Origin of the sequence: Sinorhizobium fredii USDA 257 (genome assembly GCF_000265205.3) — a bacterium.
GTDB classification, from domain to species: Bacteria; Pseudomonadota; Alphaproteobacteria; order Rhizobiales; family Rhizobiaceae; genus Sinorhizobium; species Sinorhizobium fredii_B.
Genome location: NC_018000.1, coordinates 3,076,186 through 3,190,595 on the forward strand (window position 1 = coordinate 3,076,186; position 114,410 = coordinate 3,190,595).

Here is a 114,410-nt window from a genome sequence, read left to right on the forward strand (position 1 = left end):
CGTGATCACGCCCGGAAAGCGGCATGCGCTTGACGAAATACTGTCCATCCAGCCGCGCGATGTACATCGCAACCGCCGGTTCCTTGCACCGGCAATGCGGCCGGAGCTTGTGCTCGTAGGCGCGGGGGAGGAGGGCCTGGAATTCAACAGAATCCTCATCGAATGACCTGTCGCCGATCAGAAATCGTCGCACCTTGTTCCTCCTTTGCCCGTCGAAGCGTTCGTTCCCGCTGATTTCCAGGTTGGTGTAGCACAAAACTCTTCTGCCAGACTACCTCTTATGATGCAGTATAAGTGAATCACGGGGGGATTGGTGGTCGCGAGAGGAAAGCCGGTGATGCGCCGGCAACGCCTCCCTGACGACCCGATAGCGTCGGGTGGCCAGGCCTGTCCCTCGCCCCGCATTTCCGCGTTCGGGCGGGCGCGGCGCTGCGATGGAGCGAGAGAGGGGCCGGGAGGGTTCGGCCTGGTGGGGACTCGGAGGGCGCCCCCGGCGAGGCCGGTTCTTTTCTCGCCCTGGACGGAGTCCCCATGCACGTGATCACTTCCGCGGCCGCGACTAAGGCCGCGACGCCTCTTCTTTCGACCGGCCGCGCGAGCCGGCCGGCCGCTCGACGGGTCGCCGAGGGCATGCGCGACTGGTGGAAGTCGATCGGTCTCTTTTCCGAGATGATCAGCGGTAGGATGCGCTTCTTCGTGCCGATGACAGAGGAAGGGCCGGCGATCCTCGGCCGTCGGATTGAACGGCATCGCATCATCGACGTCGTGAGCCGGACGTGACGGAGGCATCGCCGATGTTGTCCGCCTCAAAACTGGCCGATCGTCTCGCGTGCGATGCCGAGGCGGTCTGCCGCCACTATCTCTCCGCCGGCCTCCGGGCTGGCAATTACTGGATCGTCGGTGACGTCGCCAACAACAAGGGCCGTTCGCTCTACGTGCATCTTACCGGCCCGCGCGCCGGCAGATGGACGGATGCTGCGACCGGCCAATACGGCGACCTGCTCGACCTCTTGCGGGAGACATGTGGTCTGGTCGACTTCCGCGACGTTGCAGACGAAGCGCGGCAGTTCCTGAGCCTTGTCCAACCTGAACCGGCGCCGTCCCGCGGAGGCGATCCCCACGACTATCCGCCGATCGACAGACCGGCGGTAGAACGCGCAAGGCGCCTACTCCGCATGACGCAGCCACTCGCCGGCACGCTTGCCGACAGCTATCTGCGCCAACGCGCCATCCTGCGGGCATCCGCGCATCCGGCACTGCGGTTCCATCCGTCCTGCTATTATCGAGACCTCTTGACCGGCAGGACGACCAGCTATCCGGCGCTGATCGCCGCGGTGACTGATCCCTCCGGCGCGATCACCGGCGTGCATCGCACTTTTCTTGAAGCGTCTGGGCTCGACCCGAACGGAGTCGGAAAAGCGCGGGTCGATACTCCCCGCCGCGCACTTGGCCGCCTGCTCGGCAATGCCGTGCGTTTCCGCTTTCCCGCCGGTGGCTTCGTACCGGTCCTGACCGCCGGCGAGGGACTCGAAAGCATGTTGTCGCTCTCGCACGTGATGCCCGGCATGCCGGTGGTCTCGGCGCTGACGGCAAGTCACCTTGCCAGCTTTCGGCTCCCGGCCGGATGCGCGCGCCTCTACATCGCCGCCGACGCCGATGCCGCCGGCCGGCATGGCATCGAGGGATTGAGCCGCCGCGCGCAGTCGCTCGGGATCCTGCCGCTCGTGCTTGCCCCGGAGCTCGGCGACTTCAACGAGGACCTGCGCCGGCTCGGACCCGACCGGCTCACGGTGCATCTGAGAGCCCAGCTCGCGCCGGAAGACATCCAGTCCTTCCTGCCCACCTGATCGGCTGGACGGGACTGCGGGAGAGGGCGCGGCGTGGCGGGGAAGGCTGGTCCCTGCTGGTCGCCGTCGGGTAGGCGCGCGCCCGCGGGCCTGCGGAGAGGCGACCCTTACCATACAGCTGTCGGGCCTTCAGCGGGTCAGTCGGGCTTCTTCCCCACGCCGGCACTTCCTTGGCGCATCGGCTGTTCCGAAAACCGGTTTCCACTTTTCGGGTCGATGCTGAAGCCGGCGCTCCTCGCGGGCCAAGAAACCCTTCTTCCGCCGCCCGGCGCTTCGCTGGGCCGCGGCGTGAGGCACGCCGCGGTTCCGGCCCGTCTGCCGCATGGAAAGGGATCGCCGTCAGGCCGCGAGAGGCGCGGCCCAAACCGACGGAGATCATCATGAATCTTACCTTGCCCCTCGACGACGCCTTCGAGCCCCATCACGCCTCTTCCCCGACCGACCGCTTCATCTATGAGATGCAAATCTACGGCCATCGCCCTTTCCAGGACGAACCAGACCCGCGCCCACTCCCCGAGGAGCCGGTCGTTCAGTCGGCGCTGACTGCGATTTTCGACGCCATGTTCGAGATGCTCGGCGACACGCGGCTGGAACCCGATCTCGAAGATCTGCTCTGGTCAACGGTCAATCTCTTCCACCGCGCCGGCGAGCGCATCCGGCGCGAGCTCCAGCGCAATGAGGACGCGCAGCGCGCCGGACAGAGCGAGCAGGACGGCTCGGAGGTGAAGAGCGTCGAGCTTGAGCGCCTGATCGCCGAGGGCATCACGCTCCTCGAGCGCCGCAACGCCTTCGAGTTCATGCGCGACTATGCAGCCGATCTCTTCGAAGCCCAGACGGGATCCGCCTGGCGGCCGCGGACCGGCTCCAAGGTGAGCCATGCCAACATGACGGCGGCGATGATCGACTCCAGAGATTTCCTTTCCGCTCGCCACCGCGCCGAGACCGAGGTGCTGATCCCGGCCGGCACCAAGATCGCTTTCGGCGGCGGCATCGACTACAACGATCACGAACGGGTCTGGGCGAAACTCGATCAGGCTCTCGCCAAATATCCCGATATGGTGCTCTTGCATGGCGGCTCGCCGAAGGGAGCCGAACGTATCGCCGCCTGCTGGGCCGAGGCCCGCAAGGTGACGCAGATCGCCTTCAAGCCGAACTGGACGAAACATGCCAAGGCGGCACCCTTCCGCCGCAACGACGACATGCTCTCGGTCATGCCATCAGGCGTCGTCATCTTTCCCGGCTCCGGCATCACCGGCAATCTCTCCGACAAGGCCCGCCGACTCGGCATCCCGGTATGGCAGGCTGCAGGAGATGGCGCGTGACAGACTATGTGACGACGCCATGCGGGTTTTACCGCATGGCGTTCTCCCGCCGGCTCCGACTTGACCCTCGCCGATCCATGCTGTTCACATGCGGCATGTTCAAAGCCATCAATGCAGTACAGATTCACGTTTCACTCGACGAGATCGAGCCGGGGGTCTGGCGTCGACTGATCTTGCCGTCGCACTGGAATCTTGAGCAACTGCATCTTGCCATTCAGGCCGCCTTCAACTGGTGGAACTATCACCTTCATGAATTCCTGATCGGCGGCTTGCGCTACGGCGACGTGGAGCTGTTGACCGAGGATGCCTTCGACGACGATCCTCGGGTCTTCGATTTTCGTGAGGTTCGCCTTCGCGACTTCGAGTACGGAGCCGTTTTTAGCTACGTTTATGACTTCGGCGATAGCTGGCGCCATTCTGTGGTAATCGAGGAATTCAAGGCCCTGGATATCACGCCCAAACACGGGACTTGCATCGATGGTGGGCGTGCCAGGCCACCCGAAGATGTCGGCGGCGTGCTCGGCTATGAGCGCTTTCTGGAAATCATGTCGGACAATGAGGACCCCGAATACGCCGAAACCAAACGGTGGTGTGGCGGGCATTTCGATCCAGAGTGGTTCGATCTCGCTATCGTGGACAAGGACGTGCGCAACGCATTGCGCCCGAACGTAAAGCGCCGGCTGTATCAGCCAAAGCCGAAGCCCAGCGAACCGAAGACAGCATAGAACATTGCAACGCCATGGTCGCCACATCGCTCCGCCATTAGCATTCAACCTTGGCGACGATGTCGCGGTTTCGCCTGCGCGGCCTCGAACCAGCCAGGGATCACAGCGACCAATCCTCCACCCGCAGGTTCTCGACCCTGTTGAACTCGCCGACATTGTTGGTGACGAGGGTCAGACCGCGCGCTTTTGCCTGTCCTGCGATCAGCACGTCATAGGGGCTGATGGGCGTCCCCTTCGCGGCAAGGGCGGCCCGGATTTCGCCCGCGACAAAGGCATCGTTCTGGTCAAAGTCAAGGATCGGAAAATCCGACATCAACAAACGCAAGGTTTCCAGGTTGTGCTGGACCTTCGCGCTTTTCTGCGCTCCGAAATAGAGTTCATACGCGACGACCGACGGTAGGCCGATACTGCCCTGAGGGCTGTGGAGTACACGGCTGACCAATGTATCCGATTTGCGGCCGATCAAGGCAATGACGGCGTTCGTGTCGAGAAGATGCGAGATCACTGAAACACCGCGTCAAGCTCCGGTCGATCCTGTTGTTCCGGCTGCTCGCGCCCGCTCTCCATGAAGTCTTCACTCATGCCACGGGCGAGCGCCGCCTTCAGCGACGACCATGGCTCGCCCGCCTCGACATGCGGGCGGAGGATGAGAGCATCGCCCTCTTGCGTGATCTCCACGCGCTCGACGTTGAAGCGGAATTCTTTCGGCAGGCGGACGGCCTGCGAGTTTCCGGACTGGAATACCCGTGCAAGATGGGGCATGGTCGCCTCCCTTATGTATCTACAGATGCGTATATACGGTTTTTTGGCCCTCAGTTCAAGAAGGACAGGTCACTTGATTGAATCCGGCGATCCGCCCGACCGGGCACTGTTTCGCCGGCAAGCCGGCTCCAAGAAGGCTGCACGCAGTCTTCGCGCCTGGCGACGTGACGATCCCTTGCGTTATCCGGGCTCGCCGACCTGTCTGATCGCCGAGGGCGTCACGCTTCTGGACCGCTGCAACGCCTTCGAGCTCAGCGCAATCAAAGTGCTGCAGCGAGCTTTACGCGTCCAAAAGACGCGCGGCGCCGAAGTCGCTCCACCCTTCGGGGTTCGTGCACATCGGGAAAATCTGCATAATGCGGAGGATCAACAGAGGAGTGGGCAATGCGGCACTTTACGATACGCGACCTGAGCAAGCACATTGGCGATGTCACCGCCGTCGCCAGCCGCGAACCCGTCGTGCTCACTCGGCATGGGAAATCCCGGTTCGTGCTGATGAGCTACGAGCATTACGAGCGAATGCGAGCCGGTGGAGATCCTCGACGCGGCCATCGTGTCTCCGAGATGCCGGAAGAGCACAAGGAACTCTTCGCCGCGGCGATCGACCGGCTGGCGAACGGCGAGGGGTATGATGCCGAGCCGTGAAGCTCCTCCCCGCGCGAACTCACCGACGTCAAGCGATGCCGCCCCGATTGCTCAGGACCGACTGATCGGAGCAGGCGGGTGTCTGTCGAGGCGACTGCGGTCGTGCCGCCTCACGACAACATGCCCTCGTCATGCCGGCCGGAGTCGCCGTCTCTCCACACGGCTCGAGACGCTTGCATTTCTTAAAAATTGTGTACACATTTCCCACTGAAACGGAGCCTCGCCATGCCTCAATCCCGGCAGCAGACATCAACTCCCCGCCGTGTCGGCGTGCGGGAATTTCGCGGCAACCTGACGTCCTTCCTCAAGCAGGTCGAAGACGGGCAGAGGTTCGTCCTGACGTCCCATCATAAGGTTGTTGCGGAAATTGGACCGCCGTCGTCAGACGTCGTCACACGGAAACCAGGTGCATTGCGCGGAAAGATCAAAGTTGCCGATGACTTCGACAGCCTGCCGGAGGATGTTCTGAAGTCCATGGAAGATGGGACGTGAGGATGCTGCTCGATACGCATGCCTTGTTGTGGTGGCTGAACGACGACGAGAAGCTGGGGAATCATGCGCGAGGCCTTATCGGCGATCCTGAGAACGACGTCCTCGTCAGTGCCGTCTCCCTTTAGGAAATCACGGTGAAGCTGCGGATCGGCAAACTTGATGCCGATATAGAAGAGATTCTTGCGATCTTGCCGGGTCAGGGATTCGACCGGCTGGATATCACAGATGCGCATCTTATCGCTCTTACGGCTCTTCCGCTTCATCACCGCGATCCCTTCGATCATCTTCTCATGGCGCAGGCCATGGCGGAGGGAGCGCATTTCGTTTCCCAGGATCAGAATGTCGCGCTCTATGGCATTCCGTTCGTGACTTGCTCGGATCCTGTTGTCTCGTGATCTCCGACGAGCTTGGTTCCGCTGACCAAGCCGGCTCCGATCGCTCGGATGGCGCGCTTGCCAGTGGCGATGTGCCTGGCGAACACCGACGGCTCAGATGGCCGGGCGCGGACGGACGAGTGGGGGAAAGATCACTCATCTGATGCCCACGCGATTAGCTTCACCCGGTATTGCCGCACGGTCTGCAGGCGGCATACCGTCGCCGCGTCGACCTCTCGGATCAACAAAGGGATGATATCGAAAGGGGACGTGCCCACCCGCTTGCTGTAGTTGGGAGCGGGCGAGGGTACGCAATTGACTGGCTTGGAGGCAAAACGTTCAAGGGATGCGCGGCCGATATCCCGCAGCGCTGGGCCGGGCGGCTATGATGGTTTGTCGCGTCCTTCAGTTGCCCCGAACCATTCCCGTTTTATGTCGCTCGTATAGACGACCGCCTGCTTTTGCGGCCAACCCCTAAAGGGGTAAGACTCGGGCCGAAATTTTTGCGAAATTCGATTTCGGTTCTTTTTCTCTCGGCGGAAAATAGAATTTTGCAAAAATTTCGGCCGAGCTGACCGCAGCAGGTCGGCCGTCTCTTCGTGCGCCATCGGGAATGGTCCCGAGCAACCGAAGGAGACAGAACCATGGCCACCACGATCGCAACCCTGACGCAGAAGACCGACGGCAGCCTCGAAGGCGTCTTCGCCACCATCCGGGTCAACGCCCCGATCGCCATCGTCCCGAACGCCAGCAAAGCAAGCGAAGAAGCCCCCGACTACCGGGTCATCCATCGCAAGACAGGCTTCGAGATAGGCGCCGCCTGGAACCGCATCGCCCGCCAGACCGGTGAAGAATACCTCTCGGTCAAGCTGGAGGCGCCGGAGATCGGGGTGATCTTCGGCAACCTTGCTCCGGCCCCTGGCGGCGATCCGAACCGCAAGGTCATCCTCTGGAACAACCCGGCCTGAGCGGGGCCGGCATACGTTGTGCTGGGCGCGGCAGCGGGCATTGAGCCCGCTGCCGCGCCTGTTGCCCGTGCCACACGAGACGAAAGCCTGTCTGCTCAGATACCCAAGTCTGCCATGAGGGCTCGCGCCGCCTCAAGGACGGGCGGTCCCCCAATTTTCAGTCGCCGCCCTGATAGGGCGTCGCCAGAAAATCGGCTCCACCACTCGCCGCCGCTGGCGGTCGCTCCGCGATCCTTGACCCGGCCCGATCCTCACGGACCCCCCTGCGTCATCTTTCACATTCATCAAGGAGGATGAAGACGATGACGATTGCACTCGAAATCCAGGTCGAGGAACTGCGCGCCGAGCTGCGCAACGCCGATCCAGCCGAGCGCCGCCAGATCGAGACGGAGCTGGAACTTGCTCGGGCCGAACTGATCGCCGCAATGGCCGAGCAGGATGGCACGGGGGATGCCGAGCCGCCCTTTTGAGGCAGCTTCATGACCCTCCGAATTGCCATGTTCGAGAAGGTTGAGATGACCGATCTTGCGGAACAAGCCTGCGTCACTTGACGAAGCGGTTGGCCTTGGCAGCCTGATCCATCTCCTTCCGCCGGAAGTAGATCGCCCGCCCGCAGCGTATCGGACTATTGCCCTGCACGATGACGATCTGTTCATCCTTGCGCATGGATTGGGTGATCTCGTGCGGCATGATCAGCGGCCGGCGCTGGAAGTTGACGCTTTCCGATTTGCGCGAGGCGCTGTTCTTTGTGTTCCAGCCGATGTTGCGGGAGCTTCCCTTCACCTCCACCGTCATTTCGCCGCACTGCGCCGAGACGTTGCGCGCCGTGTCGAGCGCCTTGATCGCGGCATAGGAGGCAAAAGCGCAGCCGTCGATCCACGACGTCGCGCCGTCTTTCCCGAAATGCCGCTCCATCTGCCCGACCGACTGGTACATCAGCATCATCGTGATGCCGTACTTGCGGCCGCGGTCGCGCGCCTCCTCGAGCCCGCGCATGTAGCCGAGAAGGTCGACCTCATCCAGCATGAAGAGAGCGCGGCGCTCGAATGCGCCGTCTGCCCGTATCATGGCATTGATCAGCGACCCGATGATGACGCGGCCGATGCCCGGATAAGAGCGCAGGATTGACGCCGGGATGTTCAGGAACACGTCCTTTTTGGCTGATACGATATCGCTCGACTCGAAGGCGCGGCCGCAAACAAGGGCGGCGTAACTGTCGAGTGACAGCCACTGCGTATCCTTCGAGGCGGTCGAATAGACGCCACTGAACGTCTGCTCGGTCATGTTGGTGAAAACGCCAAGCGTTTCGCGGATGAAGACGGACGCGGAATGCTCCTGAATGTCGCGCAGCATCGCGAGCACCGAGGGTTCCGGCTCGGAAACGATCTTCCGGAGACAGCGCAAGTTTCGCCGTCCGGCATATTCGGGCGACAGCATCACATGCGCGAGCAGGCCGGTCAGGAGATTGTGCGCCTGGTTCTGGAAATAGGATCCGGTCGAGCTTTCGAAGCGCACGCTTTCCGACAGCAGCATGTGCGCGATACCGACAATATCCTCCTCCTTTTGCCGCGAGTTCTCGATCCCGTCGAGCACATTGAAGCCCATGATCGGATTTGTCGGATCGAGCACCATCACCTCGCGGCCAAGGACGCGGGTTCGGTGCTCGACCACCATTGGCGCGACCTCGGTCGAGGGATCGAGGCAGATCAGCGGTCCGCTGTAGCGCAGCGCCGTCGGCACGACGTTGCTGGTCGTCTTGTATCCCCCCGACCCGGCAAAGAACAGCATATGCGTGGAATCGAAGTCCTGCTTGTAGGTGAGCAAAGGGGCTTTGCCGCCCTTTCCCCATGTGCTGCTATCGTTCGGATCGAACGGCAGTTCATGGACGATATCCTTGTCGACGCGGTATCGTTCGCCGACGACGATCTCGCCGTCATCCGGGAACAGCCTTGCCGCCGCCGACATCGGCAGCCAGGCGGCGTCTCCGAAGATACCGCGCTTGGCACGCTTCATCGGTTCGGGCACGACGATGGAGATGCGGGCGGAGACCGCTACTGCCATGAAACCAGTGACCGCGCCGATGACGGCGACCATGTCGAGATAGGAGAGCGCCCGGTCCCATGATAATGCGCCGCTTTCCACGGACGGGGACAGGCGGCCGAATTCACGCAGCGCGTAGAAGCCGGCGACCGTCAGAAAACAGGCGAGGCTCGCCATCGCCACCGGCCTTCGCCGGTGCAATGGCAAGGCCCAAACGGCCAAAAGGCCGGCGAGCGGCCCGAACAAAAGCGCCGGCACGGGCGATGCCCGAAGGAACCAATATGCCGTCTTGCCCGACATGCCGGCGGCGAGCCCCGGCCAGCGGCAGCCGACGACATAGACCGCAAAGGTGGTGACGGCGACGGGCAAGAGAATGAGCAACAGGCTCGGATGCGGTCTTGCCCTTATTGCCATTCCGCCGTCTCCGCAATGCCAGGTGATCCGCCGTCCAACGAGGGAGCCTTGAATGCTTCCTCGCCAATATCGCGCAACCGCCGATGCTCGGCAGTGCCCGGCGCGACGCTTGCCAGTTCGATGAGCCCGCCGAGCAGAAACGCCCGGTCCGCCTTTGACAGTCCCGCCCTGACGACAATGCCCCCGAGCAGGAATTTCTCGCGGGCCTCCCGCTTGCGGTCAGCCGTCATGAGAAACCTCCGCCGGCGTTCCAGACCCGCCACTTGGCTGTCGACGCGGCGAAGCAGTTGCGCCAGCAGTCCCCTTCTTCTCCTCTTTGCGAAATCGCGCGGCGATCTCTTCCAGGATCCGATCGACCTCGTCGTCGGGGATCTCCATTTCCGCAAGACCGGACTTCGTGGCGGCGCGGGCGAAGCGCTCCGCGGATTTTACTATCAAAAGTCGTCTGCGTTCTCGGAGCTTCGCGATCTGGGCATCCAGTTCCGAAAGTGATGATTTTGCACTCATGCCGTGTGTCCTTTCCAATTTGAACAATCTGAACGGCATCGACTATACTAACTGAAATGAATTAGTAAAATAGTCAAATTTGCATCAAACCGAAAATGTCTCAGCCGGAATTCTTGCCGACCGTCTACCGGATAAGCGGCATCGGCCTTGGCAGGCCGATCGGTTTGAGGGCGCAATATACGTCGCTGACGCGACGGGCTCGGAAGATCTGGAGACGGTCATGGCGATCATGTTCGTCAGAGCGCAGGTGATCAGCAGGGGAGCTGGACGTAGCATCGTCTCGGCCGCCGCCTATCGCCATCGCGCCAGGATGATGGACGAGCAGGCCGGAATGTCGTTCAGCTACCGCGGCGGCACCTCCGAACTGGTGCATGAGGAGCTGGCGCTGCCGGACGAAATTCCGGCCTGGCTGCGGGCGGCGATCGATGGGCAATCGGTCGCCAAGGCAAGCGAGGCCCTCTGGAATGCGATCGAGGCTCACGAGACGCGGGCGGACGCGCAGCTTGCGCGCGAACTGATCATCGCCTTGCCGGAGGAACTGACCCGGGCGGAGAACATCGCCCTGGTGCGCGAGTTCGTCCGGGACAATTTTACGTCGAAAGGAATGGTCGCCGACTGGGTGTTTCACGACAAGGACGGCAATCCGCACATCCATCTGATGACCACACTGAGGCCCCTGACGGAGGAGGGGTTCGGACCGAAGAAGGTTCCGGTGCTTGGCGAAGACGGCGAGCCGTTGCGTGTCGTCACGCCGGATCGGCCGAACGGCAAGATTGTCTACAAGCTCTGGGCCGGCGACAAGGAAACCATGAAGGCATGGAAGATCGCCTGGGCGGAAACCGCCAACCAGCATCTGGCGCTCGCCGGGCATGAGATCCGCCTCGACGGCCGCTCCTATGCCGAGCAGGGCCTCGACGGCATCGCACAGAAACATCTCGGGCCGGAAAAGGCGGCGCTCGCGCGTAAGGGTGTCGAGATGTATTTCGCGCCGGCGGACTTGGCTCGGCGACAGGAGATGGCCGACCGGCTGCTCGCCGATCCCGAGCTTCTCCTGAAACAGCTCGGCAACGAGCGCTCCACATTCGACGAGAAGGATCTCGCCAAGGCGCTGCATCGCTATGTCGACGAACCGACAGATTTCGCCAACATCCGCGCGCGCCTGATGGCGTCGGACGAGCTGGTCACACTCAGGCCACAGGAGATCGACGCGCAGACCGGCAAGGCGTCGGAGCCGGCAGTGTTCACCACGCGGGAGATCCTGCGTATCGAATACGATATGGCGCAGTCGGCGCAGGTCCTTTTAGGGCGAAAGGGCTTTGGCGTCTCAGCGAGACCAGTTGAGACTGCAATCCGAAACGTCGAAACGGCCGATCTGGCAAAGCCCTTCAAGTTCGATGCGGAACAGGTCGATGCCATTCGTCATGTCACCGGCGACAATGCGATTGCCGCCGTGGTCGGTCTTGCTGGCGCCGGCAAGTCGACGCTGCTCGCCGCCGCGCGCGTCGCCTGGGAAAGCGAGAACCGCCGGGTCTTCGGTGCGGCACTCGCAGGCAAGGCAGCCGAAGGTCTGGAGGACAGTTCTGGCATCAAGTCGCGCACGCTCGCATCTTGGGAACTCGCCTGGGCGTCGGGGCGTGGTTTGCTGGAGCGCGGCGACGTACTGGTGATCGACGAGGCAGGAATGGTGTCGTCGCGGCAGATGGCGCGTGTCATGAAGGCGATAGTAGACGCAGGCGCGAAAGCCGTGTTGGTGGGCGACGCGATGCAGCTGCAGCCGATCCAGGCGGGCGCGGCGTTCCGGGCGATCACCGAAAGGGTCGGCTTTGCGGAACTTGCCGGCGTGCGGCGGCAGCGCGATGTGTGGGCGCGCGACGCTTCGCGGCTCTTTGCCCGCGGCGAGGTCGAGAAGGCCCTCGACGCCTATGCCCGGCATGGCCGTATTGTCGAGACGGAGACGCGTCACGAAATCATCGGCCGGATTGTTTCCGACTGGGCGGATGCGCGCCGTGAACTTCTTCAGAAATCAGCTGACGACGAAAATGCGCCTCGCCTTCGCGGCGATGAATTGCTCGCGCTCGCCCACACCAATAACGACGTCAAACGGTTGAACGACGCGTTGCGCCAAGTGATGACGAACGAGGGCGCCCTGAGCGACGGCCGTACTTTCCAGACAGCTCGCGGCGCGCGCGAGTTCGCCGTCGGCGACCGCATCATCTTCCTCGAGAATGCCCGCTTCGTGGAGCCACGCGCCCGGCGTCTCGGACCGCAATACGTCAAAAACGGCATGCTCGGCACGGTCGTTTCCACTGACGACAAACGCGCCGATGCATTGCTGTCGATCCGTCTCGACAATGGCCGCGACGTCGTGATCAGCGAGGACAGCTATTGCAATGTCGATCATGGCTATGCCGCGACCATCCACAAGTCTCAAGGTGCGACTGTGGATCGGACCTTCGTGCTCGCCACCGGCATGATGGATCAGCATCTGACGTATGTGTCGATGACGCGGCATCGCGACCGCGCCGATCTCTATGCGGCGAAAGAAGACTTCAATGCGAAGCCGGAATGGGGAGGCAAGCCGCGCGTCGATCATGCCGCCGGCGTGACTGGCGAGCTCGTGGAGGCCGGGCAAGCGAGATTCCGGCCCGATGATGAGGATACGGAGGAAAGCCCCTATGCCGACATCCGAACCGACGACGGAGCCGTGCATCGTCTCTGGGGCGTGAGCCTGCCGAAGGCTCTCGAGGAGGCCGGCGTCTCGGAGCGCGATACAGTCACCTTGCGCAAGGATGGTGTCGAGAAGGTCAGGGTGACGGTGCCCGTCGTCGATGAGCGGACAGGCGAGAAGCGTTACGACGAACGGGAAGTCGACCGCAATGTCTGGACCGCAAGCCAAGTCGAAACTGCCGAAGCCCGCCAAGAGCGGATCGTACGCGAGAGTCACCGGCCGGAACTGTTCGAACAGCTTGTCCAGCGGCTGTCGCGCTCCGGCGCAAAGACGACGACGCTCGATTTCGAAAGCGAGGACGGCTACCAGGCGCATGCCAGCGACTTCGCACGGCGGCGCGGGATCGACAGTCTCTCATTGGCCGCGGCCCGAATGGAGGAGGGCGTTTCGCGGCGGCTGGCGTGGATTGCGGAAAAGCGCGAGCAGGTGGCGAAGCTCTGGGATCGGGCGAGCGTGGCGCTCGGCTTCGCGATCGAGCGGGAACGGCGCGTTTCGTACAGCGAGGAACGGACCGAAGGCCTCTCGGCCGGAATCCCGATTGGCGGCCACTATCTGATCCCGCCCACCGCCGAGTTCGCCCGAAGTGTCGACGAGGATGCACGCTTGGCGCAGCTTTCCTCGCCCCAGTGGAAGGAGCGGGAACAAATCCTTCGGCCGCTGCTCGAAAGGATCTACCGCAATCCAGACGCGGCGATTGTCCACCTAAATGCGCTTGCATCGAATAGCGCCATCGAACCCCGGAAGCTTGCTGACGATCTCGCCAAAGCGCCGGACCGGCTCGGCCGCCTGCGCGGGTCCGACCTCATGGTCGACGGCCGAGCGGCGCGGAACGAGCGCAGTGTCGGCATGGCGGGCCTGGAGGAGTTGTTGCCCTTGGCTCGCGCCCACGCGACCGAGTTCCGGAGAAATGTCGAGCGGTTCCGCGAGCGCGAGCACACGCGCCGCGCCTATATGTCCCTGTCCATCCCGGCGCTCTCGAAGCGCGCCATGGCGCGTCTTGTGGAGATCGAAGCGGTGCGCAAGCAGGGCGGAGACGATGCCTACAAGACCGCCTTTGCGCTCGCCGTGAAGGACCGCTCGATCGCGCAGGAGATCAAGGCCGTCAGCGACGCATTGACCGCCCGCTTCGGGTGGAGCGCCTTCGCCGCCAAGGCCGGCGCGATCACTGAGCGCAATGTGGCCGAACGCATGCCGGAAGATCTCAAGGATGAAAGACTTGGGAAACTTACGCGGCTCTTCGAGGCTGTCCGGCGCTTCACCGAACAGCAACATCTTGCCGAGAGGAAGGACCGGTCGAAGATCGTCGCCGGCGCGAGTGTCGAGTTCGGAAAGGGGGAAAACGCCGTGCTGCCGATGCTTGCAGCCGTGACGGAATTCAGGACGCCGGTGGACGACGAGGCGCGAGCGCGAGCGCTTACCATGGCGCACTATTGCCATCATCGCGCGGCGCTCGCCGAGACCGCCAAACGTATCTGGCGCGATCCGGCAGCCGCCGTCGACAAGATCGAGGATCTGGTCGTCGAGGGCTTCGCCGGCGAGCGGATCGCCGCAGCCGTAGCCGACGACCCTGCCGCTTATGGCGCGCTCCGCGGCTCGGATCGTCTCATGGAGCGGATGCTTGCCTCTGGCAGGGACAGGAAGGAGGCGCTGCAGGCAGTGTCGGAAGCGGCCGTCCATCTGCGCTCGCTCAACGCGGCTTACGTCAGCGCCTTCGATGCCGAGCGCCAGGCTGTTAAGGAAGAACGTCGGCGCATGGCTGTTGCTATTCCCGGTCTCTCGAAACCAGCCGAAGAAACCCTGCAGCGATTAGCGTCCGAGATGAAGAAGGAGAGCCGAAAGCTCGACTCGATGGCCGGTTCACTCGATTCGGATATCCGCCGGGAGTTTGCTGCCGTCAGCAGAGCGCTCGACGAGCGGTTCGGGCGCAATGCCATTCTCCGGGGGGACAAGGATCTCCTCAACAGAGTGCCGCCGGCCCAGCGGCCGGCTTTCGAGGCGCTGCAGGACAGGCTCAAGGTGTTGCAGCAGACTGCGCAGATCAACAGCAGCCACAAGGTCGTCTCCGATCGCCGCGAGCGCGTGATCAGTCGGGCACCTGGTTTCGAGCGTTAGACCCCAATAAACTGCTACTCCAGATAATGCCTAGGCGAGGCGCTGCGGTAGATGATCGCTGCGCCGGCGCCGGTGTTCATGGATGGGCCTCGCGCTGTCAGCGAATCCACTCATTCCAGCGTTGCAGCAGCATTGCAGTATTGGCGTTGATCCATTCCGCATCAGGCACGATCACGTAATCCCGAACGTCGTCGCCTTGCGGCATTGTAAGGCGCGCTTCCTCGGACATCAACGCAATGGCGTCACGGCTTGGGGGCGTGCAGGAAAGAACCTCGCATGCCTTGGCCTGGGCCGCCGGAGAATTCAGCCAGAATGCGATCAGCTTGAGCGCATTGTCGCGGTGCGGCGCCCCTTTGAGGAGTGCTATCCGGTCGCCGACGAGGAAGGAGGCCTTGTAGGACCAGGCGATCGGCAGTCCTTCGGTCTGCATCGCCTTTGCGCGCGTCAACCAGATTTGCCCGAGCGAATACTCGCCATTGCGAAACCCCTGCATGCTTTGATCGCCGGTTTTCCACCACAGTGAGATCGAAGGCCTGATCTTATCGAGCTTGGCCAACGCACGATCGATGTCGAGCGGGAACAGTTCATCTCGCTTGACGCCGTCGGCGAGAAGCGCCGCGGCCATGACGCGCCAAGGGTCGTCGAAATTCGGGAAGGCACGTTCTCCCGGGAAATTCTCTGTGTCCCACATGTCGGCCCAGGTCTCTGGAGCGGGATCGCCGGACTTTCCGGTCCTGTAGGCCAACAGCGTTGCCGTCGACTGCAAGAGCGCTCCGCCAGCCGAGCAGGCATTGGCACTAAGGTCCTTTCGACCGGCAAACTGGCGGCAGTACTCGGTCAGGTCCTCCGTGACTTCTCGATGCGCCTTTGACGCGGCTTGGATCTCGCCATCGAGATAAAGGTCCCAATTGACATTTCCGGTTTTCACCATTGCGGCAGCCTTTGCTCGCATCTCAGCGTTGGTCGCGACGACGGTTACGACTTCTATTCCCGTCGCCTTTGTGAACGGATCGAACCATGCCTCCTTCAAGGCCCGGTCATAGGCACCGCCGGTCGAAGCGATGATGACCTGCTCGGCGGCGACCGTCGGGAGCGTCAAGGCTATCCAGGAGAGTAGACTGGCAATGGTCGGCTTAAGGATTTTTGCGAAATGCGAAAGCAGAGAGGTCATGAGAGGTTCCCTTTATCACGTCAGTTGGTGGGAAACGGAGATCGCCGGTTTCACGCGTTGGGCTTACGGGCATTGAGGAGATGAACCGCGCCCATGAGCAGGAGGGAGGTGGCGACAAGCACGGTCGAGACCGCGGCGATGACAGGTGTCAGGTTGAAGTCGATATCCTCGAACATCTTGCGCCCGATCGATTTCCCTCCGATGTCCGATATGAAGAACGCAACGGTTGCTTCATCGAATGAGGCGAGAAAGGCAAACACCGCCGCGGCTGCGACACCGGGCACGATGTTCGGCAGCACGACCAGAAAGAACGCCTGCAGCCTGTTAGCTCCGCAGTTCAACGCTGCCAGTTCGAGCGTCGGATCGAAACGCTGCAGCGACGCCGTGACGGTGATGATCACGTAGGGGACTGCAAGTACGGTATGTGCGACAAGGAAGCCGAAAAAGCTGCCGGTGAGCTGCAACGGCGCAAAGGCGAGATAGAGAGCCACACCGAGGATGATGTGTGGCACGATCATCGGTCCGAGCGCGAGCGCCTGCAATGCGGATCTGAAGGGAAGACATCCTCGTACGATCGAAAGAGCCGCCATGGTGCCCACGACCGTTGCTGTCGCGGTTGTCGCCAGGGCGATTTTGAGGCTGAACCATGTTGCAGCCATCCAGTCCGGATCATTGAAGTAGGCGCTGTACCATTTGAGCGTCAGGCCCCGCGGCGGGAACTCGATATAGTCGGTTTCGCTGAGCGACATCGGTACGACGATCAGCGTCGGAAGCAGCAGAAAGAAGAGAACGCATCCGATCCCCGCACCGATGGCCAGAATGATCGCCCCTCTTGTGCAGGCGCGGATCGTCGGAGAGGTGAAAACATCAAGGGCTGCGGGAAGGCGGCCGTGCACCTGTGCTTGATCAATGGACACTGTTCAATCCCTTGCTGAGCGATAGCGTCCTGCGGAACAGCAGGACAAAAAGGAGAGTGACGGCGAGAAGCACGGTCGAAAGCGCTGCCGCAAACGGCCAATCGAGTAGAACTGTCGTCTGCTGGCCGATGAGCGTCGCCATGAGCATTGAGCCAGGACCGCCCACCAGCGCCGGTGTGATGTAGAAGCCGAGCGCGAGAACGAAGCACATCACGCTGCCGGCAAAGACGCCGGGGAGACTAAGCGGTAGGGTCACGGCAACGAAAGCCCGCACAGGTCCGGCTCCCAGATTGCGGGCGGCGCGGATGTAATCGGGGGGAAGGGCGCGCAGTGCCGAATAGATCGGAAGGATCATGAATGGCATCAGCACGTGCGTCATGGCGAGGATGACTGCACCCTGCGTGTAGATCAGCTTTAGCGGCCCGTCGGTAATGCCTATTTCGAGGAGTAGTTGGTTGACGATGCCGTTGCGTTGGAGAAGGACGACCCATGCGTAGGAGCGGATGAGGACAGAAGTCCATAGCGGAATGAAGACGCAGGCTGCGACAACCCCGGCCAAGCCCTTACGGAGCCGCGCCATGAGGTAGGCAACCGGAAAGCCGACAACGAGGCTCGCGATCGTCACCACGAGAGCGACCTCGATCGTGCTTAAGAGAACGCCGAGATGAAGCGGCTCGGAGAAAATGCGGCGGTAGTGGTCAAATGTTCCTCCGGAGAAGCTCAATGCGACGAGCCGCACAACCGGATAGAGAAAGCCTGCCACCAGGGCAGCGACGAGCGGTGCGGCCAATCCCAACGATGCGGACGGCGAATAAAAACGCGCCGACGACAACGTTGACCGAGCGGAAGAGTGTGGCGAGGAGTTCGTCATGCAGCGCGCCTCTCCGTCACAGGAAAGATGTGCAAGGCCTTCTCATCGAGGAGGATGTCCACCTGGTCGTTCTTCTGGAATGGCACGAACCCGTCGGCGGCGATCTGCACCTGCAGGCTCGCCTCCGGGCGATCGGCACGGCGGACGAGATAGATGTAGGTGGAGCCAATGAATACAGCGGCGTCCACGACACCTGGCAGCGCATCGGCGCCCCCATGGCCTCGCTTCACAAGCCGCATCCGTTCCGGACGGATTGCCATGCGCAAAGCTTCGCCGGCTGTGCACCTGCGCTCGAGGTCGTTCGCCGCTGAGCGAACGTTGAGCACGATCCCCTCGGATAAACGCACGACCGCATTTTCAGCCGAGCTTTCAAGGCAATCGCCATCGATAAAATTCATCCGGCCGATGAAGTCCGCGACGAACTCGGTTTTCGGCTGCCGGTAGAGCTCCGCCGGTGTGCCGAACTGCACCAGACGGCCATCGGACATGATGGCGACGCGATCCGACATCGTCAGTGCTTCGTCCTGATCATGCGTCACATAGATGACCGTAGCGCCAAGCCGCTCCTGCAGGCGCTTGATCTCAAACTGCATCGCCTCTCGCAATTTCTTGTCGAGTGCGCCGAGCGGTTCATCCATCAGGAGGACGGGTGGCTCGAACGCCAAAGCGCGCGCCACCGCGACGCGTTGCTGCTGGCCACCAGAAAGCTGGTTGGGGTAGCGTTCTGCGTAGCCGGAGAGTTGCACGAGTTCCAGCATCTCGTCGACGCGCCGGGCAATTGCCGCCTTGTGCATCCGACCTCGCATCCTCAGCGGGAACGCGATGTTCTGTCGGATGGTCAGATGCGGGAAAAGCGCATACTTCTGGAACACCATTCCGATGTCGCGGTGATTGGGCGCGAGGAAGGTGACGTCCCGCCCCCCGATGGTTATCCTGCCGGCGTTTGGCGCCTCGAAACCGGCGATCATTGTCAGGGCCGTCGTCTTGCCGGAGCCAGACGGCCCCAGCAAAGAGACGAACTCCCCTGCAGCGATGTCGAGCGACAGCTCGCGAACCGCAATGGCCTCGCCGTATCGTTTTTGAAGTCCCGCAAGGGACAGAGATTGACCGATCAAATCCGCCTTTCCTTTCAGCTGCTGGACGCTCTTCGGCGTCTCTCCCTGGGTACGGCCGATTCGACCGCAATGAAGATCCGTCTTCCGACTCTAAGGGGGAGTCAGGACGAGGTGCTATTGCTGAAGTTTGGTTCACACGGGACGCGAGTATGCGGTCCGCGTGACGGCGCAAGGGAAAGCTGCTAATACCGCTGATGCGACAAAAGCTTTGCAAAACCTTTACACTTCATTTTTGTTGCATCAAAAATTCATAGTGTCAACTGATCGTGAGAGTGAAATGCCGGATATTCCAAACAAGGCGCCGCAGGTCGAGCGGGCAATGGAAAGGTTGGGGGATGCGGCCTATCGGCAAATGAAGGAGCGCATCATCCGCGGCGTCTATAGGCCTGGCCACAAGTTGACGGTTCGCGCCGTCGCGCAGGATCTCGACGTCAGCACAACGCCAGCGCGTGATGCCATCAACAGGCTGACGAGCGAGGGAGCGCTTGTTTACACCGGGCCGAAGACGGTTGTCGTTCCGGTTCTCGACGCGACCGCGCTTCGAGAAATAACCCTCACGCGCCTGGCGCTCGAAGGGCTCGCCTCGGAGCAGGCTGCCCAACACGGCACGCCTGCTGACGTGGAGGAATTAAAGTCCTTACAAAGGCTTATCAATTCCGCTCTAGACGAAAAGCGCTATGCGGAAGCGCTTTGGCACAACAAGGAATTCCACTTCGCGATTTATCGCCTCTCGGGACTTCCTCATCTCGTCTCGATCATCGAAAGCCTCTGGCTGAGGATCGGCCCCTCATTGCACAATCTCTACCCAGAATTTGCCGAGGAGAAGTATGGAGTTCGCAATCACGAGATCGCCATGGAGGCTCTTGAAGAGCGCGACGCGGCGAGCCTCAGGGCAGCGATGGAGAATGACATTCGCGATGGTTATCGGCGGCTGAAGCGCGCCAATCAAGAGAAAGAAGGTGACTGTTCGGCCTAAGATTTTGTTGCATGGACTTGACGGGCTGCATTTTTGTTGCAACAAAATTGTGAAGCTCGTGCAAAGCGAGCGATCGTTTTCTTTGTCAGGAAGCCGGAAACTATGCTCGTTCAAGCAACAAACAGGCTGCGGCAGGCGTCTGCGCGCAGTAGGTCCAAGCACCTATTCAACCGCGCCAAGGCCGTGTTTCCAGATGGAACCACCCGCGCAACGGTTGAGAAGGATCCTTTTCCGATCTATGTCCAGCGCGGAGAGGGGGCCTATCTCGTCGACGTTGACGGGAACCGACTCCTCGATCTCAACAACAACTTTACCACGCTCATTCACGGACACGGGTTCGAACCAGTCTCGGAGGCTGTCGTCGACCTGCTACGTTCGGGTACCTGTTTCGCCAACCCGACGGAACATGAGATTGCCCTGGCGGCACTGCTGACCGGCCGCATTCCCTCAATGGAGCGGGTTCGCTTCGTTAACAGCGGCACCGAAGCAGTGATGTTTGCCATCAAGGCTGCGCGCGCCTTCACCGGCAGGCCCGCTATCGCGCGGATCGAAGGTGCCTATCACGGCGCCTATGACTGGGCCGAGGCAGGACAGGGGGTTTCGCCTGGCAAGGATGGCTGGGATCAAGCTCCGATCGCCACGCCGGCCTATCGTGGCACTCCGCCGAGCGTAGCCGATGAGGTGCTTCTTCTGCGGTTCAATGATGTCGAGGGTCTCAAAGCGCGCTTGAGTGCGGCGAGCGACTGCATCGCGGGCGTGCTGATTGATCCGATGCCCAGCCGGGCGGGCTTGATGCATCCGGAACCCGCCTTCATAGAGACGTTGTCGGAAACAGCGAGCAAATACGGAATCCTGATCATCGCCGACGAGGTGCTCAATCTTCGGCAAGGCTATGCCGGCGCTTCGGCACGGTACGGCCTGGAACCCGACCTGATTGCGGCCGGCAAGATCATCGGAGGTGGCTTTCCGATTGGCGCCATTGGCGGCCGGGAAGAAGTGATGCGCGTTTTCGGCACCGAAGATGCGAAGCCGTCGCTGCCGCAAGGCGGCACTTTTTCTGCAAATCCCGTTTCCATGGTCGCCGGCCGTGTGGCCATGGAAGCAATGACACCAGATGCCTTCAATCGCTTGGAGAAGATGGGCGAGCGACTGCGCGGCGGCCTCAGAACACGCATTGCCAGCCGCGATGCGCCCTATTCGGTGACCGGCGCCGCCTCGCTCTTCCGGATCCACCCGAAGCGCGTCGCGCCCGCTGAGTATCGCGATGCGTATCTGAGCGCCGAAGAGGCCTCGCTCATGCGGCGAATGAGCCGCCACTTCCTGGAAACGGGGATACTTCTACCCTCCGGGGCCGCGGCTTGCCTCTCGACGGTCATGGTCGAAAGCGACATCGAACTCATCCTCCAAGCATTTGACAATTTTCTTGATGCCGACAGCCAATCCGGAAAGGAGCGCGTTCAATGACGCAGCACAAACCCATCGAAACCGTTGCGCAGCGCATAGCGCAGACTCTTCGCCGCCACGAGGTGGAATTTATTTTCGGCCAAAGCCTTCCATCGGCCGTCATTCTCGCCGCCGAGGCGATCGACATTCGACAGATCGCTTATCGGCAGGAGAATATGGGCGGCGCGATGGCCGACGGGTACGCCCGTGTTTCCGGCAGGGTCGGTGTCGTCGCAGCCCAGAACGGTCCCGCGGCAACCTTGCTTGTGCCACCGCTTGCCGAGGCCCTGAAGGCCAGTGTGCCGATAGTCGCACTGGTGCAGGATGTCGAGCGAGACCACACGGACCGGAATGCCTTTCAGGAGCTTGACCAAATCGCTCTGTTCCAGTCCTGCACCAAATGGGTGCGGCGCGTCACTGTCCCGGAACGCATCGAAGACTATGTGGACGCCGCCTTCACGGCTGCCACGTCCGGCCGAGCCGGGCCGGCCGCGCTTTTGCTGCCAGCGGATCTCCTCCGTACAGAGGCGGGAGCGCCAGCAGTCGCACGTTCAAAGAACCTGGGGCATTGGCCCCTGGACCGCGTCCGACCCTCGGATGGCGCACTCGCAGAGGCCGCCTCCCTCATCGCTTCGGCTCAAGCGCCCATTGTTATCGCCGGCGGAGGCATTCACTGCGGCGGTGCTACGGTGGAACTCGTTGCGCTCCAGCAGGATGCATCCCTGCCGGTCTTCACCACGAATATGGGGAAGGGAGCGGTTGACGAATACCATCCGCTTTCCGCCGGTGTGCTAGGCTCGCTAGTCGGCCCGCGCTCGCTCGGACGGCACTCGTCCGCTTTGGCCGAGGCCGCTGACCTGGTCCTTCTCATCGGAACGCGGACCAACCAGAACGGCACCGACAATTGGCGCCAAATTCCCTCCGGCGCGACGGTCGTGCACATCGATGTCGATCCGGCTGAGATCGGGCGTAACTACGAATCGGTTCGGCTTCTCGGTGATGCGCGGGAGACGCTTGCGGCACTGCGCGTGGCGCTCTCGCGCATCGACCTCACAGGCCGGCATGCGGATCGAGCGCGGCTCGAAGAATGCATTGCTGCATATTGGAGACGCTTCGAACATGATCGCCGCGACGCGGCGACATCGCGCTCCCGCCCGATCCGCCCGGAGCGGCTCATGGCGGAGCTCCAGGATCTGCTAACCGAAGATGTGACGGTCGTCGCCGACGCGAGCTACTCATCCATGTGGGTCCTGGGGCAACTGAGAGCGCCGGCGAGCGGGATGCGCTTCATCACGCCACGCGGGCTGGCGGGGCTCGGTTGGGGAGTACCGCTCGCGATCGGCGCTAAGGCTGCCCGCCCGGACAAGCCAGTCGTCGCCATCGTCGGGGACGGCGGCTTTGCCCACAGTTGGGCGGAACTCGAGACCATGATGCGGATGAAGCTTCCTGTCACCATCGTCGTCCTCAACAATGGCATACTCGGTTTCCAGCGCGACGCTGAAATGGTGAAGTTCGGCAACTTCACATCGGCATGCCATTTCGCCGAGGTCGACCACGCGAAATTGGCTGAAGCGTGTGGTTGCCCGGCCGTACGTGTCGACGACCCAAGCGAGCTTGCCTATCATCTGCAGCGCGGCATGGAGCAGGGGCCGCTTCTGATCGAAGTGATGACCGACCCGGCGGCGCATCCTCCCCTTTCGCTCTTCGCCAAGATGGACGAAGCAGCATGAGCCGCAATGCCACAGCGAGGATTGCCGTCGTCACTGGCGGTACTTCTGGAATCGGGCTGGCAACGGCCCATCACCTTTTGCAACGGGGATGCAGGGTCGCAGTCTTCGGACAAAAACGCACCAACGTCGAAAGAGCCGCCGAGGCGCTTTCGCGGGATTTCGGCTCCGATCGCGTGTTCGCTCGCGCTGTCGAGCTAGCCGAACCGGCGCGGATCGAAGCCTTCTTTCAAGAATTGCAAAACTACTGGGGAAAGCCTGAAATTCTGGTTTGCAACGCCGGAATATCACCGAAGGGGCCAGATGGCCCGGCCCCATTCGAAGCAATCACGCTCGATGAATGGAACGCCGTTCTTTCCGTCAACCTGACCGGGACAATGCTGTGCTGCCAGGCGGCCATACCTGGTATGGTCGCGCAAGGCTTTGGCCGCATCGTTCTTGTCGGGTCCATTGCCGGCCGTGCGCTACCCAAAATCGCTGGCACCGCCTATGTCGCCTCGAAAGCGGCGCTTGCGGGGCTCGCACGCTCGCTGGTTGCGCGATACGCGGCGGAAGGAATTACGGTGAATGTCGTTGCACCAGGCAGGATTGCCACCGAGATGGCCGGACCGCGCGACAGCGTGGTCAATCGCGCGGCTGTTGCCCGCATTCCCGCCGGCCGCTTGGGCGAACCGGCAGAAGTTGCGGCGGTGATCTGCTTTTTGGCGTCAGATGAGGCGGCCTACGTAAACGGCGCGACTATAGACGTTAACGGCGGAGAATATGCGCCGCTTTAACCAGGGGAGTTTCGGGCCACACGGGGATGCGAAATGGATGCGGAGGTACTGATTCATACGGAGAACGCGGAGCTCTTCCTTCTCCTGAAGCACGTTCTTGAGACCGAGGGATTTCCCGCGCGGATCTGTGTCGATCCAAAGGAGCTGCTTGATGCGATACAGGCTGAAAACGCAGTCGCCGTCCTACTCGACTGCAGCAGTCGAGGGGAGGCGGCCCCCGGGCTTTGCCGTCAAATTAGAGCGGCAGGCGGCGACAACGTGACAGTTGCGGCCCTCGCAAATTCACTGGAGGCCGATCTCAGCCGTGACCTTCATGCTGCCGGAGTCGATACCGTTTTATTCCGTCCCCTCAAACCGATCGAAATGCTCTCCTTGCTGAAGCGGCTTCATACGAAACTGCCACACGATCCTCGCCCTCGAGCCGCTCCCGAGCTGATTTTCCGCCGCGCGGATATAGAGATAAACGTCACGAGGGTCAGGGTCACCCGCAACGGTCACGCCGTGCGCCTCTCCGCCCTTCAGTTCAGATTGCTTCTGCATCTCATGAGGACGCCCGACATCGTGCACAGTCGCGAAGATCTGATCGCGGCTGGTTGGCCGCGCGAAGCCGAAGTCGAGCCACGCACAGTCGACATTCACATCGGACACATTAGGCGTGCGTTGAACCGGTATGGGCCGAATATCATTCGCACAGTGCGATCCGTGGGCTACTCGCTCGACGAAGTCGCGCAACCAGTACAAAAGTAGCTTTTGTTCGGCCGCGACCCCCCGCGGGCCGATTTTAGCTATTGGAGCCGAAGCAAACGACCCGGGCCTCGTGCCAGTAAGTAAACTGTAAGCTTCCTGTCGTTGACGCCGATGAGTTTCACTGTCCGTTGACGACGCGAGCTGACGCGGCGCTGCGCCATGGCGGCATGGCAAATTTCTCGTGCAAGGCCTCAACTATGCGTGAGAGCTCGCGCTGCTTTCGTGTGGGACTTGAGCGCGGCTGGTCTTCATATGATCTGGCGTTTCCTTTGAAGTCATTGGGGCATGAATAGCGAGCCCGGCGGAACTGAATCCAAAAGAGTGCCTAACGCCCGCGGACAATCGGTATAATGTTGCAACAAATATGTGGGAAAAATAGGCATATTTTACACTTTTCACGGCACGATAAGCGAAAACACTAAAATTCTAAGGCTTACGGCGCAAGAAAGAGCGTATTACTTGTTTAATTTGTGACATCAAATGGCTGCGGCGAGCAGGGGATTGATCGCATGAAGGCTCAACACGCGAAACCCTTAATACTGATTTGCTCGGACGATGCAGACTTCTACGTGCTTCTAGCACATATCCTCGTACGTGAGGGCTTTGAGACAGCGCTGGTCGGTGAGGATGAAGTAATCAAACGTGCCGCCACCAGGCACGTCACGGCGATCATACTGGATTCGGCAAAAGACTCAGGACTGACGGTGAAAACGTGTGCTGCAATTAAGGCCTCCGACGCGACCGCGGGTGTTCCGACGATCGCGCTCGTTTCGTCGGGGGATGAGCGGTACTATCTGGCGCTGATCAAAGCGGGCATTGACGAGAATTTCTTCCGCCCAGTCTCACCCCCAAGGCTGTTGGCATATCTTTGTTCTCTCTCCCGGAGTGACGCTAACGGTACACGGCCGACCGAGGCAATCGGGGGGGGAGCCACCATCTTTGGCGGGCTCAGGATAGAAGCCGGACGCCGCATGGTCGTCTATGGTGATAAAGAGATCCAGCTCGGCCCCATCGAATTCAATCTATTGCGGTGCCTAGTTGAAAAGCCAGGCCGTGTCTTCAGTCGCTTGGAACTGATCGAAGCTGCTTGGCCTTCAGATCTCTTCGTGCAGCCCCGCACGGTCGATGTGCACGTCGGGCGATTGCGCCGCTCACTTGAGCGGCTAACTGGGCGTAGCATGATACGCACGGTGCGAGCTACGGGTTATGCCTTGGACATGGACGCAAGGTGGGACTGATGCGCCCACTTCAAAGGTTGAATTGCCAGTTTACAATTCCTCGAAATGTAAAGGTGCGGATTAATATTTAACAAATTAGTTGTATGTTGGAACTAATATTTTTGAATATTTCACATATACTTTGTTGAGTTTTCGAATCAAAGACTTAATGCTCCCGATACATTCGAATCTAAGCACCATCGGGAGGAAGAAATGAAAGCCGAATTACCAGGGCAGGAAAGCGTTGCAGGCAACAGCGCCTACAGAAACACCAGCAGCCTCATTCAGTATGCTCAAAGTCACTTCGATGCGGCGCATTTTCAGGGATTGATGGCGATCTATGGACGCCCACTGGCGGGACGCGTTGTGGCGCTGCGCCAGGAAAATGGCCGCCATGTCGTTGACTTCGTGCGGTGCTCTTATCTTGGTCTCGACAATCATCCGCACATCGTCGCAGGCGCGATCGAAGCGCTGAGCCAATACGGCGCGCTCCATTGGTCGTGTGCAAGAACGCGCCTCAATTTCTCGATCCTTGGCGATTTAGAAGCGGCCTTATCGGAGTTGTTTGGCGCAAGGGTGATTACCTACAGCACGGTGCTGGCGGCGAATATGAGCGCATTGCCGCTGATCGCGTCTGGGTATCTGACCGGTGGTATCAAACCCGTGATGGTATTTGACCGCCTCGCCCACGCGACACTCGCCTTTCACAAGGGAACTATTGCCACCGAAACGAGGGTTGAGACAGTCGCGCACAACGACCTTGAAGCCCTTGAAACTCTCTGCCAGACGAACGATTCCGTCGCCTTTGTTTGTGATGGCGTTTATTCGATGGGCGGAAGCGCCGATATCGAACGTCTGCTCCGCCTCCAGGACCGCTATGGTCTTTTCCTCTATATTGATGACGCACATGGGGTGTCGCTATTCGGCAAGCATGGTGAAGGCTTTGCCCGATCGCAAATCGCTGGCCGCTTGGGCGAGCGAACCATAATAGCGGCGTCGCTCGGAAAGGGCTTCGGCGCCTCGGGCGGTATGCTCCTGCTTGGCACGGCTCGACAAGAAGAGCTGTTTCGAAGGTTTGCGGTGGCACACGCATTTTCAGCTTCGCTGAACGTCGCAGCCATTGGTGCCGCGCTGGCATCGCAGAAATTGCATAGGACGAGAGAGCTTGAAAAGCTGCAACAGACGCTCCGGGAGCGCGTCAATCTGTTTGACAGCCTCGTCCCAACGGAGCAGCGAGGCTCCCCCTTTCCGATCCGCACCGTGGAGGTGGGTGACGAACTCAAGGCAATCGCAGCAGCAAGAGCATTGCTGGACCGAGGGTTCTACACGTCGGCCATTTTCTTTCCCACGGTTGCAAGGGGAAGGGCAGGGCTGCGACTGTGCCCGACCGCCGGGCACTCGGAGGACGAAATCCGGGTCTTGGGGAGCGTGCTCCATGATGTTCGTGGAGAGATTGGCGCTGCACCGGTTCGATAGCCACGCGAACAGACGTACTTCAAAGGTGAGACGATAAATCCAAAGGAGGGATGGTATGCATGAGCGCGTCTTCGCGTGCTACGTTTTCCTGTCGAATCCGGAGTGCTTCATCGAGCAAATGCGCCTGCGGCTTGCAAGCTTCTACGAGTACACAATTGAACAGGGGAGTGAAAGAACCTTCATATTCACCGATGGTTACGCGGCTGCGAGAGCCGTGGATGGTGGCCTGCTGATGCGGATCGGAGCGGCGAACCTCGTTTCCTCCCACGCCATCAGAATAGCGTTCGAGGTTTCCCTTCTCCAAATCCTCCATTCCGCGCCCAAGATTGCTTGGTATCCCGCCCGCCTTGGCGCCTCCTACCACGGATCGGAGAGGCGCCACGAAGCAAAGTCGTTTAATTGATGGCGAATCGACCCAGGCTCTGACGCTTCGGCAGCCTTAGCGCTTTCGCTGATGATACCCCGGAGGAGCGGCCTAGCAGCGAGCTTGTCGCTCACCATTCGCCTGCCGACATCAAAGTAGTTTCTAGCTTCCGGGAAAAGCAGTGGCGATGCCTCTTGCAATTATTCCTCAGCGGCGCCGCTACGGTCTTAAACCCGCGTCCCGAAGACACCGGCGATGGTCAATCGGCAACCTTTAGATTAAACTCCTGTTTCCCCGGGAACAACTGTTCCGTGCACGCTTTGAAAAAATTAGGCCGGTGTGATTTAAGCTGCCGAACAAGAGCTTGAATGAGCATCCTGCTTCTCCGGCGCGCCCGCGCCGGAACATCATCAAGAAGGCCGTTTGGCGGCCGGACATGCCGACCTGGAGACATTGGCCAGTGCCTGAACCTTTAGCAGTATCGAATGGCAGGAACATCGATCCCGCCTCTGCCCTGCGAGATTGCCGATCCGCCTTTGTCGGCATCGGCGTCGCCAGTGCGCTCGTCAATATCCTCTATCTCACCGGCTCGTTCTTCATGCTCGAGGTCTATGACCGGGTTCTGCCGAGCCGCAGCATTCCCTCGCTGATTGCGCTCTGCCTGCTGGCCCTGCTGCTCTATGCTTTCCAGGGCGCTTTCGAGCTGATCCGCGGGCGCATGCTGGTGCGCATCGCCGGAGCGCTCGACGAGAGCCTGAGCGGCCGCATCTATCGGGCGGTGGTGAAGGCGCCCTTGAAGCTCAGGATGCACGGCGACGGACTTCAGGCGCTGCGCGACTTCGATCAGGTTCGCTCGTTCCTTTCGAGTGCCGGGCCGGCGGCGCTGTTCGACCTGCCCTGGCTCCCCTTCTATGTCGCCATCTGCTTCCTGTTTCATCCGGTCATCGGCTTCGTGGCGATCGGCGGCGGCCTGGTTCTGACGCTTCTCACCTATCTCACCAACCGCGGCACGCAGGCTCCTGCCAGGAAGGCGTCCGAGGCGGGCGGTCTCCGCAACGCCTTCGCCCAAGCCTCGCAGCGCAATGCCGAGGTCGTCCAGGCAATGGGCATGACAGGCCGGCTCGGCGAGATTTGGGAGCGCCGCAACGCGGAATTCCGGGAGCAGAACAGGCGCACATCCGACATCGGCAACGGCTATGGCGCGCTTTCCAAGGTCTTCCGCATGGCGCTGCAGTCGGGCGTGCTGGCCGCAGGCGCGGTCCTGGTGATCGAGGGGCAGGCGTCGCCCGGCATAATCATCGCCGGCTCGATCCTGACCGCGCGGGCGCTTGCACCGGTGGAGCTCGCCATCGGCAACTGGCGCGGCCTCGTCCAGGCGCGACAGAGCTGGGAGCGCCTGAAGGACCTGCTGAAGGCATTGCCCGAGTCCGAAACGCCGCTGGCGCTACCGAACCCGCGCGAACGCTTGAGCGTTGAGGCTTTGGCGAGTGGACCTGCGGCAGCGCAACGGCTGATCTTCATGGATATCAATTTCACCCTCCGCGCCGGCAGCGCGCTCGGCGTCATCGGCCCGAGCGGTTCGGGCAAGTCGTCGCTGGCGCGCGCCCTCATCGGCGTGTGGCCGGCCTATCGCGGTTCGGTACGCCTCGACGGGGCAGCACTCGACCAATGGGACAGCGACGCGCTTGGGCAGCATATCGGCTACCTGCCGCAGGACGTGGAACTTTTCGCCGGGACCGTCGCGCAGAATATCTGCCGCTTCGCCGCGAATGCGACTTCAGAAGCCATCGTCGCGGCCGCCAAGGCGGCGCGCGTCCATGACCTGATCCTGCGCCTTCCAAATGGTTTCGATACCGAGATCGGGGAGAGTGGCGCCGCACTCTCGGCCGGTCAGCGTCAGCGTATCGCGCTCGCCCGGGCACTCTATGGCGACCCCTTCCTGGTGGTCCTCGACGAGCCGAACTCGAACCTCGATGCGGATGGCGAGCAGGCGCTTAGCGAGGCGATCATGAATGTGCGTCACCGCGGCGGCATCGTGGTGGTCATCGCCCATCGGCCAAGCGCGCTTGCAGGCACCGACCTCGTCCTGATGATGAACGAGGGGCGCATGCAGGCTTTCGGCCCGAAGGAGGACGTGCTCGGCAAGGTCTTAAGACCGCAACAGGCGGATCGTCCGTCGCCGTTGAAGATCGTCTCGGAAGGCCAGGAGGCAAAGCAATGAGCGGCAGCACGCAACAGGTCTCGGCTGCACGACGCTCCCTCACGCGCCACATGATGGGGGTCTCGGTCCTCGCGCTCGCCCTCGTCGCCGGCGTCGGCGGCTGGGCGGCGACGACGGAATTGTCGAGCGCGATCGTCGCGGGCGGGGTGGTCGTCGTCGACAACAATGTCAAGAAGGTCCAGCATCTGACCGGCGGCATCGTCGGCGAACTCAAGGTCAAGGAGGGCGACCGCGTCGAAGCCGGCCAGGTCCTGATCCGTCTCGACGGCACAACGGTGCGTGCGAACCTTGCGATCGTCGACAGCACGCTGGCGCAGCTTTATGCGCGCCGCGCGCGGCTGCAGGCGGAGCGGCTCGGCGCCGCGTCGTTCGAGATCGACAAGGACCTCGCGAACCTGATCTCCGGTGCGGCGGCGACCAAACTCGTCGACGGCGAACAGAAACTCTTCACTAGCCGCCGCACGGCGCTGCTCGGAATGAAGGGGCAGCTTCAATCGCGCAAGGCGCAATTGGCCGATGAGATCGAAGGCCTGACGGTGCAGCTGAAGGCGATCGAGGATGCTTTGACGCTGATCGCCGAGGAACTGACCGGCGTCGACTTGCTCTATGGCCAGGGCCTGGTGCCGATGCAGCGCGTGACCACTCTGAAGCGGCAGCGGGCGGAACTCGAAGGCGATCGCGGCCGGCATATCGCCTCGCGTGCCCAGGCGCGCGGCAAGTCGAGCGAAGTCGACCTGCAGGTCCTGCAATTGGACGAGGATCGGCGCACGGAGATCTCCAAGGAACTGACCGACGTCGAGGCGAAAATCGCTGAGTATGAGGAGCGGCGCACGGCCGCGACAGACCAATTGAGGCGGCTCGACATCACCGCGCCTCTGCCGGGCCGCGTCTATCAGCTGGCCGTGCACACCGTGAACGGCGTCGTCAATCCCGGCGAGACGCTGATGCTCGTGGTGCCGGAGGCCGACGAACTCACCGTCGAGGCGCGGGTGGCGACCCACGATATCGACCAGATCCGGATCGGCCAGCCGGTCGAGATTCGCTTCAGTGCCTTCAATCAGCGCACGACGCCGGAGGTCGAGGCGGAGGTAGTGACCGTCGCTCCGGACCTCGTCAACGACGAGCGGACCGGCGCCAGCTACTATCCGCTGCGCATTCGCCCGAAGCCGGAGAGCCTTGCCAAGCTCAAGGGACTGTCTCTCTATCCCGGCATGCCCGCCGAGGTGTTCATCAAGATCGCCGATCGCACTGTCATCTCCTATCTGGCGAAGCCGCTAACCGACCAGATGCGCCACGCATTCCGGGAGGATTGAGACGGGATCGCGACACGGCCGGCGCCCGCAGTTGGCGCGGGACGCCGGCCGTCTCGCTTGAGCAGGTGCGCCATGGGACCGCGGTTAGCGCCGATTCTGCCTGTTCTCGCCGGTTAAGTGTTCGCGGGCATTTTCGTGATTGGACTTCGCGCCCGGTTGGAGTCAGTTTTATTAGGCGTATGAGGTGGAATGGGGGACCAACTAAGGTGATTAGGAGGTCACAATGAAGCACCATGCAATCGAAGAACTGCAAAGCGTCGCCGAGGTCAAACAGGACCTTCCGCGCCGGGCCTTGTCGCGCAGCGAGCGTCTAGAGCGCTGGGCGGAACTCCTGGAACGCAACCCGCACAGGCGGCTTTCGACGTTGCACGAGACCGAGTATCAGCCGGCGCATGTACGCGCGACGATGCGCGGCGACGGCACGCCGATCTCCGTTGCATTCGAGGACCCGGTCCTTCGGACAGCTGGAATGGATAACGACAGCTACGGCGAAGCGAAGCGTTTCTTCGAACTGAGTGACGAGCAATTGCACAAGGTCATCTGCTATTGCCATTTCGGCGCGACGGTAAGTGCGTCGACGGCGGCACGTCACATTCGCGCGATGCTTGTCGAAAATCAGCCGGGCCTGTTTGCTCGCTTGCGCCAGGTGTTCTTCGGCTAAGGCGGGCGACGTTTGCATGACCACTGCTCCGGTGGCGGCCCGCGTTGCGGGCCGCGGAGAGGGTGTGTGCGGCGGGTCGTCCGCTGCGCCGGCAATGACGCGGGCTAGCAAACGTCCTTTAAGGAGCTGAGGACGCAAAGCGGGGGAGGCACTTCGCCGCTGCTGCGCCCCGCATCTTCGGACGCGAGGGACGCGGGAGCGGCGAAGTGTGCGCGCGGAAGTCGTACACCTCAACCTGCGCGCCTGCTCGCGGCCACTCGCATGTGATCTGATCACTGCCACATGCCATCTACAGCGCAGTGCGTCTTTTCAGACGCACCGAGGTCGCTGTTGCATGTTTTTATCCTTAAATCGGCTAGGATTTAAGGAAACATGCAGTAGGCGCCAACTCAGAAATCGGCGACCTTGCCCCAGGCCGAGCCATTCAGCCGGTCGGGGTGATAGGGTTTCGGATCGACGATCGGCGGCTCACCCGTCACGAGATCCGCGATGAGGTGCCCGGCGCCGGGACCGATGCCGAAGCCATGGCCGCTGAAGCCGGCGGCAAGCATCAGGCCGGGCAGGGAGCCGACCTCGCCGATCGCCGGGACCCCGTCCGGGGTGCTGTCGATATAGCCGGCCCAGGCGGCGCTGACCGGCTGCTTCTCGAGCGCCGGCAGGAGCGCTCGGGCCCGCTCCAAAGTCATCCGTATCTGCGCTTGGTCGGGGCGAGGATCGAGGATGCGGTTGAACTCCATTGGCGTCGGTCTGTCGAGCCGCCAGCGCTGAAGCGTTTCGTGGCCAGACTTCCAGCCTTCGATCCCGCCGGGAGCAAGGCTCCGCCAGCGTCGCGCGAACATCGGCACAAATTGCCGGGCAAAGCGCATCTGCTGCGGCGTCGGATCCACCCGGGCGCGGCCGCTGATCGCCAGTGTATAGCCGCCGTCGCCACGCCGCGTCGCTGAGACCGCGGCCGTGTGCAGTGCCGCCGGCAGGCCCTCTGCGCCGGGTGCGACGGAAAGGATCGACGCGCGGATCGAGGCCTGCGGAAAGCGGATGCCGAGCTGCCGACAGAACGAGGAGGCCCAGGCGCCGCCGGAAAGGACCACGATGGGGGTGCGGATCGTGCCGGCTTCGGTAACGACGCCGGTCACGCGCCCCGCCTCGAGCTCGATGCCGCGGGCCGCGCACATCTGGTGTACGGTTCCGCCGAGCGTCATGACGGCGCGGGCGACCGCCGGCGCGGCCCGCGATGGATCGGCGGTGCCGTCGGTCGGCGAAAAGACGCCGCCCTTCCAGCGGCGGCCGGTCGCCGCACCGCGTTCGCTCGCCTGCGCCCCGTCCAACATGTGAGTCGTTACCCCGACGCTGCGGGCGAATTCGCCCCAGCGCGCCCAGCCGGCCAGCTCGCTTTCGTCATTGCTGAGATAGAGCAGGCCGCAGCGCCGAAAGCCGGTGTCCTCGCCGGATTGCTCGGCGAAACTCTCCCAGAGCGACAGGCTCTTCGTCGCCATCGGCAGTTCGCGGGCGTCCCGGTTCTGCTGGCGGCACCAGCCCCAGTTGCGACTTGATTGCTCGGCGCCGATCCAACCCTTTTCCAAGAGTGCGACCGAAAGGCCGCGCCGTGCCAGATGATAGGCCGCGAAAACGCCGACAATGCCGCCGCCGATGACGACGGCGTCCGCGCTTGCCGGCAGGGCGGGCGTCGTTTCGATGTGAAGAAGCGGGGCGGGCATCGACGGTCTCCAATCTATCCGCCGGCATTCTAGCGCCTGGGCGATCCGGAGACTGCCGCACTTCGATCGTTCACGGCATATTCTTCGGTTCGACCGGCACCAGGCGGAGATTTATTCTGGGAAAATTTCCATAAGCTTATCAGAGCAGGGAGCGTCTGATTTCGGCTTGCCAGCAAGTCGAGGCCGCATAAAATGCTGACCGGCGGTGATGGCTGCCATCCCGTCTGCCCGCGAATTGGAGAGCGCCGATGAAACTCGACCGGATCGACATCAAGATCCTCTACGAACTGCAGAAGAACGGCCGCATCACCAATGTCGAGCTCGCCGAGCTCGTCAATCTCTCGCCGAGCCCCTGTTTGATGCGGGTGAAGAAATTGCAGGCGGAGGGGTTTATCGTCGGCTATTCGGCGCAGATCAATATCGCCAAGCTCGGGCAGACCCTGACGGTATTCACCGAGGTTACGCTCAAGAACCATCGCCAGATCGATTTCGCCCGTTTTCTCGCGGCCGTCGAAAAGGTCGATTCGGTCGTGGAGTGCCACCTGGTTTCCGGTGGCTATGACTATCTCTTGAAGTTCGTCACCGGCGGTATCGTCGAATATCAGACGATCATGGAACGGCTGATCGACATGGATGTCGGCATCGACAAGTATTTCAGCTATGTCGTACTGAAATCGCCGATCGTCAAATCGCACATGCCGCTGACCAGCCTCTTTCCGCACTAGGGCGTGTATTATGTCGACCAGGCCGTCCTGACAGGTGGTGCGCGCTACGGCGACTCACTTTGTGCAAGAAGCGCGGCCGTGCACCGTCCGTCAGTCTTGGCAGCCTCGAGGGATTCAGATCGTCGACCTCGCGCAGAACAGGAAATCGTCGCAATAGCCGACTGCATCCGTTTGTGGATCTAGAATCAGTGGGCGAGTTCGGATTGATGGCGATGGTCGATTGCCTATAACCCTTAAAGAGAGCATGCTGTCGACTTCAGCAGCCATTTTCAGGGCGCTGCTGCTTCGGGGCCTCGGTGTCCTGGCCCCAACGAAAGGAGGACTGCATGTCTTCCGACCTCCACTTTCACACAACCGCACGTAACCTCGTCAGCGTCAGCGGATTTGGATACGGCGAAAACGTTCGGCTTCAGCAAATTCGTAAAGCCGAGCCAGCGGTCGCACCGCGCATCAAGCGATTCAGTTTGGCAGCGCCGCGCGCCAGCCTTTCCTGCCTAGATCGGGGAACATTACGTCCTTGCTGAGTGGGGCAACATACGGCGATGCAGCACATGAAAGCTGCAGTCGACAACTAACCAAAAATCAGGAGAACCAGATGGCTAAAGGCCAGGCAAGAAGCAATCGCGAAGTTCGAAAGCCAAAGAAAGACAAGACGAAGGCACCGGTGGCCGCTGCACAGGGCACCCAGGTCAAGTTCGCGAACAGCGGGCTCAGCCTCGGCAAGAAGCAGAAATAGCTTCGATTGGGGGCAGAGGCGTCTGGCATGCCGCTTCTGCCGCAGCCCATAGCGTTGGACATCGCCGCCCTTTCCGGCACGCAGCGCCCGAAGGATAATGCTCCCAACTGCAGAAGACACGCGCCCGGATGCGCGAGCGCGGGCCTGCTGAACGGCAACAGCGCCTCGAGAGGCGTATGACGCTTCCCGCTACACTCTCTTTGCCCAAGGAGCACACCAATGGCGACGTTTGATTACAGTGCCGGTGCAGGACTGTATCCCTGCAAGACCGTGAGGAGGACGAGCCGGCTTCGATACAGGCGGTTTGATTCGGTCGCTGAAGCACTTCGCTTTGCGATCGAGGACATGCCGGCCTCGATGCTTCGCGGCTCCGTTCTGGAGGTCGAGGAGGCTCGCTTCAACGGTCAGCAGATGCGGGAGCTCTACGAAGCCGAAGCATATCCTTTGCCGCGGAGGGGACGACAGGACCTTTGAACTGGTTTCGGAACGCAGATCGGGGAGGGTGGGCGACTCATCAGCGGAGAAATACCAAAATTAGCAGTGAGGGAAATTTCAAAACAAAAAGTGGACGGCGCTATCAAAGTGCTGTAGTGAGACAACATCGATACTTTGTTTGCCGATATTTGTTTTTTGCTGCGCCTCGCGCCTCTTGACGAACTTCCCTCTCAAAAGTCGAAAACCCGCTGCGCGTCGCTCAGCGGTGATCAATGTTGCTAAGAAAGGGTTCGTCATGACCACTGGCACAGTTAAATGGTTCAATGCCACCAAAGGCTTCGGCTTTATCCAGCCTGACGACGGCAGCGCTGATGTGTTCGTTCACATCTCAGCTGTCGAGCGTGCAGGAATGAATTCGATCGTCGAAGGCCAGAAACTCGGCTTCGAGCTCGAGCGAGACAAAAAGTCGGGCAAAATGTCCGCAGGCCAGCTCCGCGCTGCCTAAAGCTTTTGGCCGCTGATGACCACGGATGTACTGGCATCGCGGCAACGGGTTCGAAAAGGCCAGGCGGATGTCTGGCCTTTTTTCTGTTCTGAGGCTCCATTTGCCGGCACAACGCCCGCGCCCCCTTTCCGAAGAGCGCGTGACCACGAGAATTAAGGAAATATCTATTGAGACACCTCAACGCCAATGGCTTTGCCGAACGCCGCACTGCTGCGGCCGAGGCCAAGCGTCAGCTTCTGGCAAAATTCGCCTCCGCCCCCAAGGCGACTGATCCCGAGATGCAGGAGCGGCTTGCCGCCCGCGAAGCGGTGGCGGCCGCACGTGAAGCCCGTCGGGCCGCACGCGAAGCATTGAAGACAGCCGAAAACGAGCGCCTCCTGGCGGAAGCCGCAGCAGCGGCTGCGGCCGCCGAAATCGAGGCGAGGAAAGAAGCCGAAGCCCGGCAGGCTGAAGTTGCCGATCGCGTTGCACGCGTCGTGGCCGACGAAGCTGCGCGCAAAGCCGAGCGCGATCGCCGTTATGCGGCACGCAAGGCTCGTCAGGCCTGACCCTTCTCAACCACTGTGCCTGAAACTCAACCCAAGCCACAGGGCCTTGGCGGATGATGTGTGAGGCGAGGAAATACGGACCAGTTTGATGAATGCACATGCCCGTCCACCGGCATCCCTTGCTGAAGACAATGCCGGAGCATGGTTGAAGACCCTTGCGAAATACCGTCAGCCCCGCATTGGACGCAGTGTCCTGGAGCTTCTCGTCACCGCCGTTCCGTTCGCCGGCTTCTGGGCCATCGCTTATTTTTCCCTCGCTCACAGCTTCTGGTACGGGTTGATCGCGATCATCCCGGCCGCAGCCTTCCTCCTGCGGCTTTTCATGATCCAACACGATTGCGGCCACGGCTCGTTCTTCGCTCGTCGCTGCCTCGACGATTGGACAGGACGTATCATCGGCGTTCTTACGCTGACACCCTACGATTATTGGCGCCGGGCGCATGCCGCTCATCACGCTTCGGCCGGCAATCTGGACGAGCGGGGCGTCGGCGACATCACCACGCTCACTATCTCGGAATACCGTGCACTTTCACCCATGAGGCGCCTCGGCTATCGCCTGTACCGGCACCCGCTGGTGATGTTCGGCTTCGGCCCCGCATGGCTCTTTCTTCTTAAGCAGCGTCTGCCGGTCGGGATGATGAACGGAGGGGCGCTCCCCTGGGTCTCGACAATGGCGACGAATGTCGCGATCGTGATGTGCGCCGCCTTGATGGCTTGGGCGATCGGACTCCTGCCTTTCCTCTTGATCCACCTGCCGATCGTACTGCTGTCGGGCGCCGCCGGCATCTGGCTCTTCTATGTGCAGCACCAGTTTGAAGATACGCACTGGTCGGCCGGCGAGGATTGGCACTTTCCCCAGGCAGCCCTACACGGTGCCTCACACTATGACCTGCCGTTGGTGCTGCGATGGCTGACCGGCAATATCGGCATTCATCACGTCCATCACCTGTCGAGCAGGATCCCTTACTACAGATTGCCGGAAGTTCTGCGCGACCACCCGCAGCTCGCGCATATCGGACGCATCACGCTTTGGGAAAGCTTGCAATGCGTGAGGCTCGTCCTTTGGGACGACAAACGCGAAAAACTCATTTCCTTCCACGATGCCGCCCATGCGGCCGTCCACTCATAACGGGCGTTTCACGGCGCATCGTGGATATTCGACTGAAGCCTGCAAGGATATGCACAGATCATTCCTCCATAATGCAGGCTCCGCTTAAGGAGCTGATACTGCCGGTTGCGCTCGCAGGCGTTACCGGAAGAATCAAGATGTGCCTTCTCGGGAAGTCATCGCAGTTCCAGGGTCCGTGGCACTGCCGCTTGGCCACGAGCGTTTCGCAGACCCCGAGTAAGCAGCTTTCCTTGGCGCCGACTAGCTTTAGCCATCTTGGAGAGAGGCGCGGGAAGCGCCAGTGAAGCTCAAAGTCGAAAGCTTGCTCGTCTCTTCAACTCGCTCCTGCCTCGGGTAATCGCTTCCGGCTTGGCCGACGGCAACGAACCGGCTTAGATGCAAGCTTCCCCTCAGGGGGCGCAATCGTGATTGGAGGTATGTGTCTCTATGGCGACTCTGGCGCGAATTCTTTATTTGTTAGAATCTATCGCATAGGATTTTACGTGAACGCGAGACAACGCGAGTCTAGGATCGCCCAGTGTTTAGGGGATGAATATTGATAGCTCAAATTCAGTCACGACTTGGTCGCCTTTCGCCGTTGCTGTTGGCCGCACTCGTCCTGAGCGGATGCCAATCGGCTGCTTTCGACGACGTTGCGGCGTTCGGAGATAGCGCCAAAACTCTCGAGGATGATTCGGCCGTCGCCTTCTACAAAAACGATGAACTGATCCCGACCGGCAAACTGCAGTTCAAGGAAAAAACTACGGCAAGTCCTACGCCATCTACAAACGTGCGGTCGCTGTATTTCCGCAGGACCCTGCTGCTTGGCTTGGCTTCGCTGCCTCTGCTGACATGATCGGGCGATTCGACACGTCGGATCGGGCCTATCAGCAACTCTCCAAAATGATTGGCAACAGCCCGGTCTATTACAACAATCGCGGCTATTCCCATCTTCTGCGCGGCGACCTTCCCAGGGCGCGCAGTTATTTCTTAAAGGCCTACGAGCTCGATCCCGGCAACGAGACGACCGCGCGGAACCTAGAGCTGATGAAGAACAGCGTGAAGTACGCGCAGCGGTGATAGCTGACCGATGGGTCGCTCCGGAGTTCCCAGCAGGAGGGCTTGTGAAAGTCAATCCTGCGAGGGTCACATCTCGCCATTCGGGTAGACGCGTCTCTCCAGCACGAACGTCGCCGTGTTGGCCCGGCTGAACGGTTATCGCTACTGCTACCGTACCTTTCGCAGGATCAACTTGCCTTCCGGCGAAACCGATCTTTCGTAGCGCGGCAAGTTAGACATGGAAACGCCCTCAGCCTCGCCGGAGGGCAGGCTGCCATCTTGGGCTTTCGGGTCCGCGTCGGCGGCACTCAACGAAGGCGCCAGGCGCTGCGTCACCTCTTTGCCGGGGGCGCTCAGGATAACAGAACCGCCGGAACTCGGCAGACCGGAGCGGATCCCGTCGTCCAGCTCGGCGACGGCCTTCTGCAGGTTCTCCAAGCGCTGGCGAACGATCGCCAACTCATCGGCCTTTGCGCCGCTGGCGATATTGCGGCCCTGCTTGTCGTGCTGCAGCTTCAGTCCGTCGAGGGAGCGCTTGACGCCTGCGAGAACTTCGCGGCTTTCTCGGAGGTCGGCTGCGTTCTTGGCTGTGTAGAGCAGGATACCGGCGTTAAGCGGCAGAAATACCAATGCCAGGGCGATGAATGGCGCGGCCCGATTTCTTTTCGGCTCGTCCTGCGTCCGTTCGCGCCGCGCGTCGGGTTCGACCTCGATATTCGCCATTTTGACCATCACCTCACTCCGCCGCAAGCCGGGCCGTGGCCCTCGAACTAATTCCCGACACACTCAGGGCGATGTTGCCAAGACAAGCGCCCCGCCTCATACTCCATGTGACAATTACCAGTCACACGCCGTCCAACGGCTAGTCCGCCGTGAAGACCCCTTCCCAAGCCCGTTCGAGCATCTCCAGTGACGCCACTCTCCGAAGCCCGTTGAACTCGCAATAGGATGCTACGAAGTCCAGAAGATACTTGGGATGGTAGCAGGAGCCTAGTGATTCGCCACCGTATTTGCGATCATAGAACAGTTCCAGGTCCGCCATAGACATTTCTACCGTCACGCCTAGCGCATAGGCCTCGAATATGCGGATATATTCTTCTCGCGAAGGATTGTTGATGAATATTTTGTATTTCAGCCGCCGCAATCCAGCCTCGTCGGAAAGTTCCTTCGGGGCAATATTTGTCGAAAAGACAACGAGTTCGTCGAAGGGGACTTTGAACTTCTTTCCCGTATGCAGGGTCAGAAAGTCGTAGCCGCGCTCGAGCGGCACGATCCAGCGGTTGATGAGCGCCTGCGGCATCACCTGCTGGCGCCCGAAGTCGTCGATGATGAAGACGCCGCCAGAGGCCTTAAGGTGCAGCGGCGCCTCGTAGACGGTCGAGCCTTCGCTATAGGCTAGGTCGAGGAGGTCGAGCGTGAGTTCGCCGCCGGTCTTGATCACAGGACGCCGGCATTCGACCCAACGCTGATCGGCCTTCGGATAGGGCGTCCCGGTCACCGACTGGTGAACCGCTTCGTCAAAGAAGCTGATGACGTAGCCGCCGACCTCGATGGCGTAGGGTACCCAGATCGTCTGTCGGAACAGGCGCGAGGTGCGCTCGGCGATGCTGGTCTTGCCGTTGCCGGGCGGCCCGTAAAGCAGAATGGATTGCCCCGAATTCATTGCCGGGCCGAGCTTCTCCACCAGAGACGGCGATAGCACGAGCCCCTCGAGGCTCGCGACGAGGCCATCCTGCGTCACCCGCTCGTGATTGATGGACTGCAGGCCGAGTTGGCGGCAGAAGGCGTCGAGCGAGACCGGCGCCGGCCCGACATAAGAGGATTGTCGCATGGCGGCATGGGCATATTCCATGCCCTTTGTGGAAAGCGCATAGCGGATGTCGGACCTGACGTCCTCTCCGGCGAGTCCACGCGCCTCGACATAAGCGAGCTTTGTGAGCTCCTTGATCAGAGCATTGATGACGGCTTTCGGAAGTTTCATCCGATCCGCCAGATGCGATGGCGTCACCGTGTCCTGTTCGGTCGCGCACTTTGCTGCCAGTCGCAGCAGGAAGGAGAATTCGAGCCCGGTTTCCTCGACGCTCATCGGCGCCAGTGGCATACGGGGATCTAGCGCCGGAGCGATGTCCCCGCGAATAGAATCGATCGAATGCATAGGAGCCTCGCTTTTCTTAACCGCCGGGCGCCAGGCCTACGATGAGGCTGACGACACGGATGACGATTGGTACGAGCACAATGACGAGGCTCACCGGGAACAGGAAGGCGCCGAGCGGCAGCAGCATCTTGATCGGCAGCGCGTTGGCCTTTTCCTCGGCCCGGACGATACGCAGGTCGCGCATTTCCTTGCTGTAGACCCTGAGCGTCTGGGTGACGCTCGTGCCGAGTTCCTCCGATTGGCGGAAGAGGACCGCAAGCGCGCGCGCCTCATCGATCCTGAGGCGCGCCGCTAGGTTGGCAAGCGCCTCGCGCAATCGCCGACCGCCGCGCACCTCGAGCATCATGATCGAAAGATGCAGGCCGAAGTCCTGCCTTTTGCTGACGAACTCCCGCGCGACGCGGTTTGCCGCCGCTTCGAGGCTCATGCCCGCATCGAGGCAGACGATCAGCATGTCCATGAAATCGGGAAAGAGACGGCGATACTCACGCTCCTTCGCGTCACCGCGCCGATCGATATAGATGTTTACCAGAATGAAGGTCATACCGGCGGCGAACATCGCGATAATCAGGGTCATAAGCCGCGACGTTTCAGGCAAGAAGCGGTTGAGCGCCCAGACGGTCAGGACCAGCACGCCAACGCAGACGATTGCGCGGATCGCCTGGAACGTGGTGACAGCGTTGGCGCTGAAATAGCCGGCGCGAATGAGCCGGTTCTGCGTGGAATTAGCGTTGCTATCCCGCCGGGTGATCTCGAAGTATCGACGGATCAGCCGGTTCTCGGCCTCGCCGAGGTCGGCAATGGCGCCGTCGCTCACATGAAACTCGTCACCCTGTGCCTTCGGACCTGCTTCCGAGAGGCGGACGCCCACCTCGCGCCGACGGAAAACGACTTCAGACGCGGCCGCAGAAAATATCAGGACCGAAAAGAAGACGATGAGGTAAATGCCGTACTCGTTCCACATGGCGGCGCCTCAATACTCGAAATTGACCATTTTGTAGATAATGACGTTGCCGATCGCCATCACGACGAAGAGCGCCGTCACGATGATGGTGCCGTAACCGCTGTCCCAGACCGGGTCGAAATAGGTCGGCGCCAAGGTCCTGATCATGCCGTACAGGAGGAAGGGATACATCGACATGAAGATGCCGGTGATGCGCCCTTCCGCGGAGATCGACTTGACCTTCGCCTTTAGCATGAAGCGATCGCGCAGGGTCTTCGAGAGGTTCTGCAGGATTTCGACAAGGTTGCCGCCGGTGCCTGCCTGGACGCTCAGCGAGATGGCCAGTAGGTTGAGATCTTCCACGCCAACGCGATGGTTGAGGTTCATCAGCGCATCGTCGAGTGTGACGCCATAGGTCAGTTCGTCCGACAGGAGACCAAACTCGGTGCCGATCGGATCGGGCATTTCTCGCGCAACGAGCGTGATCGCCGCCGGCAGCGGATGCCCCGCCGCAAGGCTCCGGTTGGCGACGTCGAGCGCCTCGGGGAGCTTTTCGGAGAATTTGCGCATGCGCTTGGCACGCGCCCGCCAGACGATGACCACGGGGATGAGCAGGCAGGCGAGAAGAAAGATCGGAATCCGAACGAGGTTGATCGGCACCAGATACTGGACGACCAGCCAAACGCATATGGCGCCGACAATTCCAAAGAGCGAAAATCGCTTTGCATCGAACTTGAGGCCGGATTGAACGTAGTACTGCCGCAGCCGCTGCATCAGCGGAAGTGACCGCCATTCCCCGTCGATGCCGCGCTGCTTGAGCATCTCGCGGTAGGTCTCGCGGTGGTTCTCGCTGCCCTCGAGCAGGGTGAGGCGATGGTTCACCGCCTTGTGACGTTCCGAGGTCCGGACATAAGTGCGCAGCAGCGCTTCTGCAGCAACTAGCGCTGCAACGAATACGGCGGCATAGAGGAGGATGAGGGTCATGACTTGCCAGGCCCCGTTTGGAGCGGTTTGCCGGGTTCGAAGATCGCCGCGGGCACGATGATGCCGAGTTCGGCGAATTCCTCGACGAAACGCGGACGCAGGCCGGTCGCGCGGAACTCACCGTGAATGCGGCCTTTCTCATCGCTGCCGGTCTTCTTGAACCGCATGATCTCCTGCATCTGGACGATTTCGCCTTCCATGCCGGTGATCTCTGAGACCGAAACGACTTTGCGGCCGCCGTCGCTCAGACGCTGCACCTGGACGATGAGCGTGATCGCCGAGGCGATCTGGGAACGGACGCTGAGCTGCGACATCGGCATGCCGGCCATGCCGACCATCTGCTCGAGGCGGCTCACCGCATCGCGCGGTGTATTGGCGTGAATGGTGGTCATCGATCCTTCGTGACCGGTGTTCATCGCCTGCAGCATGTCGAAGGCCTCTTCGCCGCGCACTTCGCCGACGATGATGCGGTCCGGTCGCATGCGCAGCGCGTTCTTCAGGAGTTCGCGCTGGCGGATCTCGTTGCGCCCGTCGAGTGTGGGCGGCCTGGTCTCCATCCGGCCCACATGCGGCTGCTGGAGCTGCAGTTCCGCCGCATCCTCGATGGTGATCAGCCGTTCCTTTTCCGAGATCTGCGAGGAAAGCGCATTGAGCAAAGTCGTCTTGCCCGAGCCCGTACCGCCCGAGATGATCATCGATACCCTGCCCTTGACCGCTGCGCTCAAGAGGATGCGCATTTCGTCCGCCATGGCCCCGTATTCGACGAGGCGCTCCAGCGTCAGCGGCTTGCGGGTAAATTTACGGATCGAGACGAGCGGTCCATCGACCGAGATCGGCCGGATCGCAACGTTGACGCGTGAGCCGTCCTTGAGGCGGGCGTCGACCATCGGGGTCGACTCGTCGACCCGGCGGCCGACAGCGGAGACGATCTTGTTGATCACCCGAAGCAGGTGATCCTCGTCCTTGAAGCGGACGGCCGTGCTCTCGAGCTGCCCGCGACGCTCCACATAGACGCTATTGTGGCCGTTGATGAGGATATCGGCGATGGTCTCGTCCGCCAGCAGCGGTTCGATTGGACCAAGGCCGAGCATCTCGTCGGTAATGTCGCGAACGAGGTCGTTGATTTCCTTGGCGTTGAGCGGCGAATTGTTGCGGCGGATATAGTCCTTGACGAGTGGCCTGATCTCGGCGGCAATCTCTTCATTGTCGAGCGTGTCAAGTATGCCGAGATTGATCTGGTCCAGGAGGTGGCGATGCAGGTTGACCCTCTCCGCCACCATGTCGAGGCCGGGCGGAGCCTGCTCTGCCGCAGATTCGGTAGCCGCTTCCTTCGGTATCGCGGCGACCGCCTCTGCATTGGCGGCAATCTGCCTAAGCTCCGCATTGTCCTGCGGCGGTTGCTTGTAAAAGCGTCCTATGAACCCGTTCGCCATCAGCCTTACTCCTTACAACTACTTAACGACCACCGTGGCCCCGACCTTCACGCGTTTGTAGAGGTCGATGACGTCGGCATTGCTCATCCTGAAGCAGCCGGAGGACGCAAATTCTCCCACTGTCGACTGCTCGTTCGTGCCATGGATGCGATAGAGCGTGTCGGCATTTCCGCGGAAGAGATAGAGTCCCCGCGCGCCCATGGGATTGAAGGGGCCTGCCGGGACGAGTTCGGGAAGCCCCGGCACCCGCGCCTTCATCTCGGCCGGTGGCCGCCAGTCGGGCCATTCCGTTTTGCGGCCTACCCTGACCACACCGCTCCAGCGGAAGCCGTTGCGGCCGACGCCGATCTTGTAGCGGAGAGCGCGATTGCTCGAGAGGACAAGATCGAGAGTCCGCTTGTCGCTGAGTACGACGATCGTGCCAGGCGGGTAGCTGTGCTCTGCGGTCACAATGGTTGCCGTGCTCGGTCCAAGATCCCGTGGCACTCGATTACTTGCCTCTGCACCGTCCGCGAGGCCGACAAAGCCGAGGATCAACATCGTGCAAATCGCCCATGCGGCGGGTCGCGATGCGCCCCGCTTGCCATTCCGTCCTGGCATACTGCTGTGCTCCGCGCATGCCTTCATCGGACGATCACTCCGAGTTTCCCGACGCCTCGGCAAAAGCGCGAACGATCATTGACTTCGAACGGCAGCACGCCGCGGTTGAGTGCCTCGCTCAGCGTGTCCCAGTCATCGTCAATGAGATGGGCCCGAGTATCCTTGAAAATCTTGTCGACCTGCTGCCGGCGTACCCCCAGGCTGAAGAGCTTGCTGCGATATTTGTTGATGACGACGAAGATCGAATCCGAGCTACCGCGCAGCCGCGCGAGATTGAGGAACAGATCCTTGGCCTGGTGGAGCGCCGGGATCGTCATTTCTGTGACGATCGTGACACTGTTGACCGATCCGAGCACGTCGTCCTTCCACGGCGTGTAGTAGTAAGGCACATCTATGACAGTCTGATCGCTCTCGAAGGCCGCGACATCCAGCATGCGGAGCACCAGTTCCGCTCCCTTCGGCGATCCGAGGACGGAGGGCTGCTTGAAGGACAGCAGTGAAAAGCCGCCGGCATGGCGCTTGCGGACCAGGTCTATGAATTCGAGATCGACGCGCGAAGGATTGGCGACGACCGGCATGAGGTCATAGTCATTGACAAGGTTGAGATAGCGGCCGAGCGACCCGGACGAAAAATCGAGGTCGAACAGATTGACCCGAGGCGCAGAATTCTTCGTTGGCTGTGCGAGGACATGCGCAAGCGACGAGGCGATCACGCTGGCGCCCGCCCCGCCGACCGCCGAAACCACGGCGTGCACGCGGCTTTCATTCGCTCCCGCCGTCGGCGCGTGCGTCGAGATCATGTCGATCAAGGCGCGGCGTTCCAGCGGCTTCTTCAGCCAGTCATTGCCGTTCAGGCGGAACAGAAGCCGCATGCGATCGTTGGCCAGTTCCTCGGAGACGACGACGAGCGGAATGTTGCGGTTGTTGGTACGGAAGGAGAACAGCTCCGGTTGTTGCAGGACCTCGCCATTGTCGACGTCGAGCACGATCATGTCGAACTGCGTCGGGTCGACCCGGCCCTTCTCCACAAGTGCTTTCAGCGCCATGTGGCGTACGTCATAACGCGAAAGCGACCCGAAGGTATCGAGCATGAAGCTTGCGGCCGCCGCGTCGTCTGAAAGGACTAGGATCTTTGTGGTCGCTACGAAGTTCATATGGGCGGTCATCTAGCTTTACCTCGCATTCTCAAGGGTTTAGCACGTCGAGCATGTTTGCAGATCTTCAGTGGTGATCGTCACCGGATGCGCTGGTATGGTGACGTCGTTTAACCCCAGCAGGGCACCGAGGACCGGGAGTTCAAAGGTCACGTCGCGAACCTCGAGCCGCATGGTGAGCACCGGCCCCTCCGGCCGACCCCAATAACCGAGCCCGGAACGCTGATAGGTGACCACCAGATTTTCCGGCTGAATGCGCCAGTTTATGTCGCAGATACCCGGGCGGGCATCACCTGCCACACCGCATGCACCGTCGCTGCCAAGCACGATCCGGCTGAGTTCCGCGGTGCAGTTGGCAAGGTCGGGACCGCAAGTCGACGACACGGTCGCGTCGTTCGGCGTCGCATCGCCATTGTTCAGCGGATTGGCGGCCTCAGTCGGAAACGCCGTGTCAAAGTCGCTGGTCAGCGGGTCGGAGACGGCCGCGAGTCTCGCGCCAAATTGCAGCGCCTTCACCGTCTGGTTCCATTGCGACATGGCAAAACCGAACTCGACGAAGGCTGCAAAGACCAGGAGCACGATCGGAAACGTGATCAGCGCCTCGGAAAGAGCGATGCCGCTTTCGTCCTGGCGTAAACGAGTAAGGAAACGACAGCCTACCATCCCATATACCTCTCTTCGTGCGAGGCGCTGATGGTGATGTTGTCGATGCCGAGCCAGCCGAAGATGGGCGAAGCCTCATAAAGATGTGCCGTCTCTACGGTAAACGTGCCATCGACGCCGACCGCATTGACGGTGATGTCGGCAAGCGTGGGTCCCCAGCCGGGCACCCGCAGCGCCGCATCCGCGGCTGGGCTCTGCGTGCCGTAGAATGCAATCAGTTTCGCGGTCGCCTCCGAGCAGGTCGAGGTGTATGTCGGTGACGTCGGCCGGCAGCGCGAGAGATAGCGACCGGCATCTCGCAGCCCGGCATCGATCTGCATCCGCTCCCAGAAGATATTGCCGAACTCGAGAATGCCCGCGGCAAAGATCGTGATGAAAGGCACCGCGATAAGAGCCTCGGCGAGCACCGCGCCTTCCGAATTCAACCAGAAAGAGAAACAGCGTCGACGGCCGAGGAAGTTCTTGAACCCGTTCATCGGACCAGCTCCGCTTCTTCGCGCAGGAATTCATCGAGTGTGCCGCGTCCGCCCTTGCCCGTGATGTCGATCATTTCCAGCGAAAGGTAGCGCTCGCCACCGTCCTTGATCGCTGGCTTCGTCAGGAACATGCGGGCAAAGGCGACGGACTGGGTTTCCTTGTGGCCGTTCAGGTGTCCGACGGCGTTTTCATAGCCGCAATTTACGATGGCGGCGAAAATCTCGCGGCGATCGCCATAGTCGCCATCCGTGTAGTTCGAAAGATCAGGCCCTGTGTAGCACTGACCGCCGGTCCGAGGCGCGCCAGTCTCGCCGCTGACGGAAGCGTGGTTGAGCAGGGCGGAGTTGTTCAGCTCGTAACGATAGACGTCATAGGCTGAAGGCTGCGAAGGAGAGCCGGTCGGCGACGGGTAGCTCGAATGATTGCTGAGGATCGTGCTGACGGAAGGAGCGGAGGTTCCCTGAGCGACGTTCCAATAGCTGTTGTACTGCCAGTCGTTGCCGCTGCTGATCTTGCCGCCGGCCAGCGAGGACATCGACGCGCCATAACCGAGCGGCACGGCCTTGGTTACGTCGCCGACGGTGCTTCCGCTCATGAGGGGGTTATATTCTCCGCAGATCTTGTTGGCGCCGCCGGTTTGATTCTGTGCCGAGCGCACGTTGCGGGCCGGCCGGTAACGGCCGTCGTCGCGCGCATTCCCGAATGACCCCGAATACATGCCGAAGCGCGTGTTCAGCCCCGCCTCGACCGGTCCGGCCATCGCCCCCGTTTTCGTTTCCAAGGCGTCCTGCTTGTAGCAGACGCCGGGCGAACCGGTGGCCAGCGCTTCGGCAAGCACGCTCGCGCCGTTGCCATAGGTCGCCAGGAAGCCGAAATTGCCGGGTCCAGGCGAAGATGACGAGGTGCTGTGAAGCTCGATCTGGCGGCCGTAGAGATTACCCGCGGCAAAATTCTCGTGAAGGGCATCCGTTGCTGCCTGGTTTCCGGCCTCCGTGGAATTACCGGCCGGCTCGAAAGGATTGCAGATATAGATCGGCGTCACATCGCAAGCGCTCGACCTGTAAACCGCGACCGCCTCGGCTGACACATTGATCGTGTCACGATTGAAGCCAACCGGGATGGGGAAGATCGTCGTCATCGCCTGTGGTTTGGCAACGACCCAGGCGTAGGACGCCTCGTTCGCATCTGCGGCCACCATTGCGTTGGTGATCTCGTCGTCGTCGTCGGCCGGAATTTCCTTGAGATAGGTGACCGTCACCGTGCTCCCGGCATCGTTCCCCGCATCATAAGTGACGGTAACGTGCGAGCCGAGAGACATTCCGTTGCCGCCGCCGCCGAAGGCGGCACTGTTGGCGAGCGCCTCGATTGCCGCGTCGGCGCGGCTGATCGCGTCGTCGCGTCCGTCGAGCTCGCGGGCCCCAGCGAGTGCCATGGCATCAACCGCATTTTGAAGATCGGTGTGAAGGTTGCCTGTGCGTCCTACATCTATGACGAGGAGTGAAAAGCCGAGCAGGAGCGGCATGGAAATCAGCGTCAACGCGATGACGTAACCACGATGATCGTCCCAGAAGCGTTTAATAGCCTTACGCAACAACATTGGCATGCCCCTCGGATCGCGGCGGTTTTCCGCCGAGACTCTCACTCGTCGCCCAAGTCACGTAGCGCGCTTGGGACAACGACATGCTTAAAAAACGAGAACGGGACTTTGGAAATCATGAGCGGCAATTCGCTCGCATCCCGCGTCTCAACTATCGAAATCTATTAGAGTATCGGATCAACTTACTTATAATCTTCGATCGTGCGACCCAAGGTTATCATCCCGGTATTTCTATTCACATTCCGTTCCAGCTCGGTTGCCGTTCTTCAATTCAGCCCGTTGTTACTGCCCCGTCGTTCCGCCCGCTCCATTCGGCGGCGTGGCCACCGGAAGGATAACCGCCGAGGGCGCCGGCGCGCTTGTCTGCCCGCCGCCCTGGTAAGTGCGGATGGCACGATGGATGACCTTGCCGTCGCTGGCGATCCGCGTGTTGTAGGCCGCCCGCGGGAAAGGATCCTGGATATGGATGCCTTTGTTGGCCTCCACCGCATTTCCAGCCCCGAAGGTGATCGTGTCGCGGTGGTTCAAATAGTCAGCGCAGCCCGAGAGAAGACCTGTGGCGGCAAGAACCAGGAGTGCGCGCTTATTTCTTGGAAAGGACAACTGCGCCTCCCACGTCGAGATCGAGACGATGGCCATACGGCCCTTTCACGCCTTCGCCATTGCGGAAGCGGCGCAGCATGTCCTTGTCCACCTCGAGGATACCGAGCGCGAAGAGCTCGACGTCATTTGACGAACGCGTCTGTTCGAGCGGGCTGTAAAGGTCTTCGCCTGGCGTCGACGGCCGCACGATATGCGGGGTAACGACGATGACGAGGTCCGACTCCCTTTTCAAGAAACTCGTCGAGCGAAACAGCGCGCCGATCACCGGAACCTGTCCCAGCCATGGCAATTGCTGAACGTCCTTTGCATTGACGGATTGAAGCAGGCCTGCCATCGCAAAGCTCTGGCCGTCACGCAGCGCGACTGTCGTGCTTGCCGCGCGCGAGATGAAGCCGGGATTGCCGTTGACGTTGATCGAGGTGTCGAGTTCAGAGACTTCGGGCTCGATCTTGAGACTGATCAGGCCGCCATCGAGCACCACGGGCGAGAAGGTGAGCCGCACGCCGAAAGGCCGGTAGTCGGTCTCGGTCGCAAGCGTCGCACCGTTCGCGACCGTTGATTGGATCGGCACCTCGCCGCCGGCGTGGAAGCTTGCGGTTTCGCCACTCATGGCGATGAGGTTCGGCTGCGCCAACCGGCGCACCAGGCCCTTTTGCTCCAGCGCGTTGATGACGATGTCGATCTGGCCGCCGGAAATCTCCAGCACCTTGGCGATCAGCTGACCGAAGGGCTGCATACCGGTCGCGGCACCTGCAGCATCCTCAAGTGTTCGGACAAGCGCGCCGTCGTCATTGACCGAGATGCCTTGACTGGTCGTCGCCTTGCCGATGCCGTTCCGGCCTTGGCCGGACCAGCCGATACCGAGGTCGCGGCCGGTCTGGCGGGACGCCTCGATAACCCGAACCTCCAGCATCACCTGCTGCGAGTCGGCAACACGCAACTGGTTCAGCACCGGTGTTTCGGAATAGGACTGGGCGATCTCGATAACCCGCTGCAGCTCGACGGCGTCGCGGACCGTGCCGGTCAATCGGATGCGATCATTGGAATTGAATACCCGAACCCGTGCTGAAGGTGCGGTGGAGCGGATCGCAGATGCCACTTCGCTGAAATCGGCGGCGACGCGAATATCGATCACGCCGATCAAGGACTTGTTGTCGTCGTAGACGGAGATGTTCGTCGCGCCTGTCTGCTTCCCGCGGATGAACAGCGATTGATCGGAAAGTGGCACCACGTCGATCATCTCGGCGCTGCCGATCACCAGGTCGCCAAAGACCTTGCCGGTCCTGATCGTTACCGTATCGTTTGGCGCGATCGTCACCTGTTGGACCGAGCCGGTCAGGCTGATGAATTTTTCCTGGGCATCGGCGGGGCCAACCAGACCCGGTCCCCAACCACCATAAGCAATTAGCGCCGCGGCTACCGCCGCCAGGGTTCCGGCTCTTGCCGCCCTGTTCCTCATTCCCCTCAACATCCCCGCTCCTGCCTCCGCTCCTCGTTCAGCCACAGCGCCTGCGGGCAAAGCCGCACCCTCTCAGCTCACTGGATGAGACCGACTCGGTGCTCTTCGCGCTTCGTCGAATTCCAGACGCCCACCGTCGCCCATTTCGGCTCTACCGGCAAGAGTGGTTCTGCCTTTCGCTCTGCAATCTGTACCTGTTTTCCATTAACGGGCTGTTTCATCTTGCTTTCGACCGAGTCAATCCGGTTGCCGAGCTCATCGCCAACCTTGCGGACGAGATCCTCGATTGTCGCGAATCGCCCATCGTCGGAGGACTTCGCGAGGTCCGCGGAGATCAAGCCGCCGCCGAGATCGGCAACCGTGATCGGCCGGGTCTGCTCGACATTGGAAGAAGCGATGTTGCGAAGCGTGAGCGACAGCGTGCCGATGCTTGCACCCAGCGTCAGGCGCTGCGCCTCGTCGGTTGTCACCTCGAAGGTGACCGTCTTAACGATGGACGGCTCGTCCTTGCGCTCGTCCGCGATCTGGTCGACCGCCAGCACCTTCACGCCCTGGAGCAGCACGTCGACATAGGTCTGGTCGGTGTTGTTCTGCTGACGCACCACACGGGTCAGGAGAACATCGACACGATCCGACGGACGCACGAAACCGGCAACGCCGAGCACGTCGTTGACGCGGATGGAGACGGCCTTCATGCCCTGGTCGAGCGCTGCAGACAACGTCGCCCGCTCACCGGTGCCGGTGATCTTCGAGGTCAACACCGGCTCGCCGGGGTCGATCGCCTCCATGGCATAGCGGGGCTCCGTATCGTCGCCGAGAACCAACTGAATTGTCTGGAATGAGCCGTCCGGACGCTCTTCGGAGGGCCAGGGGATGGCCTTCAGGTTCTCCGGGCGCACCCGATCGCCAAAGCGCATAGGCTTAGCGGCGACCACGAGCGTTCTCTCCTCGGATTTCGGCGCATTTGCCGCCGCAAGCCGCGCCTGCTGATCGGTGAGATAGGTCCGGGTCGCAAAAACCGCGACGCCGGCGAGCAAAATGGCAACAGAAAGACTAATCATCGTCGAGGAGCGCACGGCCGATACTCCATACGAAATCGAAAATACTTTTCGACAATTGTTTAAAATATAGGAGAGGGGTTAATTAACCCCTCTCCTCATTGCTGATGCATTCAGGGGGTCGTAGTGCCACCACCGCCAGTGCCAGCACCGGCAGCCACAGCCGCGTCATCCAATCTCAGGAAAAATCCGCCCCAGCCGTTCCACGCAGTGGCAAGGTTGCCGCCTGCGGCGGTAACGGCGGCAATGACACCGCCGACGAGCAGGCCAAGGAGAACCAGGTATTCCGACAGCGCAACGCCATCTTCTTCCTGTGCGAAAGCGGATACATTAGATACAAAAGCTTTCATCGAAATATCTCCAAAATATATTACGCGTGCCGCAATTTTCCCCCGGCCGCGCCGCCGTCGAGACCATCTCTCCGACTGGGTTGATTAATAAACGGTTAACTACTAAAACGTCAATCATTATATTTAGCCAATTTCGGAGTCTATAGTTTATGGTTAAAATGCAAAACGGAACTGCTCTGTTTTAATAATCAATATAGCAGTATTGTACTAAGACAAAATGGGTTACATATTGGGCACCTACTAACCCAAATGGGTTAGAAAATCTCGAATTCTTCTTGAAGACCAGCAATTTCGATCACGCGTATGGAGTATGAACAAAGATGATCGGGAACATCAACATTGCAATTGTGGCATCGGTATTACTCCTCCTCTATGCCGCCTGGAGCGACTTCCGTCACTGGAAAATACCGAATGCGATCGTCCTTGCCCTCATCGCCGTCTATGCGGTCGGCGCTTCCATGACACTTTTGACGACCGAAGACGTCGGCGCCGTGCTCTTCTCCTCGGACGGCATCGGCGGCGATATTGCGGCCGGCCTCCTGCTCTTCGCCCTCGGCTTCGGCCTCTGGTCCTTCCGGCTCTTCGGCGCCGGTGACGCCAAGCTTTTTCTGCCGATCGGGTTCTTCGTGGGCTGGCACGGCATGCTGCCCTTCGCGGTCTTCCTGCTAATCGGCGGCATCGCGGCACTGTTGATCCTCAAAGTGCCGATGCCGCTGCAGCTGGCGCACCTTTCGGTGGTGATGCGACTGGAGGAGATCCGCACGACGCGCAAGATCCCCTACGGCGTCATAATGGTTGCTGCGGCGCTCCCCGTGATGGCCCTGCGGTCAGGCTTCGCCTGAGTGTGCTAAGCATATGCCCGCGGCGGAGTGATACCGCACGCAACACGATCAGGGCTTAAGCGGATGTGGGCGCCGCCGGCCGCATGCCTAATAATTTAGCTTAGTCGGGCGTCAGCCGGCCTTGCTGAAGGCGCCGAGTTTCTCCGGCTGGGCGAGACCGTCGAGCCACCCGGTGTCGAGCTTCGGCACGGAGGCGAAGAGGAGTTTGGAATAGGGGTGCTTTGCCCCGTTCGCCAGGTCGGACGAGGCAAGCTGTTCGACCTTCTCGCCCGCATACATGACGATGACCTCGTCGCAGATCGCCTGAACCGTCGACAGGTCGTGACTGATAAACATGTAGGAAAGGCCGAGCTCGCGCTGCAATTCCTTGAGGAGATCGATGATCGCAGCGGCGACGACGGTGTCGAGCGCCGAGGTGATCTCGTCGCAAAGAATGAGCTTCGGTTCGGCGGCGAGCGCCCGGGCGAAGTTGACGCGCTGCTTCTGGCCGCCGGAGAGCTCCGATGGCCGGCGGTGGCGCAGGTTGCGCGGCAGGCGCACCATGTCGAGCAATTCGTCGATGCGGGTGCTGCGCGCCCTTCGATCCATGCCATGGTAGAAGGCGAGCGGCCGGTCGAGAATGTCCTCGATCGACTTTGCCGGGTTGAGCGCCGTATCGGCATATTGGAAGACGATCTGCATCTCGCGCAGCTGTTCGCGCGAGCGCTCGCGGGCGCTTCGGCCGAGCTCGCGCCCCTCGAAGGCGATGTTGCCGGCGACTGCCGGCAGGATGCCGGCGATGGCGCGGGCAAGGGTCGACTTGCCGCAGCCCGATTCACCGATGATGCCGAGATTGCGCCCCTTCTCCACCTTGAGAGAGACATGTTGAACGGCGCGCACGAGCGGCAGCCCGTCTGCCTGGCGCGGCCCGTAGCCGGCGACCAATGTGTCGATCTTCAGAAGCGGCGCCGGTTGAGACTCGGCGGGACCGGCCGCGCCTCGCGGCTTCGGCTCGAAGGCGTCGAGCAACTCGCGCGTATAGGGGTGCTTCGCATCGTTGAGGATTTCGTTGGTGGTGCCGGTCTCCTGCATTTCGCCGCCCTTCAGCACGACGATGCGATCGGCGATCTGGGCGACCACGGCGAGGTCGTGCGATACATAGACGCCTGAAATGCCGCCGGCCTTCATGACGGACTTGAAGGCGCGCAGCACTTCGATCTGGGTCGTCACGTCGAGCGCGGTGGTCGGTTCGTCAAAGATCACCAGCTTGGGATCGCCGATAAGGGCCATGGCGGCGGAGAGCCGTTGCAACTGTCCGCCGGAGACCTGATGCGGATAGCGGGCGCCGATCGTCTCCGGTTCGGGCAGCGACAACGCCCGGAAGAGATCGACCGCCTTGGCGCGCGCCTCATCGGGCGACATCAGATGATGAATGCGGGTGATCTCGATCACCTGGTCCATGATGGTGGCGGCCGGGTTGAAAGCGGCAGCGGCCGATTGCGGCACATAGGCAACCTCGGTGCCGCGGACGCGGGCGCGCTCCTTTTCGCTGAGCGCGACCATGTTCTTGCCGGCGACGGAAACGCTGCCGCCGGAAATGCGGCAGCCGGGCCTGGCGTAACCCATCAGGGTCAGGGCGATAGTCGTCTTGCCGGAGCCGCTCTCGCCGATCAGTGCGACGATCTCGCCATCGGCAATGTCCAGGCTGATGCCCTTGATGATCTCGACCCGGCGTCCGGAATCGGTGGTGGCCTCGACCTTCAGGTCACGGATTTCGACGAGGTTTGCCATTATGCGCGGTCCCGGATTTTCTGCGGCAGGTTGTCGATCAGCAGATTGACGCTGATCGTCAGGCTGGCGATCGCAAGCGAGGGAAAGATGACCGCCGGCGCCCCGAAAGGCAGGCCGCCGATATTCTCGCGCACCAATGCGCCCCAGTCGGCATAGGGCGGCTGGACGCCGAGGCCGAGGAAGGAGAGGCCGGAGAGCAGGAGCACGATGAAGACGAAGCGAATGCCGAGATCGGCGAGCACCGGCCCGGCGATATTCGGAAGGATTTCCGAGCGGATCAGATAGAGGGTGCTTTCACCGCGGATGCGGGCAACGGTGATGAAGTCCATCGCATTGATGTTGACGGCGAGCGCCCGGGCAAAGCGGTATGCACCGGGAATGTAGATCACCGAGAGCGTCAGGATCAGCACCGGAATGGAGGAGCCGACGGCGGCGACGACGACGAGGCCGAAGAGCTTGCTCGGGATCGAGTTGAGCGCGTCGAGCAAGCGGCTCAGAATCGTATCGAGCCAACCACCGGCGACCGCTGCGATCATGCCGAGCACCACGCCGGAGAAGCAGGCGATCGTCACAGCCGCAAGCGAGATGCCGACCGTGTAGCGGGCGCCCATCAGGATTCGCGAAAGCATGTCGCGGCCGAGATAGTCGGAACCGAACCAGAAGTCGCGGCTCATCGGCCCGAAGTAGTCGAGGTCGACGATCTCACCCACCGGGTAGGGGATGATCAGCGGCGCGAAGACCGCGACAAGTGCCCAGCAAAGGATGATCGCGAGACCGATGACCCCGACGATGTTGAACCGATAGCCGAGCCGGGTTCCGGGTGTCCGGGTAGAAGTGGTCGAAGTGCTCGAATGGGTCATTGTCATCGAAGCCTCGGATTGGAAAGGATGGCGATGATGTCGGCCGTCGTGATCAGCAACAGGTAGCCGAGGCAGAAGATCATCGCGCAGCTCTGGATCAGCGGCAGGTCGCGGGTCGCCACGGCATCGACCATCAGCTTGGCGATGCCGGGATAGTTGAAGATCGTCTCGACGATGATGACGCCGCCGAGCAGATAGGAAAGCGAAAGCGCAACGGCATTGACGATCGGCCCCAGCGCATTCGGGAGGGCGTGGCGAAGCACGATCCGCGGGCGGGAGGCGCCCTTGAGGAGCGCCATCTCTACATAAGGCGTGTTGAGCGTCTCGATCACCGCCGCACGAGTCATGCGGATCATCTGGGCGGAGATGACGAAGGTGAGGGTGATCACCGGCATGGCGTAGATGCGCAGCATGTCGGCCAGGCCGTGGACCTCGTTGGCGAAGGAGAGTGCGGGAAGCCATTTCAGATAGACGGCGAAGATCAGCACGGCCGAGGTCGCTATCATGAATTCCGGTACGGAGATGACGCCGATCGTCAGCACCGTGACGGCGCGGTCGTAGAGCGAGCCGCGCAGCATCGCCGCGCTGATCCCGAGCGTCAGCGCGATCGGCACGGAGAAGAGCGCGGTAACCCCCGCAAGCTTCAGCGTATTGATGAAGCGCCCGGCGATCAGATCGGCGACCGGCATTTCGTTGGCGTAGGAGGTTCCGAGGTCGCCCTGCACGAGGCCGACGATCCAGCGCAGGAACCGGAAGAGCGCCGGCTCGTCGAGATGCATGGCCTTGCGCAGACCTTCAACGGCTTCCGGTGTGGCGGCCTGGCCGAGCAGGATGGTTGCCGTGTCTCCGGGCAGGAGCGTCGTCGCGAAGAAGACGGCGAAGGAGACGATCACCAGCGTGATCATGGCGATGAGCAGCCTGCTCAGCACAAGCGATAGGACACGGTTGTTCACGCGCGCTTCCTTTCGGCATTCGAACCCACGTTAAACGAAGCGAAAAACCGGTCCGGGGGCTGCTCACGGTTTCCTTGCAGAGGAACCGACAGCAGCCCCCGGACCATCGCTTCATCAGGCTTCGAGCCAGACATACTCCGCGAAGGCATAGCCCATCTGGCCGCCAAGCGGATTGGCTTCCAGGCCCTTGAGCTTGGCGGTGGTAGCGTCAACGTTGGAGATGTAGGCCGGAATGATGGTGCCGGCTTCGTTGGCGACCATCACCTGCATCTCGTTATAGATTTCCTTGCGCTTCTCCTGATCGAGCGAACCGCGCGCCTCGATCAGCATCTTGTCGAACTTCGCGGACTTGTACTGGCTCTCGTTCCACGGGGCTTCCGAAGTATAGAGCAGCGAAAACAGGATGTCAGGCGTCGGGCGCGGGTTGATATTGCCGAAGTGGACCGGCGCCTTCAGCCAGTAATTGTCCCAGTAACCGTCTGCCGGAACGCGCTGGACGTCGAGCTTCAAGCCGATCTCGGCAGCGGAGGCCTGGATGATCATCGCCATGTCGATCGAGGATGTCGCCGCATCGGAGGCGACCACCGGGATCGACTGGCCGAGCACGCCGGCTTTCTCGAAATGGAACTTCGCCTTCTCCGGATCGAAGGCGCGCGGCTTCAGCTCGGCATTGCGGTAGAAGTTGGCCGGGGAAACCGGCTGGTCATTGCCCACTTCACCCAGACCCCGCAACGCCGACTTGACGATCTGCTCGCGGTTGACGAGGTACTTCATGCCTTCGATGAAGTCGCGCTTGTTGCCGGGCTCCATGTCCATTCGCATGTTGAGGTTGGTGTAGTTGCCGGAGGTCGTCTTCGACAGGACGAAGCCGTCACCCTGGCTCTCGACAAGGCGCATGGAACGCGGGTTGATCGAGGCGGCGAGGTGGATATCGCCAGAAAGCAGTGCGTTGACGCGGGAACTGTCATCGCTGATCGCGAAATACTCGAAGGAATCGACGTTCGGGCCGGATTTCCAATAATTCTTGTTCTTGATGCCGACCGAGCGCACGCCGGGCTCGAAGACTTCCCTGACGAAGGCGCCGGTGCCGTTGCCCTTGGAGAAATCCGTGGTGCCATCGGCGACGATCATGAAGTGATGCATCGACAGGATGGTCGGCAGGTCGGCATTCGGATCGGCAAGCGTGATCTCGACCGTCTGCTTGTCGACCGCCTTGAAACCGGTCATCTGCGCGGCAATCTTGGCGACCTTCGAGCCGACCGACGGGTCGAGATGGCGTTTCAGCGAGAAGATCACGTCTTCTGCGGTCAACGGCTTGCCGTCATGGAATGTGACGCCGCTCTTCAGCTTGACGGTCCAGGTCTTCGCGTCCTTGGATTCGATCGCGTCGGCAAGCTCCATCTGCGGCGTGCCGCTCTTATCGAGGAAGGTGAGGCGATTGTAGAAGGAGCAGCAGCGCACATAGTCGGTGGAGAGCGAGGCTTTAGCCGGGTCGAGCGTGTCGGCGGTGGAGGCCGACCAGCCGGCAGCTCTGAGCGTACCGCCGGTCACCGGCGTTGCGGCAACAGCATTCCCGGCCCGGCCGAGCACGAGGCCGCCGGCCGACATTGCCACGCCGCCGGCAAGCAGCATCTGCAGGAGCTCGCGGCGGGTGGCGCCGCGGCGAATGGCGCTTTCGACGACTGCGTCGTCTCTCTTGGTCCAGTTCGTGATCTTGTCGTTCATAGCGTTCCCCTTTCGTGGTGGTTACTTCGATCGCCCCGTCTTATTGCGCGGAGTTCGGTTGGAATGATCCGCCTCCCGTTCAGGCGGCCTTGCTTTGCTCCACGGCGTCGGCAAGCCCTGCCATGGAGGTGAAGTGGAAATCGGGCTTGGTGAACTCGGCGGGTTCGATCGTGCCGCCATAGCCCTTCTGGGCGTGGCGCCGCTCGATCCAGCAATTGGTCAGCCCGAGTTTCCGCGAAATACCGATGTCGTGATACTGGCTCTGGGCGACGTGCAGGATGTCGTCCTTCGAATTGCCTTCCGAAGCGACGAAGGCGAAGACCTTCTCGAAGAAGGCCGGATCCGGTTTTTCGGTACCGGTGTCGTCGGCGGTGAAGGCGGCGTAGAAAGGATTGCCGAGTTCCCGGGAGAAATGCTCGAAGGCCCAGCGCCGGGCGTTGGTCATGGCGACCAGGCGGTAGCGCTTGGCGAGCCGGGCGAGCGCCTCGGCGCTGTCGGCAAAGCCCTTCCAGTCTTTCGCGGAATCGCGCAGCCTTTCGCCATATTTTGCTTCGGCGGGAAGCCCGAGCTCCGGTGCGATCGCCAGATAGACGCGCACCAGGTCGTCGGGGAAGAGATCGGCGTCGGGAGAATACCGCGCCGCGCGGTAGAGCTTCAGCGCCTCTTCGCCATCGACCGCGACACCCGCCTCCTTGGCGATGCCGGCCAGGCAATCCTTGATGCCGCCCTCGAAATCGATCAGCGTGCCGACCACGTCGAAGGTGAGATATTTGAAATCCGCGAAGGTCTTTGCCAAGTTTTTTTCCTCGATTGAGCGCGACGAAAGTCATTCGCGCTTGGCTTGCAGAAGAAAATGCTGTCTTCAATGGGCCGCTGGCGCTTGACACAGGGGGCTAAACCCCTGCTTTCCCGGCATTCTTGCACCCTTAGCTCACCCAGTTTGGCAGTATCGGCTCGCCGGATTCTCTGAATGGGAGAAGGATGGCGGCACAAAATTGCGAATATCAGGATAAACCGGTATTTCGCCGTTCCAACTGCCGATCCGCCGGAGATGCCCGCCCGCGGACCGGGAGAACGCCGCTTCAGGCTAGCGCCGCGCGGACATCCGGATCCTCCAAAGTCTCGTCCAGCGTCGTCCGCGTCCGCTCGACGATGGCGTCGATTTCCTCGTCTGTGCAGCAGAGCGGCGGGGCATAGCCGAGAACACCGTTGCCGAACGCGCGGATAATAAGGCCGTTGTCCCAGGCGCGGTCGAAAATTCGGCGCGCGGGATCGGCAGCGGCCGGCAAAGGTGTCTTGCGTTCCTTGTCGACGACCAGCTCGATCGCCGCCAGCATGCCGCGTCCGCGGACATCGCCGACCAGCGGATGATCGCCGAGGCCGCGCAAGCCGGCCATCAGCCGCTCGCCGGCCGTGCGGCCGTTTTCGAGAAGCCCGTTTTCGTAAAGGCGCAGTACTTCCAGGCCGACGGCGGCGCTGACCGGGTGGGCGGAATAGGTGTAGCCGTGACCGACAGCCGACGCACCGGCGCCATCGGCGATCGTGTCGTAGACCCTGTCCGAGAGGAAGACGGCGCCCATCGGTACATAGCCGGATGTGAGCCCCTTGGCCGTCGTCATCAGGTCGGGGACGATGTCTTCCTCGGTACACGCAAACAGTGGCCCGGTGCGCCCGAAGCCGGTGATGACCTCGTCGGCGACGAACAGGACGTCAAGCTCCCGGCAGAGGTCCCGCATCGCCTTCATCCATCCCGGTGGCGGCACGAGTACGCCGCCAGAGCCCTGAATCGGCTCGACGTAGAAGGCGGCCAGCCGGTCGGCGCCGAGCTCCTCGACCTTGGCGCGCAGCGCCGCGACCGAGGCGGCTATGATCGCGGCCGGCTCGCTGCCGGCGGGGTTGCGATAGGCGTAATGCGATGGAATCTTGTGCTGCCAGTCGAGCGGCACCCCGAACCCAGCGTGGAAGGCGGGCAGAGCCGTCAGGCCGGCACCGACGGTCGAGGAGCCATGATAGCCCTGCTCGACGGAGATGAACTGGTTCTTCTGCGGCCGTCCCTGCGCATGGTAATAGTAGCGGATGAAGCGGATGGTGCTGTCTATGGCGTCCGATCCGCCAAGCGTGAAATAGACATGGTTGAGATCGCCCGGCGCCCGTTCCGCCAATTCGGCGGCGAGCCGGATCGCCGGTTCGGAGCCGAGGCCGAAATAGCCGGTGGCATAGGGTAGCTCGCGCATCTGCCGGGCCGCCGCCTCGACGATGCTGTCATGGCCGTAGCCGGCATTGACGCACCAGAGCCCGGCGAAACCGTCGATCATCGTGTGCCCGGAGGCGTCGGTCACGGTTGCGCCCCTGGCGGAACTGAGGACGCGGACCCCGGTGCGCTCGTGGCTGCGATAGGAGGCGACCGGGTGGACCAGATGGGCGCGGTCGAGTTCGATAAGGGAGTTGCTATACATCGAGATCTCCAGATCAGCCGAGCGCCTGATTGGCGAGGGCAAAGGTAGTGGCGGCGCGATCGGCGGCGCGGGGAAGGAGCGGCCTTTCCATGGTGATCCCGCCGCCGACATGGGCGAGCCCCTGGTCAAACAGCCACGGGGAGAGCCCTGTCTCGGCGGTGGTGTCGACCCGAACGAATTGTCCGCTTCGCATTGCGATGAAATGGACGACGAGCGCCTTGGCATCGTCGACGTTTGCAGCAACGACGGGCCCGATGACATCGCCACGGCCAAAGGCGCGCAGGGCGGCGAAACCGGTAATGCGGCCGTTGCGGCGGATGACCGCGAACTCGCCGAACTTGGCGAGATAGGCGATCAGATCCCGGCGATCGGCTCCGAAAGCGATGCGGTCAAGAGCGGCGATAGCGGCAATGTCGTCCGCGGTCGCCGCCGCCGTTTCCGCAGGCGCGGCGAGGTTTCGTGCGATACCTTGGTGCTGCAGCACGGTGCTGGTTTCGCGGAAGCCGAGCTTTTCGTAGAGCGGCAGACCCTCCGCCGTCGCCACGAGCCGGAGCGGCCGGTCGCCGGCAATCCGCAAAGCGGCATCCATCAGACTGCGCCCCAGGCCACGGCCGCGCATCGCCTCGTCGACGATCACCATGTTTATCGTAAGGCAGTCGTTTCCATAGCCTGTCGCCAGCGTGGTTCCGACGACCCGGCCGGCCTCGAGGGCGACGACGCCCTCACTCAGCGCCAGCGCCATCTGCCAGTCCTCCAGCCGGTGCGGCCAACCCGCCTGGCGGGAGAGGCGCACGGCGCTCTCCAGATGCTCCGGGCCGAAGGTCGCAAGTTCGATCTGACTTAACTGCATGGAAGGGTCCTTGATTTCCTCCAGCAAGTTTCAAGGAAGGCCGACCGGCAGATCGTCCGAAGACGGTGCCGGGGGCGGTATCTTATACCTTTACGTGAGCGGGTCGCCGCATCTTATGCCGGCAGGGCGGCGGCAAAGGGTCTCGAGCGTGGGAACAAGCCCGAGCGCTGTGGGCAGTGCACACAACCATGTGCCAAAGCCGCCCGCGGATACGGTATAATCTGCTTCGATGGGCGCCAAATCGCGCAAGCCGGCGGACGGGACACGCCTATGATCCTTTTCGGATAAACCCGGGTCACGTCATTGAAGAGGAGAATGCGCATGGCGAACTTCCGTCCGAAATACATCACCTTCGACTGCTACGGCACTCTGACCAATTTCCAGATGGCGGAAGCGGCGCGCGACCTTTACGGCGAGCAGCTCGACGAGCCGCGCATGGCCGAGTTCATCAAGAATTTCGCCGCCTATCGTCTCGACGAGATCATGGGTGACTGGAAGCCCTATGCGGAAGTGGTGCACAATTCGCTGGAACGCACCTGCAAGCGCAACGGCATAAAATTCCGCGAGGAAGCCGCCCGTGTGGTCTATGAGCGCGTGCCGACCTGGGGCCCGCATGCGGACGTGCCGGCCGGACTTGCCAAGGTCGCCAAGGAGATACCGCTCGTCATTCTGTCGAACGCGATGAATTCGCAGATCATGTCGAATGTCGAGAAGCTGGGCGCGCCCTTCCATGCGGTGTACACGGCCGAACAGGCGCAGGCCTACAAGCCGCGCTTCAAGGCCTTCGAATATATGTTCGACATGCTGGGCTGCGGCCCGGAGGACATTCTCCACTGCTCCTCCTCGTTCCGCTACGACCTGATGTCGGCGCACGATCTCGGCATCAAGAACAAGGTCTGGGTCAACCGCGGCCACGAGCCGGCAAATCCCTTCTATGGGTATACGGAAATCAAGGATATTTCCGGCCTGCCCGGCGTCGTCGGGCTCTGACAGGAGATGGCCATGCAGTTCAAGTCCTACTGGCACGACACGGCTCGCCCATTTGAAATGGGCAGCCGCGCACCGGTCGAGGGCCACTATGACGTCGCCGTCATCGGTGGAGGCTTCACGGGCCTCGGGGCTGCACGGCAGCTCGCAAAAGCCGGCGCGAAGGTGATCGTGCTGGAGGCGAACGCGGTCGGATCGGGCGCCTCCGGCCGCAATGGGGGTCATCTCAACAACGGCATCGCGCACAGCTTCGTCGCCGCCAAGGCGGAACTCGGGCCGGAGCGGGCCGCGGCGCTCTACCGCGCCTTTGACGCGTCCATCGACACGATCGAACGCATTGTGGCGGAAGAGGGGATCGACTGCAGCTTCCGGCGGGCCGGCAAGCTGAAGCTTGCCTCGAAGCCGGCGCATTTCGAGGCGATCGCCCGGAACTTCGAGGTGGTGAACCGCGAGATCGACCCGGACACGGCGCTCCTGACGGCGAACGACCTGAAGAGCGAGATCGGCTCGGCCTCGTTCCACGGCGCAATGCTCTCAAAAAAGAGCGCCATGATGCATATGGGCCGCTTTGTCGTCGGCCTTGCCGATGCGGCCGTCCGCCACGGTGCGACCGTCGTCGAGAACGCGCCGGTGACGGGCCGGCGCCAGTCAGGCGGCAAGCAGGAATTGACGACGCCGCGCGGCCGCGTGACGGCGGACACCGTACTGCTGGCGACCGGCGCCTACACGACCGGCGCCTTCGGCTATTTCCGCCGTCGTATCGTCCCGGTCGGGAGCTTCATCATCGCGACCCGGCCGCTCAGCGACGCCGAGATCGCCGCAACCATGCCCGGCAACCGCACCTGCGTCACCTCTCTGAACATCGGCAACTATTTTCGGCTGTCGCCTGACAATCGCCTGATCTTCGGCGGCCGGGCGCGGTTTTCGGCAACATCGGACCAGCGCTCGGACGAAAAGAGCGGCGCTATCCTTCGCGCCAGTCTCGCCGAGATCTTCCCGCAACTCGCCAAGGTCGAAATCGACTATTGCTGGGGCGGCCTGGTCGACATGACCAAGGATCGTTTTCCGCGGGCGGGCTTCACCGACGGCCTCTGGTACGCCATGGGCTATTCCGGTCACGGGGCGCAGATGTCGACCCATATGGGGATGCTTCTTGCCGACGCCATTCTCGGCAAGGCCGATCGCAATCCGGTCAAGGATCTCGGCTGGCCGGCCGTGCCCGGACATTTCGGAAAACCGTGGTTCCTGCCGTTGGTCGGTATGTATTACAAGATGCTCGATAGGATTCAGTAGATCACTGGAGAGTGATGCAGCTTATTATCTGCTTTCCCTAAGCTCAGCATGCATTCCGGGGCGCCGGCGAAAGCGTTCGGCCGCAAAATCGACGAATGCGCGCACTCGAGCCGAGACCATGCGCCCTTCCGCATGCACGATGTGGATCGGCACCGGCTCGCGCTCGTAGTCGGCCAGCACGATCTTGAGGCGACCCGCCTCTATCTCCGGCGCCACCTGGTATGATTGGAACCGGGACAATCCCCATCCAGCGACCGCAGCGGCGATGGCCGAGTCGTTGGTATTGCAGATGAGGCGCGGACTGATCGCAGCGCGGATGCCGCTGTCACGTCCGAAAAGCCATTCCGAATGACCGAAGAGCCCATCGCGCCCGATGATGCGGTGATGAGCGAGGTCGTCAGGGCTCTCGGGCTCGCCGAACCTTTCGAAATAACCCGGGGACGCGCAAAGCACTTGCCTGACCGAGCCTACGCGGCGCGCGATGAGGCCGGAGGCGGGGAGCGCCGCGATGCGGATCGCGACATCCAGGCCCTCCTCGACCAGATTGGTCACGCGGTCGACAAAGACGGTTTTCACCTGCATGGCAGGGTAGAAATCGAGAAATTCAAGGATGACGGGGAGTACATGGATGCGCCCGAAAAGCGCAGGCGCGGTAACCGTGAGCAAGCCCGCCGGGTGAATAAAGCTGCCGGCCGCATTGGCCTCCGCCTCGGCAATCTCCACGAGGATTCGCCGGCAATCGGCGACATAGCCTTCGCCGGCAGCAGTCAACTTCAGAGAACGGGTCGTGCGGATCAGGAGCCGCGTGCCGATCTGATCCTCGAGCTTTGCAATCGCCCGGGTCACGGATGGCGGGCTCATGTGCAGCACCTTGGCGGCAGGGGCGAAGCCGCCGCTTTCCACCACCTGCACGAAGATGCGCATCGCCTGCCAGCGATCCATCGCGTTCCTGCCCTCAGAGAATTATTTCACTGGGTGAAATGGTCTAGTGTTTTCGATCGAGCTTATCAACTCTGCGTATAATAATCATTCTGTGATCTCCATTCTTTTGCAGGAGGCAAGAATGCAACTCTACTATCATCCGCTCTCCGGCCACGCTCATCGTGCCCGGCTTTTTCTCTCGCTCCTCGGTGTCGAGCATGAGCTCGTGCTCGTCGATCTGGCCGACAAAGAGCACAAGGAGGAGCAGTTTCTGAAGCTCAACCCGTTCGGGCAGGTCCCGGTGCTCGATGACGACGGCACGATCATCTGCGATTCGAACGCCATTCTCGTCTATCTCGCCAAGAAGATGGAGCGCACGGACTGGCTTCCGGAAGACCCCCAAGGCGCGGCCGTTGTCCAGCGCTGGCTGTCGGTCGCCGCGGGCCAGATCGCCCACGGTCCGGCGCAGGCGCGCCTCATCAACGTGTTCAAGGCACCCTACCGGCCGGAAGAGGTCATCCCTCGCTCCCATTCCATCCTGACGTTGATCGAGGCCGCGCTCGAGGGAAGGCGCTGGATTGCCGCCGACCGGCCGACCATCGCCGATGTCGCGCTCTACAGCTATGTGGCACGGGCGCCGGAAGGCGACGTTGATCTTCAGCGATACTCGAACATCCGCGCCTGGCTCGAGCGCCTTGAGGCGCTACCGGGCTTTGTCGACTTCCAGAAGACCCCGGTGGGTTTGGCGGCCTGAGGAGGCAAGGTTATGGAGAGCCCCATCCTGTCTGCCTCGCCCTGGCATGAGGGCGAGATGGCGCTCCAGCGGCAACTGGGCGTGGAGGCACGCATGGAAGAGGTCGGGTACCGCGTCATGCGTGACCATCTGATCGACCAGCACCGCGAGTTTTATCCTCTGTTGCCGATGGTGGTGCTGGGGGCGGTGGACCAGGATGGCGACATCTGGGCGACCCTCAGGGCCGCCCGTCCTGGCTTTCTCCATGCGCCCGACGCCCATCGGCTCACGGTCGAGCTCGGCAGAGAACGGGCGGACCCCGCCGAGTCGGGCATGAACGATGGCGCCGCGATCGCTCTCCTCGGAATCGATCTCGGCACGCGCCGCCGCAACCGGCTGAACGGAACTCTCAACCGCCACGCCAAGGGATTTGATATCAGCGTCGCCCAGAGCTTCGGCAACTGCCCCAAATATGTTCAGCTCCGGCATGCCCGCTTCATCCGCGATCCGTCGCAGCCGCCGTCCGTGCCGCCCAGAGTGAGCTCGGAGCTTGACGATGTTGCGGGCGCCCTTGTCGGGCAAGCGGATACATTTTTCGTCGCCACCTATGCCGACCTGTCGAGTGGGCGACAAGTGGATGTCTCGCATCGCGGCGGCAGAGCCGGATCCGTGCATGTCGGTGAAGACGGTTGGCTGACAATCCCGGATTTCGTCGGCAACCGTTTCTTCAACACCCTCGGCAACATCGTGGTAAATCCGCGAGCTGGGCTTGTCTTCCCGGACTTTGCGACGGGTGTCCTCCTCCAGATGACCGGCGCGGCCGAGCTCTTGTGCGGCCAACCAGAGGGCGGGCTCCTGGAAGGCGCGGAACGCTACTGGCGTTTCCAGCCGCGCCGGATCGTTTGGCGGGCCGACGCGCTGCCGATCCGCTACGATTTAGCCGAATGGTCACCCTTCGCACTGGCCACTGGCGTCTGGCGTGCTTAGCTCAGCCCGCCGATGTGGAAGCTTTTCAGTTCGAGATATTCCTCGATGCCGCATTGCGCGCCCTCGCGTCCGAGGCCGGATTGCTTGACGCCTCCGAAGGGCGCCACTTCGGTGGAAATGGCGCCGGTGTTGAGGCCGACCATGCCGAATTCAAGCGCTTCGGCCACGCGCCAGGAGCGCTTCAGGCTTTCGGTGTAGAAATAGGCGGCGAGCCCGAAGGGCGTGCCGTTGGCGATGGCGATGGCTTCCTCTTCGGTCTCGAAACGGAAGAGGGGAGCGACGGGACCGAATGTTTCTTCGCTGGCGAGCAGCATGTCGGAGGTGGCGCCGGTGAGCACCAGCGGAGCCGTGTATTGCCGCCCCTCCGGCAGCGATCTGCCGCGCGCCGCGACCTTTGCGCCCTTGGCAAGCGCATCCTCGACATGGCGGTTGATCTTCTCGATGGCCGCAGCGTTGATCATCGGGCCGATGACGTTGCCGGGTTCCGTTCCCGGGCCGACCTTCATGGCGTTGACACGGGCGCCGAGCTTCTCCGCGAAAGCGTCGTAAACGCCCGCCTGTACCAGGATACGATTGGCGCAGACGCAGGTCTGGCCGCCGTTGCGGAATTTGGAGGCGATCGCCCCCTCGACGGCGAGGTCGAGATCGGCATCGTCAAAGACGATGAAGGGGGCATTGCCGCCGAGTTCGAGGGAGAGCCGCTTGACGCTGTCGGCGGCGCCGCGCATCAGCAACGACCCGACTCGCGTCGATCCGGTGAAGGAGATCTTGCGCACCGTCTCGTTCGCCATGAACTCGTTGCCGATCTCTGTCGGCATTCCAGTGACGATATTGACGACGCCTGCCGGAATACCGGCGCGCTCGGCAAGCACGCCGAGAGCGAGCGCCGAAAAAGGCGTGAATTCCGACGGCTTGATGACCACGGTGCAGCCGGCGGCGAGCGCCGGTGCCACCTTGCGGGTGATCATCGCATTCGGGAAGTTCCAGGGCGTCACGATGGCGCAGACGCCGACCGCTTCCTTAAGCACGACGATGCGGCGGTCCGCCGTGGGCGAAGGGATGGTATGGCCGCCGATGCGGCGGGCTTCCTCGGCGAACCATTTGACGAAGGCGGCGCCATAGCGGATCTCGGCGCGCGCTTCGTCGAGCGGCTTGCCCTGTTCCATCGTCAACAGCAGCGCCAGGTCCTCGAGATTTTCGACCATCAACGCGTGCCAGCGCTCGAGCAGAGCGGCGCGCTCGGCATGCGTCTTCTTCTTCCACGGTCCGAACGCGGCAGCGGCGGCATCGATGGCAGCACGGGTTTCCGCCGTGCCCATATCCGGCACGGTGCCGAGGGCAGCTTGCGTCGCCGGGTCGATCACCTCGACGACCTGCCCAGAGGCAGCACCGATCCACGCCCCGTCGATCAGGCCCGATTGCCGGAAAAGATCCTTGTCATTCAATTTCAGCATTGTTGTTCCTCTGACGATCAGTCGAGTGCGGCTAAAACCGCGGCTGTGATGGTTTCCGTCCTATCTCTGCCGGGCACTGTTCCGATCCCGGCGGAGGTGGCGGCGGCGATCGCCGCCATGATCCGTTCCGCCGCCGCAGCCTCGCCGAGATGATCTAGCATCATCGCGGCCGACCAGATGGCCGCGAGCGGGTTGGCGACGCCGAGATGGGCGATGTCCGGCGCCGATCCGTGCACCGGTTCGAACATCGAAGGAGCGCTGCGATCGGGATTGATGTTGGCGGAGGCGGCAAAGCCGAGGCCACCCTGAATGGCGGCACCAAGATCGGTCAGGATGTCGCCGAAGAGATTGGAGGCGACGACGACGTCGAGGCTTTCCGGCGTCATGACCATGCGGGCGGCCATCGCGTCGATGTGATAGCTGGTAACAGTGACGTCTGGATACTCGGCGGCCAGCCGTTCGGTGATTTCGTCCCAGAAGACCATGGAGTATTTCTGCGCGTTCGACTTCGTCACCGAGGCGAGCTTGCCACGCCGGGCGCGGGCCTGTTCGAAACCGAAGCGGAGGATGCGCTCGACACCGGTTCGGGTGAAGATCGACGTCTCGACGGCGACTTCGTCCGCCATGCCCTGATGGACGCGGCCGCCGGCGCCTGAATATTCACCCTCGGTGTTCTCGCGGATGCAGAGGATGTCGAAATTTTGTGCCTTCAGCGGACCTTCGACGCCAGGGAGCAGGCGATGCGGACGGATATTGGCGTATTGCACGAAGGCCTTGCGGATCGGCAGCAGCAGCCCGTGCAACGAAACCGAGTCGGGAACCTCGGCCGGCCAGCCGACCGCACCGAGCAGGATGGCGTCGAAACCGCGCAGCGTCGCGATTCCATTGTCCGGCATCATCGCCCCGGTCTCTTTGTAATAGGCGCACGACCACGGAAAGGTCGTGGCCTCCAACGCGAAGCTCGACTGTGCGGAGACTTTCTCCAGCACCTGCCAGGCGGCCGCCGTCACGTCTTGGCCGATGCCGTCTCCTGGAATCAGCGCGATCGAATAGGTCTCCATGTCCATCCTTATCACTCAGAGGTTGATCAGCACGCTCTTGCTGCGGCGGTTGGCGAGATAGGCCTCGCGTCCCAGATCCTTGCCGATGCCGGAACTCTTGTAACCGCCGGTCGGAAGAATGTGGTCGCGCGAGCGGCCGTAGCGGTTGACCCAGACTGTTCCGGCCTCGAGCCGCCGCGTTATCCGGATGGCGCGCGACAGGTCGCGGGTGAAAACGCCGGCGGCGAGGCCGTAGGTCGGATGGTCTGCGAGCGCCAAAGCCTCCTCCTCGTCGTCGAAGGTCTGCAGCGTCAGCACCGGGCCGAAGATTTCCTCGGTCACGGCCGGAGAGGACTGCTCGACGCCGGCGATCAGTGTCGGCGCATAGAAATAGCCCTCCCGGTCGAGACGCTTTCCGCCGATCAGGCACTCGCCGCCAGCGTCGAGCGATGACTGGACAATCGAATCGATCCGGCCGATCTGGCGCTCGGAGATAATCGGCGAATATTGGCTGGTCTCGTCCCAGGTCGGGCCGGGGATTATTGCGCGCATGTGCGCGACCATCGCTTCGGTCAATGCAGCGGCGACTTTCCGGTCGACGATCACGCGAGAGCCGGCCACGCAGGCCTGGCCGGCATTGGCGAGAATGTTGCGGGCGATCGCTTGTGCTGCGCGGTCGAGATCCGCATCCGCGAAGACGAGCTGCGGGCTTTTTCCGCCGAGTTCGAGCGTCATCGGCTTGATGCCCGTGCGGGCGACGTTTTGCATGATCGCCGCCCCAGCGGCCGTCGAACCGGTGAAGCTCACCTTGCCGATGCCCGGATGACCCGTAATGGCGCTTCCCGTCGTCGGCCCATCGCCGAGCACGACATTGACGAGCCCGGCTGGAAGGCCGGCGCGCACCGCAAGCTCGGCGAGATAGAGCGTCGAGAAAGGCGTCATCTCGGACGGCTTCAGCACGACCGCATTGCCGGCGGCAAGCGCCGGCCCGAGCTTCCAGCCCGCCATCGAGACCGGGAAGTTCCAGGGCGTGATCGCGCCGACGACACCATAGGGCTCGGTCATGATCATGCCGAGATTGTCGTCATCGGTCGGCACCAGATCGCCGCCTTCCTTGTCGGCGAACTCGGCGAAGAAGCGGATCTGCTCGGCGGTGATGGCGATATCGCCCTCAATGAGGTGACCGATGGGGCGGGTGGAGGCGACCGCTTCGAGGCGCGCAAGCGTCTCCGCCTCCGCTTCGATGAGGTCGGCCCAGCGGGAGAGGGCCCGCGTCCGTTCGCGCGGGCGCAGGCCAGACCAACCGCTCTCCTTGAGCGCCTGGCGAGCGCTCGTGACCGCCTGATCGACCAGGTCCTCTCCCGCCACGGGGCACTCGGCGAAGGCGGCGCCATCGGAAGGGCGGTTCATCGCGAGCCCGCCGGCCGCGGGCACGTAGCGGCCGCCGATGAAATGTCCGGAGGGGAGTTCGAGCGTATCGGGATTGAAGCTGAGGGTCATCGCTGTTCCTTGGCCTTCGGTCCAAGCAAGATTAGCGGTCACCATCCGGCAGTTTCGGTCGAGTGGACCAAAGGGGGCGACGGAATATCCCGTTTGCAGCAAGCGTTTCAGCGCAATGTTTTGCTGTCCAGCGTCGCCCTGAGGCAGGCGATGAATGGCTGGACGAAGCGGGAAGCGGGACGAGCGTCGTTAGTCGTTGCGACCGCCTGCATCGTGATGCGCGGCAGAAAGGGACGGGCGACCAGCCCCTCGAATTCGCGCCAGGCAACCAGGCCGTCGACGAGCGCTATTCCCAGGCCCTCGCGCACCAGCGGCGCGGCGCCAACGGAGGAAGCGATCTGGATGGCGACATTGCGCTGCCGGCCGCTGTCGGCAAAGGCAGAATCCATTGCCGCGCCGATCTCGGCGTGCGAGCCGTAGGAGATCAGGGCCTTGCCCTCGAGATCCGCGGGCGTGATTTCCGACCGTTCCACAAGCGGCTCGCCGGCGCGCATCACCGCGACGATCGGCACCTCGCAAAGGACTTCGCTGCGCACGGTCGGCGCCTGGATGAGCGACAGCGTGACGGCGAGATCGATATCACCGAGGAGCAGCGCCTCGGCGATCTCCCGCTTCGGCAGCGCATGCAGGTGAACCTTCACTTCGGGGTGGCGGGCGCGAAAGGCCGAGAGCGCTCCCGGCAGGACCGAATAGGTCACCGGCAAGCTCGCGCCGAGCCGCAAAAGACCGATCTTCTGCGCGCCGATGTCCCTCGCCAGCGCCTTCAAAGCCTCCACTTCGCGAAATACGCGATCGGCATCGGCATACAGCAGGTTCGCTTCCATCGTCGGCACCAGCCGCCCGCCGATACGGTCGAAAAGCGCATAGCCGAGCTGGCCCTCCATATGATGCAGGAGTTTGCTCGCCGCCGGTTGGGAAATCCCGAGCGAATTCGCAGCAGCGGTGATACTGCCATCGCGCATGATTGCCCGGAAGATCTCAAGCTGGCGCGCGTTCATCGCTCCCCGTCCCCGCACGCCGAAGTCTTAGCCGACGCAAGGGAAGCCATCAAAGCCCATATCTCTCGCGCATCTCGCAGAAGATCGCGCCCATCTGCCGGTCGATCGGGGGTTCGTCCTCCGCGGGAAGGGTGGCGACGGTCTCGAATATGCGATGCTTCAGGAAGAAGCGCCAGCCGACCGGAACGCCCGCGAGGAAACGGGTGAGCAAATCGTAGCGCTGTTGCGTCCACACCGCCTCGAAAGCGATGCGCTCGGTCCCATAGGTGAAGGTGCCGGGCCTCGGTCGTGCTCTGGCGCGCAAGGCAGCCGTGGCGTCCGCGTCGATCTCGTCCGCAGCGATCGCCACGCCATAGTCGCGGCGGGCGCTTTCGAGCGAAACGGCGCCGCGGCGGACATCGCGCAGCACGGCACTTGCCGGCCGCTCGAAGGGATCGCCATAGCCACCGGCACCCGGTCCGATCACGCGTATGACGTCGCCGGGATTTAAGCGCACGACGTCGGTATTGCCGAGATCGGTCTCGTCGCTCCTGCCGGGATTGCGGATGAAACGGGAGATCACACCCGCATGCCCACCTTTCAGCCCCCAGGAGGGCATGATCGAGCGGTTGCGGTTGCGAGCCGTCACGACAGTCTCAGGCGCCGACACCTGGAATTCCATGATCGCCGATAGGCCGCCGCGGTAACGTCCCGGTGCGCCGGTATCCGGCTCAAGTCCGTAACGCCGGAAGCGGATCGGGACTTCCGCCTCGCTGATCTCGATCGGCGTGTTGCGCAGAAAGCCGGTGGCGCCGCCGGCGCCATCGCTGCCGTCGCGGATCGGCGATCCGCCACCGCCGCCGCCGACCGGGCCGATCGACGCCATGACCGCGCGGCCGTTCCTGGCGCTGGTCTTGACGTTCATGATCGCATTGCCACCCGGGGAGGCGGCGGGCATGAGCTCGGGCAGCGCCTGGGCAAAGGCCCCGACGGTAACGATCTGGGTCATCGCGCAGGTGAGCGACCGCATGCCGACCGCTGCCGGCCGCTCGCAGTTGACGATGGTTCCCTCGGGCAGCACGGCGCGGGCCGGCCGCAATGTGCCGGCGTTGAGCAGCAAGCTATTGTCGAGCGTGTAGAGCACGTAGGTGAGGCCGACCATGACGAGGGGATGGCGCTCGCGTCCGCCGGTCGGCATGTTGAGCGAGGAACCGAGCTGCGGGTCGCTGCCCGTATAGTCGAGCTCGACCTCGTCGCCATTGACGCGAAGCGTCAGCGCCACACGGCAGGGCTTTCCGCCGACGGAATCCTCGTCCGCATAGTCGGCAAAGAAATATTCCCCATCCGGCACACGGGCGATGATCGCCCGTGTCTGCGCCTCCGCATAGTCGAGGATCTGCCCGACGCCATCGATGAAATCCTCGTAACCGAAGCGGGCGATAATCTCCTTCAGCTTTCGCTCGCCGATATTGACGGAGGCGATCTGGGCGTTGAGATCGCCGATATTCTGTTCCGGTAGCCGCACATTGGCCGCCATCATGCTAAGCACGACTTGGTTCAGAACACCCGCTTGAACAAGCTTGACCGGCGGGATGCGCAAGCCCTCCTGCTCGATCTCCGTCAGGGAGCGAGAAAGGGAGGCAGGCACGGCGCCGCCGACGTCGGTGTTGTGGATATGGCCGACGACGAAGCAGGCGAGCCTCCCCTCATGAAAGACCGGCTTCCAGATGTGGATGTCCGGAGAATGGGTGGCGACGAAGCCGCTATAGGGGTCGTTGGTGATGCAGATGTCGCCCTCGGCATAGTCGTCGAACATTTCGATCAGCGGCGCATAGTCGATACCGCTGTACCAGGGCGCGCCGAACTGGCGAGGGTTTGCGAAAGCGAGCCCCTCGCGCGTCACTATCTGGCAGGAGAAATCCTCCGTTTCCTTGACGAAGGCCGAATGGGCGGTGCGCATCAGCGTGAAGGCCATGGCATCGGCGGCTGCGGCGCAGAAATTGGCAAGCACTTTCAGGTTTCTACGGTCGATCGCCATGTCAGGCCTCCCTGCGGGTGATGACGAGGTTGCCGAACGCATCGACATCGACGACGAAGCCCGGCGGAACGACCGTCGTGGTGTCGTCCTGCGCGACGATGGCGGGACCGTCGAGGCAATGGCCGGCCCTAAGATCAGTGCGGTGGTAGACGGCGGTCTGAACGGCCTTGCCATCGAACCAGGCATCGACCGCCAGCCGCGGCGTTACCGGGGCCACGGCGGGGGCGAGCGGGAGGAGGGCCGGCTTCGGCGTTGCGCCCGAAATCGTCAGGCGCAGATTGACCATCTGCACCGGCGCCGTGGGCGATGAATGCCCGAACAGCCGGGCATGCTCGGCATGGAAGGCATCCGCCACTGCGGCCGCATTGCGAGCTTCAAGCCACGCGCCTTCAAGGGGCACCTCGATTTCGTAGGATTGTCCCTGATAGCGCATATCCGCGAGGACCTTGACCACGGCTTCGCCCTCGAAGCCCTGCTTATTGCGCAGCCAGTCTTCGGCTTGCGCGCCGAGCGCGGCATAGGGAGATGCCACGGCGGCGAGCCCCTCGACGGTCACGTCGCAATAGACCGTGCGGATGAAGTCGTTCTTGAGATCGGCGATCAGTCCGCCGAGCGCTGAGACGACGCCGGGTGTCGGCGGCACCACCACGCCTTTCATGTCGAGTTCGCGCGCCAGGAAGCAAGCGAGCATCGCGCCCGCGCCGCCGAAGGCGAAGAGATGGAAGTCGCGTGGGTCGATGCCGAAGCGGGAGATCAGCCCGCTCACCTCGGCATACATGCCCGAGACTGAGATATTGATGATGTCACTGGCGACGGCTTCGATGCTGCTCCCGAGGGCTTCCGCAAGCGGTGCGATCGCCGCGCGCGCCGCTCCGTGATCGACCTCGACGGCACCGTAGCCGAGCGGCATATGGCCGACCAGGTTGCAGGCGGCGACGGCGTCCGTCACTGTCGGTCGGGTACCGCCGCGTCCGTAGCAGGCCGGGCCCGGCGTAGAGCCGGCGCTGTCGGGGCCGACCTGGAGCATGCCGAGCGGATCGACCCAGGCGATGGAGCCGCCGCCCTGTCCGACCGAACTCACCGAAACCGACGGGATATGGATCTGGAAGTCACCAATCAACTCGCCGACACCATATTGCGGCTCGCCGCCGATGATCACGGCCACATCGGCACTGGTGCCGCCGATGTCGAGGCTGAGAATCCGGTCGAAGCCGCTCGCCCTGGCGAGATAGCCGGCGCCGATGACGCCGGAGGCGGTGCCGGACAGGATCATCTGCACACAATCACTGCGCGCCTGGTCGATACCCATGACGCCGCCATTGCTCTTGGTGATCAGCAGCGGACAGGCAAGCCCTTCCTGGCGCAGCACCGTCTCGAAACGATCGAGGTAGCGCGAGACCCGCGGCTGAACATAGCCGCTGATGACTGCGGTGATGGTGCGCTCATATTCGCGAATAATCGGCCAGGTCTCGGCCGAAGAGAAAACCGGCAACTCGGGCGCAAGCTCGCCGATCATCGCCTTCACGGCTGTTTCGTTCGCCGGATTGCGATAGGCGTTGAGGAAGGCAAGCACGATCCCCTTGGAGCCGGCCAGCCGTGCGGCATCGACCGCGGCCGCCACGTCATCGCGTTCCGGCGTGACGAGAACTTCGCCGTTCGCAAGCGTCCGTTCCGAGATGCCGAAGACGCGGCCACGGGGGATGAGCGGTTCGGGCCGCACCGAATAGAGATTGTGGATTTGCGGAATCTTGAGTCGCGCGATCTGCAGCACGTCCTCGAAATTGCGGGTCGTGAACAGCGCCAGATCGTGGCCGTTGCGCTGGATCACCGTGTTGACGCCAACGGTGGTGCCGTGGGTGAAATAGCTGACCCCGGCCGGATCGAGGCCGTCTCGGGCCTTCAACTTGGTCAGACCGGCGGTTATTTCGGCGCCGGGCTCGTCCGGCCGGGAAAACACCTTGAGGGTGGCGAGGCGCCCATTGGTTTCGTCGAAGACGGCAAAGTCCGTGAAGGATCCCCCGACATCGACGCCGATGCGATAGCTCATGTACTGTCTTCCTTGTTCTTCCGGCGACCAGAATCTGCTAAAAACGCACTGAGGACCAAGAAAAACATGGGGGTACGCCATAACCTCCGGTTATGGAGCCTCGTCAGGCTTTGGCACGCTCATGTAGTATTCCGGGTGCGGGACGGGCCGGAAGCCGGCCTTCTCATAGACGGCATGGGCATCCCGCGTCGCCAGCATCCAGGTGGTGACGGAGGCGAGTTCAGGGTGCTGACGAATGGCTTCGGCAAGCCAGGCGGCAAGGCCCCGCCCGCGATGGGCGGGCAGGGTGAAGACGTCCCTGAGATAGGCGAAGACTGCCAGGTCGGTCACCACCCGTGCAAAGGTAGCGAGGCTGCCGTCCGGCGCGTAGATCGCGACCGGCAGCGAGCCTTCGAGCGCACGCTCGAACAGGGCGCGGTCGAGGCCGCGTGCCCAATAGGAGTCTCCCGCCAGGTAGCTGTGAACGAGATCGAGGTCGAGCCGGCTGCGGTCGGTGCTGAGCCTATAGCCGTGCCGCTCGATCTCGTAGACCGGGATTTCCCGAAGTGACACCATCAGCCGACGGTCAGGTAGATCTTGCGGACGGTCTCGATCGTCCGCCAAACGCCCTTGAAGCCGGGCTTCATCACGAAACTGTCGCCGGCGCGATAGGTGACGGGTGCGCCGCCCTCTTCGGTCAGTTCGACCACGCCTTCGAGGATATGGCAGAACTCGAAGATCTCGCCCTTGATCGACCGGGTCTCGCCCGGCGTCGCTTCCCAGACTCCGGTGTTGACCATGCCGTCGCGAGCTACGTCCTGGGCCCAGGTCTTGAACGACGGATTGCCGGAAATCAGCCGCTCAGGCGTCGGGTTCGACCGCTTCGGCTCGAACTGCGGGTCAGTGTCGATGGTTTTCAGAAGAGACATGGTTTTCCTTTCGGGTTGTGATGGGTTCAGTAGCCTCGGTCGCTGTCGACGAGGCCGATAAGGTCGAGGCCGGCTTCATGGCGCCTGATATTGGCGATGACGGTTCTTGCCGCGGTCTCCGGCTGGGTGACGCTGGCGATATGCGGGGTGATGATCGCTTTCGGGTGACGCCACAAAGGATGGTCCGCCGGCAGCGGTTCGGGATCGGTGACGTCGAGGACGGCGCCCGCGAGTTGGCCGTTGTCCAGTGCAGCGACAAGCGCGTCCGTATCAAGTTGCGGTCCGCGCCCGACATGCACGAGGCCGGCGCCCCTCGGGAGCTTCGATAAGAGCGAAGCATTGAGAATGCCGCGCGTTTCGACAGTGAGCGGCAAGAGGCAGATCAGGATGTCCTGGGTGGCAAGGAAGTCGGTGAGAGCGGCTTCGCCATGGTGACAGGCGACCCCGGGGATCTCGCGCGGCGACCGGCTCCAGCCCGAGAGCGGAAAGCCGAAGGGACTGAGGCGGTCCAATACCGCCTGACCGAGATTTCCGAGCCCGAGCACACCGACCCGCCGCTCCGATGCCTGCCGGACCGGCCGCATCCGCCATTCGCGGGCGCTCTGCTGGTCGAGATAGCCGGGGAGGTCGCGATGCAGTGCGAGGACAGCGAGCGTCACATATTCCTGCATCATGCGGGTGATGCCGTCCTCGATCATCCGGACGAGCTTGACGTTCTTCGGCAGGCGGTCGATGGCAAACTGGTCGACGCCGGCACCGATCGAAAACAAAACCTCGAGATTGACGTAGCGCTCGAGGTCCGGTGGCGCAGTCCATGTCAACAGATAGCGGACCGCGGCGGGATCCACACTGCCGGCGTCTGCCACGAAGGGAAGCGAGGGAAGCTCGCGGGCGAATTCGGCTGCAAAGATCTTTGCCCGTTCGGCATCGGAATTGAACAGAAAGGCCATAATCTTCCCCACTGGTTTCAAGGCCATCGTTGCCCCGATGTGCCGGTAGAATGATCCGAAGCGTGCCTGCGCCACGGCATATGGCACTGATTTTATCGGCGGCTTCCGCTTAGCCGGATAAGCGGTGGCTAGGCGCGCAGCCTTTGCCCCAGCGCCTCGATCATGTTCCGGCAGGCCGCGAGCTCGCCGATCTCGATATACTCGTCCGCCTTGTGGGCACGTCCGATATCTCCCGGGCCGCAGATGATCGCGTCGATGCCGGCTGCCTGATAGAGGCCCGCTTCCGTCCCGAAGCTGACAGCGGGGAGCGGTTTCTGCCCGGTCAGGGCCTCCATGAGAACGGCAAGCGGCGCATCGTCCTTGAGAGACAGCGCCGGGTAGGCGCTCAAGACTTCCCAGCGTGCCTTGAAGCCGCGTTCGGCCAGGCTTTCAAGCTTGGCCTCGATGCCCGCAAGAAGCCGAGTCGGATCGACGCCGGCCACGGCGCGCGCCTCGAGCTCGATCGTGCAGCGGTCGGGGATGATGTTGACGGCTTGCCCGCCGGCAATTGTGCCGACCTGCAGCGACGAATAGGGTGGCTCGAAATTGTCGTCGAACGGCCCCTCGGTCAAAGCCTCTGCCGAACGGACCGCCTCGGTAACGATCTCCGCCATGGCATGGATGGCATTCAGCCCGAGGTCGGGCCGCGACGAATGGCCGGCGCGACCGATGAGCTCGATGCGGGCAGCGGCTTTACCCTTGTGGGCACGAATGGCGCGCAGGCCGCTCGGCTCGCCGACGATGCAGCCCTCCGGCTTCGCACAGAGATCCGGCAGCCGCGAAATGAGGTGCGGAACGCCGCGGCAGCCGGCTTCCTCGTCATAGGAGAAGGCAAGGTGAAGAGGCCGGGAAAGCGGTGAGGCAGCGATGGCCGGCAGGGCTGCGAGAGCGCAAGCCAGGAAGCCCTTCATGTCGCTCGTGCCGCGGCCATAAAGCCGCTCGCCCTCGCGCCGAAGACTGAACGGGTCGCTCGTCCACGTCGGCTCGGCGGCCGGCACCACATCCATGTGTCCTGACAGGATTATACCGGGCCGTTCGGCCGGGCCGATGGTGGCGAAGAGATTCGAGCGATCGCCTTCCGGACCCGGCAGCACGCTCACCTCGGCTCCGAGTTCCGTAAGGTAGGCGCGAATCCACCCGACGATCTCATGGTTCGCCGTTCCGACCACCGACGGAAAAGATACGAGGTAGGCGAGGATGTCTTCGGGTGTCTTCATTTTCGCCTCACAACATGCCGGGTTTGCCGAGATCGCTTCCGTCGATTATCCGTTCATAACGGTAAGGTGCCGGATCGACGCAGGGTCTGTCTGCGCGGATGAGATCCGCTGCGAGCCTGCCGGCCGCGGGGCCGATCCCGAAGCCGTGGCCGCTGAAGCCGGAGGAGATGAAAAGCCCCGGATGCGACGTCACGGAGGAAATCACCGGTATGGCGTCGGGGGTGGAATCCACCATGCCGCCCCAACTTTGCGCCGGACGAATGCCGGCGAGCGAAGGATAGGTGGCGACCAGCCGCGCGATGCCGCGTTCGATCAGATGCTGGTCTGGCCGTGGATCGAGCGTGCGAATCCGTTCGAAGGGCGAAACGCCGTCGGCCCGCCAGCGTAGGATCGCCTCCGGCCCTTGGAAGAATTGCCGGCCGATGGCGTAGGTCAGGCCCTTGCGGCGGACCTGGAAGGTCGTCCAGAAGGCGCGCGCCTGCAGGATGCCCCAGGGGGTCACCTGCAATTGCCCGAGCCCGCTCAAGCCCACCGTATAGCCGCCGTCGAGCCGCCGCCGGATCGTCAAATGCTCCATCGCGACGCCGCCTTCCGTCACCGCCGGTGCCGGGACAGTATAGAAGGAGCTCGACTTGACGCAGGCCTGGAGGAAGCGGATGCCATGGTGGCGCAGGAACATCCCGCTCCAGGCACCGCCGGCGACGAGAACGGAGGCGGCGCGGATGGAACCTTTCTCCGTGACGACGCCTGAGATGCGCCCGGCTTCTGTTTCGAGCTCGCGTGCGGCGCAGTTCTGGACGATCACTGCGCCGCGGCGCTGCGCCGCGCGGGCCAGTGCCGGCACCGCCAGTTCCGGTTCGGCACGGCCGTCCGTCGGCGAATGGACCCCGCCGATCCAGCTGCGGCTGTTGCCCGGCAGCATGGTCGAGCACTCGCTGCCGCCGAGCATTCGGGTGTCGACGCCGAAATCCTTGGCGACCCGGCCCCAGCGCTCCCAGGTGTCGAGATCGGCCTTGCGGGTGGTGGCATAGACGAGACCAGTGCGGCGGAAGCCGGTTTCCTCGCCGATTTCAGCATTCAGGCCGTCCCAGATGCCAAGTGCGAGCTGGGCGAGAGGCAGTTCACGCGCATCGCGGTTCTGCTGCCGGCACCAGCCCCAATTGCGGCTCGACTGTTCGCCGGCGATCACGCCCTTTTCTATGAGCGCGACCGAGGTGCCGCGTTTTGCGAGTTCGTAGGCGGCCGCCACGCCGGCCATGCCGCCGCCGACGATGACGACATCCGCCGATTTCGGAACGTCCTGACTGCTGGCGACGCGGCGGACGGGAGGAGACATCGGATACCTCAGCGAACAGGAGAGAACGACGATGAGCCGCCGCTTCGCATCAGGATAGGTCCGGGGCAGTGAACTGCTTGCCGAATGACCCGAGCCTTCGGTGGAAAGTTCCGAATTGCGAATGATCTGAAGCGTTTTGTGTTGCGCGCAAACGGCTACAACTGAAGCGGGACCTCGCCCTGACGGCCCGAGTTCCCGTATTGCAGATGTCGAGCCGGTGCCTCCGAGGGGCAGGACAAATATGGAAAGAACCAATTCGAAACGGTTGGATTCCTTCGAACTGACCATTGCCGATATTGCCGAAGCAGATCTCGACGCGCTCCATGCCTTGTCCATGTCCGTTGGCTGGCCGCATAGGGCGGAGGATTGGCAGATCGCCCGCGAGCTTGGCAAAGGTATCGTCGCGCGCGACGCGATTGGCCGGGTTCTCGGCTCTGCGATGTGGTTCAACTACGCCCCGGATTTTACCAATATCGGCATGGTCATCACCTCGCCGCGCCTGCAGATGCTCGGTGCCGGACAATGGATGATGAACCACGTGCTGGCGCAAACCAGCTCGCGGGCAATCGGTCTGAATGCGACTCGCTCGGCTCGGCGGCTCTATGCGTCGCTCGGTTTCGTCGCCGAGCGAACTGTCTATCAATGCAACGGCGAGGCGGTCGTACCGCCGCAGGGTTTACTGCCCCCGGGAGCCAGATTGCGCGCGCTGGCGAGCGACGATCTCGATGAGATCGCCGCTCTCGATCGCGCCGCCTACCGCGCCGATCGTACCCATGTGTTAGCGCGCCTGCTCGTAGTATCGAAAGGCGTGGCGCTTGTCCGCGGCGACCGGATCGTTGCCTTTTCGCTATGTCGGCGCTTCGGGCGAGGCCATTTGATCGGCCCACTCGTGGCCGCCAACGACGATGACGCGATTGCGGTGACGAGACCGCACGTCTCCGATCATGCGGGGACCTTCCTCCGTCTCGACACCCGCCAGAAGAGCGGCGCATTTGCCGAATTTGTCGCGCAGGCGGGGCTTCCGGTCTATGACACGGTGACCAGCATGTCGCTCAGGCGACCCTGGCTGGTTGAAGAAACTAGCGGCGAAACGCCGATTATCTATGCCCTGGTCACCCAGGCCCTGGGATAGCTATCGAACATACGCGTGGCTAGCCCCAAGAAACGGGTTGAATTCGCAGCCCGTCCGCACGATTTTCATGGCAACGTGAATCTCGGGAGGCTGCGGCGATGGGCCAGACAGCACACCAGTATCTGATCTTCGAAACCGCGGCCGGCTTCTGCGGCATCGCCTGGAGCGAGCGCGGTATCACACGCTTCCAATTGCCGACGAAAAGTGCGGAGGCGACCGCACGCCTTCTGCTGCGACGAGTCCCCGGTGCCGAACCACAGGAGCCGCCGCCGGCGGTGGCGGAAGCCGTCGCCGCGGTGAAGCGTTATTTCGAGGGCGAGGAGACGGATTTTTCCGGTTTCGAGCTCGATCTCGAAGAGCAAGACTCCTTATTCAAGCAGATTTACGCGGCGACGCGAATGATCCCCTGGGGTCGCACGACGACCTATGGCGCCTTGGCTAAGGAGCTCGGTGCCGGGCCGGAGGCAGCGCGCGACGTCGGCCAGGCAATGGCGAAGAACCCGGTGGCGCTGATCATTCCCTGCCACCGCGTGTTGGCGGCCGGCGGCAAGGTCGGCGGTTTTTCCGCACCGGGCGGCGCCTCGACGAAGCTGCGCATGCTCGAACTGGAAGGCGTTCACCTCGGTCCTCCGGAGCCGGCGCAGCAATCATTGGCATTTTGATCGATGGCCGAGAGAAAATCCGGCGAGGGGGAGATAGCAATGCAGACCCTATCTGAGGCGCGGTTGGATTCCCCTCGCGAGGGCGGCGGACCATGGCCCGTCCAGCGCCGGCAAGTTCTTGACTGGCTCGTCAACGAGACGCGAGAAGAACGCTTCATCGACAACATCTTCGTGGAGCTGTGCCGGAGATTATCGGAAGCGGGTGTGCCCGTCGCCCGCGCGACCCTCCATTTCAGGATCCACCATCCGCAATGGATTGGCGCACGGATCCTGTGGCGGAAAGGACTGACAGAAGCGGAGATCGATACTTACGAATACGGCGAAGAAGACAGCTCCCGATATCTGAACAGCCCCTTGCACGAATTCAACAACGGAGCGGACGAGGTGCGCCGGCACCTGGACGACCCGACAGCCGACGGTCCTGATTACCCGCTGTACGAAGAACTGCGGGCCGAAGGCCTTACCGATTACATGATATGGCCGCTCCACCATACGCTCGGCAAGCGCCACGCGATCACCTTTGCAAGCGACAGGCCGGGCGGCTTCGACGCCGACGACATCACGTTCTTTTCGGATATTATGCCGGCGCTGGCGCTCGTCAGCGAGATCAGGCTGAAGAACCGCCTCGCCCGCACCCTCCTCGAAACCTATGTCGGACCGCATGCGAGCGAACAGATTCTGGCGGGGGCGACAACCCGCGGCAGCGGCGTAACGGTGGGTGCGGCGATCCTGATCTGCGATTTGCGCGACTTCACGAAGTTGTCGGACCTCTGGCCGCGTGACGACGTCATCGAGCTCCTGAACGACTATTTCGACGCTATGTCCGAGCCGATCGAGCGGCATGGCGGGGAGATTCTGAAGTTCATGGGCGACGGTTTGCTGGCGATCTTCCCGCTCACCGACCCTTGCGCCTGCGGCCAACTGCTCGCAGCCATCGACGAAGCGCAGGCCGCCCTTTCCAGGCTCAACGAGGCCAATCTGCTCAAAGGTCACGATCCGCTCGGCTACGGCATCGGCGTCCATGTCGGCGACGTGATGTACGGCAATATCGGCTCGCGCAAGCGCCTCGATTTCACCGTCATCGGCCCGGCCGTCAACATCGCCTCCCGCCTCGAAAGCCTGACCAAGGAAATCAAGCGCCCGGTTCTCCTTTCAAGAGCCTTCGTCGAAAGGGCCGGATGCGCGGCGCAACTGGAGGATCTCGGTTCCTACGCCTTGAGGGGACTGGACGAGCCGATCGAAGTCTTTGCCCTTTCCGGTGCCAAATAGGGCGCGGGTAGCCGCGGCAGCCGTCCCCTCGAACGTCGAGGTGATCTGCGCGCGGCGGAGCGAGCCATCGCTACCTCGTGGCCGTTCCGGCCCTTCGGGGGCATCAGCTCCAGCAGCTATTGTCTCTAGCCGTCAACCAGGGGGAGACGGCTATGCAGATTAAGGACATCTATCAGCGCCTGACCGATTCCCTCATCGAGCAGGTCAAGGCCCGTTACAAGTCGCGGATTCGTCACTGACGCGGGCGTCCGATCGGTCGAGCCTTCCACGTAGGGTCACTGACGAATCCGATCTGGATTGTGTAAGACCACGCGATTTCGACCCGCTTGCTTGGCAAGATAAAGTGCCGCATCAGCCTGGTTCTGAAGCTGCTCCGGCGAAGCGATCTTCTCATCTGACGACTGAGTCGCCACACCGATGCTGAGGGTGACGTAGGGCGAGATGCGGGACGCCGGGTTCGGAAGAGAGGCGGCTTCGACGCTCCTGCGAATCCGTTCGGCCATGCAGATGGCCTCTCCCTCGTCGACACCTGGAAGCACGATGAGGAACTCCTCGCCGCCGTAACGGGCCACATGATCGCGATCTCGTTTCACGCTGCTTTGAATTATGCCGGCAACCTTCACGAGGCAGCGGTCGCCCTCCGCATGCCCGAGATGATCATTCAGCTTCTTGAACTCGTCGATATCACACATCAGCATGGCGCAGCCGCGGCTATCCATACCGGCGCTCCAGAGATGATTGAGCGTTTCCATCATCCAGCGTCGGTTGGCGATTCCAGTGAGGGGATCGGTTCTCGCGAGGCGCTCCAGCCGAGCATTGGCGTCGGCAAGTTCTGCGACACGGCTGCGGTCTCGCAGCTCAAGAAGAAAACCCTTTTGCGCTAAAATTGTCATGGTGCGTCGCGCAACGACAGTAGCGATGATGCCGCTGGCAAAAAATAACGCCGCAGCTACGGCGCTTCCCGTCTCCAAGCTTGGGTTCAGCAACTGAAAGAAAAGGTAGAGACCAAGCGCCATAGCGGCGACCGTTACGGTCCAGGTCAGCGGAATGCTGAAGATGATAATGGCGGTAATGGCCACGAACAGCATGATGCTCAAGTGCCTTTCGTGGAACTCGCCACCCGCGCTCACGCCCACCAGAGCAACCGACAGGAGGATGAAAAACAGCCCCGCGATGATCGAGGCCCTCTGGAGCCCGATCGCTCGCGGCTTTCGCCAGACGAAGGCGGTGGCGAGAGCGGCGGGGGGGAGGATGCAGGCGGGCGCAAGCATCGACAGGACGATCACCTTTGGAAGCAGGATAGCGTTGAGGCCCAACGTCAGCACATCCAACAAGGCCACCCATGTCATCCAGGCACGAATGACCTTGGCCGTTCGCGGCCAGGAGCGCTCCTGGAATAGGCGGCGAAGCTCACCTTTGAGCCGGATGTCACGCGTGCGACCCGCGAGAAGGCGCGCAACTTCAGCCATGATAGAGGGATCCTGTGCCTGAAGCTGCATCGATGTGGATGGGCGAACCCCATTCGCTGAGACTGCGCTCTCCTCAATGTCCATGCCTACCCATGTAGCGGAGCATGCCCGACAGGCAAGTATACCGGCACCAAGCGGCGGAGCCATTGAGTCGACCCGATGCAATGAGACTGGATCGACTTATAGTTGCCGTGGGAGAAAAATAGCCGCGTGAGATAATCGGACCTCTTCCGGCCCGCCCGTCGAATCCCCCGGGTCGTCGCCAACCGCCCAGACCGAAATACATAATTCGTTAACTATAACGACAGCCTTCTGGGAACCACTTGCGGTCGAGAATAGTTAACGAAGGTTGCACAACCAGGCGGGGACTCCACTACAGCGGGATGGCCTGTCGCAATCAGTCGAAGAGTCGGTGACATGAACGCTCCGCTTCCAGAACGTTCAACCGAGAAGTCTCATGACTTCTTCCAGTGTCTGATGGACGGCATCGCCGAACCGGTGATCGTCAAGGACGATCGCCTGCGGTTTGTTTTCGTGAACAGTGCGGGGTGCGAGCTCCTCGGCCGACGCTGCGATGAGCTTCTCGGGCGTACCGATCACGACTTTCTGCCCAAGGCGGAGGCCGACAGGATCGTCTCAATTGACCGCGCCGTGCTTTCGACAGGCGAGGAGCACCGTGTCGAAGAGCAGACCACCACCGCGGACGGCGCCACGCGGACGCTCCTGATCAAGAAACGCTGCGTGTGCATACCGGCCGGCCGGAGCGAGGGTAAGTTCCTGCTCGTGGTGATGGAAGACATCACGGTACTGCGCAGGGCCGAAGAAACGCTTCGGGCCAGGGAAGAACATTACCGCTCGCTCATCGAACTTCATCCGCAGGTTCCCTGGACCGCAGACCCGACGGGAGCGATATTGGACGTCGGCCCGCGATGGTCCGAGTTCACCGGATTGAGCGAAGAAGAAACACTCGGAAGTGGGTGGGCCAAAGCCGTGCACCCGAAAGACGCCGCTATGGTCCGCCAGCAATGGCAACGCTCTCTCCTGGGTGGCGATCCGCTTAATATCGAATATCGCCTCTTGAGCGCAACCGGTCATTACCGCTGGTTCCGCGCTCGGGCAATTGCCAAGCGCGATGCCGCTGGAGAAATCGTGCGGTGGTACGGTGTCTTGGAGGATGTCGATGAAAGGCGCCGCGCTACCGAAGCGTTGCGTGAAAGCGAAGCGCGCTTCCGGGCAATAGCCGATGACGCACCGGTGATGATCTGGGTAGCCGACCCATCGGGCGACACGAGCTTTTTCAGCCGTTTGTGGCTGGAGACTACGGGACAATCGGAAGCCGAGGCACTCGGTTTCGGTTGGGTGGACGTAATCCACCCGGATGACCGGGAGAAAGTGCAGGAAGCGTTTTTCAGCGCGACGGCGGGCAAGGCTCCCGTGCGAAGCGAATACCGATTGCGGCGGGCCGATGGAAGCTGGGCGTGGGTGATAGATGTCGGTCAGCCCCGCTTTTCCGATGACGGAGCGTTCCTGGGATATGTCGGCTCGGTGCTCGACATCACGGAACGCCGTGCCGCCGAGCTCGCCCAGCAGGAATCGCAAGCCTTTATCAGAAGCATCTTCGACAGCAGTCCCGACTGTGTACGCGTGCTCGATCTCGAAGGGCGACCGTTGCTCATGAACAAGGCTGGCCGGCGAATCTTCGGCTTGGCGGAAGGGGCGCCGCTCACAAAAACCACATGGGACATTGTCGGCAAGGACGCCGATGCACAAAAGGTTCTAGAGGGCTGGGCAAAAGTCAGGGCCGGCGAGACTGCTCGATTCGAGATTACTGTACGGGACGCCAACGACGAAGAAAGATGCATGGACGTGATCGCGGCTCCCATCATCGGGCGCGAAGGAAAGCCGGTCAGAATGCTTTCGATCTGGCGCGACATTACTGCTGCAAAGCGCGCCAGCGAGGAAATCAGCCGCGCGCAGAGGACGGCCGAAGCGGCGGCTGATCAGCTTTCCTCGGTTCTCGAGAGTACCATGGACAGCGTCATGCTCCTCGATCCCCGATGGCGCATCCGCTATTTGAATGAGAACGCCAAGAGGCTCCTGCGGATCGGGGACGAGTCCTTGGGAAAAGTCTTCTGGAAACTGTTCCCAAAGGAAGGAAGGGGGAACTTTGCCAAGCGCTGCCAGGAGGTCATGAACCGCCGTGTCCGTTCCTTCTTCGAGGATTACTTGCCGTCTCTCGACCGCTGGATCGAAGCAAATGCCTCTCCCACGCAAGAAGGCATTTCCATTTTCTGCCGAGACATAACGGAGCATCGCCAGGCAGAGGAGGACAAGTTACTCGCACAGAAGCAGATGGCCCACTTGGCAAGGCACGATATGCTGACCGGGTTGGCAAACAGGATGTTCTTCCGGGAATGCTTCGATCGGGCACTCAGTGAGAAAGGTGCCGCCGGCCGCATGGCTGTGCTGTGCCTCGATCTCGACGGGTTCAAGGCGATCAACGATACGCTTGGGCATCCCGCCGGCGACGCCGTGTTGCGCCAGGTTTCTGCGCGGCTCGTCCAGTCTGTAAGACCCGCCGACGTCGTGGCGCGCCTCGGGGGTGATGAATTTGCCATCATACATCCCCTGGCAACGACCCACGATGACGCCGTTCGACTCGCTCGGCGGGTTATCGACACGCTTTGCGAGCCGTTCACAATAGAGGGCGTCAGCGCCACTGTCGGAGCGAGCGTCGGTATTGCATTTGCGCCGGACGACGGGACTTCCGCGGACGAACTGATCAAGGCAGCCGACATCGCCCTCTACAATGCCAAAGCCAGCGGGCGCGGCACTTACAAGCGCTTCGATTTGGCCATGCATGCGCAGCTGCAGGCCCACCAGCAGGTAAAGATTGCGCTCAGAGGCGCGCTGCAAAGGAACGAATTCGAGCTGCATTATCAGCCGCTGATAAGCTTGAGATCGCGCCGTGTAACGGGATGCGAAGCGCTCTTGCGGTGGCGCAATCCCGAAAGAGGTATGGTGGCGCCCTCGGAGTTCATCCCCATTGCTGAAGAAACCGGGCTGATCGTACCGATCGGCGAGTGGATTCTCGATCAGGCCTGTCGCCAGGCCGCACAATGGCCGGAGCGTGTCAGCATTGCCATCAATCTCTCACCGGTCCAGTTCAAGCACCGCAACCTCGTCAAGACAGTGGCCGACGCCCTGTCGGCTTCTCGCCTTACTCCCGCGCGCTTGCAATTGGAAATCACGGAATCGGTCCTGCTGGACGAGAGCGAACACAATATTCAACTGCTCCAGGAGTTGCGCGGCCTTGGTGTGAAAATAGCGATGGACGACTTCGGGACGGGCTATTCGTCGCTCGGTTACCTGAGAAGCTTCCCATTCGACAAAATCAAGGTGGATCAAGCCTTCGTTCGCGATCTTCCGCACGGCAAAGAGTCGCTCGCGATCGTCAAAGCCGTCGCCGGTCTTGGTCACAGCCTGGGCATGACGACGACGATCGAGGGGATTGAGACGGAGGCTCAGTTGGCCGCCGTGAACGCGGAGGGATTTCATGAGGTTCAGGGCTACATCTTTTCGCGTCCCGTGCCTCCATCGGAAATCTCCAAATTGATCGACGGCCCTCTCGAAACCGGCGGTGCACCATGTGTTTACCTTGCGAACGGCCCCCAGAGCTAGCTGCTGCATTTAGCCCTACACGTCTCCAGGCGTGTGTGGCACAATCTTGATACTACTGCGCATTGATTGGTAATGACGGGAACGCATTCGCTGAGACGATCGTTAGTTGCAGACCGGCCAGCGGGCCGAATTGATGGCCCGCGAGCGCCAGACAACCGGCGAGGAAAGCGTAATGAATACCTCACGCGTCGCACTGATAGCCGATGATGATGAATTCTTCCGGATCGCGCTTGGCTTCATCTTGAAGAGCAAATTGCGGTTCACCGAGATTCTCGAAAGCGGCTCGCTCGATGAAGCTATTGAAAGGCTCAGCGAGCGCGAGGACATATCGCTGGCTTTGTTCGATTTGGCGATGCCGGGCATGCAAAGTGCTGCCAGCCTTGCCGCCGTGCGCGACATCCACCCGGATCTAAAGGTCGTCGTCGTCTCGGCATCGTCGCGCCGGTCGGACATTCTGTCTGCCCTCACTGCGGGCATAAACGGCTATGTGCCAAAGGGCCTCGGCGCGAGCGAACTGGCCGAAGCAATTGGCGCGATTCTCAACGGCGCTGTCTACGTACCCCCGTCCATAGCGGGTCGGCCTTCTTCTTCCGAGGAAGCAGGGGTCTCTCAGGTCATCCGGGATACCCAGGACGAACGGGGCCATCGCACAATCGAATTCCTCACGCCGAGGCAGCGCGAGGTCCTCCTGCTCCTTGTACAGGGGTTCTCGAACAAGGAAATCGCCCGCAAGCTGAAACTCGGCGAGGGTACGGTGAAGATCCACATGGCAGCACTCTTCCGCAGTCTGCGGGTAAGAAACCGCCAGGAGGCCGCTGCCGCAGGAGCGCGCCTGTTACCCATGACCGAGAGCAGCAGTAGACCGGTCGGATAGGCCGCCTGCTAAGCCATCCGGCCGAATAGCCCAAATGCATGCGAGGACGTACTGACGACGGCAGAGCCACGAATTTAGGAAGAACATGCGCCAGCCTGTTTCGACAGCCAGCTTACCCGGACGCCCTCTTCGCGCCTGCGCGGCGAAAGAGGCAGGAGGCGTTCGGTGACAGGGCACGCGCTTCCGTCCAAGCTCGCTGACGAGGTCGCCTGCAGGGTCGGCCTCAGCCTTCCAACATCGCGAAAAGGCGCCGTCGCCTCGGCGATCGGCCGGGTTATGGCGCGGCGCGACATCGACGACAGCAGCCTATTTCTTAACCGGCTGGGGCTGGACCAGGACCTGACCGACGATGTCATCGCCGCGATCACGGTCGGAGAAACGTATTTCTTTCGGGATCCCGATCAATTCCAGCTGATATCGCAAGCAATCCTTCCGGAACTAAGGCGGCGGCGGCCCGACGGCTCTCTCGTGCGAATCTGGAGCATCGGCTGTGCAACGGGAGAGGAACCCTACTCCCTTGCCATTCTCTGCGACGAGGAAGGTCTCCTGCAAGATGTTCGGATAAGTGCAGCCGACGTCTCCAGAAAGGCGCTCGCCGCGGCCAAGGCCGCAGAGTATGGCGAATGGTCGTTGAGGAATACGGACCGCAAGCTGAAGGACCGATATTTCACCTCAGGTGAGGGACGGTTTCGACTGAACGAACGATTGCGCCGGCAGGTCGATTTCGCTCACCTGAACCTTGGCGCAGTCGATCTACCGGCGCCGGAAAGGGGATTGGCTGACTTCGACTTGATCCTTTGCCGCAACGTGCTCGTCTATCTCGATGCGAGTACGGTGCGGCGGATTGCGCGTCAGCTATTCGCCTGCCTTGCCGATGGCGGCTGGCTCTTGACGGCGCCGACCGATCCGCCCTTGTGGAAGTACGCCCCGTTCGAAACTTCCATCACGCCGGCGGGCGTTGTTTACCGGCGCATGATAGCTCATGGAGATACTCCCGGGGGCTCTATCTCAGGCGTCGCCCCCATTCCATGCCAATCCAAAAGACCTGTCGCGCACGTGTCGGCCCCCCGAGCTTGCGTCACGGATGAGCAAAAAACGCCCGACGACAAAGCCCTCAAGGCCATTGCCCGGCAAATCCGCTCGCGTTACGACATGGGTGAGACCCGGGAAGCTCAGCGCCTCGCTGCGCAGGCCGTTCAAAGTCATCCGCTCGCAGCGGAACTGCATTTCCTCCAGGGGCTCTCTCAGATGGCCGATGGGCAGACCGACGCGGCTGCGGCGGCGCTGCGACGGGTAGTCTATCTGGACGGCAATATGGCGGCCGCGCAGTTCCTCCTCGGTGTCTGTCTCATGCACAGCGACCCGCAAGCGTCCCGGCGTGCGTTTGAAAACGTGCTGCATTTTTGCCTCTCTCGCCCGCCGCGCGAACGCGTCGCCCTGATGTCAGGGGCGACGGCTGGAGATCTGGCGGAGCGCGCACGGCGCGAGATCGGCAAAGTCCGGCGAGGGTGGGGGAGCGAACGCCCATGACGACACCTTCCCGCCCGGCCTCCCGGCCGGTCGACTGGACCGCCGTCAGAAGACGGATGGAGGCAGCGATAGAGCAGACCGAAGTGCTTTTGGAAGCGGCACAGCCAGATGCGGCGGTGCGATACGAGCAATCACCGCGATCGGCCGGCGACGCGTTCGGCGGAAGAGAGCAAGCGGTCGGCCTTGTGACTTTCACACTATCGGATCGCCAGTTTGCCTTGGAGATCCTCTATGTTTGCGAAATCGTTTCGAAGCCACGCGTCAGTCCGCTGCCCGGAATGCCCTCGCACGCCTGTGGGGTTTATGAGTTGCGCGGGCAGTTGCTACCCGTCTTCGACCTGTGCGGACTGTTCGATCTCCCGCGGCCGGCCGCAACCGCCAGCGACTGGGCGATTGTATGCGGGCAAGCGCATCCCGAATTCTTGATCCTGTCCACGGCCGCCCCGGAAATAGTAACGCTCCCCCTGGAGGAAATCGGTGCGGCGGAGCCCGGCACGGGCGACAAGGCTTGGCATTGCGCAACGACGGAAACCGGCACGGTCATTCTGGACGGCCACCTTCTTTTGAACGATCGCCGATTCTTTCTTGAGGACGAGCAGATCATCGCCAGCGGTGAGACGGAAAGGACCGAAATCCATGAGTCCCCGACTAACGAATAGTCTCTATGGCGCTTTGGGCTTGGCCATGCTGCTGTTCGTGGCCGCGTCGGCGCTGCTCGTCGGGTGGAGCTTTATTGCCCTGCAGCAGGTGCGAGCCGATCTTGCGGCGACATCGTCGCTTGGGACGCAACGCCTTGCCTACCAGCTGATCTATGTAGCCGGGCGCTTGGAAAGGGCGGAAGGCCCAGCCCGGATCGCTGCTGCCGATGAGCTTCGCGGCCTGATGGACCGCAACGAGCGGCTGCTTGCGAGTCTGGTCAATGGCGACGAAAGGTTCGGGCTGGAGGCAACGACGGATCCTGCTGCCCTCACGCAGCTGGAACAAGCCCGCCAACAATGGCGGGAACAGGTGAGGCCCGCTCTGGAAAGCGCTATCGCCAGCGCGCCGCTCGGGCACGAGGCACTGGATGAACTCGACCCCAAGATCAGAGACTTTGCCGCGCGCATGGACGAATTGATCAATCGAATCGAGCATGCAGGAGTGGCTCGGCTCCAGCGCTCTCAATTGCTGCAACTGGGCTTTACGGTTCTCGCCGTTCTGATGCTGCTCCACGTGTTGCGGGTCGCGCGCCGCCTCGTCGCCCGCACGCGCAAGCTCGCCGGCGTGGCGGAAATGGTCAGCGCCGGTGACCTGACGCAGAAAGCTTCCGTAGAAGGCAGCGACGAACTCGCGGTCCTTGGCTTTTCCTTCAACGCAATGACGGCAAGGCTTGCCGGCATGATCGACAATGAACGGAGCAGCAGGGAGAGGCTCGAAGAGCTGCTCGCCACGATCTCGGAAACGGCTCAACATCTTTCGTCATCCGCCGCCGAAATCCTCGCCGGAACCACGCAACAGGTCGAAGGCATGCGTGAGCAATCGTCGGCGGTCGCCCAGACGGTGACGAGCGTCGATGAGGTGCTCCAGACGTCGGAACAGGCGGCGCAGCGCGCGCAGCAGGTTGCTGCGTCGTACGATCAGGCCGTCAAGATCAGCAATGACGGCCGCAAAGCACTGGAAGATACCGTGCACGTGATGAACGCGGTGAGCGCCCGCACCGAAGGGATTGCCGGCGACATTCTTTCATTGGCGGAAAACAGCCTGGAAATCGGTGAGATCGTCACGGTCGTCGCCGAGATCGCAGACCAAACGAACCTTTTGGCGCTGAATGCGGCTATCGAGGCATCGCGTGCAGGCGAGCACGGCAGGGGCTTCAGTGTCGTTGCCAGTGAGATCAGGACACTTGCTGACCAGTCGAAGTCCGCGACGACCCGAGTCCGTCGAATTCTGATGGAGATTCAGAAGGCGACGAATGCGGCGGTCATCGGCGCCGAGGATGGCACGAAGAGTGTCAGCCGCGCCCTCGAGACGATGAACGAAGCGGGCGAAACGATCCGGCAACTCGAGGCGATCGTTGCCGATTCCGCGCGGTCGGTGACCCAGATCGCCGCTTCGGCGGGCCAGCAAAGAGCGGGCATGAAGCAGATTCACGACGCGATGCATTACATCGAGCAAGCGAGCAGCCAGAATCTCTCGGCGATCCGGCAAGCCGAGGAGGCCGCGAAAGATCTCAACGAACTGGGCTCCAGGCTGAAGGAAATGCTCGCTGACCATGGCAACTGACATGACCAAACCCGACGAATTCGATCGTGAATTGCTGCAGATGTTCACTGAGGAAGTGAGGGAACGTGCATCCGACATGGAGCAGGCATTGCTCGCCATCGAGGACACCGGCGAGGCCGTCGAGAAACTCCGTCTGCAGGAACAGCTTCTAAGGACGGCGCACAGCCTCAAGGGCGCCGCCGGTCTGCTTCAAGTACGCGGCGTGGAGGCGATTTGTCACTGGATGGAAGAGATACTCTCCCTGACGGTGAATGAGCGGCTTGCGCTCGAAAAACCCCAGCTGGATCTTCTTCTGTCGGCCGCAGACGCAATCCAGGATGCGGCCCGCCTCTTGGAAATCGGCGAGATGCCTTCGCCGGCGCACGGCGAGAGCGTTGTCGATGCGTTGAAGGCTGCCGTGGCGGGAGGGGCGGATCACGGCAGCGGCAAGCCGAATCTGCGTCCACCTCAGACGAGACAGGTACCCGTTCGCACCAGCGATACCGACGGCTCCATGCGCGTCTCCGCCGATCGTCTGGATACGCTTCTCTACAGGAGTGGCGAATTGTTGTCCTTTAACGCGATCATGCGGCGCCATGCCGAGGAGGCGTCACTGCTGCGCGAGCAGGCCAGAAAGCTACGGCGGGTAAGCCCCGAGTTTGCCGCACACGCGGCAGGTATCGAAAGCGGGCTGCGCCAGCTTGCGACATCGCTGCGAGGGGACATGAGACTGATGCACAGTGCCGCGACAGCACTTGATCACGAGGTACGGCACGCACGCACACAACCCTTTGCGCAGGCCTGCAAGGGGCTCGACCGTGTCGTGCGGGACATGGCGGCGGGATCGGGAAAATTGGCCGAACTTGAAATCAAGGGCGGAGAGATCGAGATCGATCGTTCCATTCTTTCGAGCCTGCAGGATTCGCTTCGCCACCTCGTGCGCAACGCAGTCGCGCATGGCATTCAGTCGCCCGAAGAACGCCGAAAGGCGGGAAAACCGGAAAGGGGAAGAGTCCTCATTGCAGCCGTCATCTCCGGAGACCGAATGCAGGTGCGTGTAGAGGATGACGGCCGCGGCCTGGATGTGGCTCGGCTCAGCAAGGCAGGGCCCGATCTGAAAGAGGTGAAAGACGAAGCCGAGCTCCTGCGGCGAGTTTTCGAGCCTGGCGTATCGACGTCGGCGAAGGTCACTAGCCTGTCAGGGCGCGGAATAGGCCTCGACATCGTCAAACGCAATATCGAAACGCTGCGTGGCACGGCGGAAGTTTCGCAAGTATCGACGGGAGGCGCCGCCTTCACTCTTACAGTCCCCCTGACGCTGGCGACGGTGCGTGCACTGGAGGTCATCGCCGGGGAGCATGTGTTCACGATCGACACGGCGTCGATCCAGCGGGTGATACGCATTGATGCGCCAGACTTCGCAATCTCTGAGGATAGGGGCATCGTCACCACCCCCACCGGCCCGATACCGTTCCTGGATCTTGCCAATTGGCTCGGACTGCGATCGGGCCGCGGCGATACCGGGCAGGCCGTGCCGGCGGTCGTGGTCGACGCTCCGGGCGGGCCGGTGGCGGTGCTCGTCGATGCTGTTGCCGGTGAGCAGGAACTCCTCGCACGCCCGCTCGGTCCGCGTCTCGCGAAAGTTCGTCGCTATAGCGCTGGCATGGTACTGGCCAACGGGCGCATTGCCCTCCTCCTGAACGTTGCAGCGCTCGCCGAGGCCGCCGCCGAGGCGCGGCCACCGGACGGCACAGCGGTGCCCGAGCCAGTTCCGGCCGCGCGTCGCAAGGTGCTCGTCGTGGACGATTCCAAATATGTACGAACGTTGGTGAGGCTCATCCTCGAGGGGGCAGGGTACGATGTCGCGATAGCAAGCAATGGCAAGGAGGCCTTCGAGCAGCTTCTTGAAGACGGTGCCGATATGGTCGTCGCGGATGTCGACATGCCGTCCATGAATGGCTTCGAACTCACCGAGGCCATTCGTCAATCGGAGCGTTTCACCGACACGCCCGTTGTCCTCGTCACCGGCCGGGAAACGCTTGAAGACAAGGTGCGGGGGCTGCGTGCTGGCGCAAACGCCTATCTGAGGAAGGATCAGTTCGATGCGCAGCACTTCCTGGAGACGATGCGCCGGGTCGTGTGAGGACGGGGATGATACGTATTCTTCTTGCGACATCGACGCCCGACCTTGAAGAACGCGTCCGAAGGGCGGCTGAGGCCGACGCCGCCGTAGAGCTCGTGGGCGTCGCAAGAAGCGGCAAGGACGCGGTGAGGATGACCGGTAAACTCTTGCCGGACATCGTCGCCGTGGAACTCCGTGACGACGACACCGCCGAAACAGTCAGGGAGATCATGATCACCGCACCGACGCCAGTGGTCATGGTGGCCTACCAGGATGGTTCGCAGCTGGGAGCCATGTCCGCGCGCGCGCTCGACTCGGGCGCGCTCGCGGTCATCCCGGCGCCGGCCGGGTCCGGCACGTCTCTCGAAAATGCGGCCCGCGAAAAGTTCCTGTCGACGATCAAGGCCATGGCGCAGGTCAAGGTCGTTCGCCAGTGGCGTAAGAAAACGCGCGGCGATTACGAGGTCAAAGAGGCACCGCAGCCTGCGGCCCAGATCGCGATCGTGGGCATCGCTGCCTCCACAGGAGGACCGTCCGCGATCCGTTCGATATTGAAGGATCTGTCCGCCAATTTTCCTGCACCCATCCTCATCGTGCAGCACATGTCGAACGGCTTCATCGAAGGCGTTGCCGCATCCCTCGACGCGACGATTGCGCTCAAGGTGAAAGTCGGTGCGAATGGCGAACGCCTGAGGCCCGGTACTGTCTACCTGGCCCCTGATGGCCATCAGCTCGGCGTCTCGGGCAAGTCGCGCCTACGTGTCGTGGACGACGATGCCATACAAGGCTTCAAGCCGTCCGGATCCTATCTATTCGGCTCGATTGCTCGCGCTTTCAAGGACGAGTCTCTTGCCGTCATCCTGACGGGGATGGGCGATGACGGCACCGAGGGCCTTCGGGCGCTGCACGTGGCGGGCGGGAAAGTGATCGCGCAGGATGAAGAAAGCTCCGTCGTCTTCGGAATGCCGAAATCGGCGATCTCGGCAGGTCTCGTCGATTTCGTCCTGCCGCTGGGCGATATCGCCGGGAAGATCGCTGCGCTGGCGAGCCGAACACGCGATCCTTGAAAGCGAGGTGCGGCGCTCGGCATCGAACTTTACGCGCAGCGCCGCCCTTGCCCCACCCCAACTCTCGGCGTCCGGGCGCCGTATTCGTGAACAAACTGCTGCCGATCCCGCCTACAGACCCGTGATTTGAATGGCCGCCGGCGTGATGATTACCGCAAATAGAACCGGCAGGAAGAATAGGATCATCGGCACGGTCAGCTTCGGGGGAAGCGCCGCGGCCTTCTTCTCCGCCTCGCTCATGCGCATGTCTCGGTTTTCCTGCGCCATCACCCGCAGCGCCTGGCCAAGCGGCGTCCCATATTTCTCCGCCTGGATCAGGCTGGTCACGACGGCGCGGACACCTTCTACGCCGGTCCTCCGCCCCAGGTTCTCGAAAGCCTGCCGCCTGTCCTGCAGATAGGAAAGCTCGGCCGTCGTCAGCAGGATCTCCTCGGCCACCTCTGGCGACTGTGCACCGATCTCCTCGCCCACTTTCCGAAGGGCGCTTTCGATGCCCATGCCGGATTCGACGGTGATCAACAGGAGGTCCAGCGCCTCCGGCCAGGATCGGCGGATTACCTGCTGGCGCTTGGTGATCCTGTTCTGGATGAATATCGCCGGCGAGAAATAGCCGAGCGAACCAATAGCCCCGGCCATCGCAATGACCGCAATCAGCGGCGCCTCGGGCTGAAGGACGAGCAGCATATAAATGAGACAAGCGACAAAGAGCACAAGCGGAGCTATCAACCTGAAGGCAAGAAAGGTCGTGACCGGAGCACGACCGCGATAGCCGGCCATGCTCAGCTTGCGGAAGATTTCGCCATCCTCCGCCTGCTTGGCGAGATTGAAGCGATCGACAATCGCCTGGAAAAATCGCTTGGGCTCCGTGCGCAGGGACACCTTGCTCTTTTCGGCATTCAGCCGGATACGCTCACGCTGCCTGATGCGCTCCCGCTCGCTCTCCACCTTCCGCATCCGCTCCGCGAGAGTATCGCGGAAAACATAGGGCCATGAGACCGCCACGACGGCAGAAAAGGCGGCAATGCCAGCCAACATCGCGGAAAGCTGGTCAGGATCGGGGATGTGGGCGCCAAGGTTCATGTCGTTCTCAGAAATCGAAGTTGATCATTTTGCGCATGAGCAAAGTGCCTATGCTCATCCACAGGCCACAGCCGACAAGCACCATCTTTCCGGCGAGAGTCGTGAACAGGAGCGACATGTAGTCGGGGCTGGTCAGATACACGGCGCCGGCGACGAAGAACGGCAACGCGCCGATGATACCGGCGGAGGACTTCGCCTCCGCGCTCATGGCCTTGATCTTCGCCTTCATCTTCTTGCGCTCGCGCAGCACCTTGGAAAGGTTTCCAAGCGCCTCCGACAGGCTGCCACCGGTGCGGCTTTGAATTGTGATGACGATCGCGAAGAATTTGGCCTCGGGCAGGGGTATGCGATCGCACAGGCGCTCGACGGCTTCGTCGACCGGCAGCCCCAGAGTCTGGTCCTGCGCGATGGTGAGGAATTCGCCCTTGACCGGCTCCTGCGCTTCCGCGGCAATCACCCTCAGGCAATCGGTCATCGGCAGCCCTGCCTTGAGCCCCCGCACGATCACATCGACCGCGTTCGGAAACTCGGCAGTGAACCTCTTGAGCCGCATGTTGCGCTTCGTGTTCACATAGAGGTGCGGCAGGAACAGGCCGCCCGCGACGGCAAAGCCCAGTGTGGCGAGGGCGCCCAGTCCAAGGAGCGCTATCAGTACATAGGTGGCGAGGCCAGCGGCCGCGCAAACGAGCCAATAGGTTCTCGTCGACCAGCCGAGACCGGCCTGGCGGAGCCTGACGTCAAGCTTCGGCTTGCCGCCCTTGCGCGCACGCGCCTTCTGCTGCTCGTCTATGTCGCGCAGCGTCTTTTCCACCGAGCGGCGACGGTCGCGGCGCTCCTCGTCGGCCGTTTCTGTCGCTTTGATTTCCGTGCGGCCGGCGACGCGCTCGAATCTTTGTCGATAGGCGCTGGCCTTAGCGGCCCGCGGATAGAACGCGGCGAGCATCAGGCCGCCGACGGAGGTCGACGCCAGAAAGAAGATGAGCACGGGAAACAGCGAAGCACTCAGCATGTCCATTCAGCCCTTTTTGAGATGCTGGGGGCGTCTCGGTGAAACGGCCGTCAGGCGGCCACCTTGGTCTCGGCGGCGTCGAGCGCTGCGGCCAGACGCGCTTCTTCGCCATAGTAGCGGGCACGATCCCAGAAGGCCGGCCGGCCGATGCCGGTAGAACGGTGCCTGCCGATGATGTTGCCCTTTCCATCCTCGCCGAGAATGTCGTAGACGAAGAGATCTTGCGTCGTGACCACGTCACCCTCCATGCCGAGCACTTCGGTGATGTGGGTGATGCGGCGGGAACCGTCGCGCAGGCGCGCCGCCTGGACGATCACGTCCACCGATGAAACCAGCATTTCCCGGATTGCCTTGCCCGGCAGCGAATGCCCACCCATGGTGATCATCGCCTCGACGCGCGAGATCGCCTCGCGCGGAGAGTTGGCGTGGAGCGTCCCCATCGAACCGTCGTGGCCGGTGTTCATGGCCTGCAGCAGGTCGAAGGCCTCCGGCCCGCGCACTTCGCCGACGATGATCCGCTCCGGCCGCATGCGCAGGCAGTTCTTGACGAGGCTGCGCATGGTGATCTCACCCTGTCCTTCGATGTTCGGCGGTCGGGTCTCGAGCCGCACGACATGCGGCTGCTGCAATTGCAGCTCGGCCGCATCCTCGCAGGTGATGATGCGCTCGCCGTCGTCGATATAACCGGTCAGGCAATTCAGGAGCGTCGTCTTGCCGGAGCCCGTCCCTCCCGAAATCAGCACGTTGCAGCGGACGCGGCCGACGATCTTGAGGATCTCGGCGCCCTCGGGCGAGATCGACCCGAATCCCACCAGCTGGTCGAGGTTCAGCTTCTCTTTCTTGAACTTACGAATCGTAAGGCTTGGTCCATCAATCGCGAGCGGCGGCGCGATGACGTTGACGCGCGAACCATCGGCGAGACGTGCGTCGCAGATCGGGCTTGATTCATCGACGCGCCGACCAACCTGGCTGACGATGCGCTGGCAGATGTTGAGGAGCTGCTCGTTGTCGCGGAAGCGAATACCCGTCTGCTGCACCCGGCCGCCAACCTCGATGAATACCTGGTCGGCGCCATTCACCATGATGTCGGCGATGTCATCGCGTGCGAGCAGCGGCTCGAGAGGGCCATAGCCCAGAATGTCGTTGCAGATGTCGCGCAGCAGCTCGTTCTGCTCGGCCATGGAAATTCCGGCCTTCTTGGCCGCGACGATGTCGTTGACGATTGCGCCGATTTCCGTGCGTGCCTGATCGCTGTCCATGCCCGACAGCGCCGCCACGTCGATGGTGGCGATGAGCGCGCTGAAGATTTCCTTTTTCAGGCTGTAATATTGGTCGACTTTTTCCGCTTTGGCGGCGGCCGGGACTTCGGCAGGCTTCGGTACTTCGCGCGGCATGGCAGAGTGCGTTTCGCGCGCCACCTGCTGAATTTCCGTTTCCGTAACTTGTTGATCCGGGATGGATTTTCTGCCGAACATCGTTGTCGCTTCACTTGTCGTTGAGGTGTGTCTGCTCTTCAGATGCGATAGCGGAAGGCGATCATGCCTTCCGCTTCGCTTGGCGACCGACGCTGTGATTTGGTCGCCTTTAGAGGGCAGCTGCGATCGCGTCGAACGCAGCGTCGACATCAGTGCCGACGGTCCGTACGGCGGTGATGATTGCTACGGCGATGAGGCCTGCGATCAGGCCGTATTCGATAGCCGTGGCACCGGATTCGTTGCGGACGAAGCGGACGAGAAGATTTTTCATGAGACGATCCTTCAAGTGGGTTGAGGTAGCGCCGACGCCAAGTTCGGCATCACAGGTCGGGCCGGGATTTCTTTCGTTTCCCGCTTGCTGTGTGGCCTTGATATAGACTTTATTAACCCTTCTGATCCATTCAGCCTGATGGCCGATACTACTTCCGCGGTAGGATCGGCCTGTTGGCCTAGTCCAATCGTCCGGCCGCACTATCCTCTTGCTTTTGCCAGCCTTATTCGAACGGATGGCGCGTATCCGTTCACAGAGATCGGGAGCGAAAAATGCGCGGGGTTCCGAGGCCTATAGGGGCAGGATGGCTTGTTCTCGCCTTGGTGGCCTGCACGGCCTTTGGCGCGGCGCAGGCGGCGGAAGATCGTCCGCCGAGCACGGCGCTGGAGCCGACCGGCCAGACCGAGGGCGTCGTCAAGGTCGTTGTCGATTTTGCAAGGCCGCTGATCCTCACCCGGCCGGCAAGCACGGTCATCATCGGCAATCCTGCCATCGCCCAGGCGACGCTCAGCGACGACAAGACTGTCATTCTGACCGGCAAGACGCCAGGATCGACGAACCTCATCGTCATGGATGCAGATGGTGCCGAGGTCGCCAACATCATCCTCGACGTTGTTGCAGCGGGCGGTCGCCTGATAACAGTTGACGGCGGCAGCGGCCGGTCGACCTACAGCTGCACGGAGCGTTGTGACCCGGTTCAATCCGGTGATGAAACGTCGACCCCTCCGCCGCCGAACAGCCCCGCTCCGCCGCTCAACGAAGGGGGCGAACCATGACCGGACTCGATCGATCGCTCAGCCGATCGGGATACGCCGCGAAAGGGCTAGGCTGAAAGGAGCCTCCGCCAGCCCGGGGATGAAAAACCTGAACGGGTAGCTGATCGACAAGACACGAAAATCAATCCCATCGACCGTTTGCTTGCTGACGGCAATTTGCAGCAGATCGGGATCGCCGCTGCCGAAATTGTCCCGCACGGCGCTCGCCAGCTTCGTCTGCGCCTCGCTGTCGGGCGCGTCGCGTGCGATCTGACCTATGAGCACCTGCCGGGCGGCAAAGTCGGCTGCATAGGACAGCTCGTTGCGCACGTAGAAAGCGCGGCCGAACTCGATGACGCCAAGGATCAGCAGAAGCAGGGGCAAACAGACAATTGCGAACTCGACCGCCGTCGCGCCGGATTGGTTTCGCCAGGCGCGATGAAGGATGCGGAAAGACAAGGTCATCGGACCTGTACCTGCATCAAGGAATTGAGCTGGAAGGGCGGAAGCGCCTCCGGCAGGGACATGGGCCGGTAATTCTTCGCCGCTTCGAGACGATAGAATACGAGCTGCTGCGCCGCGTTCACGCAGGGTGTCGTCCCGCATTGCGGCGCCGCCTCAGGCTTGACATCAGCGTTTTCCGGGCAGGCGCAGTAACGCTTCACCGGCGCCAGGGTGACATTGGCCGGCACGGCGCTTTGCGCCAGCGTCGACTGCAGCACCTTGTCGACCTGGGTCGCGCCGGGATCGGCCATGGCCGCTTGTGCCCCGGCGCGAAGCACGTGGTCGATCGTCATCCGCTCGTGCAGCGCCAGTGCAACATCGGCCATAGCGATGAGACCTAGCGCCAATACGGGCGCAAACAGCGCAAATTCCACAGCCGAGACCCCACTCTCGGACTTCTTCAACTCCTGCGCCTTCTTGCGAAGCCCGGCCGCTGCCTTCTGCTTTCGACGCTGCATGTATCTCTGCACCAGTCCTGGGAGCCCCTTCTTCCGCGTCCGCCTCTCCCTCGTGCCGCCGACCCGCCACGCAAGCGAGACGATGGCCTGCCCCGCCTTTGACTCGGGCGCCGACTCGATGATCAATTGGCCGTTATTGGCCGCCTTGCCGAACAGCTGCGGATCGAAAGGAACGCATACGCCTTCCTCCAGCCCGACTGCGGCAACGAAGTCCTTCGGCTTGATCTCTGCAAGCTTCGGCGTGTCTGTCCTATTCAGCACGAGTCTCGGTGGCGGATCGTTGGGGCGCGCCTTCTTCAGCAAATCGACCAGATTCTTCACGTTGCGCATCGAGGCCAAATCGGGCGTTGCGGTGATTACGATCTCGTCGGCCTCAAGCAGAATCTTTCGCGTCCACTGCATCCAGATGTGCGGCAGATCGATCACGATTTGCCAGGAGCTGGACCGGGCGACATCGAGAAGATGGTCGACATGCTCCTCCTTGAGATAGAAGAACCTGTTGAGGTCCGTTGTAGCAGGAAGCAGGTGCAGGTGCTCCGTGTAGGGCACCGCCAAACGTCGCAGCAGCACATCGTCCAGACGGTCGGGACTGCTCAGGACCTCCGTCATGCCTTGAACTGCCTCGACATCGAAATCGAGGCCGAGCGTGCCGAATTGAAGGTCGAGGTCGGCCACCAGCACATCGGCATCGACGCGCTTCGACATCGCATAGGCGACGTTGTGGGCGAGCGTCGAGGAACCGGTTCCGCCCTTGGCGCCGATAAAGGCGACGATGCGCCCGAGCTTCTCTTCGACGGAGTCGCGAAAGCAGCGATGCACCGCCGCGACGAAGTCCATCGCTTCGAGCGGCATCACCAAGTAATCGCTGACGCCTGCATCCAGGAGCCTCTTGTAGAGGCCGACATCGTTAGAGCGGCCGACGACGAGAACCTTGGTGCCGGTGACGCACTCCATGGCGAGGGCTTCGAGCGCCATCATGAGACGATCCTCCTCGTCCGTGTCCTCGACGACGACGAGGTTCGGCGAAGTGACGCCGCCGTAAAGCGCCGTCGCCTCCTTTATCCCGCCTTGCTTGATCGTCACGGTGGCGCGCGTCATCCGGCGGTCGTTGGCCGCCGTGCGGACCGTCTCCGTCAACGCCTCTGAGCGGCAGAAGACGGCGACGTCTACCTTCGGGATGGACAAGAGCGGCGCAACGGGCGCCCGCCGGGTCTCTTGGATATTGTTGCCGAGCTGTTTCATCTTTCCCACAATCCGTGAAAATCAATCAGCTGCCACCGGAGCGGGACGGGACCTCGATCATCGAAAGTCGTCCACCACTAACAATGCGCACGACCCCTGGTCGGTTTCCTTCCGTCTCGACAACCGGCGCTTCGAGATTGTCGGCGACAGCCCGCAGCGCAAGCGACACGGTGCCGGAGGCTTCCGCCGCGGCGATGATGCCGATCTGCCCGGGGTCTGCTTCAAGCGTCGCGGTCTTGCCGACGACGGAGGTACCATCGGCGCCCTCGGAAATGGTCTGATCGACCGCGAGCACCCGTATGTTGGAGAGGATCGCGCGGCTGACGACCTTACCGTCCTTTCCCGAGGAATCCGGCCGAGCGACGGTGTGGATTACGTCGACATGGTCGTTCGGCAGGATGAAGCCGCCGGCCGTGCTCTCCGCCGTGACGCGGACGGCGATCGCCCGTTTTCCCGAAGGCAGCATGCTGGACAGGAAACCGGCGCCGCGCTGGGCAAGCTTGTCTTCGCGGATAGGCTCTCCGGCGACGAAACTGCTCTGGGCGAGCAGCCCCTTGAGCGTCGCCACCGCGTCCGGCCGCGCGCTGCGGCTGATGAACACCGGCGGAATCTCGCCCTCCCACGCCTGCCAGCGCAGGTGGGTCTCATCGAGTGTCGTGCCGCGGGCCAGCTCGGCAGCGGCGACGAGCACCTCCTGGGTGGGGGCCCGTTGAACTTCGGCGGCTTCGACGGTCGGCGGATCGGTGAAGCCGAGCGCCAGCCAGGAGGCGGCACCGCCGGATGCGAGTGCGAGGAGGAGAATGACCAAGCGGATCATGGCAGGACCTGTTTGTAAGGGGACTTCATTGCCTTCATAGAAGGGCGGAGAACCAATGGCTTTCCGGCAGCAGCAGCAGCGCTGCGGGTGCCATCGCCGCACCATACGGAATGCCCGACTGCGGGGCGTGCAAGCGGCTCGACCAGGCTCGTTTCTGCAGGACGACCGGCAGCGGCACCTTGCGGAATTGCAGCAGCGAAAGCGTCAGAACCGCGCCAAGCACCGAAGCGTAGACGGCGAAGTGAAGGGCGAGGTCGGCACCGAGCCAGAGCACCGCGACCGGAAGCAGCTTTGCATCGCCCCCACCGATCCAGCCGAGTGCGAAAAACGTGAATGTGCAGGCGAGCACGGCGGAGGCTACGAGGATGCTCGACCAGATCGTCGAAAAATCGGCGCCGGCAAGCGGCGCGAGTACCGCGAAGGCGACCAGCAGAAAGCCGACGAGGCGGTTCGATATAGTCATCGTCGCCACGTCCTTGATGCCGGCATAGGTCATCGTTCCGGCAAAGAGTAAGAATGCGAGCCAAGCGGTAGTTGTGGAGATCATCTCACGGGCGCCTTTCACGAGGGCCTGGAAGGCCGTTTCAAGTGCCGCGAAATATGCCGCCTGTAGCACCTGATCGCCATTCGGCCTGATGGCCTACGCGGACACTGCAAAACACATGGACAGGACTAGGCCAACCGGCTGAATCGCAACTGGCCCTGGGCCGGGATATATCCTCCGGCCTGAACACAAGCACTCCAGGACACTCGGATGCGCAAAGGAAATAACGTCATCGAAGTCGAAAGATCGTCGCCGCGCCTATGGCGCCTCTCGCGCGCGTTCGTGAAGAATGATGTCGGCGCGGTCGCCGTTATCGCGGCGATCGTGTTCCCCGTGCTGGTCGGCGCGATGGGGCTCGGGGCGGAAACTGGTTACTGGTATATGGAGCAGCGTCAACTGCAGCATGCGGCGGACGTCTCGGCCCATGCCGCAGCGATCCGCCATCGGGCGGGCGACCAGCAACCGGCGCTCCAGAGCACGGCGCTGAGGATCGCGAGCGCATCCGGCTATGCGCCCGGCACCCTGGCCGTCAGCACGAAGCCCGGACTGAGCGCAGGATCGAGCAAGATCACGGTCGAGCTGACGGAGACCCATCCGCGCCTGTTTTCATCTGTTTTCGTCGGCGAGCCGGTGACGATCTCGGCCCGTGCGGTTGCCGAGGTCAAGGGTGGCTCGAAGGCTTGCGTGCTGGCCTTATCGGGCTCGGCGTCGGGCGCGGTGACCGTAACCGGCTCGACCCAGGTGCAATTGTCGGGCTGCAGCGTCGTCTCCAATTCGAATGCCGCCGACGCGTTCCTGATGAAGAACGGCAGCGCAATGATGTCGACCGACTGCGTCTATACCGTTGGCGAGGCCGTCACGACGACGGGCCTGACGATGACCGGCTGCAGCGAGCCCGTCGAACGCGTCCCACCGACCCCGGACCCTTTCGCGACCATCGCTGACCCGGACAGACTGCAGGTCCAGTTGCTTCCCTGTCGGACGCTGGACTATGTCTCCTCCTTGACCTACGTGCTCGACCGCCTCGTGAGTGGTCTTCCTGCGATCCGGTTCTGCGGCGGGCTGGACATCAAGGGAACGATCACGCTGAAGCCTGGCCTCTACATCATCGACGGCGGCGATTTCACCGTGTCCGCGAATGCGAAACTGTCGGGTGAGGGCATCACCTTCTACTTCACGAATGGCGCGGCAGCAAAGCTGCTCGGCAATGGCGACATCGATCTAACTGCGCCGACAAGTGGGCCCCATGCCGGCCTGCTCTTCTTCGGAAGCCGCCGCGATGCGGGTGTGGTTCATCAGGTGACGGGCAACCTGGAATCCACGCTGGAAGGGAATTTGTACATCCCAACCGGCCGCATCGAGTTTACTGGCAACTCTACGGTCTCGGGCGGCTGCACCCAGATCGTCGCGAACGAGATCACCTTCACGGGCAACTCCACGATGGAAACCTGCGCCTCGCCGACGGACGAGATCATCGTCGGAGAGACGGTATCGCTAATTGAGTAGAAGAAGGCAGCAACGATAGCGGCTCGCCTCCGTCGCCGATCGCAACAACCCGGTAGGAAGCGTTGCCAATGACGGGAAAAGGGGTGGCTGGGATGCCGGGAGCGTTTCATGATCCCGATGCCGCAGCATACGCCCATCTACCGACCGATCAGCTATGCATACTCGCGCCAAATCTTCACAACACTGCTGCGACCGCGAAAGGCAGCGCCTCAATTCAGCGTCTCCACAAAACGGATGATATCGCCGATCATTCGGGCGTCCCAGAGATCGTTATGCCCCGATCCGTCGTAGATCAGCATCTGCTTTGGTTCGGGAGCAATGTCATATAGCGCCTCGCCGGAAGACAGCGGGATGATGGCATCGCGTCGGCCGTGGATAAAAAGCTTCGGTTGTCTCACGCCTGCTATTCTTAAATCAGAACGGAAGGGATCCTTTATAAGAATGGCAACCGGAAAGAACGGGTAGTGCGTCTGGGCGAGTGACAGGACCGACAGGTAGGCAGAAACCAGAATGGCGGCGATGGCCGGTCTTTGCCGCGCCGTATGCACGGCTACGCCGCTTCCCAGCGATTGGCCCAGCACGACGATCTCGCTTCCGGAGCGTGCCGACAGCCAATCGAACGCGGCAATGCCGTCGGTCAGTAGGCCGTGCTCACTCGGCGCGCCGGTTGATCCCGGATAGCCGCGATAAGAAATTGCAAGGAGACCGATGTCCCGCGAGGCCAGCGCCTGAGCGAAAAAGCCATAGTTGTCGATCTGGTCAGCGTTGCCGAGAAAAAACAGCACCGACGGTTTGCCGGGTTTGCCTTGGCTGTAGAGTCCGTGAAGCGTCTCGCCGTCGGGCGTCTCGATAAAAGCATTCTCCCCCCAACTTGCTTGTTCCGGAGCCACTCCCGTTCTGGCGCCGGGATAGAGGAGGGCGCGCTGCGACACAAAGGTCAGGCCAACGAGCGAAACGTAAGCGAAAGCCCCGATCAGCGGCAACATCAGCAGGAGTTTTGTGGCGCTCACGACAGGATCCACCGGCGGTTCCGTCAAAATAATTGGACGGGCCATCTTCGGACATTATGAACTGGCCCGATCGGTATATCTCTGTTTAGTTCCGCCGTGACCAGGTGGCTACTTTTTCGTGGTCTGTCTGAGGAGGGACTTGGCTTCTTGCTCGCCCACCAGAGCGGGGAGCGATGCTTTACCTAGCAGCGTCCGATCTTATTCCCGAAGCCGAGGAGCATCAGTATCAGGAATCGTCGGCGATATCCGTCGCTGCCGGGTTTCCGTTTCAGACTTGCTTTCGGGGAACAACTTGTATGGAGGAGCGTTGGCCTAGCGAAAGGAGAAATGATGATGGCCAACCCTGATCTGCATCAGTCTCATGACCTTATTGCCAGCGACCTGGTGATAGGGACCAACGTCTACGACATGAACGGCAATCACATCGGATCAATCGAGAGAATCATTCTCCAAAAACGAGGCGGCCGCGTAGCCTATGCGGTGATGAGCTTCGGCGGGTTCTTGGGAATAGGACACGATCATTACCCGCTTCCCTGGCAGATGCTGGATTACAACACCGGCCTTGGCGGCTTCCAGGTGAACATCACGAAGGAACAAGTTGAAGGAGCTCCCAGATATCCTGCAGACCGGGAGTTTGACTGGAGTCCTGAGAGCGGCCGTCGCGTCTACGACTACTACGGAATTCCGCCTTACTGGGTTTGATGTCTCGTCGGTGAGGCGATGCGCCGTCATGGCGCGGTAGCTGTGGCGCATGTGGGCGGCAGTATCGCCCGACTGGCCGGCAGCACTGTCGCCAGGTGGAACTGATATCTGACTTGCGGGTGACCTACGACCGCTTTTCGTCCGCCACGTTGCGAAACAACTTTACATCCACGGCGTCCTTTGATTTGTCAGGCACAGTCTTTCGTCTCGACCGCTTGGAGGAGCAGAATGAAGTTGTTGCGTTACGGGCCTGAAGGGGCAGAAAAGCCGGGCGTTCTGGATAGTGCCGGCCGAATTCGCGATCTCTCGGCGGTGATCGCCGACGTCGCCGGTGAGGCGATCGCCGATTTCGGCTGGGCGCGCGGTCTCGACATCGAGAGCCTTCCGGTGGTCGAGGGCGCGCCTCGGGTCGGCGCCTGCGTCGCCGGCAGTGGCAAGTTCATCTGCATCGGCCTCAACTACGCGGACCATGCGGCGGAATCCGGCCTCGAGGTCCCGCCGGAGCCGGTCGTCTTCATGAAGGCGACTTCGGCAATCGTCGGCCCGGACGACAATGTCATCATCCCGCGCGGCTCGGTTGCAACCGACTGGGAAGTCGAACTCGGCGTGGTGATCGGCAAGAAAGCCAAATACGTGTCGCGAGCCGAAGCGATGGACCATGTCGCCGGCTTTTGCGTCATTAACGACGTCTCGGAGCGTGATTTCCAGACGAAGCGCTCAGGCCAGTGGACCAAGGGCAAGTCCTGCGACTCCTTCGGTCCGACCGGTCCCTGGCTCGTCACCCGCGACGAGATAGCCGATCCGCAAAACCTCGCGATGTGGCTGAAGGTTAATGGTGACACCAAGCAGAATGGCTCGACCGAGACGATGGTCTACGGCGTCGCCTATCTGGTCAGCTATCTTTCGCAGTTCATGACGCTGCATCCGGGCGACATCATCTCGACCGGTACGCCGCCCGGCGTCGGCATGGGCTTCAAGCCGCCGCAATATCTGAAGCCCGGCGACGTCATCGAACTCGGCATCGAGGGCCTCGGCACGCAGAAGCAGACGGTGGTTGCCGACGACTGATCTGGCGGAGCAGGGATTGCGGCCGCCGCGGTATACCCCTTCTCCCCGTCACAACGGGGAGAAGGTCGTGGCTGCGGATTGAGGGGCCATGAGGCTCCTGCTAGGCCTTCAGTCGCCCCTGCCGCTTGAGCTGCTGCTCGCGGAAGAAAATGAAGAGGCCGGAGGCGACGATCAGCCCGGCGCCGAGCACCATCGACAGGTGTGGCGTGTCGCCGAAGATCAGCCAGCCGAAGATGATCGCCCAGAAGAGCAGCGTGTATTGAAGCGGCGCGACCGTCACAGCATCGGCAAGCTTCAGCGCCCGGTTGACGAGAACATGGGCGAGCATCGCGACGACGCCGAGCAGGCAGAGGAGTGCTGTATCGACCGGCTTCAGCGGCGTCCAGTCGAAGGGCGCCCAGAGGAGGCCGGCTATCGCCGCTCCGACGAGCTGCCAGAAGGCGAGCGTCGCATCCGGCGTGCCACGCAGCGAGCGCCCGGACACCATCATGACGGCGAAGCACATGCTGCCGAGGATCGATATCAGCGCCGGCAGGGTGAAAGCCTGCGACGAAGGTTCCAACGCGATGATGACGCCGACGAAACCGATGGCGATCGCCGTCCAGCGCCGCCAGCCAACATGCTCCTTCAGCAGGAGCGGCGAGGCGGCCGCCACATAGATCGGAGCCGCCAGCCAATAGGTCATGACATCGGCAAGCGGCAGATAGACGACGGCGAAATAGAAGGCGAAAACCTCCGCAGTCGAAGCGACGACGCGGGCAAGCTGAAGTCCGGGCCGCTCCAGGGCGAGGAGCTTCTTCGGGCCGCTGACCCAGAGAAAGGGGGCAAGAAGGATCGCCGCGGCAAGACTGCGGATCAGCACCACCTGGCCGACCGAGTAGGTCGCCACCAGCCACTTGCCCATCACATCGTTGAGCGAAAACATCAGCATGCCCAAGAGCATGACTAGCACGCCGGCGCGGGCGGCGTTTGATGCGGTGGATACGGCAGCGGGTGCGGTCTCGACGGCCATGGCGGAGTCCTCGTGGGATGGGCAGCCATTGGCATATTCCGGCGCCGCAATCCATGCTTCGTTCTTGATCAACCCATCAGCGTTGCGAATGAGACGTCAAATTGACCGGATCAGGGGAACGGGAGGGATAATCCGGTGATGCGCTAACCGGCCAACCGCATCTCGGTCGCGGTGAGGTCGCCGTAGAGCTCCGCGTATCTGGCCGCACTGCGGTGCCAGGAGCTGTCCGTCTTCATCCCCTGCCGTTGCAGCCCCTCCCAGATGCGCCGGTGCCGGTAGAGGTTGAAGGCGCGGCGCAGTGCCAGCCGCAATCCGTCCGTATCGACCGGGGAGAACTGTATTCCCGTGGCCGCTTGCGCCTGCAGGGCTGCGACATTGGCGTCGATGATCGTCTCCGAGAGGCCGCCGGTCCGCGCCACGACCGGCACGCAGCCATATCTGAGCGCGTATAGCTGCGTCAGGCCGCAGGGTTCGAAGCGGGAGGGAACGAGCATGGCGTCTGCCCCGGCATGTATCTTGTGGGCGACCGTCTCCTCGTAGCCGAGCCATAGGGCTATATGTTGTGGAAAACGCCGGGCGGCGTCCAGGAAAGCGTGTTCGATCTCCGCGTCGCCATTCCCGTGGACGATCAGCCGGCCATCCATGGCAACGATTTCGTCGACGACGGCCGCCAAAAGATCCATGCCTTTCTGCCATGTCAGCCTGTTGATGCTGGCGAAGACCGGGCCACTCGTCTGCGGCAGTCCGAAGAGCTCGAGCAGCGCCTCGCGATTTGGAAGCCGACGCAGAGGCGTTCTCGCCGAGTATTGATGTTCAATGTACGGATCTGCCGAAGGGTCCCAGACGTCGATATCGATGCCGTTGAGGATGCCGACTACGTCGTCATGACGCGCATTGATCACGCCCTCAAGGCCCATTCCGAAGGTCGGCGACATGATTTCGCGCGCATAGGTGGGGCTGACCACGGTAATGGCATCCGCGGCCTGCAGGCCTCCCTTGAGGTATCCGAGATCACCATAATATTCGAGACAGTCGACGGAATAGGCCTCGTTCGGCAAGCCAAGCTCGGAGAACAGGTGGGCGGGAAACTGTCCTTGGAAGGCGATGTTATGTACGGTCAGGACGCGCGGAATCTGGACGTCGGCGTATTTGACGTAGACGAGGCTCAAGGCCGCATGCCAGTCGTGGGCGTGAATGATGTCCGGTCGCCAGTGCTGCACGAAGCCGCCTGCGATTTGCGAGGCGACGAAGGAGAAGGCGGCGAAGCGCTTCCAGTTGTCCGGATAATCCACCCCATACTCGTCGGTGTAAGGACCGCCCGATCTATAGAAGAATCCCGGCGCATCGAGCACGAAAAGATCCAGCCCGCCGGCCCGTCCAGCAAGGAGCGTGGCGCTTTCCCCGAAAAGACAATCGTAGCGGGCGATCGGGGTTGCTCCGGCGTCGAGCGCCTCGACGACGGAACCGTACCCAGGCACGAGTGTGCGTGTGCGAATCCCGTGCGATTTAAGCGCCTTGGGGAGCGAACCGGCAACATCCGCCAGCCCGCCGGTCTTCACAAAAGGGAAAATCTCGGCCGTCACGGAGAGAACGTTCATAGATTGCGTTTCCGGAAATCTGCATTGGCCTTGCTGGCCAATCGCCGCCCCACGTTGCAACTCCTTCAACACGAACCCGTGCGCAAAGTTCCGGCTTCGATTCGAAAATTTTTAGAAGGGCCGTTGCGGCGCAGCGACAGTGCCATTCTCTGGCGTATCTGCCGCCAACGACCTCAACACCGATCCGCTTTAAGCGTACAATCCGGGTAGTCGCGCGCTCGTTCGATGTAGCCAACATGAAGGAGACAGGTGATGACTTTCAGCTTGATGAGCCCCGCCTTTGCCGAAGGCCAGACAATACCGAAAAAGTACACACGCTTCGGCGAGAACATCTTTCCGCCACTGAAATGGACGGGTACGCCCGGTGGAACGCAGAGCTTCGCATTGGTCGTCGAAGATCCGGACGCCGTCAGAGGGGTGTTTCGCCATTGCGCCATCGTCAACATTCCCGGCAACTGGACCGAACTTTCTCAAGCCGTCGATACCGGACCGGAACATGCCATCAAATTCATCAGGAACGATTTCGGCAACGCCCGTTATGACGGACCGCAACCGCCGGCAGGAACGGGCGTGCATCACTATCACTTCAAGCTCGCTGCGCTGAACACCCGCAACATCTCGATCTCGGACGATGTCGGCGCAGCACAGGCCTGGGCCGAGGCCGGCAAGCACCGGATCGCAGAGGCGGATCTGATCGGCATCTATCAAGGCTGAACGCACCGGGACGACGTCGACCGTTCGAGCTTTCGAAAATTCGGCGCCGGGGGAACCAACTTCGGCGGCCAAGGTTTCGTGCCCATTCCGTCCTCGCTCAAGGAGTGCTGCAATGGCCAAGAAACCCTCCGCGCCGAACAATTCGAAGTCAGCCACCATCCATGATCAGAAAGCGACCCGCGGCAACGGCGGAGAGCTTCATCAGACTGCCGAAGGCGACACCCCCATCTTGACGACGGCGCAGGGCGGACCGGTGGCCGACGACCAGAACAGTCTGCGCGCCGGCGAACGCGGCCCGACATTGATCGAGGATTTCCATTTCCGTGAAAAGCTCTTCCATTTCGATCATGAGCGTATCCCGGAGCGCGTCGTGCACGCACGCGGCTATGGCGCGCATGGTTTCTTCGAGACCTATGAATCACTTGCCGCCTATACGCGGGCGGACCTGTTTCAGCGTCCCGGCGAGAAGACACCGGCCTTCGTTCGCTTCTCGACGGTCGCCGGCAGCAAGGGCTCCGTCGATCTTGCACGCGACGTGCGCGGCTTCGCGGTCAAAATCTACACCAAGGAGGGCAATTGGGATCTGGTCGGCAACAACATCCCGGTTTTCTTCATCCAGGACGCGATCAAGTTTCCGGATGTCATTCACTCGGTGAAGCCGGAGCCCGATCGGGAGTTCCCGCAGGCCCAATCGGCCCATGACAATTTCTGGGACTTCATCAGCCTGACGCCGGAAAGCATGCATATGATCATGTGGGTCATGTCCGACCGGGCTATCCCGCGTTCCTTCCGCTTCATGGAGGGGTTCGGCGTTCACACCTTCCGCTTCGTCAATGCCAAGGACGAGTCGACCTTCGTCAAGTTCCACTGGAAACCGAAGCTCGGGCTGCAGTCCGTCGCCTGGAACGAGGCCCTGAAGATCAATGGTGCGGACCCCGACTTCCACCGGCGCGATCTTTGGGAAGCCATCCAGTCGGGCAACTTCCCCGAGTGGGATCTCCACGTGCAGCTCTTCGATCAGAAGTTCGCCGACAAGTTCGACTTCGACATTCTCGATCCGACCAAGATCATTCCGGAGGAAGTCCTGCCGACGAAGCCGGTCGGGCGCCTGGTTCTCGACCGCATGCCGGAGAATTTCTTTGCCGAGACCGAACAGGTCGCCTTCATGACGCAGAACGTGCCGCCGGGCATCGACTTCAGCGATGATCCCCTGCTGCAGGGACGCAATTTTTCCTATCTCGACACGCAGTTGAAGCGGCTCGGCAGCCCGAACTTCACGCATCTGCCGATCAACGCGCCCAAATGTCCCTTCCAGCACTTCCAGCAGGACGGCCATATGGCCATGCGCAACCCGGTCGGCCGGGTGAACTACCAGCCGAATTCCTGGGGCGAGGGACCGCGCGAGTCGCCGACGAAAGGCTTCCGGCATTTCGCGTCGGAAGAGCAGGGACCGAAGCTTCGCATTCGGGCGGAGAGCTTCGCCGATCACTACAGCCAGGCCCGCCAATTTTTCATCAGCCAGACCCCGCCCGAGCAGCGCCATATCGCCGATGCCCTGACCTTCGAATTGAGCAAGGTGCAGACGCCGGTGATCCGCGAGCGGATGGTGTCCCATCTCCTCAACATCGACGAGACGCTTGGAAAGAAGGTGGCGCATGCTCTCGGATTGCCGACGATGCCGAAGCCGGCCGAAGCCGCCGTCGCCACGCGCCAGGACCTCAACCCGTCGCCGGCGCTCAGCATCATTGAGCGTGGTCCGAAGCGTTTCGAAGGTCGCAAACTCGGAATTCTGGCGACGGACGGCGCGGACGCCGCGCTTCTCAATGCTTTGATCACTGCGGTCGCGGAGCAAAAGGCGGCGTTTGAGCTCATCGCTCCGAAAGTCGGCGGCTTCACCGCCTCGGACGGAAAGCGGGTCGCAGCCCACCAGATGCTCGATGGCGGCCCATCCGTGCTCTACGACGCGGTGGTCCTACTTACGTCGCAAGAGGCGGCCGCCGATCTCATCGATGTCGCCACCGCCCGCGACTTCGTGGCGGACGCCTTCGCCCATTGCAAATATATCGGCTATGTGGGTACGGCGCTCCCCCTCATGCAGAGAGCCGGCATTGCCGAGTCTCTTGACGAGGGAACGATCGAGCTCACAGACGCCGGGAGCGTCGCCTCCTTCCTCAAGGAACTCGGCAAGCTGCGTGTCTGGGCGAGAGAGCCCGCCGTGAAGCTGAAGTAGGCCAGCGCCGGTAAGGGAGTGAAGGATGCCGTCACCCGCGCATCGAAAATCGACCAAGGAGGCCGGGAGCTTGCGCCCGACCGCAACGGCGAAGGCGGCCAGGGGAATGGGATCCCCCGCCGCCTTCCCGCTGCCTGTCAGCACGGCGCCGATGGAGGCACGCTCCGCTACGGAGCTTCCGAGCGATGTGGTGTGGCAGTATGAGCCGAAATGGGACGGCTTCCGCTGCCTTGCTTTCAAGTCCGGC

At 62.0% G+C, this 114,410-nt stretch carries 105 protein-coding genes and 2 pseudogenes (2 of these 107 only partly in view); 51 read left to right on the forward strand and 56 right to left on the reverse strand.

Translation table 11 applies throughout. The annotated features are described in order from the left end of the window. A protein-coding gene (locus tag USDA257_RS14195; RefSeq protein WP_014763664.1) for a DUF1173 domain-containing protein crosses the window boundary here: on the reverse strand, window positions 1-193 show its start. 998 nt of this gene lie to the left of the window's left edge; 193 of the gene's 1,191 nt are visible here — the first part of the coding sequence; it begins with the start codon at window positions 191-193; the stop codon falls past the left edge of the window. Between the two features lie 338 nt (window positions 194-531). Here USDA257_RS14195 and USDA257_RS14200 point away from each other — a divergent pair, with 338 nt between their 5' ends. The 4 genes from USDA257_RS14200 (at window position 532) to USDA257_RS14215 (ending at window position 3,894) form a co-directional block, all read left to right on the forward strand. Further along, window positions 532-780, forward strand: coding sequence for a hypothetical protein (locus USDA257_RS14200; RefSeq protein WP_080605597.1), 249 nt, complete (start codon window positions 532-534; stop codon window positions 778-780). 14 nt (window positions 781-794) lie between these two features. After that, window positions 795-1,847, forward strand: coding sequence for a DUF7146 domain-containing protein (locus USDA257_RS14205; protein ID WP_014763666.1), 1,053 nt, complete (start codon window positions 795-797; stop codon window positions 1,845-1,847). Window positions 1,848-2,227: 380 nt separating this feature from the next. Further along, window positions 2,228-3,169, forward strand: coding sequence for a DUF2493 domain-containing protein (locus USDA257_RS14210; RefSeq protein WP_014763667.1), 942 nt, complete (start codon window positions 2,228-2,230; stop codon window positions 3,167-3,169). 95 nt (window positions 3,170-3,264) lie between these two features. Further along, a complete protein-coding gene (locus USDA257_RS14215) occupies window positions 3,265-3,894 on the forward strand; it encodes a plasmid pRiA4b ORF-3 family protein (protein WP_041415271.1) in 630 nt (209 codons plus the stop codon). Between the two features lie 100 nt (window positions 3,895-3,994). Here USDA257_RS14215 and USDA257_RS14220 read toward each other — a convergent pair whose 3' ends face one another. Then, a complete protein-coding gene (locus USDA257_RS14220) occupies window positions 3,995-4,399 on the reverse strand; it encodes a type II toxin-antitoxin system VapC family toxin (protein ID WP_014763669.1) in 405 nt (134 codons plus the stop codon). After that, window positions 4,396-4,656: an AbrB/MazE/SpoVT family DNA-binding domain-containing protein gene (locus USDA257_RS14225; RefSeq protein WP_014763670.1), complete on the reverse strand. Its 261-nt coding sequence runs from the start codon at window positions 4,654-4,656 to the stop codon at window positions 4,396-4,398. The genes USDA257_RS14220 and USDA257_RS14225 overlap by 4 nt, the downstream gene beginning before the upstream one ends. Here USDA257_RS14225 and USDA257_RS36080 point away from each other — a divergent pair. From USDA257_RS36080 to USDA257_RS37135, 6 genes and pseudogenes are all read left to right on the forward strand, one after another. Beyond that, window positions 4,655-5,068 carry a hypothetical protein gene (locus tag USDA257_RS36080; protein ID WP_144051932.1) on the forward strand — a complete coding sequence of 138 codons (414 nt, stop codon included), beginning with the start codon at window positions 4,655-4,657 and terminating at the stop codon, window positions 5,066-5,068. The genes USDA257_RS14225 and USDA257_RS36080 overlap by 2 nt on opposite strands. Beyond that, complete coding sequence (locus USDA257_RS14230) at window positions 5,041-5,301, forward strand: type II toxin-antitoxin system Phd/YefM family antitoxin (RefSeq protein WP_014763671.1); 261 nt, start codon at window positions 5,041-5,043, stop codon at window positions 5,299-5,301. The genes USDA257_RS36080 and USDA257_RS14230 overlap by 28 nt, the downstream gene beginning before the upstream one ends. Before the next feature lie 225 nt (window positions 5,302-5,526). After that, window positions 5,527-5,793 carry a type II toxin-antitoxin system Phd/YefM family antitoxin gene (locus USDA257_RS14235; RefSeq protein WP_014763672.1) on the forward strand — a complete coding sequence of 89 codons (267 nt, stop codon included), beginning with the start codon at window positions 5,527-5,529 and terminating at the stop codon, window positions 5,791-5,793. Next, window positions 5,790-6,188, forward strand: a pseudogene (locus tag USDA257_RS14240) (type II toxin-antitoxin system VapC family toxin). The gene USDA257_RS14235 and the pseudogene USDA257_RS14240 overlap by 4 nt, the downstream one beginning before the upstream one ends. 623 nt (window positions 6,189-6,811) lie before the next feature. Then, on the forward strand, window positions 6,812-7,135 hold the full coding sequence (locus USDA257_RS14245; protein ID WP_014763675.1) for a DUF736 domain-containing protein: 324 nt from the start codon (window positions 6,812-6,814) through the stop codon (window positions 7,133-7,135). Between the two features lie 302 nt (window positions 7,136-7,437). Then, complete coding sequence (locus USDA257_RS37135; protein ID WP_014763676.1) at window positions 7,438-7,605, forward strand: hypothetical protein; 168 nt, start codon at window positions 7,438-7,440, stop codon at window positions 7,603-7,605. 73 nt (window positions 7,606-7,678) lie between these two features. On the opposite strand, the gene traG is transcribed toward USDA257_RS37135, so the two are convergent. The 3 genes from traG to USDA257_RS34125 are packed head-to-tail and all read right to left on the reverse strand — an operon-like array spanning window position 7,679 to window position 10,096. Then, complete coding sequence (traG, locus tag USDA257_RS14250) at window positions 7,679-9,589, reverse strand: Ti-type conjugative transfer system protein TraG (RefSeq protein WP_014763677.1); 1,911 nt, start codon at window positions 9,587-9,589, stop codon at window positions 7,679-7,681. Further along, entirely contained in the window at window positions 9,580-9,819 is a 240-nt protein-coding gene (locus tag USDA257_RS14255) for a conjugal transfer protein TraD (RefSeq protein WP_014763678.1), read from the reverse strand. The genes traG and USDA257_RS14255 overlap by 10 nt, the downstream gene beginning before the upstream one ends. Then, window positions 9,809-10,096, reverse strand: a complete 288-nt coding sequence (locus USDA257_RS34125) for a TraC family protein (RefSeq protein ID WP_014763679.1) — start codon at window positions 10,094-10,096, stop codon at window positions 9,809-9,811. Before USDA257_RS34125 ends, USDA257_RS14255 begins: the two co-directional genes overlap by 11 nt. Window positions 10,097-10,316: 220 nt before the next feature. On the opposite strand from USDA257_RS34125, the gene traA reads away from it, so the two are divergent. Further along, window positions 10,317-14,936, forward strand: a complete 4,620-nt coding sequence (gene traA, locus USDA257_RS14265) for a Ti-type conjugative transfer relaxase TraA (protein ID WP_014763680.1) — start codon at window positions 10,317-10,319, stop codon at window positions 14,934-14,936. Between the two features lie 97 nt (window positions 14,937-15,033). Here the strand turns inward: traA and USDA257_RS14270 are convergent, their stop codons facing one another. The 4 genes from USDA257_RS14270 to USDA257_RS14285 are packed head-to-tail and all read right to left on the reverse strand — an operon-like array spanning window position 15,034 to window position 19,010. Then, the gene (locus tag USDA257_RS14270) at window positions 15,034-16,107 is read right to left on the reverse strand and encodes an ABC transporter substrate-binding protein (RefSeq protein WP_014763681.1); all 1,074 of its coding nucleotides are present in this window, start codon (window positions 16,105-16,107) and stop codon (window positions 15,034-15,036) included. Window positions 16,108-16,157: 50 nt separating this feature from the next. Further along, on the reverse strand, window positions 16,158-17,024 hold the full coding sequence (locus tag USDA257_RS14275; RefSeq protein ID WP_014763682.1) for an ABC transporter permease: 867 nt from the start codon (window positions 17,022-17,024) through the stop codon (window positions 16,158-16,160). Then, window positions 17,014-17,895: an ABC transporter permease gene (locus USDA257_RS14280; RefSeq protein WP_014763683.1), complete on the reverse strand. Its 882-nt coding sequence runs from the start codon at window positions 17,893-17,895 to the stop codon at window positions 17,014-17,016. Before USDA257_RS14280 ends, USDA257_RS14275 begins: the two co-directional genes overlap by 11 nt. Next, entirely contained in the window at window positions 17,892-19,010 is a 1,119-nt protein-coding gene (locus USDA257_RS14285) for an ABC transporter ATP-binding protein (protein ID WP_014763684.1), read from the reverse strand. Before USDA257_RS14285 ends, USDA257_RS14280 begins: the two co-directional genes overlap by 4 nt. 277 nt (window positions 19,011-19,287) lie before the next feature. Between USDA257_RS14285 and USDA257_RS14290 the strand changes: the two genes are divergently transcribed. From USDA257_RS14290 to USDA257_RS14340, 11 genes are all read left to right on the forward strand, one after another. After that, window positions 19,288-19,986: a GntR family transcriptional regulator gene (locus tag USDA257_RS14290; protein ID WP_014763685.1), complete on the forward strand. Its 699-nt coding sequence runs from the start codon at window positions 19,288-19,290 to the stop codon at window positions 19,984-19,986. Window positions 19,987-20,088: 102 nt separating this feature from the next. Continuing rightward, window positions 20,089-21,450, forward strand: a complete 1,362-nt coding sequence (locus USDA257_RS14295) for an aspartate aminotransferase family protein (RefSeq protein WP_014763686.1) — start codon at window positions 20,089-20,091, stop codon at window positions 21,448-21,450. After that, window positions 21,447-23,159 carry an acetolactate synthase catalytic subunit gene (locus USDA257_RS14300; RefSeq protein ID WP_014763687.1) on the forward strand — a complete coding sequence of 571 codons (1,713 nt, stop codon included), beginning with the start codon at window positions 21,447-21,449 and terminating at the stop codon, window positions 23,157-23,159. Before USDA257_RS14295 ends, USDA257_RS14300 begins: the two co-directional genes overlap by 4 nt. Then, a complete protein-coding gene (locus USDA257_RS14305; protein ID WP_014763688.1) occupies window positions 23,156-23,932 on the forward strand; it encodes an SDR family oxidoreductase in 777 nt (258 codons plus the stop codon). Before USDA257_RS14300 ends, USDA257_RS14305 begins: the two co-directional genes overlap by 4 nt. A gap of 33 nt (window positions 23,933-23,965) precedes the next feature. Next, the gene (locus tag USDA257_RS14310) at window positions 23,966-24,679 is read left to right on the forward strand and encodes a winged helix-turn-helix transcriptional regulator (protein ID WP_014763689.1); all 714 of its coding nucleotides are present in this window, start codon (window positions 23,966-23,968) and stop codon (window positions 24,677-24,679) included. 509 nt (window positions 24,680-25,188) lie between these two features. Then, window positions 25,189-25,917 (forward strand): winged helix-turn-helix transcriptional regulator, encoded by a 729-nt coding sequence (locus USDA257_RS14315; protein ID WP_014763690.1) that lies wholly within the window; start codon window positions 25,189-25,191, stop codon window positions 25,915-25,917. A gap of 192 nt (window positions 25,918-26,109) precedes the next feature. Further along, complete coding sequence (locus tag USDA257_RS14320; protein ID WP_014763691.1) at window positions 26,110-27,372, forward strand: 8-amino-7-oxononanoate synthase family protein; 1,263 nt, start codon at window positions 26,110-26,112, stop codon at window positions 27,370-27,372. A gap of 55 nt (window positions 27,373-27,427) precedes the next feature. Beyond that, window positions 27,428-27,775, forward strand: a complete 348-nt coding sequence (gene rctB, locus USDA257_RS14325; protein WP_048657392.1) for an SMa0974 family conjugal transfer regulator — start codon at window positions 27,428-27,430, stop codon at window positions 27,773-27,775. Between the two features lie 421 nt (window positions 27,776-28,196). Next, complete coding sequence (locus tag USDA257_RS14330; RefSeq protein ID WP_014763692.1) at window positions 28,197-29,957, forward strand: type I secretion system permease/ATPase; 1,761 nt, start codon at window positions 28,197-28,199, stop codon at window positions 29,955-29,957. After that, a complete protein-coding gene (locus tag USDA257_RS14335; protein WP_014763693.1) occupies window positions 29,954-31,270 on the forward strand; it encodes an HlyD family type I secretion periplasmic adaptor subunit in 1,317 nt (438 codons plus the stop codon). The genes USDA257_RS14330 and USDA257_RS14335 overlap by 4 nt, the downstream gene beginning before the upstream one ends. Before the next feature lie 223 nt (window positions 31,271-31,493). After that, window positions 31,494-31,931, forward strand: coding sequence for a hypothetical protein (locus USDA257_RS14340; RefSeq protein ID WP_014763694.1), 438 nt, complete (start codon window positions 31,494-31,496; stop codon window positions 31,929-31,931). A 389-nt stretch (window positions 31,932-32,320) separates the two neighbouring features. Here USDA257_RS14340 and USDA257_RS14345 read toward each other — a convergent pair whose 3' ends face one another. Continuing rightward, window positions 32,321-33,646, reverse strand: a complete 1,326-nt coding sequence (locus tag USDA257_RS14345; protein WP_014763695.1) for an NAD(P)/FAD-dependent oxidoreductase — start codon at window positions 33,644-33,646, stop codon at window positions 32,321-32,323. A gap of 248 nt (window positions 33,647-33,894) precedes the next feature. On the opposite strand from USDA257_RS14345, the gene USDA257_RS14350 reads away from it, so the two are divergent. From USDA257_RS14350 to USDA257_RS14380, 7 genes and pseudogenes are all read left to right on the forward strand, one after another. Beyond that, window positions 33,895-34,371, forward strand: a complete 477-nt coding sequence (locus USDA257_RS14350; RefSeq protein ID WP_014763696.1) for an Lrp/AsnC family transcriptional regulator — start codon at window positions 33,895-33,897, stop codon at window positions 34,369-34,371. Window positions 34,372-34,966: 595 nt separating this feature from the next. Continuing rightward, window positions 34,967-35,107, forward strand: coding sequence for a hypothetical protein (locus tag USDA257_RS37140; protein ID WP_014763697.1), 141 nt, complete (start codon window positions 34,967-34,969; stop codon window positions 35,105-35,107). A 219-nt stretch (window positions 35,108-35,326) separates the two neighbouring features. Next, entirely contained in the window at window positions 35,327-35,581 is a 255-nt protein-coding gene (locus USDA257_RS14355) for a hypothetical protein (RefSeq protein WP_014763698.1), read from the forward strand. Window positions 35,582-35,837: 256 nt separating this feature from the next. Further along, a complete protein-coding gene (locus USDA257_RS14360) occupies window positions 35,838-36,047 on the forward strand; it encodes a cold-shock protein (protein WP_014763699.1) in 210 nt (69 codons plus the stop codon). 167 nt (window positions 36,048-36,214) lie between these two features. After that, complete coding sequence (locus USDA257_RS14365) at window positions 36,215-36,595, forward strand: DUF6481 family protein (protein WP_014763700.1); 381 nt, start codon at window positions 36,215-36,217, stop codon at window positions 36,593-36,595. 88 nt (window positions 36,596-36,683) lie between these two features. Continuing rightward, window positions 36,684-37,724, forward strand: coding sequence for a fatty acid desaturase (locus USDA257_RS14370; RefSeq protein ID WP_014763701.1), 1,041 nt, complete (start codon window positions 36,684-36,686; stop codon window positions 37,722-37,724). Between the two features lie 577 nt (window positions 37,725-38,301). Next, window positions 38,302-38,783, forward strand: a pseudogene (locus tag USDA257_RS14380) (tetratricopeptide repeat protein). Window positions 38,784-38,930: 147 nt separating this feature from the next. Here the strand turns inward: USDA257_RS14380 and USDA257_RS14385 are convergent. From USDA257_RS14385 to USDA257_RS36935, 14 genes are all read right to left on the reverse strand, one after another. Continuing rightward, window positions 38,931-39,494, reverse strand: a complete 564-nt coding sequence (locus USDA257_RS14385; protein ID WP_041414229.1) for a hypothetical protein — start codon at window positions 39,492-39,494, stop codon at window positions 38,931-38,933. 130 nt (window positions 39,495-39,624) lie between these two features. After that, entirely contained in the window at window positions 39,625-40,917 is a 1,293-nt protein-coding gene (locus USDA257_RS14390) for an ATPase AAA (RefSeq protein WP_014763703.1), read from the reverse strand. A gap of 16 nt (window positions 40,918-40,933) precedes the next feature. Then, window positions 40,934-41,881, reverse strand: coding sequence for a type II secretion system F family protein (locus USDA257_RS14395; protein WP_014763704.1), 948 nt, complete (start codon window positions 41,879-41,881; stop codon window positions 40,934-40,936). A gap of 9 nt (window positions 41,882-41,890) precedes the next feature. Then, complete coding sequence (locus tag USDA257_RS14400) at window positions 41,891-42,844, reverse strand: type II secretion system F family protein (protein ID WP_014763705.1); 954 nt, start codon at window positions 42,842-42,844, stop codon at window positions 41,891-41,893. Then, a complete protein-coding gene (locus tag USDA257_RS14405; protein WP_014763706.1) occupies window positions 42,841-44,277 on the reverse strand; it encodes a CpaF family protein in 1,437 nt (478 codons plus the stop codon). The genes USDA257_RS14400 and USDA257_RS14405 overlap by 4 nt, the downstream gene beginning before the upstream one ends. An 18-nt stretch (window positions 44,278-44,295) precedes the next feature. Then, window positions 44,296-44,817: a L,D-transpeptidase gene (locus tag USDA257_RS14410; protein ID WP_048657393.1), complete on the reverse strand. Its 522-nt coding sequence runs from the start codon at window positions 44,815-44,817 to the stop codon at window positions 44,296-44,298. An 83-nt stretch (window positions 44,818-44,900) separates the two neighbouring features. After that, window positions 44,901-46,043: a pilus assembly protein gene (locus tag USDA257_RS14415; protein ID WP_014763708.1), complete on the reverse strand. Its 1,143-nt coding sequence runs from the start codon at window positions 46,041-46,043 to the stop codon at window positions 44,901-44,903. A 27-nt stretch (window positions 46,044-46,070) separates the two neighbouring features. Then, entirely contained in the window at window positions 46,071-46,694 is a 624-nt protein-coding gene (locus USDA257_RS14420) for a TadE/TadG family type IV pilus assembly protein (protein WP_014763709.1), read from the reverse strand. Beyond that, window positions 46,688-47,170: a TadE/TadG family type IV pilus assembly protein gene (locus USDA257_RS14425; RefSeq protein ID WP_014763710.1), complete on the reverse strand. Its 483-nt coding sequence runs from the start codon at window positions 47,168-47,170 to the stop codon at window positions 46,688-46,690. Before USDA257_RS14425 ends, USDA257_RS14420 begins: the two co-directional genes overlap by 7 nt. Further along, entirely contained in the window at window positions 47,167-48,768 is a 1,602-nt protein-coding gene (locus USDA257_RS14430; RefSeq protein WP_014763711.1) for a TadE/TadG family type IV pilus assembly protein, read from the reverse strand. Before USDA257_RS14430 ends, USDA257_RS14425 begins: the two co-directional genes overlap by 4 nt. 282 nt (window positions 48,769-49,050) lie before the next feature. Further along, window positions 49,051-49,407 (reverse strand): hypothetical protein, encoded by a 357-nt coding sequence (locus tag USDA257_RS14435; RefSeq protein WP_014763712.1) that lies wholly within the window; start codon window positions 49,405-49,407, stop codon window positions 49,051-49,053. Next, the gene (locus tag USDA257_RS14440; RefSeq protein WP_041414230.1) at window positions 49,352-50,842 is read right to left on the reverse strand and encodes a type II and III secretion system protein family protein; all 1,491 of its coding nucleotides are present in this window, start codon (window positions 50,840-50,842) and stop codon (window positions 49,352-49,354) included. Before USDA257_RS14440 ends, USDA257_RS14435 begins: the two co-directional genes overlap by 56 nt. Before the next feature lie 65 nt (window positions 50,843-50,907). Beyond that, window positions 50,908-51,906 carry a Flp pilus assembly protein CpaB gene (cpaB, locus tag USDA257_RS14445; protein WP_014763714.1) on the reverse strand — a complete coding sequence of 333 codons (999 nt, stop codon included), beginning with the start codon at window positions 51,904-51,906 and terminating at the stop codon, window positions 50,908-50,910. 95 nt (window positions 51,907-52,001) lie between these two features. Then, on the reverse strand, window positions 52,002-52,238 hold the full coding sequence (locus tag USDA257_RS36935; RefSeq protein ID WP_014763715.1) for a hypothetical protein: 237 nt from the start codon (window positions 52,236-52,238) through the stop codon (window positions 52,002-52,004). Between the two features lie 320 nt (window positions 52,239-52,558). Here USDA257_RS36935 and USDA257_RS14455 point away from each other — a divergent pair, with 320 nt between their 5' ends. Then, the gene (locus tag USDA257_RS14455) at window positions 52,559-53,080 is read left to right on the forward strand and encodes a prepilin peptidase (protein WP_014763716.1); all 522 of its coding nucleotides are present in this window, start codon (window positions 52,559-52,561) and stop codon (window positions 53,078-53,080) included. A gap of 111 nt (window positions 53,081-53,191) precedes the next feature. On the opposite strand, the gene USDA257_RS14460 is transcribed toward USDA257_RS14455, so the two are convergent. The 7 genes from USDA257_RS14460 to USDA257_RS14490 all read right to left on the reverse strand — a co-directional run bounded on the left by USDA257_RS14460 (window position 53,192) and on the right by USDA257_RS14490 (window position 61,694). Continuing rightward, complete coding sequence (locus USDA257_RS14460) at window positions 53,192-54,850, reverse strand: ABC transporter ATP-binding protein (protein ID WP_014763717.1); 1,659 nt, start codon at window positions 54,848-54,850, stop codon at window positions 53,192-53,194. Next, on the reverse strand, window positions 54,850-55,716 hold the full coding sequence (locus USDA257_RS14465) for an ABC transporter permease (RefSeq protein WP_014763718.1): 867 nt from the start codon (window positions 55,714-55,716) through the stop codon (window positions 54,850-54,852). The genes USDA257_RS14460 and USDA257_RS14465 overlap by 1 nt, the downstream gene beginning before the upstream one ends. After that, window positions 55,713-56,663 carry an ABC transporter permease gene (locus USDA257_RS14470; protein WP_014763719.1) on the reverse strand — a complete coding sequence of 317 codons (951 nt, stop codon included), beginning with the start codon at window positions 56,661-56,663 and terminating at the stop codon, window positions 55,713-55,715. Before USDA257_RS14470 ends, USDA257_RS14465 begins: the two co-directional genes overlap by 4 nt. A gap of 114 nt (window positions 56,664-56,777) precedes the next feature. Beyond that, window positions 56,778-58,388, reverse strand: a complete 1,611-nt coding sequence (locus tag USDA257_RS14475) for an ABC transporter substrate-binding protein (RefSeq protein ID WP_014763720.1) — start codon at window positions 58,386-58,388, stop codon at window positions 56,778-56,780. A 79-nt stretch (window positions 58,389-58,467) separates the two neighbouring features. After that, the gene (locus USDA257_RS14480) at window positions 58,468-59,184 is read right to left on the reverse strand and encodes an HAD-IA family hydrolase (RefSeq protein WP_014763721.1); all 717 of its coding nucleotides are present in this window, start codon (window positions 59,182-59,184) and stop codon (window positions 58,468-58,470) included. Window positions 59,185-59,470: 286 nt separating this feature from the next. Continuing rightward, window positions 59,471-60,844 carry an aspartate aminotransferase family protein gene (locus tag USDA257_RS14485; RefSeq protein WP_041414232.1) on the reverse strand — a complete coding sequence of 458 codons (1,374 nt, stop codon included), beginning with the start codon at window positions 60,842-60,844 and terminating at the stop codon, window positions 59,471-59,473. A 13-nt stretch (window positions 60,845-60,857) separates the two neighbouring features. Further along, window positions 60,858-61,694: a GNAT family N-acetyltransferase gene (locus tag USDA257_RS14490; protein ID WP_014763723.1), complete on the reverse strand. Its 837-nt coding sequence runs from the start codon at window positions 61,692-61,694 to the stop codon at window positions 60,858-60,860. 321 nt (window positions 61,695-62,015) lie between these two features. On the opposite strand from USDA257_RS14490, the gene USDA257_RS14495 reads away from it, so the two are divergent. Continuing rightward, window positions 62,016-62,684, forward strand: coding sequence for a haloacid dehalogenase type II (locus USDA257_RS14495; protein WP_014763724.1), 669 nt, complete (start codon window positions 62,016-62,018; stop codon window positions 62,682-62,684). A gap of 12 nt (window positions 62,685-62,696) precedes the next feature. Continuing rightward, on the forward strand, window positions 62,697-63,974 hold the full coding sequence (locus tag USDA257_RS14500) for an NAD(P)/FAD-dependent oxidoreductase (RefSeq protein ID WP_014763725.1): 1,278 nt from the start codon (window positions 62,697-62,699) through the stop codon (window positions 63,972-63,974). Between the two features lie 24 nt (window positions 63,975-63,998). Here the strand turns inward: USDA257_RS14500 and USDA257_RS14505 are convergent, their stop codons facing one another. Next, window positions 63,999-64,916 carry a LysR family transcriptional regulator gene (locus USDA257_RS14505; protein ID WP_014763726.1) on the reverse strand — a complete coding sequence of 306 codons (918 nt, stop codon included), beginning with the start codon at window positions 64,914-64,916 and terminating at the stop codon, window positions 63,999-64,001. A gap of 121 nt (window positions 64,917-65,037) precedes the next feature. On the opposite strand from USDA257_RS14505, the gene USDA257_RS14510 reads away from it, so the two are divergent. Both USDA257_RS14510 and USDA257_RS14515 read left to right on the forward strand, forming a co-directional pair. Beyond that, window positions 65,038-65,649, forward strand: coding sequence for a glutathione S-transferase family protein (locus USDA257_RS14510; RefSeq protein WP_014763727.1), 612 nt, complete (start codon window positions 65,038-65,040; stop codon window positions 65,647-65,649). Window positions 65,650-65,661: 12 nt separating this feature from the next. Next, window positions 65,662-66,615: a pyridoxamine 5'-phosphate oxidase family protein gene (locus tag USDA257_RS14515; RefSeq protein ID WP_014763728.1), complete on the forward strand. Its 954-nt coding sequence runs from the start codon at window positions 65,662-65,664 to the stop codon at window positions 66,613-66,615. Here USDA257_RS14515 and USDA257_RS14520 read toward each other — a convergent pair. From USDA257_RS14520 to USDA257_RS14570, 11 genes are all read right to left on the reverse strand, one after another. After that, window positions 66,612-68,069: an NAD-dependent succinate-semialdehyde dehydrogenase gene (locus USDA257_RS14520; protein ID WP_014763729.1), complete on the reverse strand. Its 1,458-nt coding sequence runs from the start codon at window positions 68,067-68,069 to the stop codon at window positions 66,612-66,614. The genes USDA257_RS14515 and USDA257_RS14520 overlap by 4 nt on opposite strands. Window positions 68,070-68,086: 17 nt before the next feature. Further along, window positions 68,087-69,130: a tartrate dehydrogenase gene (locus USDA257_RS14525; protein WP_041415279.1), complete on the reverse strand. Its 1,044-nt coding sequence runs from the start codon at window positions 69,128-69,130 to the stop codon at window positions 68,087-68,089. Window positions 69,131-69,145: 15 nt separating this feature from the next. Then, entirely contained in the window at window positions 69,146-70,609 is a 1,464-nt protein-coding gene (locus USDA257_RS14530) for an aldehyde dehydrogenase family protein (protein ID WP_014763731.1), read from the reverse strand. Window positions 70,610-70,716: 107 nt separating this feature from the next. Next, entirely contained in the window at window positions 70,717-71,607 is an 891-nt protein-coding gene (locus USDA257_RS14535; protein WP_014763732.1) for a LysR family transcriptional regulator, read from the reverse strand. Between the two features lie 49 nt (window positions 71,608-71,656). Beyond that, on the reverse strand, window positions 71,657-73,624 hold the full coding sequence (locus tag USDA257_RS14540) for a hydantoinase B/oxoprolinase family protein (protein ID WP_014763733.1): 1,968 nt from the start codon (window positions 73,622-73,624) through the stop codon (window positions 71,657-71,659). A gap of 1 nt (window position 73,625) precedes the next feature. Then, a complete protein-coding gene (locus USDA257_RS14545; protein ID WP_014763734.1) occupies window positions 73,626-75,671 on the reverse strand; it encodes a hydantoinase/oxoprolinase family protein in 2,046 nt (681 codons plus the stop codon). A 90-nt stretch (window positions 75,672-75,761) separates the two neighbouring features. Further along, window positions 75,762-76,226 carry a GNAT family N-acetyltransferase gene (locus tag USDA257_RS14550; protein ID WP_014763735.1) on the reverse strand — a complete coding sequence of 155 codons (465 nt, stop codon included), beginning with the start codon at window positions 76,224-76,226 and terminating at the stop codon, window positions 75,762-75,764. Beyond that, window positions 76,226-76,579 (reverse strand): cupin domain-containing protein, encoded by a 354-nt coding sequence (locus USDA257_RS14555; RefSeq protein WP_014763736.1) that lies wholly within the window; start codon window positions 76,577-76,579, stop codon window positions 76,226-76,228. The genes USDA257_RS14550 and USDA257_RS14555 overlap by 1 nt, the downstream gene beginning before the upstream one ends. 26 nt (window positions 76,580-76,605) lie before the next feature. Further along, window positions 76,606-77,529, reverse strand: coding sequence for a 2-hydroxyacid dehydrogenase (locus tag USDA257_RS14560; RefSeq protein ID WP_014763737.1), 924 nt, complete (start codon window positions 77,527-77,529; stop codon window positions 76,606-76,608). A gap of 128 nt (window positions 77,530-77,657) precedes the next feature. Beyond that, complete coding sequence (argE, locus tag USDA257_RS14565; RefSeq protein WP_014763738.1) at window positions 77,658-78,785, reverse strand: acetylornithine deacetylase; 1,128 nt, start codon at window positions 78,783-78,785, stop codon at window positions 77,658-77,660. A gap of 7 nt (window positions 78,786-78,792) precedes the next feature. After that, window positions 78,793-80,121 carry an NAD(P)/FAD-dependent oxidoreductase gene (locus USDA257_RS14570; RefSeq protein ID WP_041414234.1) on the reverse strand — a complete coding sequence of 443 codons (1,329 nt, stop codon included), beginning with the start codon at window positions 80,119-80,121 and terminating at the stop codon, window positions 78,793-78,795. A 241-nt stretch (window positions 80,122-80,362) separates the two neighbouring features. Here USDA257_RS14570 and USDA257_RS14575 point away from each other — a divergent pair, with 241 nt between their 5' ends. The 3 genes from USDA257_RS14575 to USDA257_RS14585 all read left to right on the forward strand — a co-directional run bounded on the left by USDA257_RS14575 (window position 80,363) and on the right by USDA257_RS14585 (window position 83,184). Next, the gene (locus tag USDA257_RS14575) at window positions 80,363-81,253 is read left to right on the forward strand and encodes a GNAT family N-acetyltransferase (protein WP_041414236.1); all 891 of its coding nucleotides are present in this window, start codon (window positions 80,363-80,365) and stop codon (window positions 81,251-81,253) included. A 98-nt stretch (window positions 81,254-81,351) separates the two neighbouring features. After that, complete coding sequence (locus USDA257_RS14580) at window positions 81,352-81,915, forward strand: methylated-DNA--[protein]-cysteine S-methyltransferase (protein WP_014763740.1); 564 nt, start codon at window positions 81,352-81,354, stop codon at window positions 81,913-81,915. Window positions 81,916-81,954: 39 nt separating this feature from the next. Next, a complete protein-coding gene (locus USDA257_RS14585) occupies window positions 81,955-83,184 on the forward strand; it encodes an adenylate/guanylate cyclase domain-containing protein (RefSeq protein ID WP_014763741.1) in 1,230 nt (409 codons plus the stop codon). 275 nt (window positions 83,185-83,459) lie between these two features. On the opposite strand, the gene USDA257_RS14590 is transcribed toward USDA257_RS14585, so the two are convergent. Beyond that, on the reverse strand, window positions 83,460-84,683 hold the full coding sequence (locus tag USDA257_RS14590; RefSeq protein WP_041414238.1) for a GGDEF domain-containing protein: 1,224 nt from the start codon (window positions 84,681-84,683) through the stop codon (window positions 83,460-83,462). Window positions 84,684-85,070: 387 nt separating this feature from the next. Here USDA257_RS14590 and USDA257_RS14595 point away from each other — a divergent pair, with 387 nt between their 5' ends. From USDA257_RS14595 to USDA257_RS14625, 7 genes are all read left to right on the forward strand, one after another. Beyond that, window positions 85,071-88,334 carry a bifunctional diguanylate cyclase/phosphodiesterase gene (locus tag USDA257_RS14595; RefSeq protein ID WP_014763744.1) on the forward strand — a complete coding sequence of 1,088 codons (3,264 nt, stop codon included), beginning with the start codon at window positions 85,071-85,073 and terminating at the stop codon, window positions 88,332-88,334. Between the two features lie 172 nt (window positions 88,335-88,506). Then, window positions 88,507-89,208 carry a LuxR C-terminal-related transcriptional regulator gene (locus USDA257_RS14600; RefSeq protein WP_014763745.1) on the forward strand — a complete coding sequence of 234 codons (702 nt, stop codon included), beginning with the start codon at window positions 88,507-88,509 and terminating at the stop codon, window positions 89,206-89,208. 165 nt (window positions 89,209-89,373) lie between these two features. Beyond that, window positions 89,374-90,738 (forward strand): CheR family methyltransferase, encoded by a 1,365-nt coding sequence (locus tag USDA257_RS14605; RefSeq protein ID WP_014763746.1) that lies wholly within the window; start codon window positions 89,374-89,376, stop codon window positions 90,736-90,738. After that, window positions 90,735-91,397, forward strand: coding sequence for a chemotaxis protein CheW (locus tag USDA257_RS14610; RefSeq protein ID WP_014763747.1), 663 nt, complete (start codon window positions 90,735-90,737; stop codon window positions 91,395-91,397). The genes USDA257_RS14605 and USDA257_RS14610 overlap by 4 nt, the downstream gene beginning before the upstream one ends. Continuing rightward, window positions 91,375-93,000: a methyl-accepting chemotaxis protein gene (locus tag USDA257_RS14615; RefSeq protein ID WP_014763748.1), complete on the forward strand. Its 1,626-nt coding sequence runs from the start codon at window positions 91,375-91,377 to the stop codon at window positions 92,998-93,000. The genes USDA257_RS14610 and USDA257_RS14615 overlap by 23 nt, the downstream gene beginning before the upstream one ends. Window position 93,001: 1 nt before the next feature. Next, a complete protein-coding gene (locus USDA257_RS14620; RefSeq protein ID WP_041414240.1) occupies window positions 93,002-95,122 on the forward strand; it encodes a hybrid sensor histidine kinase/response regulator in 2,121 nt (706 codons plus the stop codon). A gap of 8 nt (window positions 95,123-95,130) precedes the next feature. Continuing rightward, entirely contained in the window at window positions 95,131-96,168 is a 1,038-nt protein-coding gene (locus USDA257_RS14625) for a chemotaxis protein CheB (protein ID WP_014763750.1), read from the forward strand. A gap of 111 nt (window positions 96,169-96,279) precedes the next feature. On the opposite strand, the gene USDA257_RS14630 is transcribed toward USDA257_RS14625, so the two are convergent. From USDA257_RS14630 to USDA257_RS14645, 4 genes are all read right to left on the reverse strand, one after another. Then, window positions 96,280-97,248, reverse strand: a complete 969-nt coding sequence (locus USDA257_RS14630) for a type II secretion system F family protein (RefSeq protein WP_014763751.1) — start codon at window positions 97,246-97,248, stop codon at window positions 96,280-96,282. Between the two features lie 7 nt (window positions 97,249-97,255). Beyond that, window positions 97,256-98,257, reverse strand: a complete 1,002-nt coding sequence (locus USDA257_RS14635) for a type II secretion system F family protein (protein WP_041415281.1) — start codon at window positions 98,255-98,257, stop codon at window positions 97,256-97,258. Window positions 98,258-98,307: 50 nt separating this feature from the next. Beyond that, window positions 98,308-99,732, reverse strand: coding sequence for a CpaF family protein (locus tag USDA257_RS14640; protein WP_014763753.1), 1,425 nt, complete (start codon window positions 99,730-99,732; stop codon window positions 98,308-98,310). A gap of 109 nt (window positions 99,733-99,841) precedes the next feature. Next, on the reverse strand, window positions 99,842-100,003 hold the full coding sequence (locus USDA257_RS14645) for a Flp family type IVb pilin (RefSeq protein WP_014763754.1): 162 nt from the start codon (window positions 100,001-100,003) through the stop codon (window positions 99,842-99,844). A gap of 272 nt (window positions 100,004-100,275) precedes the next feature. Between USDA257_RS14645 and USDA257_RS14650 the strand changes: the two genes are divergently transcribed. Further along, the gene (locus tag USDA257_RS14650; protein ID WP_014763755.1) at window positions 100,276-100,779 is read left to right on the forward strand and encodes a pilus assembly protein N-terminal domain-containing protein; all 504 of its coding nucleotides are present in this window, start codon (window positions 100,276-100,278) and stop codon (window positions 100,777-100,779) included. A gap of 18 nt (window positions 100,780-100,797) precedes the next feature. Here USDA257_RS14650 and USDA257_RS14655 read toward each other — a convergent pair whose 3' ends face one another. Genes USDA257_RS14655 through USDA257_RS14670 form a run of 4 tightly spaced genes read right to left on the reverse strand, consistent with a single transcriptional unit; the run spans window position 100,798 to window position 104,326 of the window. Next, entirely contained in the window at window positions 100,798-101,223 is a 426-nt protein-coding gene (locus USDA257_RS14655) for a TadE/TadG family type IV pilus assembly protein (protein WP_014763756.1), read from the reverse strand. Continuing rightward, window positions 101,220-102,962, reverse strand: a complete 1,743-nt coding sequence (locus USDA257_RS14660) for an AAA family ATPase (protein ID WP_014763757.1) — start codon at window positions 102,960-102,962, stop codon at window positions 101,220-101,222. Before USDA257_RS14660 ends, USDA257_RS14655 begins: the two co-directional genes overlap by 4 nt. A 25-nt stretch (window positions 102,963-102,987) precedes the next feature. Further along, the gene (cpaB, locus tag USDA257_RS14665; RefSeq protein WP_014763758.1) at window positions 102,988-103,779 is read right to left on the reverse strand and encodes a Flp pilus assembly protein CpaB; all 792 of its coding nucleotides are present in this window, start codon (window positions 103,777-103,779) and stop codon (window positions 102,988-102,990) included. Between the two features lie 34 nt (window positions 103,780-103,813). Beyond that, window positions 103,814-104,326, reverse strand: a complete 513-nt coding sequence (locus USDA257_RS14670; protein WP_014763759.1) for an A24 family peptidase — start codon at window positions 104,324-104,326, stop codon at window positions 103,814-103,816. Between the two features lie 207 nt (window positions 104,327-104,533). Here USDA257_RS14670 and USDA257_RS14675 point away from each other — a divergent pair, with 207 nt between their 5' ends. After that, on the forward strand, window positions 104,534-105,829 hold the full coding sequence (locus tag USDA257_RS14675) for a pilus assembly protein TadG-related protein (RefSeq protein WP_014763760.1): 1,296 nt from the start codon (window positions 104,534-104,536) through the stop codon (window positions 105,827-105,829). Window positions 105,830-106,038: 209 nt separating this feature from the next. Here USDA257_RS14675 and USDA257_RS14680 read toward each other — a convergent pair whose 3' ends face one another. Then, window positions 106,039-106,839: an alpha/beta hydrolase gene (locus USDA257_RS14680; RefSeq protein WP_041415283.1), complete on the reverse strand. Its 801-nt coding sequence runs from the start codon at window positions 106,837-106,839 to the stop codon at window positions 106,039-106,041. A 333-nt stretch (window positions 106,840-107,172) separates the two neighbouring features. Here USDA257_RS14680 and USDA257_RS14685 point away from each other — a divergent pair, with 333 nt between their 5' ends. Both USDA257_RS14685 and USDA257_RS14690 read left to right on the forward strand, forming a co-directional pair. Further along, entirely contained in the window at window positions 107,173-107,541 is a 369-nt protein-coding gene (locus USDA257_RS14685) for a PRC-barrel domain-containing protein (RefSeq protein WP_041415285.1), read from the forward strand. Between the two features lie 228 nt (window positions 107,542-107,769). Continuing rightward, the gene (locus USDA257_RS14690) at window positions 107,770-108,609 is read left to right on the forward strand and encodes a fumarylacetoacetate hydrolase family protein (protein ID WP_014763763.1); all 840 of its coding nucleotides are present in this window, start codon (window positions 107,770-107,772) and stop codon (window positions 108,607-108,609) included. Window positions 108,610-108,709: 100 nt separating this feature from the next. Here the strand turns inward: USDA257_RS14690 and USDA257_RS14695 are convergent, their stop codons facing one another. Both USDA257_RS14695 and glgA read right to left on the reverse strand, forming a co-directional pair. After that, window positions 108,710-109,621 (reverse strand): DMT family transporter, encoded by a 912-nt coding sequence (locus USDA257_RS14695; protein ID WP_014763764.1) that lies wholly within the window; start codon window positions 109,619-109,621, stop codon window positions 108,710-108,712. A 143-nt stretch (window positions 109,622-109,764) separates the two neighbouring features. Next, window positions 109,765-111,219: a glycogen synthase GlgA gene (gene glgA, locus USDA257_RS14700; protein ID WP_041414242.1), complete on the reverse strand. Its 1,455-nt coding sequence runs from the start codon at window positions 111,217-111,219 to the stop codon at window positions 109,765-109,767. 252 nt (window positions 111,220-111,471) lie between these two features. Between glgA and USDA257_RS14705 the strand changes: the two genes are divergently transcribed. The 3 genes from USDA257_RS14705 to USDA257_RS14715 form a co-directional block, all read left to right on the forward strand. Next, entirely contained in the window at window positions 111,472-111,933 is a 462-nt protein-coding gene (locus USDA257_RS14705) for a YbhB/YbcL family Raf kinase inhibitor-like protein (RefSeq protein ID WP_014763766.1), read from the forward strand. A gap of 112 nt (window positions 111,934-112,045) precedes the next feature. Continuing rightward, window positions 112,046-114,163 (forward strand): catalase, encoded by a 2,118-nt coding sequence (gene katE / locus USDA257_RS14710; RefSeq protein WP_014763767.1) that lies wholly within the window; start codon window positions 112,046-112,048, stop codon window positions 114,161-114,163. Window positions 114,164-114,188: 25 nt separating this feature from the next. Then, window positions 114,189-114,410 carry the start of an ATP-dependent DNA ligase gene (locus tag USDA257_RS14715; RefSeq protein WP_014763768.1) on the forward strand. The gene runs 873 nt beyond the window's last position, so 222 of the gene's 1,095 nt are visible here — the first part of the coding sequence; the start codon lies at window positions 114,189-114,191; its stop codon lies off the right edge, out of view.

Bases quoted from the DNA above. Each gene is read 5' to 3' on its own strand.
- USDA257_RS14200 (WP_080605597.1), top strand. From the start codon at position 532: ATGCACGTGATCACTTCCGCGGCCGCGACTAAGGCCGCGACGCCTCTT.
- USDA257_RS14205 (WP_014763666.1), top strand. From the start codon at position 795: ATGTTGTCCGCCTCAAAACTGGCCGATCGTCTCGCGTGCGATGCCGAG.
- USDA257_RS14210 (WP_014763667.1), top strand. From the start codon at position 2,228: ATGAATCTTACCTTGCCCCTCGACGACGCCTTCGAGCCCCATCACGCC.
- USDA257_RS14215 (WP_041415271.1), top strand. From the start codon at position 3,265: ATGTTCAAAGCCATCAATGCAGTACAGATTCACGTTTCACTCGACGAG.
- USDA257_RS36080 (WP_144051932.1), top strand. From the start codon at position 4,655: ATGGTCGCCTCCCTTATGTATCTACAGATGCGTATATACGGTTTTTTG.
- USDA257_RS14225 (WP_014763670.1), bottom strand. From the start codon at position 4,656: ATGCCCCATCTTGCACGGGTATTCCAGTCCGGAAACTCGCAGGCCGTC.
- USDA257_RS14230 (WP_014763671.1), top strand. From the start codon at position 5,041: ATGCGGCACTTTACGATACGCGACCTGAGCAAGCACATTGGCGATGTC.
- USDA257_RS14235 (WP_014763672.1), top strand. From the start codon at position 5,527: ATGCCTCAATCCCGGCAGCAGACATCAACTCCCCGCCGTGTCGGCGTG.
- USDA257_RS14245 (WP_014763675.1), top strand. From the start codon at position 6,812: ATGGCCACCACGATCGCAACCCTGACGCAGAAGACCGACGGCAGCCTC.
- USDA257_RS37135 (WP_014763676.1), top strand. From the start codon at position 7,438: ATGACGATTGCACTCGAAATCCAGGTCGAGGAACTGCGCGCCGAGCTG.
- traG (WP_014763677.1), bottom strand. From the start codon at position 9,589: ATGGCAATAAGGGCAAGACCGCATCCGAGCCTGTTGCTCATTCTCTTG.
- USDA257_RS14255 (WP_014763678.1), bottom strand. From the start codon at position 9,819: ATGACGGCTGACCGCAAGCGGGAGGCCCGCGAGAAATTCCTGCTCGGG.
- USDA257_RS34125 (WP_014763679.1), bottom strand. From the start codon at position 10,096: ATGAGTGCAAAATCATCACTTTCGGAACTGGATGCCCAGATCGCGAAG.
- traA (WP_014763680.1), top strand. From the start codon at position 10,317: ATGGCGATCATGTTCGTCAGAGCGCAGGTGATCAGCAGGGGAGCTGGA.
- USDA257_RS14270 (WP_014763681.1), bottom strand. From the start codon at position 16,107: ATGACCTCTCTGCTTTCGCATTTCGCAAAAATCCTTAAGCCGACCATT.
- USDA257_RS14280 (WP_014763683.1), bottom strand. From the start codon at position 17,895: ATGACGAACTCCTCGCCACACTCTTCCGCTCGGTCAACGTTGTCGTCG.
- USDA257_RS14290 (WP_014763685.1), top strand. From the start codon at position 19,288: ATGCCGGATATTCCAAACAAGGCGCCGCAGGTCGAGCGGGCAATGGAA.
- USDA257_RS14295 (WP_014763686.1), top strand. From the start codon at position 20,089: ATGCTCGTTCAAGCAACAAACAGGCTGCGGCAGGCGTCTGCGCGCAGT.
- USDA257_RS14300 (WP_014763687.1), top strand. From the start codon at position 21,447: ATGACGCAGCACAAACCCATCGAAACCGTTGCGCAGCGCATAGCGCAG.
- USDA257_RS14305 (WP_014763688.1), top strand. From the start codon at position 23,156: ATGAGCCGCAATGCCACAGCGAGGATTGCCGTCGTCACTGGCGGTACT.
- USDA257_RS14310 (WP_014763689.1), top strand. From the start codon at position 23,966: ATGGATGCGGAGGTACTGATTCATACGGAGAACGCGGAGCTCTTCCTT.
- USDA257_RS14315 (WP_014763690.1), top strand. From the start codon at position 25,189: ATGAAGGCTCAACACGCGAAACCCTTAATACTGATTTGCTCGGACGAT.
- USDA257_RS14320 (WP_014763691.1), top strand. From the start codon at position 26,110: ATGAAAGCCGAATTACCAGGGCAGGAAAGCGTTGCAGGCAACAGCGCC.
- rctB (WP_048657392.1), top strand. From the start codon at position 27,428: ATGCATGAGCGCGTCTTCGCGTGCTACGTTTTCCTGTCGAATCCGGAG.
- USDA257_RS14335 (WP_014763693.1), top strand. From the start codon at position 29,954: ATGAGCGGCAGCACGCAACAGGTCTCGGCTGCACGACGCTCCCTCACG.
- USDA257_RS14340 (WP_014763694.1), top strand. From the start codon at position 31,494: ATGAAGCACCATGCAATCGAAGAACTGCAAAGCGTCGCCGAGGTCAAA.
- USDA257_RS14345 (WP_014763695.1), bottom strand. From the start codon at position 33,646: ATGCCCGCCCCGCTTCTTCACATCGAAACGACGCCCGCCCTGCCGGCA.
- USDA257_RS14350 (WP_014763696.1), top strand. From the start codon at position 33,895: ATGAAACTCGACCGGATCGACATCAAGATCCTCTACGAACTGCAGAAG.
- USDA257_RS37140 (WP_014763697.1), top strand. From the start codon at position 34,967: ATGGCTAAAGGCCAGGCAAGAAGCAATCGCGAAGTTCGAAAGCCAAAG.
- USDA257_RS14355 (WP_014763698.1), top strand. From the start codon at position 35,327: ATGGCGACGTTTGATTACAGTGCCGGTGCAGGACTGTATCCCTGCAAG.
- USDA257_RS14360 (WP_014763699.1), top strand. From the start codon at position 35,838: ATGACCACTGGCACAGTTAAATGGTTCAATGCCACCAAAGGCTTCGGC.
- USDA257_RS14370 (WP_014763701.1), top strand. From the start codon at position 36,684: ATGAATGCACATGCCCGTCCACCGGCATCCCTTGCTGAAGACAATGCC.
- USDA257_RS14385 (WP_041414229.1), bottom strand. From the start codon at position 39,494: ATGGTCAAAATGGCGAATATCGAGGTCGAACCCGACGCGCGGCGCGAA.
- USDA257_RS14390 (WP_014763703.1), bottom strand. From the start codon at position 40,917: ATGCATTCGATCGATTCTATTCGCGGGGACATCGCTCCGGCGCTAGAT.
- USDA257_RS14395 (WP_014763704.1), bottom strand. From the start codon at position 41,881: ATGTGGAACGAGTACGGCATTTACCTCATCGTCTTCTTTTCGGTCCTG.
- USDA257_RS14400 (WP_014763705.1), bottom strand. From the start codon at position 42,844: ATGACCCTCATCCTCCTCTATGCCGCCGTATTCGTTGCAGCGCTAGTT.
- USDA257_RS14405 (WP_014763706.1), bottom strand. From the start codon at position 44,277: ATGGCGAACGGGTTCATAGGACGCTTTTACAAGCAACCGCCGCAGGAC.
- USDA257_RS14410 (WP_048657393.1), bottom strand. From the start codon at position 44,817: ATGTTGATCCTCGGCTTTGTCGGCCTCGCGGACGGTGCAGAGGCAAGT.
- USDA257_RS14415 (WP_014763708.1), bottom strand. From the start codon at position 46,043: ATGACCGCCCATATGAACTTCGTAGCGACCACAAAGATCCTAGTCCTT.
- USDA257_RS14420 (WP_014763709.1), bottom strand. From the start codon at position 46,694: ATGGTAGGCTGTCGTTTCCTTACTCGTTTACGCCAGGACGAAAGCGGC.
- USDA257_RS14425 (WP_014763710.1), bottom strand. From the start codon at position 47,170: ATGAACGGGTTCAAGAACTTCCTCGGCCGTCGACGCTGTTTCTCTTTC.
- USDA257_RS14430 (WP_014763711.1), bottom strand. From the start codon at position 48,768: ATGTTGTTGCGTAAGGCTATTAAACGCTTCTGGGACGATCATCGTGGT.
- USDA257_RS14435 (WP_014763712.1), bottom strand. From the start codon at position 49,407: ATGGCCATCGTCTCGATCTCGACGTGGGAGGCGCAGTTGTCCTTTCCA.
- USDA257_RS14440 (WP_041414230.1), bottom strand. From the start codon at position 50,842: ATGTTGAGGGGAATGAGGAACAGGGCGGCAAGAGCCGGAACCCTGGCG.
- USDA257_RS36935 (WP_014763715.1), bottom strand. From the start codon at position 52,238: ATGAAAGCTTTTGTATCTAATGTATCCGCTTTCGCACAGGAAGAAGAT.
- USDA257_RS14455 (WP_014763716.1), top strand. From the start codon at position 52,559: ATGATCGGGAACATCAACATTGCAATTGTGGCATCGGTATTACTCCTC.
- USDA257_RS14460 (WP_014763717.1), bottom strand. From the start codon at position 54,850: ATGGCAAACCTCGTCGAAATCCGTGACCTGAAGGTCGAGGCCACCACC.
- USDA257_RS14465 (WP_014763718.1), bottom strand. From the start codon at position 55,716: ATGACAATGACCCATTCGAGCACTTCGACCACTTCTACCCGGACACCC.
- USDA257_RS14475 (WP_014763720.1), bottom strand. From the start codon at position 58,388: ATGAACGACAAGATCACGAACTGGACCAAGAGAGACGACGCAGTCGTC.
- USDA257_RS14485 (WP_041414232.1), bottom strand. From the start codon at position 60,844: ATGTATAGCAACTCCCTTATCGAACTCGACCGCGCCCATCTGGTCCAC.
- USDA257_RS14490 (WP_014763723.1), bottom strand. From the start codon at position 61,694: ATGCAGTTAAGTCAGATCGAACTTGCGACCTTCGGCCCGGAGCATCTG.
- USDA257_RS14495 (WP_014763724.1), top strand. From the start codon at position 62,016: ATGGCGAACTTCCGTCCGAAATACATCACCTTCGACTGCTACGGCACT.
- USDA257_RS14500 (WP_014763725.1), top strand. From the start codon at position 62,697: ATGCAGTTCAAGTCCTACTGGCACGACACGGCTCGCCCATTTGAAATG.
- USDA257_RS14505 (WP_014763726.1), bottom strand. From the start codon at position 64,916: ATGGATCGCTGGCAGGCGATGCGCATCTTCGTGCAGGTGGTGGAAAGC.
- USDA257_RS14510 (WP_014763727.1), top strand. From the start codon at position 65,038: ATGCAACTCTACTATCATCCGCTCTCCGGCCACGCTCATCGTGCCCGG.
- USDA257_RS14515 (WP_014763728.1), top strand. From the start codon at position 65,662: ATGGAGAGCCCCATCCTGTCTGCCTCGCCCTGGCATGAGGGCGAGATG.
- USDA257_RS14520 (WP_014763729.1), bottom strand. From the start codon at position 68,069: ATGCTGAAATTGAATGACAAGGATCTTTTCCGGCAATCGGGCCTGATC.
- USDA257_RS14525 (WP_041415279.1), bottom strand. From the start codon at position 69,130: ATGGAGACCTATTCGATCGCGCTGATTCCAGGAGACGGCATCGGCCAA.
- USDA257_RS14530 (WP_014763731.1), bottom strand. From the start codon at position 70,609: ATGACCCTCAGCTTCAATCCCGATACGCTCGAACTCCCCTCCGGACAT.
- USDA257_RS14535 (WP_014763732.1), bottom strand. From the start codon at position 71,607: ATGAACGCGCGCCAGCTTGAGATCTTCCGGGCAATCATGCGCGATGGC.
- USDA257_RS14540 (WP_014763733.1), bottom strand. From the start codon at position 73,624: ATGGCGATCGACCGTAGAAACCTGAAAGTGCTTGCCAATTTCTGCGCC.
- USDA257_RS14545 (WP_014763734.1), bottom strand. From the start codon at position 75,671: ATGAGCTATCGCATCGGCGTCGATGTCGGGGGATCCTTCACGGACTTT.
- USDA257_RS14550 (WP_014763735.1), bottom strand. From the start codon at position 76,226: ATGGTGTCACTTCGGGAAATCCCGGTCTACGAGATCGAGCGGCACGGC.
- USDA257_RS14555 (WP_014763736.1), bottom strand. From the start codon at position 76,579: ATGTCTCTTCTGAAAACCATCGACACTGACCCGCAGTTCGAGCCGAAG.
- USDA257_RS14560 (WP_014763737.1), bottom strand. From the start codon at position 77,529: ATGGCCTTTCTGTTCAATTCCGATGCCGAACGGGCAAAGATCTTTGCA.
- argE (WP_014763738.1), bottom strand. From the start codon at position 78,785: ATGAAGACACCCGAAGACATCCTCGCCTACCTCGTATCTTTTCCGTCG.
- USDA257_RS14570 (WP_041414234.1), bottom strand. From the start codon at position 80,121: ATGTCTCCTCCCGTCCGCCGCGTCGCCAGCAGTCAGGACGTTCCGAAA.
- USDA257_RS14575 (WP_041414236.1), top strand. From the start codon at position 80,363: ATGGAAAGAACCAATTCGAAACGGTTGGATTCCTTCGAACTGACCATT.
- USDA257_RS14580 (WP_014763740.1), top strand. From the start codon at position 81,352: ATGGGCCAGACAGCACACCAGTATCTGATCTTCGAAACCGCGGCCGGC.
- USDA257_RS14585 (WP_014763741.1), top strand. From the start codon at position 81,955: ATGCAGACCCTATCTGAGGCGCGGTTGGATTCCCCTCGCGAGGGCGGC.
- USDA257_RS14590 (WP_041414238.1), bottom strand. From the start codon at position 84,683: ATGCAGCTTCAGGCACAGGATCCCTCTATCATGGCTGAAGTTGCGCGC.
- USDA257_RS14595 (WP_014763744.1), top strand. From the start codon at position 85,071: ATGAACGCTCCGCTTCCAGAACGTTCAACCGAGAAGTCTCATGACTTC.
- USDA257_RS14600 (WP_014763745.1), top strand. From the start codon at position 88,507: ATGAATACCTCACGCGTCGCACTGATAGCCGATGATGATGAATTCTTC.
- USDA257_RS14610 (WP_014763747.1), top strand. From the start codon at position 90,735: ATGACGACACCTTCCCGCCCGGCCTCCCGGCCGGTCGACTGGACCGCC.
- USDA257_RS14615 (WP_014763748.1), top strand. From the start codon at position 91,375: ATGAGTCCCCGACTAACGAATAGTCTCTATGGCGCTTTGGGCTTGGCC.
- USDA257_RS14620 (WP_041414240.1), top strand. From the start codon at position 93,002: ATGACCAAACCCGACGAATTCGATCGTGAATTGCTGCAGATGTTCACT.
- USDA257_RS14625 (WP_014763750.1), top strand. From the start codon at position 95,131: ATGATACGTATTCTTCTTGCGACATCGACGCCCGACCTTGAAGAACGC.
- USDA257_RS14630 (WP_014763751.1), bottom strand. From the start codon at position 97,248: ATGAACCTTGGCGCCCACATCCCCGATCCTGACCAGCTTTCCGCGATG.
- USDA257_RS14635 (WP_041415281.1), bottom strand. From the start codon at position 98,257: ATGCTGAGTGCTTCGCTGTTTCCCGTGCTCATCTTCTTTCTGGCGTCG.
- USDA257_RS14640 (WP_014763753.1), bottom strand. From the start codon at position 99,732: ATGTTCGGCAGAAAATCCATCCCGGATCAACAAGTTACGGAAACGGAA.
- USDA257_RS14645 (WP_014763754.1), bottom strand. From the start codon at position 100,003: ATGAAAAATCTTCTCGTCCGCTTCGTCCGCAACGAATCCGGTGCCACG.
- USDA257_RS14650 (WP_014763755.1), top strand. From the start codon at position 100,276: ATGCGCGGGGTTCCGAGGCCTATAGGGGCAGGATGGCTTGTTCTCGCC.
- USDA257_RS14655 (WP_014763756.1), bottom strand. From the start codon at position 101,223: ATGACCTTGTCTTTCCGCATCCTTCATCGCGCCTGGCGAAACCAATCC.
- USDA257_RS14660 (WP_014763757.1), bottom strand. From the start codon at position 102,962: ATGAAACAGCTCGGCAACAATATCCAAGAGACCCGGCGGGCGCCCGTT.
- cpaB (WP_014763758.1), bottom strand. From the start codon at position 103,779: ATGATCCGCTTGGTCATTCTCCTCCTCGCACTCGCATCCGGCGGTGCC.
- USDA257_RS14670 (WP_014763759.1), bottom strand. From the start codon at position 104,326: ATGATCTCCACAACTACCGCTTGGCTCGCATTCTTACTCTTTGCCGGA.
- USDA257_RS14675 (WP_014763760.1), top strand. From the start codon at position 104,534: ATGCGCAAAGGAAATAACGTCATCGAAGTCGAAAGATCGTCGCCGCGC.
- USDA257_RS14685 (WP_041415285.1), top strand. From the start codon at position 107,173: ATGGCCAACCCTGATCTGCATCAGTCTCATGACCTTATTGCCAGCGAC.
- USDA257_RS14690 (WP_014763763.1), top strand. From the start codon at position 107,770: ATGAAGTTGTTGCGTTACGGGCCTGAAGGGGCAGAAAAGCCGGGCGTT.
- USDA257_RS14695 (WP_014763764.1), bottom strand. From the start codon at position 109,621: ATGGCCGTCGAGACCGCACCCGCTGCCGTATCCACCGCATCAAACGCC.
- glgA (WP_041414242.1), bottom strand. From the start codon at position 111,219: ATGAACGTTCTCTCCGTGACGGCCGAGATTTTCCCTTTTGTGAAGACC.
- USDA257_RS14705 (WP_014763766.1), top strand. From the start codon at position 111,472: ATGACTTTCAGCTTGATGAGCCCCGCCTTTGCCGAAGGCCAGACAATA.
- katE (WP_014763767.1), top strand. From the start codon at position 112,046: ATGGCCAAGAAACCCTCCGCGCCGAACAATTCGAAGTCAGCCACCATC.